A 111,064-nucleotide genomic window follows, 5' to 3' on the forward strand; every position below is an offset into this window, starting at 1 on the left:
CGCCGGGGGCACGGCCGCGGCGGCCGCCGTCCCCGCGCTGCCGGCGGGCGCCGGCGGCGGGCCCCGGGGCGGCCCGGCCGACCCGTGCGGCCGGTTCACCGCCGCGGTCTGCCAGGCCTACACCGAGCTGGGCACCACCGGGCAGGCGAGCCAGGCCAGCGTCGATCTGCTGCGCCGCGTCTCCCCCGTGTCCGTGACGGACAAGATCACCGTGCCGACGCTGCTGGTGCAGGGCGAGAGCGACACCCTGTTCGGCCTCGACCAGTCCGACGCGACCGCCCGGCAGATCACCGAAGCCGGCGGCAAGGTCCGCACGATCTGGTACACCGGCGGCCACGACGGCGGCAAGCCGGGACCGCAGCTGCGCGGCAAGATCGGCGACTTCCTCTGGACCGCGGTGAACGGCGGCGACCCGGGCACCGGCTTCAGCTACGACGTCCAGGGCACGTTGCGCGCCAACGGAACGCCGTCGGTCCGCACGGTCAGCGCCGACACCTACCCCGGCCTCACCGGCCCGGCCACCGAACGCCGGCTGCTGCCGATGACCGGCCCCGCCCAGGCCGTGGTGCGGCCGGCCGGGGCCAACCCCTCGGCGGTCAGCGGGATCCCCGGCCTCAACGGCGTCGCGAGCAGCTCGTCGCGCCTCGGCGCGCTGTTCAGCAACGACCCGCCGGGCCAGGCCGCCCAGTTCACCACCGCGCCGGTCGACGGGCAGATCGTCGTCAGCGGCTCGTCGACCGTGCGGCTGCAGGTCGCGGCGGACCCGGCGCACCCGCAGCCGGACGCGGTGCTGTTCGCGAAGCTCTACGACGTCGGGCAGGACGGCTCCCGCGTGCTGCCGTCGAACGCGATCGCGCCGTTCCGGGTGAGCGGGCTGCCCGCCAACGGCAACCCGGTCGAGGTCACCGTGACGCTGCCCGGCATCGTCCGCCCGATCGAGGGCGGGCACTCGCTGCGGCTCGTCGTCGGCACGACCGACCAGGCGTTCGCCTCCCCGGCCGCGCCCGCGGTGTTCCGGGTCGCGCTGGCCGGCGGCACCGCGCTGGCCGTGCCGGTCGTGCCCGGGACGTCGGTCGGCTCGCCGGCTCCGGTCGGGCAGCTGGTCGGCATCGGCGTGACGCTGGCGATCGCCTTGGCCGTGGTGCTCTTCGCCGCGCTGCGCCGACGCCGGGCCACCGACATCGATCCGGCACTGGCCAAGACCCCGCTGGTCATCGAGGGGCTGCGCAAGCAGTACGCGGGTGGGTTCGTCGCGGTGAAGGACCTCTCCTTCCGCGTCGAGCCGGGGCAGGTGCTCGGCCTGCTCGGGCCGAACGGCGCGGGCAAGACGACCACGCTGCGGATGCTGATGGGTCTGATCACGCCGACCGAGGGCAGCATCCGCGTTTTCGGCCACAAGATCACCGGTGGCGCGCCCGTGCTCTCGCGCATCGGCTCGTTCGTCGAGGGCTCCGGCTTCCTGCCGCACCTCTCGGGCCGCGAGAACCTCGAGCTGTACTGGGCGTCGACCGGGCGGCCGGCCGAGAAGGCGCACTTCGGCGAGGCGCTGGAGATCGCCGGGCTCGGCTCGGCCGTCGAACGCCGGGTGCGGACCTACAGCCAAGGCATGCGGCAGCGGCTGGCGATCGCCCAGGCGATGCTCGGCCTGCCGGAGCTGATGGTGCTCGACGAGCCGACCAACGGGCTCGACCCGCCCCAGATCCACCAGATGCGCGAGGTGCTGAAGCGGTACGCCGCGACCGGCCGCACCGTGGTGGTGTCCAGCCACCTGCTGGCCGAGGTCGAGCAGACCTGCACGCACGTCGTGGTCATGCACCGCGGCTCGCTGGTGGCCTCGGGCGAGGTCGGCGAGCTGGCCGCGGCCGGCGGCGAAGCGACGTTCCGGGTCGACGACCCGGCCGCGGCCGCCGCGGCGCTCAAGGCGCTCAGCGGCGTCACCGACGTCGACGTCGAAGGTGAGCTCGTGCACGCGAACCTCGGCGAACTGCCGCGGGCCGAAGGAGTGGCCGCGCTGGTGCGCGCCGGTGTCGCGGTGGAGCAGGCCGGGCCCCGGCGCCGGCTCGAAGACGCGTTCCTGCAACTGGTCGGAGATGAGTCATGAGCGAGGGTGTGCACACCGATCCGCACGCGCTCGACGAACTGAGCGACGTCGCTTCGGCCGAACACGCCGGTGTCGGAGCGGACGGCGCGGTCGAGGGGTACGCGGCGCGCCGGACGCTGCGGCTGGGCGTCGAGCTGCGGCGTCAGCTGAAGCGGCGGCGCACGCAGTTCCTGCTCGGGTTCGTCGCGCTCCTGCCGTTCATCCTGGTGATCGCGTTCGAGGCGGGGCAGTCGAACCCGAACCGGCGCAGTGGCGGGTTCGTCGACCTGGCGACGGCGTCCGCGCCGAACTTCGTCGTGCTGGCGTTGTTCGTGTCGGGGACGTTCCTGCTGCCGATGATCGTGGCGTTGTTCTTCGGCGACACGATCGCGAGCGAGGCGTCGTGGTCGAGCCTGAAGTACCTGCTGGCCGTGCCGGTGCCGCGGCAGCGGGTGCTGCGCCAGAAGGCGATCGTGTCGGGGCTGCTCTCGGCGTTCGCGCTGGTGCTGCTGCCGTTGGTGTCGCTCGGTGTCGGGGTGCTCTGGTACGGCGCGGGCGACGCGATCAGCCCGACCGGCGACGCGGTTTCCTTCGGCGACAGCCTGCTGGCCATCGCACTGTCCACTGTGTACATCATCCTGCAGCTGGCCTGGGTGGCCGGGCTGGCGCTGGCGCTGAGCGTGTCGACCGACGCCCCGCTCGGCGCGGTCGGCGGCGCGGTGCTGGTGGCGATCCTGTCGCAGATCCTGGACCAGATCACGGCGCTGGAGGGCCTGCGCAACTACCTGCCGACGCACTACGCGTTCTCGTGGATGGACCTGATCTCGACGGACGTCGACTGGACGAACCTGGCGAGCGGCATGCTGTCGGCGGTGCTCTACGGGACGGTGTTCTTCCTGTACGCGGGACGGCGGTTCGCCCGCAAGGACATCACGAGCTGACGTGGCCGCCGTCGAGGGCCACCAACCGCCCGCGCCGCTGGTGAAGGCGTTCAACGGGGTGCTTCGCGTGCTGCTGCCGAGCCCGCTCGGCCGCGGCGTCCGCGAGTTCCTGCTGCTCGCCTTCACCGGCCGCCGGTCGGGGCGGCGCTACCGGGTCCCGGTCACGGCGCACCGCGACGCGGCCGGGTTGTACGTCCTCACGCCGGCCGGCTGGCGGCACAACTTCGCCGGCGGCGCGGACGCCGACGTCAAGTTCGCCGGCCGGACGACGCCGATGCGTGGCGTGCTCCTCGACGACGAAGCGGTCGTCGTGGCCCTCTACCTGGACCGGATCACCGAACTGGGGCTTCGCGGCGCGGCGCGGCAGATCGGCCTGCGCTTCCCGGCCGGCCGGCTGCCGACCCGCGACGAGGTCACCGAGCTGGTGCGGCGCGAGCACTTCGGCGTCGTGCGGTTGAGCGCCCCCACCTGAGCGGTTACGGTCGGGCGCGTGCCGATCAAGCTGGAGAGCCACCAGGACATCGCCGTGCTGCGGATCGACCACGGCGGCGCCAACACCCTCGACACGGACTCGTGCCGTGAGCTCGTGCTGCGGCTGGAGGAGGTCGCGCAGGCCCGCGCGGTGGTGCTCACCGGCACCGGGCGCATCTTCTCCGCGGGGGTCGACCTCAAGCGGGTCGACGAGGGCGGCGCGTCCTACGTGTCGGAGTTCCTGCCGGCGCTGTCCGACGCGCTGCTGGCCGTGTTCGGCTTCGCGCGTCCGGTGGTCGCGGCGCTGAACGGGCCCGCCATCGCCGGCGGCGCGGTGCTCGCCGCCGCGTGCGACCACCGCGTGCTCGGCACCGGCTCCATCGGCGTGACCGAGCTGCTGGTCGGGGTGCCGTTCCCGCTGGCCGCGCTGGAGATCCTGCGCTGCGCCTACGGCACCGCGCCGCTGCCCTCGCTCACCTACTCGGGTGAGGTCTACGGCGGCGAGGACGCGCTCGCCCGCGGCCTGGTCGACGAGCTGGTGGCCCCGGCGGACGTGCTCGAGCGGGCGCTGGCCGTCGCGACCCGGCTCGCGGAGCTGCCGGCCGAGGCGTTCGCACACACCAAGGCGCAGATCCGGCAGCCCTTCCACGAGCGGATCGCCGAGCACCGGCACACCGACGACCCCGAGGTCGAGCGGCTGTGGCGGGCCCCCGATGCGCTCGCCGCGGTCAAGTCCTATGTGGACAAGGTGCTCCGCTAGACCGCCGGGACGCCGCTTTCGGCGAGGGCCTTGATGCCCTCGACCGTCTTCTGCATGTTGGCCTGCAGCTCCCCCAGCCGCATCGCGACGATCTCGTCCTCGTGCTCGGGCATCGAGCCGATGATCGCGGTGAGGTTCGACGGGCCGGGGCCGATCCGCGCCCACTGGCGCAGGATCGTGCCGTCGCCGTCCGGGACGAGCTCGAAGCGCCACGACGCCGCCGGGTCCGTCACGTCGTTCACGGCCCAGGCGAACAGGCGCCCGGGCTCGTACCCGGTGATCGTCGACACCGTCTCCCATTCGCCGGCGACGGGGTGGGCGTTGCGGCCGGTGAACCGCGCGCCCAGGCCGGGCTCGCAGCCCGGCACCCAGCCGCCGCCCTGGAACTCGGTCGAGAACCGGGCCGGCAGGTCGACGTCCACCAGCCAGGCCCAGACGTCGGCCGGCCCCGCGGCGATGCGCACCTCGACCTGGGTCGTCGGGCAGTCGGAAACCTTCATGGCGGACCCCTCGCTCGCTGCCGGTGCCTACGGCTTCGGACCGTAACGCGGCGCGGAACGCGTGAACAACTCGCACAGTGCCACACCCGGCGGCCGCGCCACCCGCCGAAAGTCGCATCCTGACCGCAGCTGCGCCCGGACAGCCGATTGCCGACCGCGGCCGATTCTGTGAAGGTCCCACGGTGGGTTCCGGGACTGGGGAGGGTGCTTCCATGCGCAGACTGTTCACCGCGGTCGCGGCCCTGCTGGCGGTGGTCGGGCTGGCGCCCGCGGCGGCCGCGGCGCCCGACATCACGGCAGCGCTGGCGAAGATCCCCGGGCTGACCGTCGTCAAGGAGGACCCGGCGCCGGCCGGCTACCGGTTCTTCGAGCTGACGTTCACCCAGCCCGCCGACCACCGGCACCCCGGCGCGGGCACGTTCCAGCAGCGGTTCACCCTGCTGCACCGCGACTTCTCGGCGCCGACGGTCGCCTTCACCAGCGGCTACAACGTCAGCACCGCACCGAACCGGTCGGAGCCGACGCAGATCGTCAACGGCAACCAGCTGTCCATGGAGTACCGCTACTTCACGCCTTCGCGGCCCCAGCCGGAGAACTGGGCGAAGCAGCTGACGATCTGGCAGGCCGCGGCCGACGAGCACCGCGCGGTGCAGGCGTTCAAGGCGATCTACCCGGGCAAGTGGCTGGCCACCGGCGGCAGCAAGGGCGGCATGACCGCCACGTACTTCCGGCGCTTCTTCCCCGACGACGTCGACGCGACGATCCCGTACGTCGCGCCCAACGACGTCATCGACCCGGTCGACGTCTACAACCGGTTCCTCTCGCGGGTCGGCAACGACCCGGCGTGCCGCGACAACCTGAAGGCGATCCAGCGCGACGCTTTGAAGCGGCGTGACGAGCTGGGGGCGATCGCCGCGGCCGACGCGGCCAAGCGTGGGTTGACGTTCTCGATCGTCGGCTCGGCCGACAAGTCTCTCGAGATCTCGGTGATCGACTCGTACTTCGCGTTCTGGCAGTACCAGACGCAGGCCGACTGCGCGACGGTCCCGAAGGCCGGCGCGCCCGCGGCCGAGGTCTACGCCTGGTACGAGAAGGTGGAGAGCCTCAACACCTACTCCGACCAGGACCTCGAGCCGTTCATCCCGTACTACTACCAGGCGGCCGCGCAGCTGGGCTCGCCCGAGGCGTACGACGGCTACCTGCGCGACCTGCTCCGCTACCCGGGCGCCGACCAGCCGAAGACGTTCGTGCCGTCGTCGGTCCGGATCCCGCGCTTCGACTACCTGGCGATGCCCGACGTCGACTTCTGGGTGAAGTCCCGCGGCACGCGGCTGCTGTTCGTCTACGGCTCGAACGACCCGTGGGGCGCGGAGCCGTTCGAACTCGGCTTCGGCAGCCGCGATTCGTACCGCTACTACGTCCAGGGCGGCAACCACGGGTCGAAGATCGCCCAGCTGGCCCCGGCGGACGCCGCCGCGGCGACGGCGACGGTCCGGCGCTGGGCCGGGCTCCCCGCGACGTCGGCGCTGACGGCTCGCAGCGCACCCGCCGGGTTCCCCGACTTCGACGCGGACCTCACCCTTTCGGAGCGGCCACCCCTGTGAGTTTCCCCGGGCCGGGCGTAGTCTCACGGCACCTTGCCGGCCCGGCCCGAGGAGGCCACGATGCCTCGTCCCGTTCACTTCGAGATCCACGCGGGCGAACCCGAACGCGCGGTGGAGTTCTATTCGGCGGTGTTCGGCTGGAAGTTCGAACGCTGGGGCGAGGCGCCCTACTGGGTGATTTCCACGGGCGAGGGCGACGGCATCGACGGCGGCCTGGTGCCGCGCGTCGGCCCGCCGCCGGCGGAGTCGGCCCCGGTCCACGGGTACGTGAACACGATCGCGGTCACCGACCTCGACGCGGCGCTGGCGTCGGTGAGCGACGCGGGCGGATCGCTGGCGCTCCCGAAGAACCCGGTGCCGGGCGTGGGGTGGCTGGCGTACTGCAAGGACACCGAGGGCAACATCTTCGGCATGCTGCAGCCGGACTCCGAAGCACCGGCACCCCAGGTGTGAGAGCTAGGGACGCTGGGCTTTCGGCAGCCGGCGGACGACGTCGTCGTAGGAGGCGTCGATGAGCTCTTCGAGCTCGGGAACCGCGTGGCCGAGGTCAACGCGGTTCCAGCCGTAGCGGCCGAGGTAGTCCATGACGGTGACGGCCTCCGGATGGCGTTCCCGGAGCTCGGCGGCTTCTTCCTTGGTGGCGCCGCACTTGAGCGCGACACTGCCGGGTGGCTCCTGGCCGATGAAGGCGAACCCCTTGCCACCGACCTTGGCGACGAGGACGTGGTCCCCGAAGGGATAGGTCTCCTCGGCCCCGGGCTTGCCGAGACAGTAGGCGACGACGGCTTCGATGTTCACGACTCGAGTCCGACCAGTTCGAGGTCGGTCTGCGGGAAGTCGTCTCCGGTGCAGAGCAACGGTTCCCCCGCGACGAACGCGGTGGCATAGGTGAGGCAGTCCCCGAAGTTCAGGCCGGCCGGATGCCGCCCCTTGCCGAACCGCATGAAGGCCACTTGCGCCGACCGCCAATGCGCGTCACCGACGGAGATCACGTCGAACCGCCGCTGCTGCAGGAAGTCCGCCAACAGAGCCTTTCCCCGCGGGCCTTCCTTGTGCACCAGGACGAGAGTCGTCTCGACCAGCGTCGGTGCGCCGATACGGCAGGACCGGGCGGAACCGATCGCCTGGCCGAGAGCCTTCGCCATGGGTTCGCCGGTGATGGTCGCGATGATCGCGGAGCTGTCGATGATCACACGCCACCCGGCCCGTAACCGAGGATTTCTTCGCGCTCGGCCTTGCCGATCGGCACACCCCGGTTTTCGGGAGACACCTGAGGCCAGATTTCCTCTTCGAGAAACCGGACGAACGCGGCGCCGTCACGAGCAGCGGTTTCCCGCGCCACCAGCTGATCGCGACGCAGCCGCAAGGCCTCCCGGACGGCGCCGGTCTTGGTGTCGCCCGTCAGTTCGGCGACCTCGGCCGCGAGCCGCTCGGCCTCCGGGTCCTTGATGTTCATCGCCATGGTGTAATGGTACTGGCGATGGTGTAATACTTCCATCGCCCGTCCCCCTCGCCGGCCGGCCGCTACTTGATGCCCGCCGCGTCCATGCCCCTCAGCTCCTTCTTCAGGTCCGAGATCTCGTCGCGCAGCCGGGCCGCCAGCTCGAACTGGAGGTCGCGAGCCGCCTGCATCATCTGGTCCGTCATCTGCTGGATCAGGTCCGCGAGCTGGGCGCGCGGCATCGCCGACACGTTCTTGTCGACCAGCATGCCCGAGCTGCGCACCCGGTCACCCTGCTCCGGCTTCTTGCCGCGCGAGGAGTTGCGGCCCGAGCCGCCCACCGAGACCTGCTCGGAGTCCTCCGCCTCGCTGTACACGCGGTCGAGGATGTCGGCGATCTTCTTCCGCAGCGGCTGCGGGTCGACGCCGCGCTCTTCGTTGTAGGCCACCTGCTTCGCGCGGCGGCGGTCCGTCTCCTCGATCGCGTGCTGCATCGAGTCGGTGATCTTGTCCGCGTACATGTGGACCTCGCCCGACACGTTTCGCGCCGCGCGGCCGATCGTCTGGATCAGGGACGTCCCGCTGCGCAGGAAGCCCTCCTTGTCCGCATCGAGGATCGCCACCAGCGACACCTCCGGCAGGTCGAGGCCCTCGCGCAGCAGGTTGATGCCGACCAGGACGTCGAAGTCGCCCGCCCGCAGCTGCCGCAGCAGCTCCACCCGGCGCAGCGTGTCGACCTCCGAGTGCAGGTAGCGCACCCGGATGCCCAGCTCCAGCAGGTAGTCGGTGAGGTCCTCGGCCATCTTCTTCGTCAGCGTGGTGACCAGGACGCGCTCGTCCTTGTCCGCGCGCTCGCGGATCTCGTGCACCAGGTCGTCGATCTGGCCTTCGGTGGGCTTCACGACCACCTTCGGGTCGACCAGGCCCGTCGGCCGGATGACCTGCTCGACGAACTCGCCGCCCGCCTGGCCCATCTCGTACGGCCCCGGTGTCGCCGACAGGTACACCGTCTGGCCGATCCGGTCGGAGAACTCCTCCCAGGTCAGCGGCCGGTTGTCGACCGCGCTCGGCAGGCGGAAGCCGTACTCGACCAGGTTCCGCTTCCGCGACATGTCGCCTTCGTACATGCCGCCGATCTGCGGGACGGTCTGGTGCGACTCGTCGATGACCAGCAGGAAGTCGTCCGGGAAGTAGTCGATCAGCGTCGCCGGCGCGGTGCCCGGCCCCCGGCCGTCGATGTGGCGCGAGTAGTTCTCGATGCCGGAGCAGAACCCGACCTGGCGCATCATCTCGATGTCGTAGGCCGTGCGCATGCGCAGCCGCTGCGCCTCCAGCAGCTTGCCGCCCTTTTCCAGCTCGGCCAGGCGCTCTTCGAGCTCCTTTTCGATGCCCTGGATCGCCTTTTCCATCCGCTCCGGCCCGGCGACGTAGTGCGTGGCCGGGAAGATCCGGACCTCGTCGACCTCCTTGACGATGTCGCCGGTCAGCGGGTGCAGGTAGTAGAGCTTCTCGACCTCGTCGCCGAAGAACTCGACGCGGATCGCCAGCTCCTCGTACGCCGGGATGATCTCGACCGTGTCGCCGCGCGCCCGGAACGTGCCGCGCGCGAACGCGATGTCGTTGCGCGTGTACTGCACGTCGACCAGCGCCCGCAGGAAGACGTCGCGGTCGAGCTGCATGCCGACCTCGAGCTTCGAGGACCGGTCGAGGTAGGACTGCGGGGTGCCAAGGCCGTAGATGCAGGACACGCTCGCGACCACGATGACATCGCGGCGGGACAGCAGGTTCATCGTCGCCGAGTGCCGCAGCCGCTCGACGTCGTCGTTGATCGACGAGTCCTTCTCGATGTAGGTGTCCGTCTGCGCGATGTACGCCTCGGGCTGGTAGTAGTCGTAGTAGCTGACGAAGTACTCGACCGCGTTGTGCGGGAACAGCTCACGCAGCTCGTTGGCCAGCTGCGCGGCCAGGGTCTTGTTGGGCGCCATCACCAGTGTCGGCCGCTGGACGCGCTCGATCAGCCACGCCGTGGTCGCCGACTTGCCGGTGCCGGTGGCGCCCAGGAGCACGACGTCCTTCTCGCCGGCGTTGACCCGGCGTTCGAGGTCGTCGATGGCCGCCGGCTGGTCACCGGCGGGCTGGTAGTCACTGACCACCTCGAACCGGCCGCCGGTCCGCGGGATCTCCGAGACGGGCCGGAAGTCGGACTGGGCGAGTACGGGGTGTTCGGTTGCGAAAGCCACGGGAACCAGAGTAGGCCCCACCACCGACAATTTCCGTCGGCCCTGGTCAGCGGGGGCGGAACGCGGTGACGGAGGCGACTTCGGCCCGGCGCGGCGTCGCCGCCGAAGCAGGACGCCGGCACGCGGTCGGGGCCCGGTCGGGGCCCGGTCGGCGGCCGAAACCGCGCGCGAGCCCCGGCCATCGCGGTCCACCTCAGCAGTTGCAGTCACAACAGGAGCAACAGTCGCAACAACCGTCACAACCGCCGCAGTCACAACCGCCGGCCGAATGCGGATTCCCGCTCCACGGCCCGGGGTAGGGATCGCGGCAGCAGAACTGGCAGGTGCAGCACATGTACGGCGTGAGCGCGCAGCCGAGGAAGAAGTTCCGCTTCTTGGGCGGGACGGCGAACTTCGGGTACCAGAGGCCGCCGCCCTTGCCGTCCAGTGACTCCGGCTCGGGGTCGCCGGGGCCGCCACCGCCCGGGCCACCAGGACCTCCAGGGCCTCCGGGACCACCGGGGCCACCCGGGCCACCAGGACCTCCAGGGCCACCTGGGCCTCCAGGCCCACCAGGGCCGCCCGGGCCACCTGGGCCTCCGGGCCCACCAGGACCTCGAGGGCCGCCGGGACCACCCGGCCCACCGGGGCCACGCGGGCCGCCCCCGCCCGGCCCGGGCGCGCCGGGCGGCGGAACCGGCCCCGGCGGCGGAAACCCTTGCGGCCGCGGAGAACCACCCCACCCGGGCGGCCCCTGAGGCGGGTACGGCGAAGGCTGGTACGGATGTTGCTGCGGCCTCGGCCCAGGCCCGATCCACCCGGGCGGCGGCTGTTGCCCGGCGGGGTCGCCCGGCCACTGGCCACCGCCCCCGAGCACCAAGCCCGGCTCGACACCAGGTGCCGCGCGATCACCGGACTCCGAGCCCGGCTCGGCTCCAGGTGCCGCGCGATCACCGGACTCCGAGCCACGCCCAAGCACCGAACCCGGCCCGGCACCAACCCCACGCACCGCACAATCACCGGACTCCGAGCCATGTCCGGGCCCCGAGTCCGCCGCGTGCACCGCACAATCACCGGCCCCCGCACCGAGCCCATGCGCCACCCCATGCCCGAACGCCCGCCGCACCGCCTGGCGCAGCTCGTGCACCAGCAACGCGTGCACCAGCCCGGGCGACGCGAACTCGGCCTCCCGCAACGCCAGCTCGACCCCGAGCACCGCGTCGTCGCACAACCGCCGTGCCTCGGCGAACGACGTTCCCGTGGCCGACAGCGGGTTCCACGCTCCCGCCGCCTCGTCGGCCGCCCGGTCCTCGACCGCGTCCAGCAGGTGGGCCACTCGGCCGAACAGGCGACCCGCCTCGGCCAGCGGTGCCGCGTTCCCCGGCCGTCCGGCCAAGGCAGCCGTCCGGGCGAAGGCCGCCGACGTGGCCAGCTCCGCGGGCTCGGTCGCCAGCAACGGCGAGTCACCGAGGCCGACCACCCGCTCCACCGAAGCCTGCCGCGCGACCGCGTCGGTCAGCACCGCCGTGTCGAACCCGACCCGGCCGCCCGTGCGGCTCCCCTGCTGCGACCAGCGTGCCGCGACCCGGCGGGCCGCGAAGGCCACCGAGCGCCGGCCGAACGCGCCGTCGGCGTCCGAGACGTGGTCGCCGATCTTCGCCGCCGCCAGCACCAGCGACACCGCCGCCGCCAGCTGGGCTCCTTCACCGCGGGCGACCGACGTCGAACGCATGCCCCGCAGCGGGCACGGTCCGGCGTCGCGGCGCAGCTCCACGCGGGGTGTCTGCGCCTCGACCAACGCCGAAACGATCAGGCCGTCGTAGTTGGTGACGACGCGGGCGAGCTGCCCGTGTTCGTCGCGCAGCGTGAGGCAGAGCCCGCACAGGTGCGCCAGCCAGTCGGCGTGCAGGTTTTCCGGCAGCCGGTGCCGGCACGGCCTGATGATCCCGAACATCCCCAGCCCCCTCGATCACGGTCGGCGCACCTTAGCCCGAACGTGTGGCGCGCGCGGCGGGAGTACGCGATTCGTGACCGGCCCGGCAGGATGACCGCATGGCCGCACTGCACCCGCCGAAGGTCGAGGTCTTCGACCCCGCCGAGCGCGCGAACATCGACCCGAAGGGCGTGCTCCGCGAAGTCGACGAGTACCGCGAAGAGCCGTTCGGCCTCTACCTCGCCCGCCCGACGCCGGGCCGCGCCCAGTTCCACTACCTGGAGTCGTGGCTGCTGCCCGGCTTCGGCCTGCGGCTCACCGACTTCTGGTTCTCCCCCGGCCACGAACGCGACCAGGACTTCTACCTCGACGTCGTCCGCGTCCACCGCGACGGCCCGCGCTGGGTCGCCACCGACCTCTACGTCGACCTGGTGCTCAAGGACAAGCTCTCGCTGCGGGTGATCGACACCGACGAGCTCCTCGAGGCCCACGCCGCCGGCCTGCTCTCGGCCGAAGACGCCGAGTACGCGCTGAAGACCACCTACGCGACCGTCGAGGGCCTGGCCGCACACGGCTACGACCTCGCCGCCTGGCTGTCCGCGAAGGACATCACGCTCACCTGGCGGCGGCACTCGTAGCGGCGACGCATCCTCCGAACGGTGGATCCCGGGTCCTCCGCCGGAGGACCCGAGGTCGGACCGTTGTGATGATTCGCCGGAGGGGGTCCGCGCGCGATTCTCGATCCATCGGAACACGGATCGAGAAGGGGACGGCGGATGCCGGTCATCGAGGTCGAGCACCTCCACAAGCGGTACGGGGACAAGGTCGCGGTCGAGGACGTGTCGTTCACCGTCGAACGCGGGGAGATCTTCGGCATCCTGGGCCCGAACGGCGCGGGCAAGACGACGACCGTCGAATGCCTGGAAGGGCTGCGGACACCCGACCGCGGCCGGCTTTCGGTGCTGGGCCTGGACCCGCGAAGCGACCGGGTGGAGCTGCGCCAGCGCGTCGGCGTCCAGCTGCAGGAAGGCCGGCTGCAGGACAAGCTGCGCGTCGGCGAGCTGATCGACCTCTACGCGGCCTTCTACCGCGAGCCCGCCGACCCGGAGCGGCTGCTGAGCACGCTCGGGCTGGCCGAACACCGGAACACCGCGTACAAGAAGCTCTCCGGCGGGCAGCAGCAACGGCTGTCGATCGCGCTCGCGCTGGTCGGGAGCCCGGAGGTGGCGGTGCTCGACGAGCTCACCACCGGCCTCGACCCCCAGGCCCGCCGCGACACGTGGGACCTGATCGAGGCCGTCCGCGACCGGGGCGTGACGATCCTGCTGGTCACGCACTTCATGGCCGAAGCCGAGCGCCTCTGCGACCGGATCGCGGTGATCGACGCCGGGCGCGTCGTCGCCGTGGACACCCCGGCCGGGCTGGTCGCCGGGGTCACCGACGAGCAGGTCGTGCGGTTCCGGCCGTCGGCGCCGCTCGACCCCGGCGCGCTCGAGGCGCTGCCCGAGGTCCGCCGGGTCGAGACCCGCGGCGGGCAGCTCGTGGTCCACGGCCACGGCAACGTGCTCCACGCCGTGACGTCGCAGCTGGCCCGGCTCGGGGTGATCGCCGGCGACCTGCGGGTCGAGCAGGCCGGCCTCGACGACGCCTTCGTCGCGCTGACCGGCCACCGGCCGGAATGAGGGGGAAACCATGGCTGTCCTGACCAAACTGACCGCCGCCGAGGCGAAGGTGTTCCTGCGCGACCCCGGCGCCCCGGCCGTCGTCGTCGGCATCCCGCTCGCGCTGCTGCTGGTGTTCGGGCTGATGCCCGGCGCGAACGAGCCCGACCCGAAGTACGGCGGGCACAGCGCGCTGGCCACGGTGATCGCGCCGATGGCGGTGACGATCCTGCTGGCCATGCTGGCGCTCACGCTGTTCCCGAACGCGATGGGCACCTACCGCGAAAAGGGCCTGCTGAAGCGGCTTTCCGCGAGCCCGGTGCCGCCGAGCCGCCTGCTCGCGGCGCAGCTGCTGGTGAACCTGGCCGCCGCGGTGGTCGTGGTGCTGCTCATCGCCGGCGTCGGCGGGCTCGTGCTCGGCATCCCGCTGCCGGGCAACCCGGGTGGCTTCCTGGTTTCGCTCGTCCTCGGCGCGCTGGCGCTGTTCTCCGTCGGCCTGCTGGTGGCGGCCCTCGCGCCGACCGGGCGCGCGGCGAGCGGCATCGGCAGCGCGGTGTTCTTCCCGATGCTGGCGCTCGGCGGGGTCTGGGTGCCGAAGGAGCAGCTGCCGGTCTTCCTGCAGCACGTCGCCGACGTCCTGCCGCTCGGCGCGACGCTCAACGCGCTGCGCGCGACCTGGGCCGGCGACGCCCCGGAAGTGCTGCAGCTCGGCGCGATGGCGGCCTTCGCCGTCGTCAGCACCACGATCGCGGCGCGGGTGTTCCGATGGGAGTGACGACCGCGCCCGCCCCGGCCGTCGTCCGGCCCGTCGCCGCGGTGCCGGTGGCGGTCGTGACGGCGCTGATGGCGATCCCGTTGCTGCTGACGGCGAACCGCTACGGCTACTTCGGCGACGAGCTGTACTTCCTCGCCGCCGGACGGCACCTGGCGTGGGGGTACGTCGACCAGCCGCCGCTGCTTCCCTTGCTGGCCAGGACGATGGACACGCTGGGGCACTCGCCGTTCGTCCTGCGGATCCCGGCCATGCTGGCGATGCTCGGCGGTGTCGTCCTGACCGCGCTGATCGCCCGGGAGCTGGGCGGCGGCGCCAAGGCGCAGACGCTGGCCGCCGCGACCTTCGCGGTCTCGACGAACTTCCTGGCGGGCGGGCACTACCTGGCGACGTCCACAGTGGACCCGTTCCTGTGGACCCTGCTGCTGTGGCTGCTGGTCCGGTGGCTGCGCACCCGCGCCGACGGCCTGCTCGTCTGGGCCGGCGTGGTGACGGCGGTCGCGCTGTACACGAAGTTCCTCATCGGCGGGTTCTGGCTCGCCGCCGGGGTCGCGATGCTCGCCTGTGGCCCGCGGGACCTGGTGCGGCGCCCCGCGTTGTGGCTCGGCGCCGGCATCGCCGTGGTCGCGCTGGTGCCGACGCTCGTCTGGCAGGCCATGCACGGCTGGCCGCAGCTGGGCATGGGCGCGGCGATCTCCGAGGAGGTCGGCGGGACCTGGGGCGGCCGGCTGACGTTCCTGCCGACGGCGCTGGTCACCGCCGGGCTCCCGGTGGGCGCGGTGTTGCTGTGTTACGGCCTCTGGCGGCTGCTGCGCGATCGGGAGCTGCGCTTCCTCGGCTGGACGACCCTGCTGCTGACCATCGTGTTCCTGGCGGTGAACGGCCGGTTCTACTACGTCGCCGGGATGTACCCGGTGTGCTGGGCGGTGGCCGCGGTCGCGCTCGAACGCCGGGAGCCGTCCCGCTGGTGGCGGTGGCTCGCGACCTGGCCGTGCTACGTGCTCGCGGTGGTGTTCGTGCTGCCCGTCGCGTTGCCGATCTGGCCGCGGGCCTGGCTGACCGAACACCCGTCGTTGCCCTCACCGGTGTTCGCCTTCGCCGAGATCGGCGCACCCGAAGCCACCCGCTCGGTGGCCGGCGCGTTCGCGAGCCTGCCCGGCCGCGAGCACACGGCGGTGGTGACCGAAACGTACTGGGAGGCCAGTGCCCTCGACCGCTACGGCCGCGACCTCGGCCTGCCCGAGCCGGCCAGCGGCAACCGCGGCTACGCGACCCTGGTCGTGCCCCCGGAATCCGCGACCGACGTGCTGTTCGTGGGCGCGAACCCGCGGTCGCTGCTCGGCCACTTCGCCGACGTGCGGCCGATCGGCAAGGTGGACACCGGCGCCGCGAAACCGAGTTACTTCGACGGGGCGCCGCTGTGGCTGGCGACCGGCCGGGTCGAACCGTGGTCCGCGTTGTGGCCGAAGCTGGTGAACACGCATACGTGAGGCCGGCGTCACCATCCGCACGGTGACGCCGGGACCGGCCACGTAGGGTGCGGGAAGGACCGGGCCGGACGAGGAACAGGAGCACGATGGACGCCGTAGCCACGGCCCCCGACCAGGCGAAAGCGGTGCTCGCGCCGTTCGCCCGGCTGCCGGTCGCCCTGCTCGCGGCGGGCACGGCCGCCGCGCTGCTGCTGACGGCGGGGCGCTACGGCTACTTCGGCGACGAGCTCTACTTCCTCGCCGCCGGCAAGCACCTCGCCTGGGGCTACGCCGACCAGCCGCCACTGGTCCCGTTCCTGGCCTGGCTGATGAACACCCTCGCTCCCGGCTCGCTGGTGGTGTTCCGGCTGCCCGCGATCGCCGCCACCGCGGCCGGCGTGGTCGTCACCGCGCTGATCGCGCGTGAGCTGGGCGGGCAGCGCAAGGCACAGGCCCGCGCGGCGGCGGCGTACGCCATCTGCGGCCAGTTCGTCGGCAGCGGGCACTACCTGGCGACCTCGACGATCGATCCGCTGCTGTGGACGCTCGTGCTGTGGCTGCTGGTGCGCTGGGTCCGCACCCGTGAGGACTCGCTGCTCGTCTGGCTCGGCGTCGTGACGGCGGTGGCGCTCAACGACAAGCTGCTGATCGGCGCGTTCTGGGTGGCGGCCGGGCTCGCGGTGCTCGTCTGCGGACCGCGGGAGCTGCTGCGCCGGCCGAAGCTGTGGCTGGGCGCGCTGATCGCCGCCGTCTCGCTGGTTCCCACGCTGCTCTGGCAACGCGCGAACGGCTGGCCGCAGCTCGGCATGGGCGACGCGGTCGGCGCCGAGGTCGACGCGGCGGGTGGCCGCGAAAGCTTCCTCCCGCAGCTGCTCGCCGGGGCCGGCTGGGTGATCGGCGCGCTCGGCGTCCTCTACGGCGTCGCCGCGCTGCTCGGCAGCAAGCAGCTACGGCCCTACCGCTTCCTCGGCTGGACGGCGCTCGGCGTCGTCGCGGTCTTCCTGGTCGCCAACGGGCGGTACTACTACGCCGCCGGGATGTTCGGCGTGCTCTGGGCCGCCGCCGCGGTCCACTTGGAAGGCCGAACCCCGGCGCGGTGGTGGCGCTGGGTGCCGACCTGGCCGGTGTTCGTCGTGTCCGCGTTGTTCAGCCTGCCGTTCACGCTGCCGATCTGGCCGGCGCACTGGCTCGTCGAGCACCCGGCCGCGCCGCGCCCCGCCTACGCGGCCGAAGAGATCGGCTGGCCGGACCTCACCGCCGACGTCGCCGCGCTGTACCGGACCGCGCCCGCCGGCACGGCCGTGATCACCGGCGGGTACTGGCAGGCGGGCGCGCTCGACCGGTACGGGCCCGAGCACGGCCTGCCCGAGGCGTACAGCCCCAGCCGCGGCTTCTGGTACTTCGGCCGCCCGGCCGACAACGTCGACAACGTGCTCTTCGTCGGCTACGACCCCTCGAAACTCGCGAAGCACTTCGGGAGCGCCCACATCGTCGGGCAGGTCGGCAACCGGCTCGGCGTCCGCAACGCGAGCGCGCACATGCCGGTCTGGCAGCTCTCCGGCCGGACCGCGAGCTGGGCCGAGATCTGGCCGGGGCTCAAGGACATGAGAGCGTGAGCCTCAAGCTCGACTGGACCAGGTCGATGTGGCCGCCCGTCTCGGCGAAGACGGCCGGGATCTGGCAGCCGTGGCTGTCCCGGGCCGAGCGGTACTTGTGCTACGTCTTGCTGGCCACCGCCACGGTCCTCAGCGCCACGATCGGCGGGCACGACCTCCGCTGGTGGGCCGCGACCGGCCCACTGGTCGCCGGGTCCGCGTTGTGGCTGTTCGCGACGGTGACGCTGGCTCCGCCGCGGTTGCGCGAGCACCCGGTGTTCGCGACGCTCGCGTTCACGGGCCAGCTGGCCCTGGCTTCCGTGCTCGAGGCACGTGACGTCACGTTCCTGATCTTCGTGATCTTCGCGTTCCTGGCCGCGCTGCGGCTGCGGCCGCTGTGGCTGGCGTTCGCCGGGCTGGCGGCGACCTCGCTGCTGATCAACACGCTCGGCAACGGCGGGCCGGTGCACGCGCTGCGGGAGCGGCCCGGCATCTGGATCACGCTGGTCCTGGTGCAGACGACGGCCATCGGCGGTGGCGCGGCACTCTCGGCCGCCGTCGCCCGGCAAAGCGACGAACGGCAGCGCATGCTCGACGAGCTCGCCGCGGCGCAGGCGGAAAACGAAGGCCTGCAACAACAACTGCTCAGCCAGGCCCGTGAAGCCGGGGTGCTCGACGAGCGGCAGCGGCTCGCCCAGGAGATCCACGACACCCTGGCCCAGGGCTTCACCGGCATCATCACGCAGCTCGAAGCCGCCGCGCTGGCCAAGGACGAGCCGGCGGAGTGGGAGCGCCACCTGGACTCCGCGACCGCGCTCGCGCGCGAAAACCTCACCGCCGCCCGGCGTTCGGTGCGCGCGCTGCACCCCGAGCCGCTGGACACCGCGAGCCTGCCCGAAGCGCTCGCCGACGTCGCGGCGCGGTGGAGCGCGCGGACCGGCGTGCCCGCCGCGGTCACCGCGACCGGGCAGCCGCGGCCGCTGCACCCGGAGATCGAGGCGACCGTCCTGCGGGTCACCCAGGAAGCATTGTCCAATGTGGACAGGCACGCGGCGGCCGGCCGGGTCGGCCTGACGTTGTCCTACATGGCCGACGAAGTCACCCTCGACGTCCGGGACGACGGCGCCGGGTTCACACCCGGGCCCGGCCCGGGGTACGGGCTGCCCGGGATGCGGCGGCGCGTCGAACGGCTCGCCGGTACGCTCCACGTCGAGTCCGAACCCGGCGGCGGCACCGCGATTTCGGCCGTCCTGCCCGACGTCCCACCCCCGCCGGAGGCCGCGCCATGACGATCACCGTGCTCATCGCCGACGACCACCCGATCGTCCGCGACGGCCTGCGCGGCATCTTCACCGGCCGCGGCTTCGAGGTCGTCGGCGAGGCGGCGAACGGCGCCGAGGCCGTGGCGCTGGCCGAGCGGCTGCGCCCCGACGTCGTGCTGATGGACCTGCGGATGCCGGGCACCGACGGCGTCGCGGCGATCACGGAGCTGGCCCGGCTGGGCAACCCGGCGCGGGTGCTGGTGCTCACGACCTATGACACGGACTCCGACGTCCTGCCGGCGATCGAGGCCGGCGCGACCGGCTACCTGCTCAAGGACGCGCCCCGCGAGGACCTGTTCCGAGCCGTCGAAGCCGCCGCGCGCGGCGAGGCGGTGCTCTCCCCCGCCGTGGCCAGCCGGCTGATGGGCCGGATGCGCGAGCCGGCGCGGGAGCCGTTGTCGCAGCGCGAGCTCGAGGTGCTCACGCTGGTCGCGCGCGGGTCGACGAACAAGGACGCGGCGAAGAAGCTCTTCATCAGCGAGGCGACGGTCAAGACGCACCTGATCCACGTCTACGCGAAGCTCGGCGTGAAGGACCGCGCGGCCGCCGTCGCCGTCGCGTTCGAGCGCGGGCTGCTGGGGTCCTAGGGCGTCCAGCCGGTGGTCGCGGCCCACTTCTCGGCGCGGGTGAAGACGCCGTTGACGAAGTCCTGCTTCTCGTCCGCGTACGCCTCGACCGTGCCGTCGTCGGCGTGCGCGTCGGCCAGGCGGAGCTTCACGTCGCGGTAGTCGTCGCGCTCTTCGGGGTTCGCGCGCAGGTAGTCGCGGAACAGCAGCGCCAGCCGCCACGCCGGGGTCTGCTCCGAGCGGACGTGCAGGTTCACCGGCCGCTTCGGATCGGCGCCGACGTGCAGGCGCTTGGGCCACGGCTCGCCGCCGTCCTGGGCGTCGTCGTACCAGTCGCCCGCCAGCCGCGGGAACCCCGCGTCGGACAGCAGTTCCCGCAGCGTGTCGGCGTCGTCCGGAGTGGACACCGTCAGCTGGAGGTCGAGGACGTCCTTGGCGGGCAGGCCGGGCACGGCGGTCGAGCCGATGTGGTCGGCGCGGCGGGCCAGCTCCCCCGCGGCGGCACGGACGCGGGCGAGCACCCGCTCGGCCTGGGCCGGCCAGGTGAGGTCGTACGCGGCGATCATCGGCGACATCGGCGGCCGCGGCCGGCGCAGCCGGACGTTCGCCTCGAACGGCACCAGGCGGTCGGCCCACAGCGCGTCGACGTCGGCGAGCACCGCGTCCTCGGGGCCGCCGTTGTCGAGCCAGACGTCCGCGACCGCGCGGCGCTGTTCGTCACTGGCCTGCGCGCGGATCCGGGCCCGCGCGTCGTCCTCGGCCATCCCGCGGGCCGACACCAGCCGCCGGACCCGCACCTCGACCGGCGCGTCGACCACCACGACCAGGTGATACGCCGTCGCGAGGCCGTTTTCGACCAGGAGCGGGATGTCGTGGACGATCACCGCGTCCGGCTTCGCGGCGACCATCAGCTCGCCGGTGCGGGCGCCGACCAGCGGGTGCACGATCGCGTTCAGCCGCTTGCGCGACTCGTCGTCGGTGAACGCCTTCGCGGCGAGCGCCGGCCGGTCGAGCGAGCCGTCACCGGCCAGGATCTCCTCGCCGAACGCCTCGACGAGCCGGGCGAGCCCCTCGGTGCCGGGCGCGACCACCTCGCGGGCGATCCGGTCCGAGTCGATCAGCACCGCACCGTGTTCGGCGAGCCGGTTCGCCACGGTCGATTTCCCGGCCCCGATCCCACCCGTCAACCCCACACGCAACATGCCGATCACCCTAGTCAGGCCCGCCGCGTACGGCCGACCGTGTGACAAGCGCGGCGGGCCCGTAACGCGAGTAATCGATTTCCGATGAACGTTTTCAGCGGGGTCGCCGAACCCCGCCATGGAGGGGAGCCATGCAGATGCTGACGAAGATCGGCAGGTCGGCGGCCGCCGCGCTGTGCGCGGGCGGGCTCGCGGTGGCGATGCCCGAGGCGGCGGCAGCTGCGCCGGCCACCCGGTGCCTGTCCGGGGTCTACCGGGTGCACGTCCGATGCCACTACACACCGTTCGCGAAGCTGTACACCGCGGAGCGGGCGTGGATCCCGTTTCCCCTGAGCACCTGCGACAGCACACCCCGGCCCCTCTGAGACACACGAAGGGGTGAGCCGCAAGGTGATCGTGACGCGTGACTCAACCGATATCCGGACACGCCGCGTTGCTTACCCACCTCGACCGGCGTAGCTGCGTACCGTGCGCGCGACAGGGTCGCCCACACGGAGGAACGATGGCGAACAGCAAGCACGTCGGGAGGCACCGGCTCGGCACGCCGGGGCTGGTGCACTGCGTTCTCCATCGCACGGTGGCCGACGCACTGGCGGACTACCGCCGGACCTGGTTGAGCGCCCTGCTGGTGCCGGCGAAGCACAGCTTCGCGGGCCTGCGCCGCAAGGCCCGCGCGGCGGCCCTGGAACGCATCTGGGTGCCGGCGGTCGCGACGGCGACGGCCGCGACGGCCCGGCCGGCCACCGCTCGCGCCGCCTGACCGCGCACCCCGCATGTAGGTCAGCGGCCGGTCTCCTGGGTCTCGATCACGATCTCCGAGGACAGCGTCCGGTGCACCGGGCACTTGTCGGCGATCAGCATGAGCTTGGCGCGCTGCTCGTCGTCGAGCTCGCCCTCCAGCTCGATTTCGCGCGTGATCCGGCTGAGCAGGCCGCGCTCGGTCTCGCAGCGCTCGCAGTCCTGGGCGTGGATGCGGTCGTGGCGGAGCCGGACCGTCGCGCGGGTCAGCGGGATGCCCTTGCGGTCGGCGTACATCCGCAGCGTGATCGCCGTGCACGAGCCGAGCGACGCGAGCAGCAGCTCGTACGGGTTCGGGCCGGCGTCGGCGCCCCCGACCGCGACCGGCTCGTCGACGAGCAGCGTGTGGCTCGCCGTGGTGACCTGCTGCGTGTAGACGCCGTCGCCGCTCGCGGTGACGACGACCGTGCCGGGCTCGGGGTGTTCCATCCGCGTCAGTCCTCCCAGGGTGAACCTTCGATCGTGGTGACGAAGTCCGTGCGCTCGAAGCCTGGCACGAACCGGGCCAGAACATCGGCTTTGACGTTCCCGAAGGTCGTGTCGGGCCGGTCACGGATGCCGTCGGTGAACGCGGCGAGGATGCGCCGCTTGAAGTCCGGGCGCGGGTGCGCGGCGACGATCGCGGCGCGGGCCTCGGCCGGGAGGTCGTGGTAGCCGATGCCCAGGACGTCGTACTCGACGCCCGCGGTGACCAGCGCGACCTCGGGTTCCATCTGCGCGGGGATGCCCGGCGTCGTGTGCAGCGCGATGGCCGTCCACGCGATCCGGGCCTGCTCGGGGTCGACACCGTGGCCCAGCAGGAAAGTGCGGGCTTCGTCCGCGCCGTCGAGTTCGAAGCGGCGGTCGGTGCGGTGGCCCTCGACCAGCCCGAGGTCGTGGAACAGCGCCGCGACGTAGAGCAGCTCGGCGTCGAAGGCGAGGCCGAGGCGCCGGCCCTGCAGCGCGCCGAAGTGGTAGACGCGGGACGAATGGTCGTACAGCAGCGGGCCGGCGGTGTCGCGGACGTACTCGGCGGCCTCGCGGGCGAGCGGCGTGTCAGGGGTGTCGGTCGTCATGACGTCGACGGTGCCAGGGCGCGGGATGCTCGGACCTGTGTTCAACGGACGGGAATACCGCACATCCGGACATCCGGCGCATTCCCAAGACGCTCCGGATATCGTATCTTCTGCTGCGGGTGGGTCACCCGATCGGAGTTGGGGGTGCGCCGTGGCCACCAGGCACGTGTCGATGCGTCCCGCCGAGCACGGCACCCGCGAGCGCTACCTCGACGCGGCGTTGTCCGTACTGCTGGACCGGGGTGTCCCGGGGCTGACGGTGCGGGGCGTCGCAGAGGCGGCCGGCGCGTCGACGATCTCGGTCTACGCCCGCTTCGGCGGCCGCGCGGGCCTGCTCGACGCGCTGTACGAGCGCACCTTCGACTCGCTGCGGGAGCTGCTGGAGGGACTGCCGCCGTCGAGCCCGGACGGGGTCGCGGACCTGCTGCACCTGGCGCTGGAGTACCGGCGCTTCGCCCGCGAGAGCCCGACGCGCTACGCGTTGATGTTCGAGCGTCCGGTGCCGAACTTCGACCCGGACCCGGCGCTGCGGTCGGCGGTCCTGCGCACGACGTTCACCTTGTTCATCGCCCGGGTCCAGCGGGTGAGCCCGCCGGAGTCGGATGCCCGCGCGGCGGCGTACCAGCTGTGGACGGCGATGCACGGCCTGGTGGGCGCGGAGCTGACGATGTCGTCGCGGACGACGTTGCCGGACTGGTTCATCCCGCCGACGGACGAGGCGAACGAGGCGATGTACCGGCGCGGGGTCACGGCGATGATGACCGGCCTCGGCCTGCACAACCGCTGACCGGCCCCCGATGCGCCCCAATGTGGCCTTGGTTGCGTCAGACGCACCCAATGTGGCCTTCGGTGCGTCAGACGCACCGAAGGCCACATTGGGGCGCTTGGGGCTGAGCCGAGCCGAGCCGGCCGGGGCCGGGAACGCGCGAACCCCCGGTCCGCAGTGGACCGGGGGTTCGCGGGGTTCAGCTGGCGAACCGGTGCGGCTCACGCACCGCCGGAGAGCTTCTCGCGGAGCGCCGCGAGCTGCTCGTCGGAGGCGAGGGTGCCACCCGTGCTCTTCGTGTCGGTCGAGGTCGAGCCCGAGGTGTAGCTCTGCTCGCCACCCTCGACGCCGGTCGCCGCGTCGGCGGCGGCCTCCGCGTCGGCCTCGACGGCCTTCTGGACCTGCTTCATGTGGGCCTCGTAACGAGTGTGCGCCTCGGCGTACTGGCGCTCCCACTCCTCACGCTGCTTGTCGAAGCCTTCCTGCCACTCCTGGGTGTCCGGGTCGAAGCCTTCGGGGTAGATGTAGTTGCCCTCGGCGTCGTACTCGGCGGCCATGCCGTACTGGGTCGGGTCGAACTCGGTGTCCGGCGTGACACCCTCGTTCGCCTGCTTCAGCGACAGCGAGATGCGACGGCGCTCGAGGTCGATGTCGATGACCTTGACCATGACGTCGCCGTTGACCTGGACGACCTGCTCCGGGATCTCCACGTGGCGCTCGGCCAGCTCGGAGATGTGGACCAGGCCCTCGATGCCCTCTTCGACGCGCACGAACGCACCGAACGGAACCAGCTTGGTGACCTTGCCCGGCACGATCTGGCCGATCGCGTGGGTGCGGGCGAACTGGCGCCACGGGTCTTCCTGGGTCGCCTTCAGCGACAGCGAGACGCGCTCGCGGTCCATGTCGACGTCCAGAACCTCGACCGTGACCTCCTGGCCGACCTCGACGACCTCGGACGGGTGGTCGATGTGCTTCCAGGACAGCTCGGAGACGTGCACCAGGCCGTCGACGCCACCCAGGTCCACGAAGGCACCGAAGTTGACGATGGAGGACACGACACCCTTGCGGACCTGGCCCTTGGCGAGCGCGTTGAGGAACTCGCTGCGCACCTCGGACTGGGTCTGCTCCAGGTAGGCGCGGCGGGACAGGACCACGTTGTTGCGGTTCTTGTCCAGCTCGATGATCTTCGCCTCGAGCTCGCGGCCGACGTACGGCTGCAGGTCGCGGACGCGACGCATCTCGACCAGGGACGCGGGGAGGAAGCCGCGCAGGCCGATGTCCAGGATGAGGCCGCCCTTGACGACCTCGATGACGGTGCCCTTGACGGGCTCGTCCTTCTCCTTGAGCTCCTCGATCGTGCCCCAGGCGCGCTCGTACTGCGCGCGCTTCTTGGACAGGATCAGACGGCCTTCCTTGTCCTCCTTCTGGAGAACGAGGGCTTCGACCTCATCGCCGACGGTGACAACCTCAGCCGGGTCGACATCGTGCTTGATGGAGAGCTCACGCGAGGGGATGACACCCTCGGTCTTGTAGCCGATGTCGAGCAGGACCTCGTCGCGGTCGACCTTGACGATCGTGCCCTCGACGATGTCGCCATCGTTGAAGTACTTGATCGTCTTGTCGATAGCCGCGAGGAAGTCTTCCTCCGACCCGATGTCGTTGATGGCGACCTGAGGGGCCCCAACGGGGGCGGTCGGGGCGGTGGCGGTGTCGGTGGTCATTAGGCGGGTTGCTCCGGTGGATGGACTAGTGGGTTGGCAGTTGTCGGCGCAATGAGGCGTGAGGAGCATGCGACGACCCTGCGAGCAAACGTCCACCAGTGAACGACCGCGGCATGACCCGCAAACGGTGCGCGACCCGAGTCCCAACCAGAAGCTGAGCGGAAGGCAGCGCGAACCCACTGCGCTAACACTTATCGTACGCGGCGGCCGCTAGGGGGCACAATCAGGGTCCCCCTCGATCGCTAAGGTCCTCGCGGAAGCAAACACGCACGGGACCGGAGACCCATCATGCCACCGGAGGAGCCGCCCGCGCCCGGGCGCCACGACGCGGCCGAGGACCGGCTGGGCACCGCGGCCGTCGCCTACCGCAAGGTCGGCGGCCCGGAGGCCGCGGCCGCGAACCTCGCCTGGTGGGACGCCGACGCCGACGCCTACCAGGCCGAGCACGGCGGCTTCCTGGGCGACGCCGACTTCGTCTGGTGCCCGGAGGGCCTCCGGGAGGCCGACGCGCGGCTGCTCGGCGACGTCCGCGGCAAGCGCGTGCTGGAGGTCGGCTGCGGGCAGGCCGCCTGCTCGCGCTGGCTGGCGGCCGAAGGCGCCGACGCCGTCGCGACCGACCTGTCCGCCGGCATGCTGCGCCACGCGCTGGCCGGCAACGAGCGCACCGGCGTCGCCGTGCCGCTGCTGCAGGCCAACGCCGAGTACCTGCCGCTCGCCTCCGGCAGCTTCGACGCGGCCTGCTCGGCCTTCGGCGCGATCCCCTTCGTGGCCTCGGTGGACCAGGTCTTCGCCGAGGTGCACCGGGTGCTGCGGCCGGGCGCGCCGTGGGTGTTCTCGGTGACCCACCCGATGCGGTGGATCTTCCCGGACGACCCGGGTCCGCAGGGGCTCACCGTCACCCAGCCCTACTTCGACCGGACGCCGTATGTCGAGGTCGACGACGAGGGCACGGCCACCTACGTCGAGTACCACCACACCCTCGGCGACTACGTGCGTGCGCTGGCGGCGGCCGGGTTCACCCTCACCGACCTGCTCGAACCGGAGTGGCCGGCCGGGCACACGCGGGTGTGGGGCCAGTGGAGCCCGCTGCGCGGCCGGCTCTTCCCGGGCACCGCGATCTTCCGCACGCACCGCTCGTGAGCACCCTCGAGGCGCAGCAGAACGCCCGGTTCGCCGCGCTCGACCCGCTGCTGCCGCCGATCGCGCCACCGCCGGCGGCGAACGAGCCGCTGGTGGTCTCCACCGGCGGCCGCAAGGCGGGCGGCCTGCTCACGCACGTCGTGCACGCGCCCGGCTCGTGGCCCGCGCTGTGGGGTCCCCTGGAGATCCACGACCTGACCCCGGTGCCGGGCGACAGCGGCGCGGCCGGCCTCGCCGCCCTGCTGGACGCGTGGCGCGAGCGGCTGCGCGGGACCCCGGCCGGGCCGGACTCCGGCTGCACCGTCACCTGGCCCAGCCGCGACGCCGAGGCGTCGGCGGTGCTGCTGGCGCACGGCTTCGCGCCGCTGACCTGCCTGGCGGTGCGGCCCCCTGCCCCGCCCGAGGACGCCGGGCCCGCGCGGGTGGCGGTCCGCCGGGCCGGGGACGGCGACGTCGAAGCCCTCACCGGGCTGCGGCTCGCGGAGTGGCACTACACGTCGATGGTCGGCACCGCGGTGCGGCGGCCGGGCGCGCGGGCGTTGTTCCACGCGGAGGTCGTCCGGTCGCTGCGGTTCAGCGGCCTGGTCTGGCTGGCCGAGGCCGACGGCGTGCCGGCCGGCCTGGCCGCGTGCGCACTCGCCTCGCCCGCGCCGGGCGACAGCATCCACGGCCGGCTGCCGCCGGGCCGCTGGGGCTACGTCGACACGCTGTCGGTCGCGCCCGAGGCGCGCGGCGGCGGGGTGGGCCGGGCGCTGATGGCCGCCGCTCACGGCGAGCTGCTGCGGCCCGGGGTGCGTGGCACGTTCCTCTTCTACCACCCGGCGAACCCGCTCTCGCCGGTGTTCTGGCACCGGCAGGGCTATCGTCCACTGTGGACCATGTGGATCCGGCGCCCCGCCTGGTCCTGACGCGCATTCGGGGGGACCCCATGGACATCGCCGAACCGCTGCTGGCCGCCCACCGGGCGCGCTTCGCGGCCGTCGACGCACTCCTGCCGCCGGCGGCCCCGCCGGCCGACGGCGAGCGGCTGGACGCGGCGACGACCGACGGCACCCAGGTCACCGGGGTGCTGCAGCGGCAGCGGTTCACCCCCGGCGACCCGCCGATGCTGTGGTCGGCCGCGGACACCTGGCAGCTGTTCCCGTACGTCGGCGACACCGGCACCGAGGGCATGGACCTGCTGCTGCGCGCGCTGAAGGGCCGGCTGGAGACCGAGCCGACCGGCGACGACTCGTCGTGCGTCGTGAGCTGGCCGAGCCGGGACGCCGAGGCGATCCGCGCGTTCCTCGACCACGGTCTGGTCCCGCTGGGCGCGCTCGGCGTCCGCCGGGCCGCGCCGGCCGAGCCGGAGCCCGCCACCGTCCGCCGCGCCGGCCCGGCCGACTTCGCCGCCGCGCTCGAGCTGGCCACGGCGACGTTCGACTACACGGGTCTCGTCGCGGCGCCGCGGCGCGCCAACACCGCCGAGCTGCTGGCCCCCGCGCTCCGGGACGCGCTGGCCGAGCCCGAGCCACCGGTCTGGCTGGCCGAGTACGGCGGCGCGATCCGGGCGATGGCGCACTGCGCGTGGGTCGAGTCCACCCCGGGCAACGCGGCGAACGAGCTGCTGCCGGCGGGCCGGTGGGGGTACGTGAACAACGTGGTGACCGCACCGGGCGAGCGTGGCGGTGGCCACGGGCGGGCGCTGATGGCCCGGGTGCACCAGGAGCTGCGCCGCGGCGGCGCGACCGGGACCTACCTCTATTACAACCCGACCAACCCGCTGTCCTCGGTGTTCTGGCACCGGCAGGGCTATCGTCCACTGTGGACGACGTGGGAGGTGCGGCCGGCCTCGGCGCTGCGGTGAGCGCCAGCGACCGTAGGCGCCCTGCCCCAGCCGCCGTCGCCAACCGGTGAGGTGCGCCCAGGCTCCGCACGGCGGCGACCACACCTCCCCCATCCGAGGCAGCCCGGAGGCGCCACGGCCGCCGAAGTGCGAAAGTCAGCCGCGCACCCCCGCGTCACTCGCTCGTGTGACGTGCGTCCGGTGATCTTGCCTCCCTCTCCCCCGCGGACTAGTTTTTGCACTGACCGGTCAGTTCAAAAACGCTGGGAGCCACCGTGCAGGTCCGAGCCGATCGCGTGTCCCTCGAGGGGCACCACGGCACCTTGTTACCGCCCACTTCGCTGACCTTCGGCGAGGGCGACCTGGCGATCGTGCACGGCGAACCCGGCGTCGGCGTCACCGCGTTCGGCCTCGCGCTGGCCGGGCGGCTCAAGCCGAGCACCGGCACCGTGCACGTCGAGGGGGTCGACGCCGGCCTGCCCGAGCTCGTCGCGGTCGTCGACGCGCCCGGCGTCAGCGAGCCCGACGACGCGCTGCCCCTGCGCGTGGTCGTCGGCGAAGAGCTGGCGCTCGCGCACCGGCCCGCGGGCAAGGAGGACGTCGCCCGCTGGCTCGCCGCGCACGATGCCGCGCCGTTCGCCGGCACGCGGTTCGAGAACCTCGCTCCCACGCTGCGCACCCGGCTGCTCACCGAGCTGGCCGCCGAGCGCAAGGGCGTGCGGGTGCTCGTCCTCGACACCCCGGACCGGCACACCAGCGACGTCGACAGCTGGGCCGGGCTGGCGCGCGAGCAGGCCGAGCGCGGCCTGGCCGTGGTCGTGCTGACCGCGACGACACCGCTGTCCGCCCTCCCCTTCACCCCCGCGCTCATCGGCGCCGAGGCCCAGCCCGAACCGCGCCACCACGCCCCCGAGCCCGCCCCCACCGAAGAGCTCCCCGAGAGCACTGACGAGGTCACCGAATGAACGCCCTCCGGATCGCCCGCAACGAGCTGCGCCGCCTCTCCACCGGCACGATGCCGAAGCTCGCGCTCGTCGCGCTCGTGATGGTGCCGCTGCTCTACGCGTCCTTCTACCTCTACGCGAACTACGACCCGTACGGCCGGCTCGACAAGCTGCCCGCCGCGGTCTTCACCAGCGACACCGGCGCGAAGGACTCGAGCGGCCAGCAGCGCAACGTCGGCCGCGAAGTGACCGACGAGCTGGTCAAGTCCGGCACCTTCCAGTGGCACGAGGTGTCCGAGCAGGAGGCCCGCGACGGCGTCCGCGACGACAAGTACTCCTTCGCCATCGGCATCCCGAGCGGGTTCTCGGCCGCGCTGCTCTCGGTCGGCAACTTCCAGCCGCAGCAGGCGACGATCACGCTGACCACCAACGACGCCAACAACTACCTCTCGGGCACGATCGCCAAGCAGGTGGCCGAGCAGGTGCGCAAGACGATCGCGGAGAAGGTCGGCAGCGAGGCCGCGGACCGGTTCCTGGTCGGCTTCTCGACGATCTACGCCAAGATCCAGGAGGCCTCGACCGGCGCGTCGCAGCTCGCCGACGGCGCCACGCAGCTGAAGTCCGGGCAGCAGCAGCTGGCCGACGGCGCCGCGAAGCTCGCGGACGGCTCGTCGACGCTCGCGACCGGCCTCGGGACGTTGAAGAGCAGCACGGCGTCCTTGCCCTCGCAGACGCAGCAACTCGCGAGCGGGGCTTCGCAGGTGGCCGCCGGGGACCAGAAGGTCGCCGACGCGGCTTCGCTCGCCGCGACGGCGTCGTCCGACATCCAGGGCAAGCTCGACTCCTACCGGACCCAGCTCGTCACCGACCTGCGCAACGCCGGCGTGCCGGAGACGCAGGTGCAGGCGATCGTCGAGCGGGCCGACCAGCTGCGCTCGCCCGTCGACCAGGCGAACGGCAAGATCCAGCAGGCCAACGGCGACCTCGCGAAGCTCGCCGACGGCGCGCGGCAGGTGTCCGACGGCGCGGCCAAGCTCGCCGCCGCGTCGCCGCAGCTGACGAGCGGCATCGCGCAGGCGTCCGACGGCGCGAACCAGCTGCGTGACGGCGCTTCGCAGCTCAACGACGGCGAGAAGACCGCCGTCACCGGCACCAACCAGCTCGCCGACGGCGCGGTGAAGCTGCGTGACGGGCTCGCCGCGGGCCTCCAGCAGATCCCGAACCCGGACGACCCGACCCGCAACGCGACGGCCAACACCATCGCCGACCCGGTCGCGGTCAACGCCAATGGCGAGGCGTCGGCGGGGACGTACGGCGCGGGCCTGGCGCCGTTCTTCATCTCGCTGGCCACCTGGATCGGCGCGTTCGTGCTGTTCCTGATCCTGCGCCCGCTCTCGACGCGGGCCCTGACCGCGGGCGCGGCGCCGTTCCGGGTCGCCGTCGGCGGCTGGCTGTCCTCGGCGCTGCTCGGGATCGCGCAGGTGATCGTCCTGTTCGGCGCGGTGACGTGGCTGGTCGGCATCCACATCGCGCACCCGCTGGGCGCGATCGGGTTCGCGGTGCTCGTGTCGCTGACGTTCACGTCGGTGGTGCACGCGCTCAACGCGTTCTTCGGCGCGGTCGGCAAGTTCCTCGGGCTGGTGCTGCTGGTGCTGCAGCTGGTCAGCGCGGGCGGCACGTTCCCCTGGCAGACGATCCCGGACGCGCTGTACCCGCTGCACGTGGTGCTGCCGATGGGCTACGCGATCGACGGCTTCCGCCACCTGTTCTACAGCGGCGCCACCGTGCAGATCCTGGGTGACATCGGGGTGCTGCTGGCCTACCTGGTGGGCGGGATCCTGGTGTCCACGCTGGCCGCGCGCAAGCGTCGCGTGTGGACGGTGTCGGCGCTCAAGCCCGAGCTGAGCCTGTGAGCGGCGGGACGAAGCAGAAGCTCTTCGAGGCCACGCTGCGGCTCTCGAAGAGCCGGGGCCTGGTCGGGCTGACGGTCGACGAGATCGCCGCCGAGGCGGGTGTCGCCAAGGGGACGGTCTACTACAACTTCGGGTCCAAGGACGGCCTGGTCGACGGCCTCCTGCGGTACGGCGTGGACATGCTCGCGCTTCGGCTGCGTTCCGCGGTGTCCGATGCGGACCCCCTCGAAGTGATCGAGGCGCAGGTCGACACGACGCTGGAGTTCATCGCGGCCTACCCGGGGTTTTCACAGATCCTGGTGAGCGAGCTGTGGCGGACGCCGGGTCAGTGGCACGGCACGCTTTCGTTGCTGCGCGAGGAGATCATCTCGATCGTGAAGGGCCAGCTGTCCCGGTTGGAGTCGGCCGGCCGGCTGCCGGACGGGGTGGAGATCCCGACGGCGGCGGCCGGGCTGTTCGGGACGATGCTCGTGGTGGCGCTGGACTGGCAGGTGTTCGGGCCGGAGCGCACGCGCGCGGAGGTGCGGGACGCGGTGATGGTGCTGATCCGGGGTCTCGGCCGCCGCTGACCCGGCCGTGCCGGGCCGGACCGCCGACATCACCGCCGCCCGCCGGCTACACATCCGCCAGCACCTGCACGCCCGCAACCTGACCCCGGCCGGGAACAAAGGCTTCCACGACTGGCACAAAGACGTCCGCGCCACCGATGACTGCCCGGTCTGCGGCGGAGCCCCCGGGCGCGCCGGGCCTCAGGCGCGGTCTTCGATGCGGGCCCGCACGGCCGCAGCGTACGTGTCCACCGCCGTCGAGGCCGCCGTCAGCTCGCAAGGGCCGTCGATCAGCAAGCGCTTCGCCGGGACGTACGCCTGCTGCAGCTCCGGGTCCGCATCCAAGCCGTGCTCGCGCGCGAGCTCGTTGTCGGCGGCCAGGCGGGCGCGCAGCTCCTCGCGGCGGGCCACCAGGCCGTCGAGCACCGCGCGCTGGCGGCGGCCGTCCTCGACCGCCGGGGCGACCGCGTGCTCGTGGCCGTCGATGTGCTTCTCGACCCACTCCGCGTCGCCGTCCACCTCGGCCGAGCGCAGCTGCTTCAACGCGCCGCGCAGGCGCTGGGCCCGGGCCGGCAGCATCGCGACCCCCGTAAAGCGCGTCGCCACGCGCAGCTGGTAAGCCTCGATCTCGGCCAGCTCCTCGACGGACTGGGTGAGCACGTCCAGCCGGCCCGCGAGGTCGTCCGGCGCCGGGCGGGCGCCGTTCGTGCTCGCGCGCACCGCCGCCACCCCGGGTGAGGACTCCTCCCGGAACCCCAGCAGCAGGCGGATGCCGAGCTCGGCCGCGCGGCCGGCGAGCGGGGCCAGCACCTCGCCGACGAGCCGGTCGGGTTCGGCCGAGTCGTCGATCGCGTCCACGACCAGGGTGCGGCCCGCGACGCCGGTCGTGAGCCGGTCGGCGATGCGGTGCCGGACCGCGTCGGCGGTCTTGCCGGTGGCGTCGACGGCGAGGTCGACGCTGCCCGCCGGCGGCATCTCCCCCAGCGCCGGCGGCAGTCCCGGGACGCCGAGCGAGCGTTCGCGGTCGGCGAGCACGATGCCGAACCGCAAGGCCGCCGCGACGGGCGAGCCGGCCTCGCCGGTGTCGACCACCCAGACCGTGCCGGGCTCGGCCTTGGCGAACCAGTCCGCGACGCTCTGCACGAAGGCGACGTCGACGGCCTCGCCGACCGGGCGGGAGAAGCTGGGGTCGACCGCCGGGCTGCCCGAGGCCCAGAGGCTCAGCTGCGGCAGGTGCCCGAGCATGGTCTCGACCGGGATCATCCAGGTGCCGGTGTCCTTGCCGACGACCACGCCGACGACGTGCCCGGTCGCCTCGTCGAGCACCGCCGTGCCACCGAACCCGGGGCCGAGCGGTTCGGCTTCGGCGGTGCGGAAGAGGCGGATCCATTCGCCGCCGGGGTGTTCGGGGCCGCCGAGCCGGGCGTGGGTCCAGCGCCCGACCGAACCGGGCGGGAAGCCGAACGCGCGGACGAGCTGGTGCTCGCCGAGGGGCATGCGGTGCAGGGGCGCGCGGAAGACGCGGGATTCGGGACGGTCCAGGCGCAGCACGGCGAGATCGCCGCGGCCGCCACCGTCGGAGGGCACCCAGCAGCCTTCGACGACGGTGGCCGTGCCGGGCAAAGCCTCGGCCAAGCCGACGAAGTCGACGCTCAGCGCGGAACGCGGACCACCGGCGGCTTCGACGACGTGCGCACTGGTGAGCACGTGGTATTCGTCGAGAACCGTGCCCGCGCCGCACACCCGGCCGAGTTCGTCGTGCAGCCGGACCCGCCAGCGTCGTCGCTCACGCTCGAACCCCATTCGGCGGACCCTACGCCGTGATCGCCGTGTGTCGGCCGCCGACCTCCCTACCCAGCGGTAATGTCTCACCCGAACGGAGTCAGCCGTTCGTAGGAATGCCAACGGGTTTTGTCCGCGGGTGAGTGTCCGGGCACGCTCGGAGACCGCTCAGCGGGACAACGGCCCGCTGAGCGACTGCCCGAACGAGCACCGAAGTGTGCCCCGGCGCGTCAGACCCGGCCGAAGACCGCGCTCCCCGGCGCCGCCGGGTCGTCGCCGGCCCAGAACTCGTACCAGTGCCCGGTGAACTCGTCATGGGAGAGCCGGCCGTCGCCGTCGGTGTCGAGGAGGGCGAACACGTCGTCGGCCGGGAGGCCACCGCCGCTCCACGCTTCGATCATCCGGCGGTACTCGGCCGCCGAGATCGTGCCGTCGCCGTTTTCGTCGACGGCTTCGAACATCGCCGACGCGGTCCCGGTGACCGCGTCGGGCATCTTCGGCAGCTCGTCCACGACGCTCAGGACCTCGTCGAGGGAGACCTTGCCGTCGCGGTCCCGATCGGACGCGTCGCGCAGCGTCGCCCACCAGCCCATCATGATCGCGGAGAGCTTCTCGCCCTCGGGACTGCCGCCGTCGGTACCGCGCAGCTCGAGCCATCTCGTGGTGAGCGCCTGGAAGTCGGACTCGGTCAAGTAGCCGTCGTCGTCGGCGTCCATCGAGCCGAAGATGCCGGAGATCTTGCGTCGCTGAAAGTCACTGGCCATGACCGACAGCTTCGCCGCCGCCACCGGCTTCCGACGACGTCCGCCCGAGTACAACAGCGCCACGACCCGGTGATCCGGGTCGTGGCGCTGAGTGAGCCCGCGGTGTGAACCTAGTGCGCCGCGTCGTTCCAGGACCGGCCGTAGCCGACCGAGACCTCCAGCGGCACGGCCAGCTCGTAGGCCGATCCCATGCCCTGGCGCACGAGCTGCTCGAGCTGCTCCCGCTCGCCTTCGGCGACCTCGAGCACGAGCTCGTCGTGCACCTGCAGCAGGATCCGGCTCTTCAGCTTCGCCTCGACCAGCGCGCGGTGGACGTTGAGCATCGCGACCTTGATGATGTCGGCCGCGCTGCCCTGGATCGGGGCGTTGAGCGCCATCCGCTCGGCCATCTCGCGGCGCTGGCGGTTGTCGCTGTTGAGGTCCGGCAGGTAGCGGCGGCGGCCGAAGACCGTCTCCGTGTAGCCGTTCTTCGCCGCGACGCCGACGACCGAGTGCAGGTAGTCGCTGATCCCGCCGAAGCGGGTGAAGTACGCCTCCATCTGTTCCTTGGCGTCTTCGGTGGAAATCCGCAGCTGCTGCGAAAGCCCGTACGCCGACAGCCCGTACGCCAGCCCGTACGACATCGCCTTGACGCGGTAGCGCAGCTCCGGCGTGATCTCCTCCGGCGGCAGGGAAAACGCCCGCGACGCCACGAACGTGTGCAGGTCTTCGCCGGAGTTGAACGCCTCGATGAGGCCCTCGTCCTGCGAAAGGTGCGCCATGATCCGCATTTCGATCTGGCTGTAGTCCGCGGTCATCAGCTCGGTGAAGCCCTCGCCGACCACGAACGCGTCGCGGATGCGGCGGCCTTCCTCGGTGCGGACCGGGATGTTCTGCAGGTTCGGCTCGGTCGAGGACAGCCGGCCGGTGGCCGCGATCGTCTGCAGCAGCGTGGTGTGGATGCGCCCGTCGTCGGCGACGGACTTGATCAGCCCCTCGACCGTGGTGCGCAGCTTCGTCGCGTCGCGGTGCTCCAGCATGTGCTGCAGGAACGGGTGCTCGGTCTTCTCGAACAGGCCCTGCAGCGCCTCGGCGTCGGTGGTGTAGCCGGTCTTGGTGCGCTTGGTCTTCGGCATGCCGAGCTCGTCGAACAGCACGACCTGCAGCTGCTTCGGCGAACCGAGGTTGATCTGCTTGCCGATCACCGCGTACGCCTCTTCGGCGGCCTGGGTGACGCGGCTGAGGTAGTGCGCCTCCAGCGAGGTCAGCTGCTCGAGGTCGACGGCCACGCCGGCGATCTCCAGCTCGGTGATGACCTCCAGCAGCGGCAGCTCCAGCTCGGCGAGCAGCTTCGCGCCGCCGATCTGCTCCAGCTCCTTCTCGAGCGCGCCGGCCAGCTCGAAGATCGCGCGGGCCTTGACGAGCTCCTCGTCGATCTCCTTCTGCTCCAGGCCTTCGGCGCCGCCGTCGAGCAGGGAAAGCTGGCCGTCACCGCCGTCGGTCTCCGAGCGCAGCTCGCGGTGCAGGTAGCGCAGTGCGAGGTCGTCGAGCTCGAAGGTGCGTTGCCCGGGCCGCACGAGGTAGGCGGCCAGCGCGGTGTCCATGGCCAGCCCGGCCAGGGTCCAGCCGCGGGCGCGGATCGCGTGCAGCGGAACCTTGAGGTCGTGGCCGGTCTTGCGGATCTTCGGGTCGGCGAACCAGCCGGCGAGCGCCGTGTCGTCGGCCTGGTCCATCGCCGTGACGTCGACATACGCGCCTTCGCCGTCGGCCGTCGCGAAGGCGACCGCACGCAGGTCCGACCGGACCGACGCGCCGACGGTGCGGAAAGCCAGGGCGACCGGCTCGGCGCCACCGGCGTGCGCGGAGAGCCACGCGCCCAGCGCGCCGGGCGCGAGCGCGGATCCCGAGACCTCGAACCCTTCGTCGGCCTCCGGCTCGGCGCTCTGCAGCGTCGCGAACAGCCTGTCCCGCAGCACGCGGAACTCCAGCTCGTCGAACAGCGCGTGCACGGCCTCGCGGTCCCACGGGCGCAGCTCCAGCCCGGTCGGGCCGACCTCCAGCTCGACGTCGCGGACCAGCTCGGTGAGCTGGCGGTTCAGCTGGACGCCGGACAGGTGCGCCCGGAGGGCCTCCCCCGCCTTGCCCTTCACCTCGTCGACCCGGTCGATCAGGTCGTCGAGCGAGCCGAACTGCTTGATCCACTTGGCCGCGGTCTTCTCGCCGACGCCGGGGATGTTCGGCAGGTTGTCCGAGGGGTCGCCGCGCAGCGCCGCGAAGTCCGGGTACTGGCGCGGGGTGAGGCCGTACTTCTCCTCGACGGCCTCGGGCGTGAACCGGGTCATCTCCGACACGCCGCGCTTGGGGTAGAGGACGGTGACCTGGTCGGTGACCAGCTGCAGCGCGTCGCGGTCGCCCGTACAGATGAGGACGTCGAAGTCGTCGGCCGTCGCCTGCGTGGTGAGCGTGGCGATGATGTCGTCGGCTTCGAAGTTCTCCTTCACCAGCGACGGGATCCCGAGCACCTCGAGGACCTCCTTGACCAGGTCCACCTGGCCGCGGAACTCGTCGGGCGTCGAGCTGCGGTTCGCCTTGTACTCGGCGTAGGTCTCCGAGCGGAACGTCTTGCGCGAGAGGTCGAACGCCACCGCCAGGTGGGTCGGCGTCTCGTCGCGCAGCAGGTTGATGAGCATCGAGGTGAACCCGAAGACGGCGTTCGTGACCTGCCCGGTCTTCGTCTTGAAGTTCTCCGCGGGCAGCGCGAAGAACGCGCGGTAGGCCATCGAATGGCCATCGATCAGCAGCAGCTTCGGCCGCTGGGCGGTCGCGGTGTTTCCTGTGGCGTTGGCAACGGTCGTCTTCTCACTCGGGCTCACGGGGCCGAGTCTAGGCTGAGGGTCCGACACTCTTACGTGTCGCATAGGAACAGGAGCTTTGCGTGACGGACAGTGCCGCCCCCATCGACGTGGAGCGGCTGTCGGGCATCGACCCGGCGGCGGCGGACCAGCAGCTGAACGACAAGGTCGGCATGAAGCTGCTGGAAGCGACGGCCGAACGCGTGGTCGGCACGATCCCGGTCGAGGGGAACCTCCAGCCGTACGGCCTGCTGCACGGCGGCGCGAACGCCGTGCTCGCCGAGGCGCTGGGCTCGACGGTCGCCGCGCTCAACGCAGGCCCGGGCCGCGCGGCGATGGGGCTGGAGCTGTCCTGCACCCACCACCGGGCCGTCCGCGTGGGCACGGTCACCGGCGTCGCGACGCCGCTGCACGTCGGGCGCGGCACCATCACCACCGAGATCGTGCTGACCGACGACGAGGGCCGCCGCACCTGCACCGCCCGGCTCACCTGCGTCGTCCGGGACGCACCCCCGGGCGCCTGAGCCGGTGGACCTCGACCTCGCCCAGGTGCGGGCGTTCGTCGTCACCGCGGAACAGCGCCACTTCGGGCGGGCCGCCCAGGCGTTGTTCCTGACGCAGCAGGCGCTGTCGAAGCGGATCCGGAAGCTCGAGGACACCCTCTCGACGCCGCTGTTCCTGCGCACCAACCGCTCGGTCGAGCTCACCGCCGACGGCGACCGCTTCCTCCCGCACGCGCGCGAGCTGATCCGGGTCGCCGACGCGGCGGTGGCCGCGATGGGCGCCGACGACCGGCCCCTGCGCCTCGACGTCGTCGACTACCGGCTCTCCCCGATCTTCCTGCTCCGCCGGCTCGCCGAGCGCGAGCCGGCGCTGCGGATCGACCGGGTCGCCGGCGGCGGCTTCGCGAACGCCGTCGACCCGCTGCTGTCGGGCGAGCTCGACCTGGCCATCGGGCGGGTCAGCGGCATCGGCCGGCCGCTGCCCGACGAGCTGGAGCACCGGGTCGTCCGGCTCGAACCGCTGGTCGCGCTGCTCGCCCCGGAGCACCCCCTGGCGCAGCAGGACGTGCTGCGGCTCGACGAGCTGCGCGCCGAGGGCATCTGGCTGCCCGGCCTGCGCGGGCCCGCGGAATGGCTGTCTTATCTGCGGGAGCTCTGCGACGGATTCGGCGTGCCCATCGACGACTCCGGCGTCAGCTACGACCTGCGGCACACCCTGGAGCAGACGCGCTACGGCAAGCGGCGCGTCACCCTGGCCGGCGCCGACATGGAGCTCGCGCCCGACCTCAACCTGAAGGTGCTGCCGTTCGAGCCGTCCCCGCTGTTCCCGTGGTCGCTGGTCTGGCGGCGCGGGAAGGCCCACCCGGCGCTGCGGCGGCTGCTGGCCCTGGCCGGGCGCACCAGCCGCGAAGAAGACTGGTGCGCCTACGACCCGGACCACGCCTGGCTGCCTGCCGACGACGTCAGCTTCGCAGCCGCCGCGCGAACCACTCGGTGAACGCGGCGTCGACCTGCTTCGCCGCCGCCGAACCCGGCGCGAACTCGTGCGCCATTCCCTCGACCGTCACCAGCTCGGCGCCCAGCGCGTCGCGCAGGGCGGCCGCCGGCTCACGCACGGCGACGTCGTCGTCCGCCCCGGTGACCAGCAGCAGCGGCGTGGTCAGCTCCCCGGCCCGGCGCACGAAGTCGTAGTGGCCGGCGACTTCCCGGGACTCGGGGGTCCACGGGTAAGTGATGTCGAAGAGCCGCTCGTTGCGGCCGATCACCGGCGCGAGCTGCGCGACCGGGCTGACCACCGCGGCGGCCTCGACGGCGACGTCGCCGCGCGTGAGCACCTCCAGCGCCACGAGCGAACCCGCCGAGCCGCCGAAGACGCCGAGCGGGCCGGTCGCACCCGGGAGCCGGTCCCGCAGCTCGGCCAGCGCCGCCGGGAACTCCGCCGCCGCCTGCGCGGTGACCGGCCCGAAGACGTTGAGCACCGCGTCCTCGCTCGCCAGCCGGAACAGCTCCGCCGGACCACCCGCCGGCAGCCTGCTCCCGGTCAGCGGCAACCCGAAGTAGACCCGCCAGGCCGGCAGCCCGCTCATCGGCGCCGCTTCGGCGAAGGCCTGCTCGCTCGAGGGCACCTCCATCAGGTGCCAGCCCACCACCAGCGCCGCCGGCGCGTCCCCGCCGGCCGGCGGCAACGCCACGAACGGCACCCCGGCCGCCACCCCTTCGACAGCTTCCTGCTCCGCGATCCGCATCCCGCTCTCCTTGTCCCTTGGTTGCCTCCAGCCAACCGCCCGAGCCGGGCTCGGGTCCAACAGCCGTTCCGGCGCCCACGACAACCGGTGGTTGTGACAACAGGTACGGACCGCCGGACTTTCGGGCACACCTGATCCGGGACTGGTCCGTTCGGCCGCCCGAACCGGACGTAAGGTGCATCCCTACGGCGGTGCCCGGCCCGCATCGCCCCCGCCAGGGTGAACAGCGGATCGGCGGGAAACCGGCCACGCACCGCCCGCCGGAATGGACGATGACATACCGTGGAAACACGGCCGTCACCCATTCGCAGAATCGGCCCGGATACTTAGCATCGCTGCGTGACCAGCGGCAAGCTGTAACACCACAACCTTGGGCTTTTCGTGCAATTCGTGTCGGTTGCGATCGTCACGATGTGGACACAGAGTAGTGAGGCCGCCTGTGCACAAGACGGGCGAGAGGGATATCTTCCTGCCCTAACCTAGCCCCTGTGTCGGGGGCAACGCCTACCGGCGGCTGGTTGGTCATGGGAGGTAGTCGGTGTCAGGAGTGCGTTTTGGACGGGTTCTCGCCCTCGCAGCGGCGACGTCGCTCGCGCTGGCGGGCTGCGCCGGTGGCGGCTCGTCGAGCAGCAGTGGTGACGGCAGCACGCTGAAGATCGGGTTCATGGGCGACCTGACCGGGGAGAACTCCGGAATCGTGATCCCGCCCGACAACGGCGCCAAGCTCGCGATCGACGAGTACAACGCCACGAACCCCAAGGTGAAGCTCGAGCTGAAGAACTACGACAGCCAGGGCAAGCCGGAGCAGGCCACCTCGCTGGTGCAGACCGCGATCGGGACGGACAAGATCACGGCCCTGATCGGCCCGGCGTTCTCGGGTGAGTCGAAGGCCGTCGGCGGCGTCCTCGAGCAAGGCAAGATCCCGAGCGTGTCGCCGTCGGCGACCAACCCGGGGCTGGCCGCGAACGGCTGGAAGTACTGGCACCGAGTCGTCGCGAACGACAACGACCAGGGCCCCGCGATCGCGAACTTCCTCATCACGGCGAAGTCGCCGAAGAACGCGTACGTCCTCTCGGACGACCAGGAGTACAGCGTCGGCCTCGCGGACGCGTTCGAGAAGACCTTCAAGGACAAGGGCATCACGACCGAGCGCGACAAGTTCGCCAAGGACGCGTCGGACTACTCGTCGACGGTGCAGAAGGTCAAGGCCGCCAACCCGGACGTCATCACCTTCGGTGGCTACTACGCCCAGGGCGGTCGTCTTCTCAAGCAGCTCCGCGACGGCGGCGTGAAGGCCATCTTCGCCACCGGTGACGGCTCGCTCGACCCGCAGCTGGTCTCGGGCGCGGGTGCCGCGGCCGCCGACGGCGCGGTCATCGGCTGCCCGTGCAACATCCCGGACGCCGGCGCCACCAACGAGTTCGCCACCAAGTACAAGGCCAAGTTCAACGTCGACCCGGCGATCTACGCGACCGAGGGCTACGACGCGGCGACCGCGATCATCAACGCGGTCAAGGCGGGCAACACCACCGGCGAGAAGATCAACGAGTTCCTGAAGACCGCGGACTTCAAGGGCGCGTCGAAGCAGATCAAGTTCAAGGAGAACGGCGAGCCGCAGACGAACGCGATCTACGTGTACCAGGTCGTCGGCGGGGTCATCAAGAACCTCGGCGCCTCGACCGAAGCCAAGATCAACGGCTGACGGAGCTAGACACACCTAACGGGAGCGGGGGCGCTGTGCTCGGCACAGCACCCCCGCTCCCCGCCAATGTGGCGACCATCCTCGCCCCGTCAGGTAAGGCAACTACGTCATGTTCCAAGATCTGCAGAGCCAGTTTCTGGGCAGCACCATCGGCGGCCTGGTAGCCGGCTCCATCTACGCCCTCATCGCCCTCGGCTACACGATGGTCTACGGCGTGCTGAGGCTCATCAACTTCGCGCACTCCGAAATCTTCATGATCGGGACGATGACGTCCCTGTTCATCCTCATCGCGATCGCCGGCGGCACCGCCCCGATCACCGTGGGCGTGTTCGGGATGATCGGCATCCTCCTGCTCATCGCGGTCGCGTCGGCGCTCACGTCCGGCGGCTCGGCCATCGTGCTGGAGCAGCTGGCCTACCGGCCGCTGCGCAAGAAGGGCGCGACCCGGCTCGCCGCGCTGATCTCCGCGATCGGCGCCTCCCTGTTCCTGCAGGAGCTGTTCGGTCTCGCGATCATCCCGGCGCTGTCGGACAAGGCAGGCAAGGTCCAGCAGAACGCCCCGCGGTTCGTACCGCACGAGGAGCTGTTCCGGATCGGCAACGGCGTCGTGCGCACCGACCACGTCTTCGTCGTCATCGCCGCCGTCGTCGTGATGGTCGTGCTCGACCAGCTGGTCAGCCGCACCCGCATCGGCCGCGGCATCCGGGCGACCGCCCAGGACCCCGAAGCCGCCGTCCTCATGGGCGTCAGCATCGACCGCATCGTCCGGATCACGTTCCTGCTCGGCGGGGCGATGGCCGGCGTCGCCGCGGCGCTGTACGTCATGGAGTACGAGAACACCGACTACCGGGTCGGCTTCCTGCTCGGCATCAAGGCGTTCACCGCCGCCGTGCTCGGCGGGATCGGCAACCTGCGCGGCGCGCTGCTGGGCGGGATCGTGCTGGGCCTGGTCGAGAACTGGAGCTCCATCTTCCTCGGTTCCGAGTGGAAGGACGTCACCGCCTTCGTCGTCCTGGTCCTCGTGCTGATGCTCCGGCCCACCGGCATCCTCGGCGAATCCCTGCAACGGGCACGCGCATGAAAGGCGACGGAGTGGCTGACAACAACGAAACCCCGGCGCGCCGGGGTTTCCACCCCATCGACGGGATGCGCGACTGGTGGGCCGACGCGCCGCACTGGCAGCGTTACGGCGTCTACATCGCCCTGATCGTCCTGGTTCTGATCCTGCCCGCGCCGTGGATCGGCGCGTTCATGTCGCCGTACTCGGACTGGACGACCGTCCTGATCTTCCCGGTCGGCACCTACATCCTGCTCGCCGTCGGCCTCAACATCGTGGTCGGCCACGCGGGCATGCTCGACCTCGGGTACGTGGCGTTCTTCGCGATCGGCGCGTACACGTGGGCGTCGATCGGCACTTCGTACGGCTGGTCGTTCTGGCCGACGGTGGTGCTGGGCATCTTCCTGGCCTCGGTGTCGGGCGTCATCCTCGGCGCGCCGACGCTACGGCTACGCGGTGACTACCTGGCCATCGTGACGCTGGGCTTCGGTGAGATCGTCCGGATCACGGCGAACAACACCGACGGCATCGGCGGCGCGCGCGGCATCACGAACGTCCCGCACCCCGAGCCGCTGTTCGGCATGGAGTTCTTCCTCGACCCGGCGCCGTACTACTACCTGATGGTGTTCGCGATCGTGCTCGTCATCGTCTTCTCGGTGCGGCTCACCAAGAGCCGGGTCGGGCGGGCGTGGGCGGCGATCCGCGAGGACGAGGACGCGGCCGAGCTGATGGGCGTGCCGACGTTCAAGTTCAAGCTGCTGGCGTTCGCGATCGGCGCCATGATCGGCGGTTTCGCCGGCACGATCTACGCCAGCAAGGCCGTGTTCATCGAGCCGAACAACTTCCCGTTCATCCTGTCCGCGACCATCCTGGCCGCGGTCGTGCTGGGCGGGTCCGGCAACCTGCCGGGCGTCATCATCGGGGCGTTCGTGATCGCGTGGCTGCCGGAGCGGTTCCGGCAGTTCAACGACTACCGCGTCCTGGTCTTCGGCGCCGTCCTGGTGCTGATGATGGCGCTGCGGCCGGAGGGCCTCCTGCCGTCGCGGCAGCGCAAGGCCGAACTACGGGAAGGCACGGGCGGCATGGGCGCGCTGGGCGCGGAAGTGGCCGGCCCCGACTCCGAGGCTTCGGCGGAGGTGACCAAGTGAGCTTGCTCGAATTCGACAACGTGACCATGCGCTTCGGCGGTGTCACGGCGTTGCGCGAGGTCAACCTCAGCATCAACGAGGGCGAGATCTTCGCCCTGATCGGGCCGAACGGCGCGGGCAAGACCACGGTGTTCAACGTGATCACCGGCGTCTACCACCCGACCGAGGGCCAGGTCCGCTTCGACGGCGACCGCATCGACGGCATGAAGCGGTTCAAGGTCACCAAGCGCGGCATCGCCCGGACGTTCCAGAACATCCGGCTGTTCCACAACATGACGGCGCTGGAGAACGTCATGGTGGGCGTCGACGCGCACCACAAGACGGGCGCGATCGGCGCGACGCTCGGGCTGCCGTGGCACCGCAAGGAAGAGAAGCAGGGCCGCGAGCGGGCCCGGGAGCTGCTCGACTTCGTCGGCATCGGCCGGGTGGAGCACAACGTCGCGAAGAACCTCTCCTACGGCGACCAGCGCCGGCTGGAGATCGCGCGGGCGCTGGCCACGGACCCGAAGCTGCTGCTGCTGGACGAGCCGGCCGCGGGCATGAACCCGGCGGAGAAGAACGCCTTGCAGGCGCTGATCCGCAAGATCCGGGACGACGGCCGCACGGTGCTGCTCATCGAGCACGACATGGGCCTGGTCATGCACATCAGCGACCGGCTCGCGGTGCTCGACTTCGGGCAGAAGATCGCAGAAGGGCTGCCGCACGAGGTGCAGAACAACCAGAAGGTGATCGAGGCGTACCTGGGGGTGTCCGAAGATGCTTCTTGAGGTCGAGGACATCAACGTCCACTACGGCAAGATCGCGGCCCTGAAGGGCATGAGCATCCAGGTCGACGAGGGTGAGATCGTCTCCCTCATCGGCGCCAACGGCGCCGGCAAGACCACGACGCTCAAGACGATCTCCGGCCTGCGGCCGCTCACGAGCGGGCGAATCACGTTCAACGGCCAGGACATCTCGAAGACCCCGGGCCACAAGCGCGTGCTGCTCGGGATCGGCCAGTCACCGGAAGGCCGGGGCGTGTTCCCCGGCATGACGGTGCAGGAGAACCTCCTGATGGGTGCCTACACCCGCAAGGACAACCTGCAGGCCGACCTCGACGAGGTCTTCGAGCTGTTCCCCCGGCTCGCGGAGCGGAAGACCCAGTTCGGCGGCACGATGTCGGGCGGCGAGCAGCAGATGATCGCCATCGGCCGAGCGCTGATGACGAAGCCGAAGGTCCTGCTGCTCGACGAGCCGTCGATGGGCCTGGCGCCGATGCTGATCGCGCAGATCTTCGACATCATCCGCGAGATCAACAAGCGCGGCACGACGGTGCTGCTGGTGGAGCAGAACGCCCAGCAGGCGCTGAAGCTGTCGGATCGGGCGTATGTGCTCGAGACCGGGCGGGTGGTGCAGAGTGCGCGCGGTGCCGATCTGTTGAACGACCCGAAGGTTCGGGCCGCTTATCTCGGTGGCGACCTCGGGGTCTGAGATTGCTTTTGGAAAAGGGCCCGGCTTCGGCCGGGCCCTTTCTCATGCGGGCCGCATGCCGTGCGCGGAGAGTGTGCCCCCGGTGAGATTCGAACTCACACTGGACGGGTTTTGAATCCGTTGCCTCTGCCAGTTGGGCTACGGGGGCGTGGCTAGGCAACCCTACGGGATCACCCGCCCCCCGCGACGACCGGGGCCGGGGTGTCGTGAGGGCCACTACGTGGTGAACGCCATCTCGTCAACTGGATCGTTCCCGGTAGGCTTCAGGTTCGCGGGAAGCCGCGAGACCGAACGTCCCGCCGAGTCTTCAGGAGGACCCCGGTGACCGATCAGGCTACCGAGGCCAACGTGCCGCAGCGTCGGGTGCTCGTCGCCGAGGACGAGGCGCTCATCCGGCTGGACCTCGTCGAAATGCTGCGCGAAGAGGGCTATGAGGTGGTCGGTGAGGCCGGGGATGGCGAGCAGGCCATCGCGCTCGCCACCGATCTCAAGCCCGACCTCGTGATCCTCGACGTCAAGATGCCCAAGCTCGACGGCATCGAGGCCGCGGCCAGGATCACCAGCGACCGGATCGCGCCCGTTGTCATCCTCACCGCCTTCAGCCAGCGTGACCTCGTCGAACGGGCGCGGGACGCCGGCACCATGGCCTACCTCGTCAAGCCCTTCGCCAAACGGGACCTCGTGCCCGCCATCGAGCTCGCCGTCAGCCGGTTCGCCGAGCTGCAGGCCCTCGAGGCCGAGGTCGCCGGGCTCACCGACCGGCTCGAGACGCGCAAGGTCATCGACCGCGCCAAGGGGCTGCTCATGAGCCGCCAGGGGCTCACCGAGCCCGACGCCTTCCGCTGGATCCAGCGCACCGCCATGGACCGGCGAACCACGATGAAGGCCGTCGCCGAGGCGGTCGTCGAGAGCATCGGAAGCTAGCCGAAACAGACGGCCGGCGGGCAGAATCACCCTGGTGAGACTCCTGCCGGTCGTTCTCGTTCTGGTGCTCGTCAGCGGGTGCGAAGCCGCGCAACCGAGCCCGCCTGCCCCGACGACCTACGAGCTGCCGCCGCGGCAGGTGCGGCCCGACGAGACCGCCCTCAAGATCCCGCCCGCGAAGAACGGCGACACCGAGTTCACCTTGATCGGCCTCGCCGCCGGGCTGCCCAGCATCACCGGAAGCCACGCCGAGATGCTCCCCAAGGGCCAGTACGTGCGCCTGCGCCTGGTGGTCACCAACACCGGCACGTCCAGCGTCCTGTTCGACCCGAAGCGGCAGCTGCTGGTCGACGACCAGGGCGCCACCCACCCGCCGGACGAGCAGGCCATGCTGATCAAGCGCCAGCCCGCCCAGTTCGACCTCGGACACAGCGTCCGCGTCGAGTTCGACCTCTACTGGGACATCCCGAAGGACCGGAAACCGGTCGCGGTCAGGGCCTTCGGCGGGCCGACCATCACCGACATGAAGAACGTCAACGGCACCGACATCAAGCTATGAGCGAATGCCGCTGTTTCTGCGCGGGGATTTGTGCCGCGCCACGAGCCAAAGGCCCTACACCGCCGGCCGAATAGCATAGACGCGCCGGTGGCCGTGAGGATGTTTTGCTACCTGCGAGGCGTACTCTCTTGCCGGAAGGAGGCATTTCGTGCCTTGCTCGACGTCTGGTCGAACGAGAACTCAGCGAGGTCCCGCCAACCAGCTCAGCATCTCCCCCGCGCGCCTCTGGCTGTCCAAGGAGCTGCTTCAGCCCGTCGATCCCCCATCGACGTCCGCGCTGGTCAACGAGGTCGACCCGGTCGCGGTGAGCCAAGAGGAGTGGCGTCGGATGCGGCGCGAGCTCAACGGCCAGCGGCGCGAGCTCGCCGAGGCGGTCGCGTCGCTCTACCGGCCGAAAGCGCGCATCGGCAAGGCCCCGCTGATCGCCCAGCTTGAGTGGATGCTGCCGGCACCGATACGCCTGGAGGACATCAAGCTTGAGTGGTCGGACCACCGGGTCCCGATCACGGTCACCGGCACCGAACCCGAGGCGGACAAGGCGTTGCCGCTGCGCGCGCCTGGCCGCCGTTTCGATCGGTACACGTCGGCGATCAAGTACCTGGACCCGCCGTCGCTGTTCGAGAACCGTACGAGCTACCGACTGTTGGACGTCGACCTGACGCCGTCGAACGAGCGGATGACGCTCGGCCTGGCGACGTACTTCGACAAGCTCGACCTGTCCGAGGCCATCGCGCACGAGCTGGCCGCCGCACAGGCACCCAACCGGAAAATGCCACGCGCGGACTGGTCGGAACTGCCACTACGCGGCCTGATCGGCGACCCGTTCGACCTGGAGCGGCGGCCGGTCATGCCCGCGATCGAGACGCTGACGCTCCGCCGGCAGCGCGACACCGGCAAGGCGACGTTCCTCCTGCACTGGCGCGACCCGGCGAAGGTCGCGACGGCCGCCGGTATCTACGGCCTCATCCCGGCCGGCGAGTTCCAGCCGTCTTCGGTGGCAGCCTGGGACAAGGAGAACGACTTCGACCTGTGGCGCAGCATGGTCCGGGAGTACTCCGAGGAGGTTCTCGGCGAGCCAGAACGCGACGGCAGCCAGGGTGAGCCACTCGACTACGAGAACTGGTCGCTATACCGCAATCTCCAGGCCGCCCGCGAAACGGATCGCGTCACAGCGTACTGCTTCGGCGTGGGGCTGGACACACTCACCCTAACTGCCACCGTTTTAACGGTGGTTGTGATGGACGATGACGTCTTCGACAGTCTTTTCGGCGACGCCGTCGACGTAAACGCCGAGGGTGCCCTAGTCACCGCCTCAGAGTCGTCATCAGTATCCGAAGGCGTACCTTTCACAGAGGAGAGCGTGATTCGACTCCTAACCAAAGAGCCGATGGCCTCACCCGGCGCTTGCATACTTGATCGCGCATGGCGATTCCGCAATCATATCCTGAATTTTGAACAATGACTACGCGGCGGTTTTAAGGTGGAAGAAAAATGTCGTTCGATCGACTAGTTGGAATAATTGGCACAGCTCTGGGCGTTGTCAGCCTAGTAGTATCTTTTTTCCTTTCCCGCCGAGGCCGAGAAAGACCTGAAATTCGACACGCGCAAGACTTCGATGTGGTAATCAGTCCAGAAGATGCGCTGCTTAACCGCGGACTCGAAATGAAATTCAATGGCCGCCAGATAAGTACTGTTAGTCGCACGATATTTGCAATTTGGAATCATCGCGGCAGCACCCTCCTAGAAACCGATGTCGTTCCCGACGACAGGCTGCGCCTACAACTGGAAGATAGCGACATTGTCCTACGGGCCCGCCTAGTCGCATACAGTCGCCCCCAGATTAAAGCGGTTCTAACCACAGAGGCTCAACACAAGAACAATCAAGTAATCCTCGAATTTGATTTTCTCGACCCTGGCGACGGCTTCATAATTGAAGTGATCCACCCAGGCTCCAGCAAGCCCACCATAAAAGGAACAATGCGAGGGGCTCGCCTCGCATCAACCGGAGGGAACGTTGACCTAACGGCACGAAGCTTAGACTACATCGCCGAGAAGTCTCGGACCGCCCGACTAAAAAAATTGGATTTCCCGACAGGGAATTTCTTTTCTCGCCATAGGTGCAGCGCAGCTCACCTTCGTTCTAGGTGTAACCATTTACTATCTCATTGAGTATTTTAATTCGCCTAAGCGAGAACCGATAGCACCCGAAAACTACAACCTGAAGACCTTAGGCGGCCAGCTAGAGTTTGCAGCCGCCGTAAATAAGGTAAATAACTACATCGGACCCATACCAATTGCTTACGTCTTTTTGAGCGCGGGAATTCTCGTCGTCTCCGCCTTTACCTTTCGCCTACGCAGGAGATCTATTCGCATAATCCCAAAATCTATCGTGAAACATCGCCTCACCGACGCCTTGCCTCGCGAGAAAATCGCGCCCATATCAGACAAGGACGGTGACCAACAAGGACATGCGATGCCAAAAAAGAGCGCAGATTCACGTCAGCCCGAAAAGACGACTCCCCCAAAGCTGCAACCTTGGCAAGTCAATCCCAACCTCAAATTGAGTGTGGGCGACAGGGTCAAGCATGACAAGTATGGGTTCGGAACAGTTCGCAGTCTCGACGGCACGGGTCCACGACCAACGGCCACCATCGACTTCGGCGAAAAGGGGAAAGTCAGACTGATGTTGATTGGCAGCGTTCCGATGCGAAAAGTGGAGGAGACACCCCCCGCCGACCCCCCACTACAGAAATGACAGCCTATCACCCCAGGCCAATGACATTTTCTTGCATCCGTTCAAACCCGTCCAGTGTGAGTTCGAATCTCACCGGGGGCACAGGAAACTTCCAGGTCAGCGCCGCTCGACCGAATTCTCACCGGCTCCGCCGTCCAAGTCGGCCAGTTCCCAAGCCCGCTCCCGCGTTTCATCATTCATCGGGAAGAAGCACTCGATGCGCAACTCCTGCAGCGTGACGTCCTGTGGTGTGCCCAGCGTCGTCACCGTGGAAAAGTAGTCGAACCGGCGGCCCGACCGCTCGTACCGGATCGGCACGATCGGGAGGACCGGGGCCGCCGTGTTCAGCTCGCGTAGGTGTGGCGGCACGCCCGGGTAGTCCAGCACTTCGTCGAGGATCCGCTGGGCTCGCTCGTCGAGGACGCCGCCGATTGCCTCTCGTCGGACGCGGCGTACCAAAGCCTCCGCTACCTCCGGCCAGTTCGTCACGTGTGGCCGTGCGCCGTCCGGGTGGAACATGCGGCGAAGGACGTTCGCCGGTCCCGGGAGGTTCGCGCGCCCGGAACCGAGGAAAGCGAAGAACCTGCGGGCGGCGGTGTTCGTGTGTCGGATGTCCCAGCCGCGGTCCATCACCAGCGCCGGGAACGGTTCCTGCTGGGCCAGCATCGTCTCCAGGGCCTCCCGCACCGCGGCCAGGGCCGGTGCGTCCAATGCGGACTCCGGGTACTCCGGTGCGAAGCCGGCGCTGAGCAGCAACGTGTTGCGCTCGCGCAGGGGGACGTCCAGCACTTCCGCGAGCTTCAGGACCATGGCGCGGCTCGGGTTCGCCCGTCCCGTTTCGACGAAGCTCAGGTGGCGGACCGACACGGCGGCCTCGGTGGCCAGCGCCAGCTGGCTCAGCCTCCGGCTGCCGCGCCAGTGTTTCAGCAGGGGACCCACCTCAGGCACCCGTCGAGTATCCCGTCTTCCACTCGTGCGGTGCCACCAAGTCCTCCAGCGGCGGCCGGGCGAGGTTGGCCGTGTGGTTCGTCATCGCCGAGATCGCCACTCCGGTGATCACTTCGAAGACCTGCGCTTCGGTGAAGCCCGCCGCCTTGAACGCCGCCACCTCCCGGGCCTCGACGTGACCCCGCTTCTCGATCAACGACCGGGTGAACGTCGACAGCGCCGCCATCCGCCGGTTCGCGGGGACCTCACCCCGGCGGATCGCCTCGACCACCGCCGGCTCGACGCCGTCCTGCAGCGCTTCCAGCGTGTGGAACGCCACCGCCCACTCACTGCGGTTGGCGACGGCGTTGGACAGCAGCAGGACCTGCCGCTCGTCCGGGCCGAACGTGCCCCCGCCCCGGAAGTGGCCGAAGGCGGCGAAGAAGGTGTTGAGCAAGGCCGGCGAGTTGGCCATGAGGCCGGCCGCCGCGGGCACGAACCCGAAAGCGCTTTCGAGCGCCTCGAGCGGGCCCTTCGCGGCTTCGTCGGCGGTCTCCGCGGTGTGAAGCTGGTAAGTGGTCATGGTCGACGAGTTTGGCCGACCGGGTGCGGCGAACCAATTCCCTCGGAGGTAAACCTCGCCGTGACCAGGCCACCCAGCACGGCCAGGAGGGTCATGCGATCCGCTCGAGCCGGTGGCCCATGCGGTGCCGTTTCGCGGTGAGGTACGACCGGTTGTGCTCGTTGGGCTCGGTCTCCAGAGCCAGGCGTTCGGTGACGGGCACGCCGTTCTCGGTGAGCGCGCGGCACTTGTCGGGGTTGTTGGTCAGCAGCCGGACCGAGCCGATGCCGAGGTCGGCCAGGATGCGGGCGGCCGCGGTGTAGTCGCGGTCGTCGACCGGCAGGCCGAGCGCCAGGTTGGCTTCGAGCGTGTCCAGTCCTTCGCGCTGCTGGAGCTCGTAGGCCCGCAGCTTCGGCCCCAGCCCGATCCCCCGGCCTTCGTGGCCGCGCAGGTAGACGACGACCCCGCGCCCCTCGGCGGCGATCGCCTCCATCGCCGCGCGCAGCTGGCCGCCGCAGTCGCAGCGCAGCGAGCCGAGCAGGTCGCCGGTGAGGCACTCGCTGTGCACGCGGACCAGGACGTCGGTGGCGCCGGCGGGCGCGCCCATCGTCAGCGCCACGTGCTCGACGTCGCCGGTGCGGTAGGTGAGCGCCCGAAACGTGCCGAGGTCGGTCGGGATCGAGGCCTCGCCGGTCTTCTCCACCCCGGCGTCCAGCCACGCGACGAGCTCGGCGATGGAGATCATCGGGATGCCGTGGCGCGCGGCGAACCGCCGCAGCTCCGGGCCGCGCATCATCTGCCGCCGGTCGGGCGTCACGATCTCGCAGAGCAGCGCGGCTCCGCTCAGCCCGGCCAGGCGGCACAGCTCGACGCCGGCCTCGGTGTGCCCCGGCCGCTCCCGCACGCCGCCGGGCTTGGCCAGCAACGGCAGCACGTGCCCGGGACGCGCCAGGTCGGCCGGGTCGAGGTGCGGGTCGGCCAGGGCGCGGGCGGTCCGCGCGCGGTCCTGCGCGCTGATCCCGGTGGTCGTCCCGTGCCGGTAGTCGACGCTGACCAGGAACGCCGTGCGGTGGCTCTCGGTGTTGTCCGTGACCATCAGGTCGAGCCCCAGCGCGCCGGCGCGCTGCTCGTCGATGGACACGCACAGGAAGCCGGACGTGTGCTCGAGGAAGAACGCGACGTCGTCGGTGGTCGCGTGCTCCGCGGCCATGATCAGGTCGCCCTCGTTCTCCCGGTCCTCGTCGTCGACGACGAGGACCTTCCCGCCCGCGGCGAGGGTGGCGACGGCTTCGGCAATCTTCGGCGAAGGCATGGGCTGCTCCTGCGACGTTCTCGCGTTCACCTGATGAACGAATTGACCATTAAATGGTGCCAGGCGACCACGGGTGCGTCAAGGACCCAACTCGCGCCCCAGCAACGGTATTGATCAACAAAACCCGTCGAGACGGACCTGTTGACGTGACGGCGACCTCAGTCTTACAGTCCCAAACATCCACCAAGTGGTCACTGTGATCACTAGATGAACGCGAGGGGATGGGGCATGACGACGCAGATGAAGGTGTTCGCGTTCGACTTCACCGGTCCGGCCCACCTGTCCGCCGGGCTGTGGCGCCACCGGCGGGACCGCAGCGAGCAGTACACGAACCTCCGCGCCTGGGTGGAGTACGCCAAGATGCTCGAGGACGCCTGCTTCGACGGGATGTTCTTCGCCGACAACGACGGCTACCACGAGAAGTACCGCGGCAGCGTCGAAGGCGCGCTGCGGGACGCCGCCCAGCTCCCGGCCAACGACCCGGCCTACCTGGTTCCCGCGCTGGCCGCCGCGACCAAGCACCTCGGCTTCGGCATCACGACGTCGACCGCCTACACCCCGCCCTACGCCGTGGCCCGGAAGTTCGCCACGCTCGACCACCTCACCGACGGCCGCATCGGCTGGAACGTCGTGACGTCCTATTCGGACTCCGCCGCCCGCAACCTCGGCAACGGCACGCAGCTGGCGCACGACGCGCGGTACGAGCGGGCCGAGGAGTTCATCGACGTCACGCTGAAGCTCTGGGAAGGGTCGTGGGACGACGACGCGGTCGTCCGGGACACCGAAACGGGCACCTACGCCGACCCGGCGCGGGTCCACGAGGTCCAGCACCGGGGCGAGCACTTCACCGTCGACGGCATCTTCGTCTGCGAGCCCTCGACGCAGCGCACCCCGGTCATCTTCCAGGCCGGCGGCTCCCCCAAGGGCGTGGCCCTGGCCGCCAAGACCGCCGAAGCGGTCTTCATGAACTCGATGTCGAAGCCCGGCCTGAAGAAGCAGGTCGACACCCTGCGCGCGAAGGCCGCCGAGCTCGGCCGGGACCCGCACCACATCGCCGTGCTGCAGATGGTCACCGTCATCTCGGCCCCGACCGACGAGGAGGCCTGGCGCAAGTACCAGGAGTACGTCGGCCTGGTCTCCTACGACGGCGCGATGGCCCGTTACAGCGGCTGGACCGGGCTCGACATGGCGCAGTTCGACCCGGACCGTCCGCTGGAGGACGTCAAGACCAACGCCGGCCAGACCATGGTGGACGTCTTCACGAAGCTGGACCCCGGCAAGAAGTGGACGCCGCGGGACATCGCCCGCGAAATCGGGATCGGCGGTACCTCCCCGGTCATCGTCGGCAGCCCGAAGACCGTCGCCGACGAGCTCGTGTCCTGGATGGACGAAACCGGCATCGACGGCTTCAACATCGCGCACGCCGCCAAGTTCGCCGACCTCGAGGACTTCGCGCAGTACGTCGTCCCCGAACTGCAGGCCCGCGGTGTGATGCGGACTTCCTACGAAGGCACCACGTTGCGCGAGAACCTCTTCGGCGCCGGGCAGCAGCGCCTGGCCGCCGACCACCCGGGCACGGCGCACCGCCGCTCGCTCGTTTCCCAGGCCCAGTAGGGAGGACGCGCCGATGTCCGTCGTCGTCACCGCACCGAACCCGGTCATCCACCCGGTGGCCCAGCGCGAGATCTTCGGCGCGCTCCCCACCGGCGTCACGGCCATCACCGGCCGCACCTCCGGCGGCTCGCCGCGCGGGTTCGTGGTGGGCACGTTCCAGTCCCTGTCGCTGGACCCGCCGCTGGTCACCTTCTGCGTCGACAAGAGTTCCAGCACGTGGCCGACGCTGCGCTCGCTCGGCCGGTTCACCGCGAACATCCTGTCCACCGAACAGCTGCACGTCTGCCGCGCGCTGTCGCGCAAGGGCGACGAGAAGTTCCGGGGCATCGGCTACGAAGAAAGCCCGCTGGGCACCCCGCGCATTTCCGGGGCCACGGCGTGGATCGACTGCGAAGTCATCTCGGAAGTCGTGGCGGGCGACCACTTCGTCATCATCGGCTCGATCAAGGCGATCACCCCCGGCACCGGGGAAGCCCTCCTGTTCCGCGGCGGCCAGTTCGGTGAGTTCACCCCGGAAGGACGGTCATGACGACGATGCTCGACCGCGTCACCGACGCGTGGACCAAAGCGTGGGGCGACGGCGACACCGCGTCCTTCGAAGCCCTGGCCGGCGACGGCTACGTACGCCACTCGAAGTCCGGTGAGGAACACCTGCCGGACGTCCTGCGCCACATCGAGCAGCAGCACGCCGCCTTCAGCGGCTTCGGCATCCGGATCCTGTCCGCCATCGAGGACGGCAACCTCGTCGCGATCCATTGGGAGAGCACGGGAACCCACACCGGGGAGTTCATGGGCGTGCCGCCGACCGGCCGCACGGTCACCGTCTCCGGCGCCTCGTTCGTCCGCTATCGCGACGGGAAGATCACCAGCGAGTCCGTCGTCTGGGACCCGCGGGAACTGCTGTCCGCGGTCGGGATCTGGCACCTCGGCCACCACCACGTCTGAAAGGAACATCGTGGCGATCGACATCGGCGAGACCGCGGAACGGCTCATCGCCGCCCAGGACGCCCGCTCCCCCATCGACCAACTGCTCGACGAAGCGGACCACCCCACGAAGGCCGACGCCTTCCGCGTCGCACAGGAAGTCGTGCGGCGGCGGGTCGCGGCCGGGGACGCCGTCGCCGGGTTCAAGCTGGGCAACATCGCGAAGGCGATGCAGACCAAGTTCGGCGTGGACGAACCCGACTACGGCTACCTGCTGGCGAGCCAGTTCCGCCCGGAGAACCTGACGATCGACGAGAAGGAGTTCATCGAGCCGTTCGTCGAGGTCGAACCGGCGTTCGTGCTCAAGAAGAACGTCGGCGGCGCGCACGTCACGGCCGTCGACATCATCGCGGCCACCGACTTCGTCGTGCCCGCCCTGGAAATCATCGACTCCCGCGTCCGCGACTGGAACATCAGCATCTACGACACGCTCGCCGACGGCGGTTCCTGCGGGGCCGTGGTCGTCGGCGGCAGCCCGCGCAAGCTGTCGGAGGTCGACCTCGCCGACACACCCGGGGAGGTCCGCTTCGACGACGTCGTGAAGGCCACCGGCAACACGAACGCCGCCTACGGCAACCCCATCGGCGCGCTCGCCTGGCTGTGCCGCCGCGTTTCCGAGTACGACGTCGGGCTCCAGGCCGATCAGCTCATCCTGCCGGGCAGCATCCTGGCCGCGGAAAAGCTGGTCCCGGGGCACCGGATCACCGGCAGCTTCGCGGGATGGGGGGAGGTGAGCTTCGACTACGGGTCCGTAAAGTAGCTCTCCGTGAGGGCAGGCCGAGCCTGCCCCGGGAAGGAGCTGCAGGTGCCCCCGAACGAACCGGAAAACACCAGTTCGGTGCCCTCGAACCGGTCGGTCGTCCGGGCCGTCCGGATCCTGCGGGCCCTGGGCTCCGGCCCGGCGGCGATGACCGTCACGGAGGTCGCCCAGAAGATCGGCCTCCCCCGCGCCACCACGTTCCGGCTCCTCCTCACCCTGGAGGACGAAGGGTTCGTGGACCGCCAGGACACGCTCTACTCCCTCGGCTGGGACCTCGCCCGGCTCGCCGGCGGGATCGACCCCGCAGCCGGGATGGTCCCGCGGGTCTCCGGAGTCATCGACGAACTCGCCGAGGAAATCGGGGAAACCGTCACCCTGTCCGTCCGGCGTGGACGCTACGACCTGGACCTCGTCGCCCAGGCCAACCCGCGCCGGGTGGGCATGGCGATGTCCGACATGCACGGCATGAAGTGGCCGCTGCACGCGTCGGCCACCGGGAAGCTCCTGCTCGCCGAACTGCCCGACGGCGAGGTCGAGGCCGCGACGAGCGGGGACCTCGACAAGCTGACCAAGCGCACCATCACCGGCTACCCCGAACTCAAAACCGACCTGGCCCGGACGAGAGAACGCGGGTGGTCCCTCACCGACGAGGAACTCGAGGACGGCATCGTCTCCGTCGCCGTCCCGATCCGGGACACCGCCGGCAGCCTGCTGGCCGCCCTCACGTTCGTGGGCCCGGTCTACCGCATCGACAACGACAAACGCGCCGAACTGACCCACCGCCTCCTCGCCGGGGCGAACCGGGTCCAGCAGCACCTGAACACCACGCCCGCCGACGACTGACGCGGGGCGTCCGTGGTGTCCGGGTGGACACCACGAAAGGACACCCCGCATGCCCGAGACCCCGCTCGCCGCCGTCGACCCGCTGCTGAGCCGGACGCACACGGCCCACCGCGGCTGGGCCCGCACGCCGGGCCGGGCCCGGGCCGATGTCCTCACCGCCGTCGCCGACGCCCTCGAAGCGGCCGCGCCCGACCTCGTCCCGTTGGCCCAGGCCGAGACGAACCTGCCCGAGGGCCGCCTGCGCGGCGAGCTGAAGCGCACCGCGTTCCAGCTGCGCCTCTTCGCCGACCTCATCCGCGACGGTGCCCACCTCGACGCCCGCGTCGACCACGCCGATCCGGACTGGCCGATGGGTGCCCCGCGGCCGGACCTGCGCCGCTCACGGCGTCCGATCGGGCCCGTGCTGGTCTACGCGGCCAGCAACTTCCCCTTCGCGTTCTCCGTCGCCGGTGGCGACACCGCCTCGGCGCTGGCCGCGGGCAACGCCGTCGTCGTCAAGGCGCACCCGGGGCACCCGGGCCTGTCGGACGCCACCGCCGCCGTCGTCCAGTCGGCGCTCGGTGACCCCGCTCTGCTACACGTGATCCACGGCCGTGAGCCGGGCATCGCGGCGCTGAAGGACCCGCGGATCAAGGCCGCCGGGTTCACCGGTTCCATCACCGGCGGCCGCGCGCTGCTGGACATCGCGACCTCGCGGCCCGACCCGATCCCGTTCTACGGCGAGCTGGGCAGCAACAACCCGGTGTTCGTCACGCGGGCCGCCGCCGAGACGCGCGCGGACGAGATCGCCGCCGGGTTCGTCGCCTCCTTCACCCAGAACGCCGGCCAGTTCTGCACCAAGCCCGGCACCCTGCTCGTCCCGGCCGGTTCCGGGCTGGCCCGGTCGCTGGAGACGGCCACGCTCCCGGCCGGCGAGCCGATGCTGAACGAGGCCATCGCATCGGCGTTCCGCAAGACCCTCGAGGAGCGTGAGAGCCACAGCGCCGTCGAGGTGCTGGCCCGCGGCTCCGGGTCTCCGGCGCCGACGCTGCTGCGGACCCACATCAAGCAGCTGCTGGCCGACCCGGCTCCGCTCGAAGAGGAGTGCTTCGGGCCGACCGCCCTGGTCGTCGAGTACGACGACGAAGCGCAGCTGGTCGAGGCGGCCCGCACCTTCGCGGGCCAGCTCACCGCCACCCTGCAGGCCGAAGAGTCCTGCGAGGTCGCTGAGCTGGCCGACGAACTCGCCGAGCGCGCCGGGCGCGTCCTGTTCAACCAGTGGCCCACCGGCGTCTCGGTCACCTACGCCCAGCAGCACGGCGGCCCGTACCCCGCCACGACGGCCCCGGGCAGCACCTCGGTCGGCACGGCCGCCATCGAGCGCTTCCTGCGTCCGGTCGCCTACCAGAACTTCCCGCGGCACCTCCTGCCGGCCGAGCTGCGGGACGAGACCCGGTGAGCGTCGTGATCGAGGGCGTCGTCGAGCACGGGGACGCGCGCGGGCGCCTGCTGGGCTTCCCGACCGCGAACCTGCGCCTGCCGGGCGGTCCCGAGCACGACGGGGTGTGGGCGGCGCGCGTGCTCGTGCCCGAACTGGGCACCTGGCCGGCGACGGTCTCCGTCGGCACCCGCCCCACGTACTACGCCGCCGACGCGGTCCGCCTCGCCGAAGCCCACCTGTTGGACTTCGACGGCGACCTCTACGAACGCACCATCCGGGTGGAGCTGCTCCACCTGCTCCGCGAACAGGTCGCCTGCGCAACGTCGGCCGAGCTCGTGGAGCTGATCCGTGACGACGTGACCCGCACGCGGGCCCAGCTGGCCCCCAACTAGAAGGACCAGACGATGTCCGAATCTCAACGACGAGAGCAACCGACCCGGCGGATCCGCGAGGAGGACTGCGTAGTCGTCGACAAGCCGGCGCTGCTGCGGGCCCAGCTCGGCGCCGGGGTCGGCAACTTCATCGAGTGGTACGACGTCGGCGTCTACGGCTACCTCGCGGTCACCCTCACGAAGGTGTTCACCGCCGGCATGGACGAGCGGCTCGGCCTGCTCGCGACGCTGTTCGGGTTCGCCGTGTCCTTCCTGGTCCGGCCGATCGGCGGGATGATCCTCGGCCCGCTGGGCGACAAGATCGGCCGGCGCAAGGTCATGCTCTTCACGATCGCGCTGATGGCGGTCGCCACCACGCTCATCGGCGTCCTGCCGAGCGCGGCCGCGATCGGGCCGTGGGCGCTGGTCCTGCTCTACCTGCTGCGCATGGCCCAGGGCTTCTCGACCGGCGGCGAGTACTCGGGCGCGTTGACCTACGTCGCCGAGTTCTCCCCGGACAAGAGCCGCGGGTTCCACACCTCGATCCTCAACAGCGGCTCGCAGCTCGGCTTCGCCGCGGGCGCCGGGGTCGTCGCGGCGACGTCGGCCATCGTCACCGGCATCGGCGGTCCGTCCGCGATGGTGAACGGCGGCTGGCGGATCCCGTTCCTGCTGGCGCTGGTCTTCGGCGCGATCGCGATGCTGCTGCGCAGCCGGATCGAAGAGTCGCCGAGCTTCGTGGCCACCCGGGCCAAGGTCGAGCACTCCCAGGTCAACCCGATCTTCGTGCGGCACAACCTGCCCGGCATCCTCAAGCTCTACTGGCCCCAGATCCTCATCGGGCTCGCGCTGATCGGCGCGGACGGCGCGTCTTCGTACACGCTCACCAGCTACATGCCGACGTACCTCGAAACGGAGATCGGCAGCACGACCGTCCACACCGCGATCGCGACCGTCGGCGTCCTGATCCTGCAGGCGATCCTGCTGCCGGTCTTCGGGCGGATGTCGGACAAGCTCGGGCGGAAACCGGTCTTCCTCATGGCGGCCATCGGCAACCTGATCCTGCTGGTCCCCGCGTTCGCGCTGATGCACGTCGGCACGCTGTGGTCGTTGTACCTGGCACTGACGCTCATCATGATCCCCGGCACGCTGTTCCTCTGCATGAACGCGGCGATCATGGCCGAGCTGTACCCGACCGCGTCCCGGTACGGCGCCGTCGGCTTCACGCAGAACATCGCCGCGTCGCTGTTCGGCGGCACCGTGCCGCTGGTGTCCCAGCTGCTCGTGGAGCTGACCGGGAACAGTTACGCACCGGCGTACTACGTCATGTTCTTCTCGGTGCTCGCCCTCGTCGCGGCCCTCTGCATGCGGGAAACCGCCGCCCGGCCCCTGCTCGGGTCGGTCCCCGTCGTCTCGAGCGCCGAGGAGGCCCGGCTGCTGGTCCGCGACCAGGACACGAACAAGCGCCTGGACACCTCGACCATGATCCTCGCGCCCGTACCGGAAGGTCAGCGAACATGATCGAGGACTTCGTGCGGCGGGTGCGTTCCCGCGAAGCGGTGGTGGGCTACTGGCTGCTGGCCGACTCTCCGGTGATGGCCGAGCGGCTGGCCACGGGCGGGTACGACTACCTGTGCCTGGACCAGCAGCACGGGCTGATGGGCTACCACGGCATCCGCGACGGCCTGCTGGCGATCGACGCGGGCGGCGGCCTCGGCCCACGGCCCACCGTCGGGCTCGTCCGCACCGCCGCGAACGACCCGCGGTGCGTCGGCCAGGCCCTCGACGCGGGCGCGGCCGGCGTGATCGTCCCGATGATCGACGACGCCGAGGCCGCCCGGGCGGCCGTGCGGCACGCGAAGTACCCGCCGCAGGGCCGCCGTTCGTACGGGCCGATGCGGGCCGAGCTGCGGCGCGGCCCGGACCTCGCCGTCGTCAACGACACGACGCTGGTGGCCGTGATGATCGAGACCGCGTCCGGGCTGGAGCACGTCGAAGAGATCGCGGCTGTGCCTGGCGTCGACGCGCTGTACGTGGGCCCCTACGACCTCGCCCTCGCGATCGGCGACACCGAGGCCGCGCTGAAGCGGATCCTCCTTGCCGCACACGACAACGAAAAGCCCGTGGGCATCCACGCCGACGACGGTGCCATGGCCGCCGAGCGCCTGGCCCTCGGGTTCGACTTCGTCAGCATCGAGGGCGATCTGGTGCACCTCGAACAGGTCGCCCAGTCGCATTTGGACCGTGCCCACCGTCGAGAAAGGAACTCTCATGCCTCATGACACCGACGTCGTGATCGTCGGCGCGGGGCTGGCCGGTCTCACCACCGGCCGCGAGCTGACCGCCGCGGGCCTGAGCGTGACCGTGCTGGAAGCCCGCGACCGCATCGGCGGCCGCCTCTACACCGACGAGCGCCTCGGGCACCACCTCGAGCTCGGCGGGAACTGGCTGCACTGGGTGCAACCGCACGTCTGGTCGGAGGTGACCCGCTACGGCCTGCGTGTGGGCCGCGGCCCGAGGTCGGAGGAGACCTACTGGATCGCCGACGGCGAGCTCGTCCACGGCGACCTGCCCGGCTTCATGGCCGTCATCGACCGCGGCATGCGGGCGCTGGTCGGGCAGGCCGGGAAGCTGCTGCCGCGCCCGGACCAGGTCGCCGACCAGGACGCGTTCGCGAAGGCCGACCAGCTCACCCTGCAGGAGGCGTTGGACGCCTTGGACCTGTCCCCCGCCGAGCGCAGCGCCAACGAGGCGGCGTGGGTGGGGCACTGCAACGGACCGCTCGACCAGGTCGGCTACGCGGCCGCGCTGCGCTGGACCGCGGCGACGTCCGGCTCCTGGGAGGTGATGCACGAAGCCAGTTCGATCTACCGCCTCGAAGACGGCAACGCCGGCCTGGCCGCCGCGATCGCCGCCGACGTGGCGGGCGAGATCCGGCTGAACACGGTCGTCACCCGGGTCGAGCACGACGACACCGGCGTCACGGTGCACACCGCCGGCGGCGAGCGGGTGCGTGCCCGCCGCGCCGTGCTCACGCTGCCGCTGAACATCCTGCACGAACTGGACGTTCAGCCGCCGCTGTCGCCGGGCAAGCTCGACGCCAGCCGCGCCGGCACCGCGTCGCAGGGGCTCAAGCTGTGGATCCGGGTGAAGGGCCCGATCAAGCCGTTCTTCGCCTACTCCACCAAGGACCATCCGCTTTCGGTGGTGCGCACCGAGTTCGTGGGCGACGACGACGCCGTGCTCGTCTCGTTCGGCGCGGACGCGACCCGCCTGGACGCGAACAGCGTCGAGGACGTCCAGCGCGCGTTGCGGGTCTGGCGCGACGATCTGGAGGTCCTCGAAGTCGCCTCGCACGACTGGATCACCGACCCGTTCGCCCGGGAGACCTGGCAGATCCAGCGGCCGGGCGCGTACTCGGCGTCCCAGGCGGAGCTTCAGCGTCCGGAAGGGACGGTGCGCCTGGCGAGCAGCGACCTCGCCAACCTGTGGGCGGGCTTTTTCGACGGCGCCATCGAATCGGGCGTGCGCACGGCGCGGGAGATCGCGGCCGAGCTCACGGACGCAACCCGCGCAACGCGGTGTCCACCACCCGGTCCGCGTAGTCCGGGGTGAGCGGGCCGGTGTGCTGGAGCCAGCGGTTGAGCACCGGGCCGAACAGCAGGTCGACCGCGACGTCGAGGTCGAGGTCCGTGGCCAGTTCGCCGGCTTCCTGGGCGCTGCGCAGCCGGGCCTTCTTCAGCTCGCGCATCGGGCCGTCCAGGCGGCTCGCGTAGTCCGCGGCCAGTGCCGGGTCGTGCACGATCTCGGTGTGCAACGCGCGCATCGGCCGGTCGTAACGCGGATCGGTCAGCTCGGTGATCGTGGCGTGCAGGACCAGTTTCAGGTCGGCGGCCAGGTCGCCGGTGTCGGGCAGCGCCGCGGCCTCGCCTTCGCCCGCGAGCGTGAGGAAGGCGTCGAACAGCAGGGAACCCTTCGACGGCCACCAGCGGTAGATCGTCTGCTTGCCGACGCCGGCCGCGTGGGCGATGCCCTCGATGCTGAGCTTGGCGTACCCCAGCTTCCCGGCGAGGTCCAAAGCCGCGGCGAGGATGGCGCGTCGCGCGGTCTCGCTGCGACGGCTGGGGTCGGGTGAGCCGGACACGCGGTCAACTTAGCACCCACAAGACGAGACGGACCGTCTTGACGGCGCCGACGGCCTGGTGCACACTTGCCGCAGCGACGAGACGGTACGGTCCGTCTCACAGAAGGAGACACGATGGAATCCGGACGCGTCTGGTTCGTCACCGGGGCCAGCCGGGGCCTCGGCCGCGCCTTCACCGAGGCCGCGCTCGCCGCCGGCGACCGGGTGGCCGGCGTGGCGCGCGACGTCGAGCCCCTGGCGGAGTCCGCCGCCCGGCACGGGGATCGCCTGCTGGCGTTCGGCTCCGACGTCACCGACCGGGCCGCGGTCTTCGCCGCCGTCGACCGCGCGGCCGACCACTTCGGCCGACTCGACGTCGTGGTCAACAACGCCGGAGCGCTCTACGCCGGGATGGTCGAGGAGTTCGGCGAGGAGCAAGCCCGCGCGCAGTTCGACCTCAACTTCTTCGGCGCGCTTTGGGTGAGTCAAGCGGCCGTGCCGCACCTGCGAGCCCAGGGCAGCGGGCACATCCTGCAGATTTCGAGCATCGGCGCACTCGGCGGCTTCCCGAGCACGGGCCTCTACAGCGCGAGCAAGTTCGCGCTGGAAGGCATGAGCGAGGCACTGGCCGCCGAGGTCGCGGAGTTCGGCGTCAAGGTGACGATCGTCCAGCCCGGCGGCTACTGGACCGACCTCTACACCAGCAGCACGGCGACGACGCCGGAACCTCGCTACGACGGGCTGCGGGAGGAACTGGCGAAGCAGTGGGCGGAGGGCTCGATCGACAGCGAGCCCCGGCTGGCCGCCGAAGCGGTGCTGAAGCTGGTCGCGAGCGACAACCCGCCACTGCGCCTGCTCCTCGGCAGCATGGTTTACGACCTCGCGTTCGACCTGTCCCGGCAACGCATGGACACCTGGGCCGGCTGGGAGGAAGTGAGCCGGGCGGCGGAGCACGCGGTGCCGGCGCCGACCACTTAGGCGACAGCCGGCGACGGCATCCGGCGCAATCGCCCGAGCTGCCGGCCACTTGGGTGACCCACCGCGGCCGGCGAGGGGCATCCGGGCGCCCCGACCACCTAGCCGGCCCACCGCGGCAGCGCGCGGGCCACCTCGTCCGGCGAGGGCATCCGGGCAATCTCCGCCGCGATCGCCCGGGCCGCCTCTCGCGGTGCCGGACCGCGCCGCAGCTCCCGGACACCGTCGGCGATCGCGGTGGCGCTCACCTCGCCGGGCCCGAGACACTGTGCGGCACCTGCAGCCACCAGGGCTTTCGCGTTGGCGAACTGGTCCGCACCCTGCGGCAGGACCAGCTGCGGAACGCCGGCCGAGAGCGCGCCCAGCGTCGTGCCGCTGCCGCCGTGGTGCACCACCAAGTCCGCCTCGGGCAGGATGTCCACTTGGGACACCCACGCCCGGGCCGTGACGTTCGGCGGCACCGCGCCCAGCTCCTCCGGGCGCACCCGGCCCGTCGCGACGACCACCTGCGCGTCCAGCGCCGCCAAGCCCTCGATGGCCGTTTTCAGCAGCTCCGGGGTGCCGAACGCCGTGCCCAGCGTCAGGTACACCAGCGGCCGCGACGTGCGCAACGCGGGCGACGCCGGTTCCGAGAACGGCACCGGACGCAGCGGGATCCGCTCGACCGCAGCGAGGAAGTCCTTGTCCTGCAACGAAGGCGGGCAGATGTCGAGGTGCGGGACACCCACCCCGGGCCGTTCCAGGCCGATCCCCTCGGGGAACATCCGGCCGAAGCCGTGCCAGAGCCCCGGGATCCCGGCCTGCCGGGCCGCGATCGCCGCCCCGGGCACACCCCACCCGTGCACCACCAAGTCGGGCCGCAGCCGGCCCAGTTCCGGGGCCAGATCTTCCGCGTAGATCTCGTAGAAGGAGTCCGCCGGGCGGAACGGCCGCAGCCCGTTCGCGTGCAGGGGTGCGTGGACGTGCTCCCCCGCCGCGAAGTGCACCTCGTGCCCGGCCGCCCGGGCCGCGACCGCCAGCGGGATCAGCGGGTAGGTGTGCCCCACCGACGCGAGGCCCGCGAAAAGTACCCTCATGCCCGACCCCATTCAGATGTTGGCGACATCCGAATGTTAGCAACATCAGGAGCGCAGCTCCGGCGGCACATACGCGAAGGTCTGGCCGTACCAGAGGGGGTGCGAGCAGGCCTAAGGCGCCATTCCCCGCCACAGCAGGTCCGCGAGGCTCGCCGCGTCGCCGCGCCAGTCGCCCTTCGGGTCCAGCATCAGCAGGCCGGCCAGGCCGCGCAGGCAGACCAGCGGGTCGAGGTCGGGACGCACCGTCCCCGCCGCGACGTTCGCCTCGATGATCCGCCGCACCGCGCCGACCATCGCCTCGTACGCGCTCGCCGGGAGCTCGCCGCGGGAGGCCGTCGCCCGGCGGAGTGCGTCCGCCAGCCCCAGTTTCGTCATCATGTAGTGCGCCAGGTGGTCGGTCACCCAGATCCGGAACGCCTGGTCCGGCGCGTGCTTGTCCAGCAGCACCGGCACGATGTCCACGATGTGCCGCACTTCGCGCTCGTACACCGCGAGGATCAGCGACTCCGGCGTCGGGAAGTGCCGGTACACCGTGCCGACGCCGACTTCGGCCTGCTTCGCGATCGCGTTGAACGAGACCTCGCCCGTGCACGCCAGCGACTTCGCGGCCGCCACCAGGATGCGCTCGTGGTTGCGCCGGGTGTCCGCGCGCCGGGGGCTGACCGAGCCCGTCGTCATCGTCCCTCCCGTCCTGTGCCGTCCGATGGAGTACCGCCCGCCGAATCTAACCCAGACCTGGAGCAGCTCCAGCGTGATCGGTTCGTTGCGAAGCGGATTGTAATCCGCTAACCTCGCGACCGAGTGAAGCGGATGACTATCCGCTCCTCGTTCGCCGCCACCACCACCGTCGGGCACCCGCCCGGACGAGCTGCGGAAAGAGACCTGTGGACATCTCACTCGAAGTCAACGGCAGTACCGAACAGCTGGACGTCGATCCCGGCGTCACCCTCCTGGACGCGCTGCGCGAGCGCCTCGGCGTCACGGGCCCGAAGAAGGGCTGCGACCGCGGACAGTGCGGCGCGTGCACCGTGCACGTCGACGGCCGCCCCGTGCTGTCCTGCCTGACCCTGGCCGCCACCGTCAAGGCGCCGGTCACCACCGTCGAAGGGCTGTCCACTGAGGACAGGCTGCACCCGGTGCAGCAGGCGTTCGTCGACCAGGACGCCCTGCAGTGCGGGTTCTGCACCGCCGGGCAGGTCATGTCGGCGGTCGCCGCCGTCGAGCAGGACGTCGAGGACGTGCGGGAGTTCATGTCCGGCAACATCTGCCGGTGCGCGGCCTACCCGAACATCGTCAAGGCCGTCGAGCAGGCGAGGCGGGCCGATGCGACCCTTTGAGCTGACCGCCCCCACCACGGTCGAAGACGCGCTGGCGACGTCCGGCACCTTCCTGGCCGGCGGCACCACGCTGGTCGACCTCATGAAGCTCGACGTCCTCACCCCGGCGCACGTCCTGGACATCAACCAGGTGCCCTTGCGCGGCATCGACACGAGCGACGGCCTGCGCTTCGGCGCGCTGGAGCGAATGAGCGCCATCGCCGCGCACCCGCAGGTGTACCCGGCGATCTCGCGCGCGCTGCTGCTGAGCGCGTCGCAGCAGATCCGGAACATGGCGAGCATCGGCGGGAACCTGTTGCAGCGCACGCGCTGCACGTACTTCCGCGACGTCGCTTCGCCGTGCAACAAGCGTGAGCCGGGCAGCGGCTGCCCGGCGCTCGAAGGCGCCAACCGGATGCACGCGATCCTCGGCACGAGCGACTCGTGCGCGGCCACGCACGCCAGTGACGTCGCCGTCGCCCTGGTTGCGCTGGACGCCCGCGTCAAGCTGGCCGACGCCGAAGGCACCCGCGAAGTCCCCCTGCGCGAGTTCTACCAGCTGCCCGGCGACACCCCGGCGCTGGAGAACGACCTGCGCCCCGGCGAGCTGATCACCGAGGTGATCGTGCCGCGGCTGGACTGGGCCGCGAACTCCACCTACGTCAAGGTGCGCGACCGCCAGTCCTACGAGTTCGCGCTCTGCTCCGCCGCGGTCGCGCTCGACGTGCGCGACGGCGCGATCGCCGACGCGCGGATCGCGGCCGGCGGCGTCGGCACGGTGCCGTGGCACCTGCCCGCCGTCGAGGACGCCCTGCGTGGCGCCCCGGCGACGCAGGGCACCTTCGAAGCCGCCGCGGCCGTGGCCGCCGACGGCGCGCGTCCGTTGGCCGGCAACGGGTTCAAGGTGTCGCTGCTGAAGCGGACCATCGTCCGCGCGCTGCTCGAACTGACCGAGGGGAGCTCCCGATGATCACCCGGCTCGACGCGCCGCTGAAGGTCACCGGCGGGGCCAAGTACGGCGCCGACCACACCTTCCCCGGCCAGCTCTACGGCTACGTCGTGCTCAGCACGATCGCCCACGGCGAGCTCGAAGCGATGGACTTCTCGGCCGTCCGCGCGGCGCCCGGCGTCGTCGGCGTGTACTCGCCGTTCGACCAGCTGAAGCTGAAGACGGCGACCTCGCCGCTGTTCGGCGAGACGTGGGTTCCGTTGCAGACCAAGGAAGTCACCTACTACGGCCAGCCGATCGGCTTCGTCGTGGCGGAGACGTTCGAGCAGGCGCGCGACGCCGCGGGGCTGGTCGAGGTCACCTACCGCGAGCTGCCCGCGAAGACGTCGCTGGCCGAAGGCCTCGCCGACGCCGAGGACGCGCCCCCGGGGCGCGACGGCGAAGGGCCGACGCTCGAAATCCTCGAGGACGGCGTCGAGTCCATCGAGGACGCGTTCGCCGCGAGCCCGGTCGTGGTCGAAGCGACCTACTCGACCGCGACGCAGAACCACGCCGCGATGGAGCCGCACTCGGCCGTCGCGGTGTGGGACGGCGGCGAGGTGACCGTCTACAGCGGCAACCAGGCGTCGAACCTGCAGGCGATGGAGCTGGCCAGCGCGCTCGACGTGCCGCTGGAGGCCGTGCACTGCGTGAACCCGTTCGTCGGCGGCGCGTTCGGCGGCAAAGGGCGGACGTCGTCGCCGGCGTTCCTGGCCGCCGCGGCCGCACGCGACCTCGGCCGGCCGGTGAAGTCGACGCTGACCCGCGAGCAGGTCTTCACCGCGACCGCCGGCCGGGCCGCGACGGTCCAGACCATCAAGCTCGGCGCCGAGCGGGACGGCAGCCTGGTCGCGCTGAGCCACGACTCGTGGTGCAGCACCGACACCGCGCGCTCGTTCGTCGAACCGACGTCGCACGGCACCTCGCGCGAGTGGTACGCGACGCGGAACCTGGCCATCAGCCAGAAGATCGTGCCGCTGAACGTCCCGCCGACCACGTTCATGCGCGCCCCGGGCGAGGCGCCGGGCTCGTTCGCGCTGGAGAGCGCGATGGACGAGCTCGCCGAAGCACTCGGCGTGGACCCGGTCGAGCTGCGGATCAAGAACAACTCGATCGCCCCGCCGGGCAAGGACCTGCAGTGGGCCAGCAAGCACCTCGACGAGTGCTTCCGCGTCGGCGCGGCCCGGTTCGGCTGGCAGCACCGCCGGCCGGGCGGGCACACCGACGGCGACTGGCTCGTCGGCATGGGTGTGGCCACCGCGATGTTCCCCGCCCTGCGCTTCCCGGCCACCGTCGGCGTCACGCTCAACGCCGACGACACCGCCGTCGTCGGGACGAGCGGCGCGGACCCGGGCACCGGCCTGCTGACCGTGCTGTCCCTGATCGGCGCCGAGTCGCTGGACATCCCGGCCGACCGGATCACCCCGAAGCTCGGCGACTCGGCCCTGCCGCCGGGTGGCCTCTCCGGCGGTTCGACGGCGACGGCGAGCGCGGGCACGGCCATCATGATCGCCGCCACCAAGGCGATCGACGAGCTGGTGGCCCTCGCTTCCGACCCGGGCGCGCCGTTCGAAGGCGCCGAAGTCACCTACGCCGACGGCCGCGTCTTCGCCGACGGCCGAACCATGACCTTCGGTGAGCTGCTGCGGGCACTGGGCCGCGAGAAGCTCGAGGTGACCGGTTCGTCGGCGCCCGGCGAGGAGCTGACCAAGCACTCGTTCAGCTCGTGGGGCGCCCAGTTCGTCGAGGTCCGCGTGCACAAGTGGACGCGTGAGGCACGCGTGTCGCGGATGCTCGGCGTGTTCGACGCGGGCCGGATCATCAACGACAAGGCGGCCCGCAGCCAGCTCATGGGCGGCATGATCTGGGGCGTCTCGGCCGCACTGCACGAGGGTCTGGAGATCGAAGCGAACGGCCGGCTCGCGAACGGCGACTTCGCGAGCTACCTGCTGCCGGTGAACGCCGACATCCCGGAGGTCGACGTCCAGCTCGTCGAGTACCCGGACACGCTGCACAACGCGGTCGGCGCGCGCGGGGTCGGCGAGATCGGCACGGTCGGGATGGCCGCGGCGGTCGCGAACGCCGTGCACAACGCCACCGGCATCCGCGTCCGGCACATCCCGATCACCATCGAGGACCTGCTCGAAGACTGACCGCTCGATCGGAAATTCACGGCGTCCTGGCCCACCTGGTGAATCCGGGCCAGGGCGCCGTTATCCATCCGCGACAACACCGGCGACGGTTCGCCCATGACGGCGGACCGTCCACGGTCCTAGGCTGGCGGGCACTCTCCCCGATCTTCCCAGAAGGGACCACCCGGCATGACCGATCCGGTCGTCACCACCACTTCCGGCCCGGTCCGCGGTCAGGTCACCGCCGCCGGCGTCGCGCTGTTCCGCGGCATCCCCTACGCCGCCGCCCCCGAGGGCGAACTGCGCTTCGCCGAGCCCGTCCCCGCCCCACCGTGGGACGAGGTCCGCGACACGAGCAGACCCGGGCCGACCGCGCCGCAACGCCGCCACGACGTGCCCGGGCTGGACCTGTCGCCGATCACCGGCGCCGGCTGGCGGCCGGGCCCGGAGTATCTGACCGCTGACGTCTGGACCCCGCAGCTGGGCGCGGCCGGCCTGCCGGTGCTCGTGTTCGTGCACGGCGGCAACTTCCTCGGCGGCGCCGGCTCGGCTTCGGCACTCGACGGGACGTCGTTCGCGCGTGCCGGCTCGGTACTGGTCAGCGTGCAGTACCGGCTCGGCGTCGACGGGTTCCTCCCGCTCGAAGGCGGCGCGACCAACCTCGGGCTGCGTGACCAGCTCGCGGCCCTGCGCTGGGTCCAGGAGAACATCACCGAGTTCGGCGGCGACCCCCGGAACGTCACGCTGATGGGCTCGGCCTCCGGCGCGGTCAGCGTCGCCTGCCTGCTCGGCTCCCCGCTCTCACCGGGCCTCTTCCACCGCGCCATCGTCCAAAGTGGACATCCGAACATGGTCCGCGACGGCGTCCAGGCCCGGCGGCTGGCCAAGGTGATCGCCGACGAGCTGAAGGCCGAGCCGACCGCCGAGGCGTTCCGCAAGGTCTCGACCGAGCAGCTGCTCGACGCCCAGGACGCCGTGCTGCGCCCCGGCGGCGCGCCCGACCTGCGCGACGCGCTGGGCTACGACCGCGGCTACGGGCTCAGCCCGTTCCTGCCGGTGATCGGCGACGACGTCCTGCCGCACCACCCGGGCCAGGCGATCCGGGCCGGCGCGGGCCGCGACGTCGACCTGGTCGTGGGCAGCTGCAGCGAGGAGATGCGGCTCTACCTGGTGCCCAGCGGCGCGGTCGAGGCGGTCACCGACGACCAGGCGGTGGCGTCGCTGGCGGTGTCCCACCCGGACCCGGTGGGCGTCCTGACGCGCTACGGCCTCGGCGCGGACCGCTCGGCGGGCGAAGTCCTCGTGGCGGCCCTGACCGACCTCGTCTTCCGCGACGGGGTGAAGGAGCTGGCCGAAAACCACGGCGGCCGGACGTTCCGCTACGAGTTCGAGTGGGGCTCGCCCCTGCTCGACGGCGCGCTGGGCGCGTGCCACGGGCTCGAGCTGCCCTTCGTGTTCGACGCGCTGGACGGCCTGTCCGGTCCCCGCGGCCTGCTGGGCGAGCAGCCACCGCGAGAGCTGGCCCGCGAGCTGAACACCGCCTGGCACCGGTTCGCGGCGAGCGGTTCGCCCGGCTGGCCGGAGTACACCGGCGAGGACACGGTGTTCCACACCTACTAGCCGGTGCCGCGTTCCGCTTCTGACCGGACCAGTCCCCTTGCTCCACCGGGCTGGACCCGGCTCCGGGCAGTTGACGAGTCCCCCGCCGCGCTGCCAGGCTCAGGCCGCCCGGACGGCCGGATGAATGGGGACCACCGATGCCCGAGGCGGGCTCTGCCGCACCGCCGCGCACGCTCGTTCGCACGCTGTTGCGCAGTGGCACACCCGCGGAACCGGCCGAGCCCCCCGACGAGAGCGGCGACCTGACCGCGATCGGCGACGCGACGCTCGCCCGGGCCGCCCGCTACTGGGTCGTCGTGCCGCTCGCCTACCGGATCGCGGCGTTCGTCAAGGTGTTCATCGGCTTCGCCGCGGCGAACGGGCGGCTCGGGCTCGCCCCGGTGCTGGCCGCCACCGTGTTCGCCGTCGCGGCCAACACCGCCGCGGTGGCCTGGGTCCTGCGGGCCGGCGGGTTGCGCGCCCGGGGCAGCGGCCGGATCCTCGCCCTGGACCTGGCGGTCGGGGTGGCGCTCAACTTCGCCGTCGCCGCGACCGCCCCGGCGGCGGTGCAGCCCTTCGCCGTGGACGTGTCGTGGACCTGGCTGGTCGGCGCGGTCGCGATGTGGGCGGGCACGTCCGGGCTGCCCTCGGCGCTGTGGCTGCTGGTGGCCGCGCTCCCGCTCCGGGCGGCGCTCACCCTGGCCGGCGGCCTGCCGCTGACCGACCAGCTCTCCGTGACGCGCTCGATCGGCTGCATGATCGCGCTGGCGGTGGCGATCGTGCTCGCCGCGGGCATCCTGATCCTGCTGGGCGCCGGGACGCGGTTCGCCGTCGACATCGGGATCCGCCGCGGCCGCGAAGCCGAGCGCCGCCGGACGCGGCGCATCATGCACGACAGCGTGCTGCAGACGCTGGAAGCGCTCGCCATTTCGGCCCCGGGCGACGACGCCCACGCCGTGAGCCGGCTGTCGGAGGTGCGGTCGGTCGCCAAGGCCGAGGCCGCCGAGATCCGCCGCCGGATCACCGAGCCGGTGCCGACCGGGCTGACGCGCGGGTTCGCGGTCGAGCTCGCCGACGTCGCGACGGAGATGGCCCGCGACGGCCTCCGCACCCAGCTGGTCGCCGCGGACTTCGCCGACGACCACAAGCTCTCCCAGGACCGCCGCACGGCGATGTGCGAGGCGGTCCGGGAAGCGTTGCGCAACACGGTGAAGCACTCCGGCACGAAGCAGGTCGTGCTGCGCGTGGAAGAACGCGACGGCGGAATCGCGGTGGTGGCCCGGGACCAGGGCGCGGGCTTCGACGTCCACGAACGGCCCCCGGGCTTCGGCATCACGCAGTCGATCGTGGCGCGCCTGGCCGAGGTGGGCGGCCACGGCACAGTGGACTCCCAGCCGGGCCGCGGCACCCGCGTGACGATGTGGGTGCCGAGCTAGGCGGCGATGAGCCGGGCGACCTCGGTGGCGTGGGTGAACACGAGCCCGTGGTCGGCCTCGACCCAGGACGTCACCACTTCGGGCTGTTCCCGCCGGAGCCGTTCGACGCCGGCCCGCCAGTTCCGGTTGACCCGCACGACGAGCTCGTCGTCACCGGCGCCGGCCATCGACGTCGACGCGATCAGCGAGACCGGCCGGTCGATCTCGCGGTAGCGGCCGAGGATCCGGGACCGGACGGCGTCGATCTCGAGGTTCAGCCCGAGGATCTCCGGCCCGGTCAGCACCACCCGGCGCGCGGTGTCGCGCCGGGCCCGCTGCTCGGTCGCCATCTCGTCCCACATGCCGCGGAACAGCGGCAGGTCGGCCTCGGTGAGGAAGGGCTCGGGCACCGGGATCGCGCCGTCGACGAGCACGAGCCGCTCGACGGCGCCGGGATGCTCGGCGGCGTAGTGCGCGGCCAGGTCCGCGCCCAGTGAATAGCCCACCAGCACCGGCTTCTCGACCTCGGCCAGAACGGCGGCGAGGTCGTCGAGGAAACCGGCGAAGGAGTAGTCGCCGGCGGCCGAGGCGAGGCCGTGGCCCCGGAGGTCGAGGGTCAGCACGTCGTGGTCGCGCCGCAGCAGCGTGGCCAGCTCGCGCAGATCGGCCTGCGTCGCGTTGAGCCCGGGACACAGGACCAGCGGGCGGCCCGCACCGCCGCGCGAGACCGGGATCGTGACGCCGTCGTGGTGCACCGTGAACTGTCGCATCACGGCCGACCCTAGTCCCGCGCCCGACGTCAACGGCTCTGCGCGGCGGTCCAAGACCGCCGGGGCCCGCCGGGCGCACCATGCCCGGACCAGCTACCGCCGGGAGGAAATCCCATGTCCGACGCACTTCGCAGAGACGCTCTGGGTACGCCGGGGGTCGTCTTCCTCGTGCTCGCCGCCGTCGCGCCGCTCACCGGCATCGTCGTCATCGCCTCGCTCGGCATCGCGCTCGGCAACGGCGGTGGCATGCCCGGCGCGTTCCTGCTCGCCGCCGTGATCCTCGTGCTCTTCGGGGTCGGCTACGCGCAGATGAGCAAGGTCGTCACCGGCGCCGGCGGGTTCTACGTCTACGTCACCAAAGGCCTCGGCCGCCCGCTCGGCCTGGTCGCGGCGCTGATCGCGCTGCTGGGTTACAACTGCTTCGTCGCCGGCGCGGTCGGGACGAGCGGGTTCTTCACCGCGAACGTCGTCGAGCAGGTTTTCGGGTGGCACTCGCCGTGGCAGCTGTGGAGCCTCTTGTCCGCGGCCGCGGTGTTCGCGCTCGGGCGGCGCGGGGTAGACGTCAGCGCGAAGGTGCTCGGGGTTTCGCTGGTCCTCGAGGTGTCGATCCTGCTGGTCCTCGACGTCGCGGTCGCCGTGCGGACCGGGCTCGACGTCCACGCGTTCACCCCCGGCGTGGTTTTCTCCGGCTCGGTCGGGATCGCGTTCCTGTTCGCCTTCAACGCTTTCGTCGGCTTCGAAGCCACCGGGCTGTTCAGCGAGGAAGCCCGCGACCCGCACCGGACGATCTCCCGCGCGACCTACACGGCGATCGTGCTCATCGGCGTCTTCGCCGCGTTCACGACGTGGGCGGTGGTCAGCGCGACGAGCGTCGCCCAAGCCGGGCAGACCGCCCAGGACCACCTCGCCACCGGCGACCTCGTCTTCTCGATCAGCCACACGTACCTGGGCTCGTTCCTCACCGACGTCATGATGCTGCTGCTGGTCGTCAGCCTCTTCGCGGCCCTGCTGGCGCTGCACAACTCCGCGACGCGCTACCTGTTCGCGCTGGGCCGGGCCCGCGTGCTGCCCGCGGCTCTCGGCCGGACGAAGGCGAACGGCGCGCCCTACATCGCGAGCGGGACGCAGATCGGGTTCGCGACGCTGATCGCCGCGGTGTACGCGCTGGCCGGGCTCGACCCGCTGGCCGACCTCACCGCCAGCATGACCGGCATCGGCACGCTCGGCGTGATCGCGCTGCAGGCCCTGGCCGGGATCGCCGTCGTCGCGTTCTTCCGCAAACGCCGCGATCCCCGGCTCTGGCGGACCGCCGTCGCCCCGGGCCTCGGCGGGCTCGGCCTGATCGCCGTGACGACGCTGGCGTTCTTCAACTTCCCCACCCTCGCCGGCTCCGACGCGCCGGCGATCGCGCTGCTGCCGTGGCTGCTGGCCGTCGCGGTGGTCGGCGGGCTCGGGCTCGCGGCCTGGCTGCGCAGCCGCCGGCCGGAGGTCTACGCGGGCCTGGACGAGCTGGGGCTCGAAAGCGTGGCTTCCTAGGCCGCGTGCCGGATGTCGCGCTCGGCGGCCAGGCTCGCGCGGCAGGCCTCGGTCAGCCGCGCGGTGGCCGCGCTACCGCCGTGCCCACAGCGCGGGCAAGTCATCAAGACGGTCCCGGTCAGCTCGTCGACGGCGACCGACAGCTCGGTCCGGCAGCCGCGGCACCAGCGGTGCCGGGTGACCGGGCTGACGTGCGCCGGCGAAGCGACGCACTGGTGGATCCACCGGCCGTGCACGTGGCAGGTCAGACGGTCGTCCGGCGCCAGCAGGCCCATGTCCTCGGCGTCGTCTTCGGTGGCGAGCAGGACCGGCAGGCTGCGGAGACGGGCCGGGGCGGCGGGGCAGGTCGTGGCGGTCATCGTGGTCCCCTTTCGCTACCCACGCGTCGAAGCAGCACAGCGGGAATCGACACGCTGGCCGGATTTCGGTGGTTCTTGGCATTCCAGCCACTCCCCGGCGGCGCGCGCGACCGATAGCTTCGGCCCGTGTCGAAGATCTTGCTCTCCATCCACGTCCTGGCCGCGGTGCTGGCCGTCGGCCCGGTCGCCGTCGCGGCCGGCATGTTCCCCGCCGCGGTCCGCCGGGGCGACGTCAAGGCCGCGACCCTGCTGCACCGGATCTGCCGCGTGTACGCCTACGCCGCCGTCGCGGTGCCGGTGTTCGGGTTCGGCGTCGCGGGCACGATGCACGTCATGGGCGACCCGTGGCTGCTCGTGTCGATCGGCCTGACCGCCGTCGCGGCCGCGGTGCTCGGCTTGCTGGTGCTGCCACGGCAGAAGCGCCTGCTGGCCGAAGAGTCCACTTCGGACGTCCTCGGCCGGCTGGCGATGTTCACCGGCGTGTTCAACCTGCTGTGGGCCGCGGTCACGGTGCTGATGATCGTGCGGCCCGGCTCGTCGACCGGGGCCTAGTCAGGCACCCGGACCGCGACGAAGTCCGGCCGCTGCCGCAGCGCGAACCCGAGTGAGAGGTAGAGCCGGATCGCGGAGGTGTTGCTCGCCGCCGCGTGCATCATCGGCGTCTCGCCGCGCTCGCGGATGCCCGCCGCCACGGCGAGCACGAGCCGGGTCGCCAGGCCCTGGCCGCGGTACGCCGGGTCGGTGCAGACAGCGCTGATCTCGGTGTAGCCGGGCGGGTGCAGCCGCTCCCCGGCCATCGCGACCAGCGCGCCGTCGCGCCGGATGCCGAGGTAGGTGCCGAGCTCGATCGTCCGCTTCCGGAACGGCCCGGGCTTCGTCCGCTCGACGAGGTCGAGCATCTCGGGCACGTCCGCGAGCCCGAGCCGCACGGCCTCCGGCTCCGGCGCGACGGCGATCCCCTCGTCGACGAGCTGGACGCCGGGGAGCGCGTCGAGCACCTCCCACCCGGCGGGCGGGCGCGCGGCGGTGGCGGCGATGACGACGGTCGCGCCGGGGCCGGCGAGCCCTGCGACGTCGAGCCAGTCCTGCTCGCCGGGGTCGTCGGGCAGGGCGAGGAAGGGAGCGACGTCCTCGGGGTAGCGCAGGACGCGCCCCCGCCGTTCCGCGAAGCGGGCGTGCGGACCGTTCAGCGACGCCCACGTCGGGTTGTCGAGCGGAGAAGCCATACCGCCAGGATGCGTGAACCCGCCAGGGGCGCGGCGCGGCTCCCACATCCTGAACGTCGGTAGGGTGCGCTCGTGGGTTCCCAGGTCCCGGTGTGGATTCCGATCATCGTCGCGCTGTTCGGCCTGGCCGGCGTGCTCCTCACCCAGGTGCTGTCCGGCCGCCGCGAGACGAAGCGGATGGTCGAGGAGGCGGCTCGCGAGGAACGCCGCTGGCAGCGTGAACGCGAAGCACGCACACACGAGACGAGGGCCGAAGCCTACGCGCAGCTGATGGGCGTGCTCGAGGCGTTCGACGGGGTGCTGTTCCAGGCCCGCGCGGTCCGCGAGGCGGGCGACCAGCTCGACGAGCACCAGGTCACCGAGCTGCGCGAGGTGCGCAGCGAAGCCCAGCACGCGCTCGGGCCCGTCGTCCTGCACGCGCCGGAGGCGGTGCGGAAGCTGGTCAGCGACGCCACGCTCCCCCGGATGCGGCTGGCCGCGGGACTGCTGGACTCGGACGGCGACACCACGAAGCTGCGGCAGGCCTGGGACGCCGGCCAGCGCGGCTACCGCATCATGCGGGCCCGGATGCGTGCCGACCTGGGCTTCGACGCCGAGGCCGTGGAAGAGCTGTACCCCGATCAGCCGACGGTCGTCAGTTCCTCGTCGGAGAGCACCTTGTCGCCGACCGAGACGACCAGCCTGCCGCCGCCGACCTTGTAGCTGTAGTCGCCGTTCTTCGCGACGAAGCCGTCACCCGAGGCTTCCGCGGGCAGCAGGATGTGGGTGTTGTCCGACGCGGCCTGGCCCCGGGCCTGGCCGTCGTAGAAGACGCGCCCGTCGGGGACCTGGCAGACCGTGATGAGCGTGCGCCCGGTCTGGGCCACCAGCAACGCCGTCCCCGCGCCGCCGGGCAGGTAGCGGGAAGCGTCCCCGGGGCACGGCTTCCCGGCGGGGGTGCTCGACGGCGGGGTCGACGTCGACGGCGTGACCGGCGGGGTCAGCGCGTCCGCGGTCGTGACGACGGTCTTGGTCGTCGGCAGCGCGGGCGTGGTGTAGGACGGGAACGGCCCGGACGCCGACGGTGACGGCTTCGAGCGGCCGGCGAACAGCAGGACCCCCACCACCGCGACGACGGCGACCGCCATCAGGGTGAGCAGCACCCACAGCGCCCGCGCCCGAGCGCGGCCCGGGGCCAGGCTCGCACAGGTCCGGCACCGCTGCGCCGCGCCGTCGTTGTCGGTGCCGCACTGCGCGCAGATCCAGGGGGTACCCGCCATCGGGCCTCCTTCGGCCCGGCGTTCTCGCACGCCGGGCCTCCATCGTCACCGACGGAGGCACCGGCTGCAACGGCCGTTAGGCCTGCTGAACGACGTTGACCATCCACGGGATGCCGAACTTGTCGACGCAGGACCCGAATTCGTCGCCCCACATCTGCTTTTCGAACGGAACCGTCACGGTGCCGCCGTCGCTCAGCTTGTCCCAGTAGCCACGCAGGTCGCCGGCGTCGTCACCGCTGAGGCTGACCGTGATGTTCGTGCCCGGCGTGTACTCCATCCCGGCCGGGGTGTCCGACGCCATCAGGGTGAAGCCGTTGTCGGTCTCCAGCTGCGAGTGCATGACCTTGTCCGCGTCCGCTCCTTCGGGTGAACCGAATTCCCCGAAGGTGTTCACCTTCAGCGTGCCGCCGAAGACGCTCTTGTAGAACTCCATGGCCTGGCGCGCCTCGGCGCGGAAGCTCAGGTACGGGTTGAGCACGGAAGCCACTGCGATCTCCTTCTGCTCGGACGAGAGCAGCATCTTCGCAGAAGCCCGTGACCTCGACAAACGCGAGAATTTCAGACGACGAACCGGCGGTGCGCGTGCGGCTCCAACGGCAGCGCGCCGTGCAGCGCCGCCCGGGCGCGCAGCTCGAGCGCGCGGTCCAGGGCCCCGGTCCCGGCGGCCGCCGCGGCGTGGAACGTGCCGCGGTCGAACAGGTAGACCAGGGCGAGCTTGCGGCCCCGGCGCCCGTCCGGCTCGGCGAACTCGACGGTCGCGGACCGGAGGCAGCCGCCGTAGCCGGCGCGGGCCAGCCGGTCGGCGACGTCCACCAGGTCGCTGGTCAGCACGCGCAGGTCGCGGTTGCGGCGCCAGCACCGGACGGTCGAGCGCCCGTGGAGGTCCTGCGTCACCAGCGGGTGCACCGGCAGCCGGGCCGACGTCGCGGCGATCAGCTCCGCTTCGGTGCGCGCCAGCGCGTCCCCGTCCACCTTGAAGCCGACCGTGCCGCCGCCGGTGGGCGTGAGGCCGAGGGCGGCGCGCATCCGCGGGGCGGCCGCGGCGAGGGTGTAGAGGGACTGCAGGTGCGGGCGGGAAGTCCAGCATCGGACGAGCTTGCTGTCCAGCAGGGTCATGTGTCCTGTCTCCGGTCGAGAAAGACCGCCGGGCCGGGCGCACTGGCAATGTCCACAGTGGACGTCAGGCGCGGGGACGCGGGGTCGGAAAGGACAGCATGCGCCCGCCCTGCCCGGTTCCGGAGCGGAACCACGCCGGCACGCGGCGAACGGCAGCACTTCGCCGCCGAACGGTCACTCCCGGTCAGGTTCAACCGATCAGCGGTACCCCGCCCGCCTCACGCGGTCGTGATCACGACCTTCCCGAGGTTCTCCCGGCTGCCGAAGTGCCGGAACGCTTCGACGGCCCTGTCGAACGGGTGAACGCTGTCGACGACCGGCTCGATCGGGCGGACCGTGAGCCACCGGACGAGGTCCTCGGTGTCCTGCCGGCTGCCGACCCAGATCTTCCGCACGGTCGCGCCGCTGCGGAAGAGGTCCATGTAGTCGATCGGCGGCCCCTCGGTGCCGACGAACCCGACGACCGCGATGTCGGCGTGGTTCGTCCCGGCCGCGACGAGCGACTGCGCGAACGTGCCGGGCCCGCCGACCTCGACGATCCGGTCCACCCCGCGGCCACCGGTCGCGTCGAGCACGGCCTTGCCCCACTCGGGAGTGGCCCGGTAGTCGATGACGACGTCGGCGCCGAGCTCGGTCAGCTTCGCGGCCTTCGCCGGGCTCGACGTCGTCGCGACCACCCGCGCCCCGTGTGCCTTCGCCAGCTGCAGGGCGAACAGTGACACCCCGCCGGTGCCGAGGGTGAGCACGGTCTCGGCCGGGCCGAGGCCGCTGAGCGACGTCCAGGCCGTGACGGCGGCGCACGGCAGCGTCGCGCCCTGCTCGTAGGTGAGCGAGTCCGGCAGCGCGACGACGGCCTGCTCGGAGACGGCGCGGTACTCCGCCAGCCAGCCGTCCTGGGCGTTGCCGTACCCGCGGAGGGTCTCCGCGGCCGGCAGCCGGCCGCCGAACCAGGCCGAGTGGAAGCTGGTGAGCACCCGGTCGCCGACGGCGAACCGCGTGACGCCTTCGCCGACCGCGGCGACCTCGCCGGCGGCGTCGGACACCGGGATCAGGCCGCCGGGCCCGTTGGTGAAGTGGTCGCCGCCGAGGATGAGCAGGTCGCGGTAGTTCAGCGAAGCCGCCTCGACCCGGACGAGCACCTCCCCGCGCTGCGGCTCGGGCACCGGCTCGTCGCGGCGGACCAGGCGGCCGGTTTCCTGACGGTAGACACGCACCGCGGAACTCCCTCATGTTAATCGATTGGCTAACATCGACCATGGCACAACGGTCCACGTCCCGGCAACCGGGGATACTCGGGACATGGCCAGCCGCACCGCGAACCCCTTGGACCACCCGGCCCTCGAGGACGTCTCCTTCCCCGAGGCGCTGGAGGCGCTGCGCGACCCGTACCGGCTGGCCATGGTGGCCGCGCTCGCCCGCGAACCCGGCCAGTCGTGCGGCGCGATCATGCCGCCGGTCAGCAAGCCCGCGGCGTCGCGGCACTTCAAGATCCTCCGCGCGGCCGGCCTGCTCAAGCAGTGGGACAGCGGCACGCAGCGGCTGAACGCGTTGCGGCGCGAGGAGTTCGACGCCCGCTTCCCGGGCCTGCTCGACCTGGCACTCGCCGAGGCCGCTCGCCTGCCGGACTGATTTCCGCCCCAATCGCCCGAACCAGTCATTTAGCATTGCTAATAGTTCTGAGTCAGAGCTACCTTGGGGGCATGACCGAACTCGCCGAACGGCTGCTGGGCGCCGTCCAGGGCCTGCGCCGGGTCGTGCGCCGCCGGGTGCGGGCCGACGTGCCGGGCTTCCCGTTGCCCGGCGCGCAGGTCGAGGTCCTGCGCGTGGTGGCCGACCACCCCGGGATCGGCGTCGGCGCGACCGCGCGCGAGCTGCACCTGGCGACCAACTCGGTGAGCACGCTGGTGAACCAGCTCGCCGACGCCGGCCTGCTGCGCCGCGAACCCGACCCCGCCGACCGGCGCGCCACCAGGCTGGAGATCACCGACACCGCCCGCGACCGGATGGCCTCGTGGCGGCGCGTCCGGACCGAGCTCGTCGCCGGCGCGCTCACCGGATTGTCCGAAGCGGACATCCTGACGATCGAACAGGCGTTGCCGGCCCTGGAAAAGCTCATGGGCATCCTGAAGGAGCAGCCATGACCGAACCCGCGGTGCGGTGCACCGAGCTGAGCCATTCGTTCGGCGCGACCCGCGCGGTCGACGGCGTCGACCTGGAGATCCACGCCGGCGAGGTGTTCGGGCTGCTCGGCCCGAACGGCGCGGGCAAGACGACCACCCTCCGGATGATCACGACGCTGCTGCCGACGTCGCCGGGGCACATCACCGTCTTCGGCGTCGACGTCGCGCGGCGGCGGATGGCCGTGCGGCGGCTGATCGGCTACGTGCCGCAGCAGCTGTCCGCCGACGGCGCGCTGACCGGGCGCGAGAACGTCGCGTTGTTCGCGCGGCTGTTCGACGTGCCCCGCGCACGGCGGGCGCCGCAGGTGGGCAGCGCGCTCGAGCTGGTCGGGCTGACCGACGACGCCGACCGCACCGCGAAGACGTACTCCGGCGGCATGATCCGCCGGCTCGAACTGGCCCAGGCCCTGGTCAGCTCGCCACGGCTGCTGATCCTCGACGAGCCGACGATCGGGCTCGACCCGGTCGCCCGCTCGTCGGTGTGGGAGCGCATCTCGGAGATCCGGGCGGCGACCGGGATGACCGTGCTCGTCACCACCCACTACATGGACGAAGCCGAGCAGTACTGCGACCGCGTCGCGCTGATGCACACCGGCCGCATCCGCGCGCTGGGCACCCCGGCCGACCTGGAGGCCGGCCTCGGTCCGGAGTCCACTTTGGACGACGTGTTCCGCGCGGTCACCGGGAACCGGCTGCAGAGCGAAGAAGGAGGGATCCGCAGTGTCCGTGCCACTCGCCGCACCGCCCGCCGTCTCGGCTGACCCGGGCCCGCTCGGCCGGCTGCGCGTGCTCATCGCCCGCGTCGGCGCGATGTGCCTGGTGGAGCTGCAGAAGCTGCGCCGCGACCAGACCGAGCTGCTCACCCGGGCGATCCAGCCCGCGCTGTGGCTGCTGATCTTCGGGGAGACGTTCACCCGGCTGAAGGCGATCCCGACGGGCTCGACACCGTACCTCGACTACCTGGCGCCGGGCATCCTCGCGCAGTCGGCGTTGTTCATCGCGATCTTCTATGGCATCCAGATCATCTGGGAGCGCGACGCGGGCGTGCTCGCGAAGCTGCTCGTGACGCCGACCCCGCGCGCGGCGCTCGTGGCCGGGAAGGCGTTCGCGGCCGGGGTCCGCGCGCTCGTCCAGGCGCTGATGGTGCTGATCCTGGCCGCGGTGCTCGGCGTCGGGCTGACCGTGAACCCGCTGAAGCTGCTGGCGATGGCCGTCGCGCTCGTGCTCGGGTCGGCGTTCTTCTGCTGCCTGTCCATCGTGATCGCCGGGATCGTGCTGTCGCGGGAACGGCTGATGGGCATCGGGCAGGCCATCACCATGCCGTTGTTCTTCGGCTCCAACGCGCTGTACCCGGTGGACCTGATGCCGTCGTGGCTCAAGGTGATCAGCCACGTGAACCCGTTGAGCTACCAGGTCGACGCGCTGCGCGGGCTGCTGATCGGCACGCCGGCGCACCTCGGGCTCGACTTCGCCGTGCTGGCCGTGGCGACCGCCGCCGCGATCGCCGTCGCTTCGGGACTGCTCGGCAGGTTGGCCCGTTGAGGCACATGTCTCACCGAACGGAAGCTTCATTCCCCGATGGCTAATCTCGGTTTCGTGAATGGTCGCCCTGGCGTGTTCTCTTTTGCCGGTTTGTGCGTTCTCGCCGGAATCCTGGTGGCGGGCACGATGGCGCCCGTCGCCCTCGGCGCCGGCCTGCTGTCGAACCAGGTGAGCGATTCGGTGGACGCCATTTCCGCCCAGCTCGCCGCGGCCGATCCGCCGCTGACCACGACGGTGACCGATCGCGACGGCACGCCGATCGCGACGCTCTACGCGCAGTACCGGCTGCCGGTCACCGCGGCCGGGATCGCGACGACGATGAAGGCCGCCATCATCGGGATCGAAGACCGCCGCTTCTACACCGAAGGCGGCGTCGACGTGCAGGGCATGCTCCGCGCGGCGATCAACGACAGCGCCGGCGGCGCGCTGCAGGGCGCGTCGACGATCTCGCAGCAGCTCGTCAAGAACTACCTCGTGAACGTGGTCGACCGGACCAACCCGATCGCGCAGCAACAAGACCGCGAAGACTCGCTCGCGCGCAAGCTGCGCGAGGCGAAAATGGCCGTCCAGCTCAACGACATCATGAGCAAGGACGACATTCTGGCGAATTACCTCAACGTGGTCGAATTCAGCGGAACGGTGTACGGGGTCGCCGCCGCGGCGAAAGCCTATTTCGGGACGACGGCGGACAAACTGACCGTGCCGCAGGCGGCGTTGCTCGCCGGGATGGTGAACAACCCCAGCGTCTACAACCCGTACACCCACGCCGATCGGGCGCTGCAACGCCGCAACCTCGTCATCGACGCCATGGTTTCCAACGGTTCGCTCCCCGCGTCCTACGCGGCGACGGCCAAGGCAGCGCCGCTCGGGCTGCTGCCGAACGGCCCGGTGACACCGTCGGGGACGTGCATGGGCGCGGCGCCGGACGCGGGATTCTTCTGCGCGTACGCCGAAAACTACCTCGCGCACGCCGGGTTCACGCCCGACCAGCTGGCCACCGGCGGGTACACGATCAAGACCACGCTCGACCCGCGAGTCTCGCAGGTGACGAAGGACGCCGTCGACGCGAACGTGCCGACCACGCAGGACGGCGTGGCGAACACCTTCGCCGTCGTGCAGCCGGGCGCGAGCGGCCACCAGGTGCTCGCCATGGTCGCCAACCGGAACTACGGCACCGACCCGGCGCAGGGCGAGACGTCGACGGACATCGTCGCCGACGCGAGCAACGAGTTCGGCGCGGGCTCGTCGTTCAAGATCTTCACGTCGGCGGCGGCGCTCGTCAGCGGGAAGGCCGGCCTCGAAACGCCGTTGCCGAACCCGGACAGCCAGTGCTTCCCCGTGCCGGACGCGCACGCGTCCTGCTACACCGTCCACAACGACGGTCACTACGCCGACCCGATCAGCCTCGCCGACGGCCTCGCGACGTCGCCGAACGTCGCCTTCGTCGGGCTGGAGAGCCAGGTCGGGATGCCCGCCGTGCTGGACATGGCCTACAAGCTGGGGCTGCGCACCACCTTGGCGACCAACGACGCGGGAGCCGCGCCGGACCCGGCGTCGGGCAACCCGCAGTACAACCAGCCGCAGTCGAAGTACTTCCAGAACCTGCTGTCGTTCACCCTGGGCAACAGCCCGGTCAGCCCGCTGGAGATGGCGAACGTCTCGGCGACGCTGATGAGCGGCGGCGTCTGGTGCCCGCCGAACCCGATCCTGTCGGTGACCGACCGGAACGGCGCTTCGGTGCCGGTGTCGCAGCAGGCGTGTCAGCAGGTCATCCCCACCGGCGTCGCGAACACCCTGGAAGCCGGGCTGAGCAAGGACACCACCGAGGGCACGTCGGCCCAGGCGGCGCACGCGGCCGGCTGGACGCGGCCGGACATCGGCAAGACGGGCACGACCCAGCAGAGCGAGTCCGTCGCGTTCGTCGGCGGGGTCGACGGCTACGCGGTGTCGTCGATGGTCTTCGCCGACGGCTCGCACCCGCGCGAGATCTGCCCGGGCACACCGGTGCACCTGGGCAACTGCGGGCACGGCGCGTTCGGCGGCACGGTCGCGGCGCCGCCGTACTTCCACGCGATGAGCCAGCTGCTCGCCGGCGTGCCCGACCAGCCGATCCCCGGCCCGGACCCGGCGTACCTGACCGCGCGGGACTAGCGCGGTTCGAGGAAGACGAGCGGGATCTCCCGGTCGGTCTTCGTCTGGTACGACGCGTAGTTCTTGAAGTCGCCGGAGATCTTGGGCCACAGCCTCGCGCGCTCCTCGGCGTCGGCGACCCGGGCGTGCATGGGGCGCTTCGGGGCGCCCTTCAGGGACACCTCGACGTCCGGGTTGTCGCGCAGGTTGAGGAACCACGCGGGGTGCGTGTCGTCACCACCCCTGCTCGCCACGACGACCAGCGTGTCACCCTCCTGGTGCGGTGAGGTCAGCAGCACCGACCGCGGCTGCCCGCTCTTGCGGCCGGTCGTGGTGAGCTCGAGGACGGGCATGGCGGCCTGCCAGCCCACCTTGCCGCCGCTGAGCTTGATCAGGCCGCGGTGCACGGCGTTCATGGTCTTGAGGACGAAGTCGCTCGGCATGATCACAATCTAGTCCCCGAGTTCCCCGAAACCGCCACGCGGCGACGCGCCGGTGTGCGACGCTGCGCGGCGACGGAAGACCTGGCAGAAAGAAGTACCGATGTTGATCTGGGGCTGGCGCACACGCGTCTACGTACTGGCGATGACGACCTTCCTGTGCGGCCGGTGCGGCAACCCGGCGTCGCACGCGGTGCGCAAGGCGGTCACGAAGTTCACGCTGTTCTTCATCCCGCTCTTCCCGATCAGCGTCAAGTACAGCGCCCAGTGCACGTTCTGCGGTGTCGAGAACCGGATCCCGAAGGAAGACGCCGTCCGCCTGCAGGCGCAGGAGGAGCAGGGTGGGGCCGGGCAGCAGGCGCTGCCGCAGGGTGCTCCGCAGTCCCAGGGTTTCCCGCAGCAGCAGCCGCCGTCGCAGGGTTTCCAGCCGCCGCACCCCTCGCAGCCGCAGGGGTTCCCGCAGCCGCAGCACCCTTCGCAGGGGTTCCAGCAGCAGTACCCGCAGCAGGGCCAGTACCCGAACCAGGGCAACTGAACCACTGAGCTTTCGAGGGCCGGGACCGCACCGCGGACCCGGCCCTCACTCGTCGAACCTCAGGCGCCGACCACGGCGAACCCGGCGGTCCGCCGCGCGATCCCCACCGCGATCCGGGCGAACCGGTCATAAACCTCACCGAGCAGCACCACGTCGATCGCGGCGCCCGGCCACTCGCACCGGCCGGCCCACGCGCGCAGCTCCCGCCCCGCCGCCGTGGCGAGCGCGACCGCCTCGTCCAGCCCGCTGCCGTCCCCACCCGCCAGCAGCTCCCCCAGCGCCCGGGCCACGGCGACCGAGTCCGAAGCCAGCCGGGCGAGCACCGGCCGCGCCGCCGACGGCACGGGTCGCCGTGCTTGGGCGACCTCCCGCGCAAGTCCACCCATCCGAGTGAGATCGGCAGCGGTGTGCACGGCGGCGACGACCGCTTTCACGTCCTCCTCCCGCGGCGCGTGCAGGGCCAGCAGCGCACACGCCTGGTCCTCGCACGCGGCCCCGAGCGCGGCCGCCGCCGCGGCCTGCTCCCGCGCACGTCCGCCCAGCGTGAGATCACTTTCGAGGGCGGCCCGCGTGGCTTCTTCACAGGCCATCGCGACGAGCCCGCACAGGTCGGCCAAGCGGTGGGCGAGGGTGACCAGCTCCTGCTGAAACGCGGTCGGCATGGCGGCAGGAAACCAGTCCGGCCGGGGGTCGGCATCTCGTCCCCCCGACCCGGAATTGTCGGACCCCCGTGCTCTCCTCGACGGCAAGAGCGGTGCACCCCGCACCGGAGGAGAAGGAGAGACCGATGGCAGGCGAAACGATGGTCACCGTGGTCGGCAACCTCACGGCCGACCCCGAACTGCGGTTCACCCCGGCGGGCACGGCGGTCGCGAACTTCACGGTCGCGTCGACGTCCCGCCAGTTCGACCGCGAATCGGGCACGTGGCGCGACGGCGACGCGATGTTCCTGCGCTGCAGCATCTGGCGGCAGTACGCGGAGAGCGTCGCGGAGTCGCTGGTGCGCGGAACACGCGTGATCGCCCACGGCCGGCTGAGACAGCGGTCGTACGAGACGAAGGAAGGCGAGAAGCGCACGGTGATGGAGCTGGACGTCGACGAAATCGGCCCGTCGCTCCGCTACGCGACGGCGAAGGTGAACAAGCTCAGCCGGGCGACCGAGGGCGACGCGGGCAGCGCGTGGGCCCCGGAACCGGCCATGGCCGGCGCGGCCCCGCCGTTCTAGGCCCGTCCGTGCGCCGTCGGAGTCCGAATGCCGGTCGACGGGAAGTCGACCGGTCCTCCATCAGCGGCGGTGACCATGGGTGCGAACGCTCTGGAAAATGCCGTTCGTCGTTTTGCTGCCGATGTCGAAATCCCGTCAGCCGGTTCGACGCATCAGCAGGACGAAGCCGGACCACGAGCGGGAGGGACCGAGATGAACGGGAACGAGCAGACCGGACCGCCGGCCGTGGGCAGTGTGCTGAACCACCGGATGCTGGCCATGCTGCGAGCGGTGGCCGCGGGCCGAGGCCGGGTGACGTGCAGCAGCGAACCGGACTTGTTCATAGACGGCCTCTCCTGCGGCGACCAGTTTGCCGCCCACGCACTGGCCCACCTGGGCCTGATCCGGCCGGCCCGCCCGGGCCTGGTGGGCGAGCTGGTCCCGGCAACACTGACCCCGGCGGGCGAAGACATCGTCACGAAGGCCCAGCGCCCAGCCGCCTGAACCGCGGCGCGAAGCTTGACAACTCCAGAAGGAAGCAAGGCCGGCGGCGCGCCCCCGGAATCGGCCGCGGCAGCCCGGCAACCTGCCTGGCCGCCTCCTGATGCCCGACTCGGCCGTCGCGCCCTGCCCGGCGGCACCCGGCAGCCCCGCCAGGCCACCGCCCGCCCACGCACGGCAGCTTCCCGATGCCCGACTCGCCCTACCCGGCGCCGCCAACAGCACCCCAGCAGGCCACCGCCCGCCCACACGCGGCATCGCACGCCAGCAGCCCGGCAAACCCTCCCGATGCCCGACTCGGCCGCCCCGCCCTACCCGGCGCCGCCAACAGCACCCCAGCAGGCCACCACCCGCCCACACGCGGCATCACACGCCAGCGACCCGGCAAACCCTCCCGATGCCCAGTTCGGCCGCCTCGCCCTACCCGGCGCCGCCAACAGCACCCCAGCAGGCCACCACCCGCCCACACGCGGCATCACACGCCAGCAGCCCGGCAAACCCTCCCGATGCCCAGTTCGGCCGCCCCGCCAACGGCACCCCGGCAGCCCCCGCCACGCACGGCATCGCCCGCCAGCAGCACCTGGCAACCTTGCGAGCCCCGGCCAACCCAACCCGGCAACGCAGCCCCACCCACCGGCCCACCCGGCCCGGCCCCCGCGCCCCACCCGCCGGCGCGACTACCGTGGCGGACATGAGCAACACCGAGGCCGCCCCCGCCGAGCTCACCTGTGGCGACCGGCCCACGACCGCCGATCCCGACCGTCCGGCCGTCGAGGTCCTCACCCCGCGCGAGGTGCCCCTGGGCGGCCCGCGGGCGATGCGGGTCCGGCGCACCCTCCCCCAGCGGTCCCGTTCGCTGATCGGCGCCTGGTGCTTCGCCGACCACTACGGCCCGACCGAGGTCACCGGCGCGATGGACGTCGCGCCGCACCCGCACACCGGCCTGCAGACCGTCAGCTGGCTGTTCGCCGGCGAGATCGAGCACCGCGACAGCATCGGCTCGCACGCGATGATCCGCCCCGGCGAGCTCAACCTGATGACCGGCGGGCACGGCATCTGCCACTCGGAGGTCTCGACCCCGGCGGCGAAGACCCTGCACGGCGTCCAGCTCTGGGTGGCCCTGCCCGAGCGGCACCGCCACACTGCACGCGCGTTCGACCACTACGTCCCCTCGGTCAACCGCATCGACGGCGCCGAGATCCGGGTGTTCCTCGGCTCGCTGGCCGGGCGCACGTCCCCGATCCCGACGTTCACCCCGCTCCTCGGCGCGGAGATCGTCCTCGGCCCGGACGCCCACATGTCCCTCGGCGTGGACCCCCGCTTCGAACACGGCGTCCTGGTCGACACCGGCGACATCGTCGTCGCGGGCACCACCGTCCACGCGGCGGAGCTGGGTTACGTCGGCACCGGCGTGCGCACCTTGACGTTGAGCAACCGCGGCACCGCCCCCGCCCGGTTCCTCCTGCTCGGCGGCATCCCGTTCGACGAAGAGATCCTGATGTGGTGGAACTTCGTCGGCCGGACGCACGAGGAGATCGCCGAATTCCGCGAAGCCTGGGAGGCGGAGTCCGACCAGTTCGGCAGCGTCACGGGCTACACGGGCACCCCGCAGCGGCTGCCGGCGCCGGAGCTGCCGAAGGTCCGCATCAAGCCGAGGCGCAACCCGGGCTCAGGCCAGGAAGCCGGCCACGGCTGAGACGAACCCGGCCGGATCGTCGAGCCACGGGTAGTGCGCGGCACCGCCCAAGACGACGACCCGCCCATCGGGAAAAAGCCCCCCGAACCGATCGGCGACGCCCGGGCTGGCGATCCAGTCCAGCTCCCCGGCGAGCACCAGCACCGGAGCGCGCACACCCCCGAGCGCGCCCCGGGTCACTTCGGGTTCGAAGGCCCCATCGGCGTTGTAGACGCGCGCGGCGGCACCGTTGCGCTGACCGGGCTCGGCGGCCTGGTGCCGCTGGGCGGCGTCGTCCCAGCGCCCGTAGTACAGCGGCGCGACGGCAGCCCAGTCGGCACTGGTGGCGGTCCGGGCGGCAATCGACTCGTAGGCCGCGGCGGCGGCCTCGAACCAGGGCGCACCAAGGCGCCGGGCAATGATCCGCCGCCGCTCGGCAACGGGCAGCGCCAAGCCGACGGCCCGCGGACTGGGCGCGACCAAGGCGAGCCGGCGAAGCCGCTCCGGATACCGGGCGGCATACCCGACGGCCAGGCTGGCCCCGGCCGAGTGCCCGAGCAGGTCGAGCCGTTCGAGGCCGAGGTGCTTGCGCAGGGCCTCGACGTCCTCGATCTGCCGGTCACAGCGATAGCTCGCCGGATCCGCGGGCTCTCCGGAATCACCGGTCCCCCGCAGATCGAGCACAGCGAGCCGCCGACGGACGCCAAGGCCACCAAGGTCCCCGAGATAAGCACCGGCGCGCATCGGCCCGCCGGGCAGGCAGACAACGGGAGGCGCGCCACTGTCCCCGCGGAGGTGATAGGCGAGCGCGGTCCCATCCGGCGCGGAGAAGATCGGCATTCCCGACCCTGACACCTCCCAGCCACCCGGGCAACCCTCACCCGCTTGAGCAACGAAACCCCGCGCTCACCGAGGAACCCGGCGCGCGCCCAAGCCAGACGGCCGCACCCCGCCCGGGCCGGGCAGGCAGTCCGCCCCGGCCTCCTCAGCACCGCGCCCGGCATCCAGTCCGCCAGGCGGCTCCGGCATCCCCCGCCGGGGAACCCGGCGCCACGAAGTCCGTTCAACGGCCCAAGCGCTCGCCAGCCCCGGCCGAGCCGAAAGCCCTCGACCACGCGCACCCAGCCCCCGTCACTGCTCCCGAGCGAGATAAGCCTCCAGCGTCGCCAGCCGATGGGCCCTCGCGAACTCCTCCACCTCCGCCGCCGAAGCCCCACCCTCGATCAGCCCGAGCAACCGCTCGTGTTCCTCCACCGAGGCCGGCGCGCGCCCCGGCACCGAGGAAAACGTGCTGTCCCGGACCGCGGCCAACCGGGTCCAGCAGCGCTGCACCAAGTCCACGAGGTTCGGGTTCGGGCAGGCGCTGAACAGCACCTCGTGGAACTCGGCGTTCAGCGCGGTGAACGCCAGCGGGTCGAACTCGGCCAGGCTCCGGCGCATCCGCTCGTTCAGCTCGCGGGCCCGCGCCAAGTCCGAAGGCGTGAGCAGCGGCGCCGCCAGGCCGGTCGCCGCGCCCTCGACGATCGCCACCGTCTGCATCGCGTGCCGGTAGGCCGTGGGGTCGATCGCCACCACCCGCGCGCCGACGTTGCGCTCGAACTGGATCAGCTCCTCGGCCTCCAGCCGGCGCAGGGCCTCGCGCACCGGCACCGCGCTGACGTCCAGTTCGCGGCCGATCTGGTCCAGCACCAGCCGGTACCCGGGCCTGTAGCGGCCGTCCAGGATCCTGGCCTTGATCGTCTCGTAGGCCAGCTGAGACTTCGTGACCGGTCTTCCCGAGGACGCGCTGATCATGTAGGAAACCATATATGGTCCCGCCCACGGACGACGCCCAGGAGGCCGTGCCAGTGCCGCAGCCGCTACCGATCCCCCGCCCACCGCGGCCGACCTGATCGTCGACGGGCTGCGGGCGTCGACACCGTCTTCGGCCTGCCCGGCGTGCAGACCTACGACCTGTTCGACAGCCTCGCCCGCGCGGGCGACGAAGTGGGCGGAGACCGACGTCGTCATGCGCATGGAGCTGTCCTGGTTCCGCTGGCCCGCAGCAGGCGACCCGGCTCGAAGCCGACGTCGCGATCGCCGCCGACGCCACCGCGGAGTTCGCCGAGCTGAAGGCGATCGTGGCGCAGCGATTTGTCGACGTGGGACCGGAACCGGAGTACCTGCGGGCGATCCGCGACGTGTTGCCCCGCAACGACTTCTTCGTCGTCACCTGCGGCCACCAGGGCACGCCCGGCTTCGGCTACCCGACGGCGCTCGGCGTGCAGGCGGCTTTCCCCGGCCGTCCGGTGGTTTCGGTCGCCGGCGACGGTGGCTTCATGTTCGCGGCGCAGGAGCTGGCCACCGCTGTCCAATACGGACTGAACCTGGTCGCGGTCGTGTTCGACAACGGCTACGTCCACCTCGACCAGGAGCGGCTGTTCGAGGGGCCGCGCGCTCGGCGGGCGGCTGGGCAACCCGGACTTCGCCCGGCTGGCCGAGACGTTCGGCGCGCTCGGCAAGGCGTTCGCCGCGGGCCGGCCGGCGCTGGTGCACGTGCCGTGCGAGCTGGGCGTCCGATCGCAGCTAGCCGACCACCCGTTCCAGCACCCCGAAGACGCGTTCGACGTCGGCCGCGGTGGTCCGCCAGTTGCTGAAGGCGGCGCGCAGCGCGGGGCGGCCGTCGTACCAGGTCGGGGTCAGGAACGTGGTGCCGTCCTCGGCGATGGCCTGCACGAGGGCGTCGACGTCACCCCCGGCGGCGGGGGCGAAGCAGACGACGTTGAGCCGCACCGGTGCGAGCAGCCGCCAGTGCGGTGACGCGTCGATCCGCGTGCCGAGGTCCCGGGCCAGCGCGACGCAGCGTTCGACGATCTCGCGGTGCCCGTCCCGGCCGTAGGCGACGAGGGAGAACCAGGCAGGGAGGGCGCGCAGCCGCCGGGAGTTCTCCGGCGTGAGGTGCAGGAAGTCCGGGGTGGCGCCGATCTCGCCGAGGTAGGCCGCGTTGTTGCTGAACACACGCAGCTGCAGGTCGCGGCGGCGGGTGAACTGGACGGCCGAGTCGTAGGGCACGTTGAGCCACTTGTGCAGGTCGACGACCACCGAGTCGGCCTGGTCGAGGCCCTCGACGAGGGCCGCGTACCCGGGCGACAGCGCGGCGAAGCCGCCGAACGCGGCGTCGACGTGCAGCCAGAAGTCGAACCGCTGCTTGAGCGCGGCGATCGCCCGCAGGTCGTCGAAGTCGACGGTGTTCACCGTGCCCGCGTTCGCGACGACGATGGCCGGGCCGTCGAGCGCTTCGAGGGCCTCGGCGAGCTTCGCGACGTCGACCGCTTCACGGCCCGGCAGCACCGGGACCGTTCGCAGGGCCGAGCGGCCCATCCCGAGAAAGGACAACGCTTTCAGGATGCTCGAATGCGGCGAACCAGACAGCACGGTGACGGGGCCGAGGGCGGCGTTCCCCTCGTCGGACACCCGCACGCCGGCGCGCTCGCCGAGCCATTCGCGGGCGATGGCGAGGCCGGTCACCGTGGACATCGTGGCGCCGGTGACGAACGCGCCGGAGTGGTCGGCGCCCAGGCCGAACAGCTCGGCCAGCCAGCCGACGGTCTCGCGTTCGAGGTCCTGCGCGGAGGAGTCCATGCCGCTGGCGGGGTTCTGGTCGTAGGTGGCGGTGAGCCAGTCGCCGGCCAGGGAGGCCGGGGTCGCGCCGCCGGTCACGAACCCGAGGTAGCGCGGGCCGGCGCTGCCCGCGAAACCGGGCTCCCAGCGCTGGGTGAACGCCTCGAGCGCGCCCCGCCCGCCGGCGCCTTCGAGCGGCAACGGCGCCGGGACGGCGGGGCCGGGCGGCACGGCGGCCGCCCGCTCTGACAACCCGGCGAGCGCCTCACCGGCGAGCTTGCGCGCGGCGTCGAGAAGTTCGGGCAGGGAGTTCAGGTCTTCGGCCAGCCTGGGATGCATCTCCCCGACGCTAGGCCCGCCGGCGACGGCTGTCGCGGTCCAATAACCCGAAACTGGCCCGCCACCCAACCCGTGTCGTCTCCCGAACCACACGTGATGCCCCGCCAATCACACGTGATGCCCCGCCAGACACAGCCGATGCCCCGCCAATCACGCCGACACACCGGCCTCCCCGAGCCCGACCGCGTGGGAACGCCGGCCAGCCGAAGCGTCGACCGGGTCCCGGCACCCGGTCGACCGCCCCGGCACTCAGCCGACCCTCCCGGCACGCGAACCGACCCTCCAGGCGCGCCGGCCGACCCTCCAGTGACCCGAACCGACCCTCCAGGCACCAGCCGCCCCTCCGCGCACACCAGCCGACCGTCCAGGCACACGAGCCATCGCCGAAGCCGGCAGCACAACCCACCCAGCCCCAGCGGTCAGCGGCGCCGCAGCCGGCGGACCCGGCCCTCCGCCGGATCGAACGTCACCCGGCGTAGCGGGCCCGTCAGCAGCAGCACCACCGCCATCGCCGACAGCGCCGCCAGCACCATCGCCGCCACGAACTGGGCTGCTCCCGATGTCGCCGTGCCGAGGATCAGGAATCCCGCCAGCACCACCGCCGTCGGGGCGAGCAACCCGCACAGCACCGGGCCCGGTGGGACGCGGTCACCGTCGGGGCGGCGGGCGGACACCACCGCCGCCCCGGCGCAGGTGACCGCCGCGACCAGGAGACAGCCGCCGACGGTGTCGCTCAGCCGGTGCCAGCCCAGGGCCACCGCCGCGGCCGAGACCCAGGCGACCCCGATCCCGCCCGCCACCAGTGCCTGGAGGCGGTAGCGGCGGGGCAGGACGATCGCGAGCGCCACCAGCACGGCCATCGCCGCGCTGACGTGCCCGCTCGGGAAGCTGTTGTGGCTCGCCACGCCGAACCGGTCGCCCGTGCTCGGGCGGTCCAGCACGTACAGCTTGAGCAGCTGCGCCACCACCAGGGGCGCTGCCAGCAGCAGCAACGCCGTCACGCCGAGGGCGATCCGGCGGCGTGCCGCGGCGATCACCACCAGCAGGACCGCCACCGCGCCCAGCACGACCACCAGGTCGGTCTCACGCAACGGCGCCGCCCAGTCCACCGCATTGCCCGCGGACTGGGCGCTGCGGACCACACCGTTCTCGACGCCGCGACCGGCTTCGGTGCGGACGAACAACAGGTAGGCCGCGACGAACGCGAAGGCGAACCCGGCCGCGCTCGCGGCGAGCACGGCGGTGCGGGACGTGGCCCGCGTCACCAGTGCGTGGCGGCCGGCCGGCGGGGTCGCGGGAGGTGCCTCGGAGAAGATCACTGCCATGTCCCCGAGTCTGGAGCCGGCATTTCGAGATCCCGTCAGCACGATGTCATGGTTTTGCTACAAGATCCCTCCGGGTCGCCACGACGTGCGCTTTTCCGAATAATGGCGCCGTGGCCGAAGTACTGGTGGTAGAGGACGACGCGGCGGTGCGGGAAGGACTGCAACTGGCCCTGCGCCGGCAGGGACACGTGGTGCACACCGCGGAATCGGGTGAGCGCGGCATCGAGGTGCTCGTCCACCACCGGCCCGATCTCGTCGTGCTCGACCTGATGCTGCCCGGTATGGACGGCTTCGAGACGTGCCGCCGGATCCGGGCGTCCGGGCCCGTGCCGATCATCATGCTCACCGCGCGCAGCGACGACTTCGACGTCGTGGCCGGGCTGGAAGCGGGTGCCGACGACTACGTCGCCAAGCCGGTCGAGCCGCGGGTGCTCGACGCGCGGATCCGGGCCGTGCTGCGGCGGGCCGTCGCCGACCGGCCCGGCGAGCAGCCCGAGCCCGTGGAACGGCACGGTGACCTGGTGATCGACCGGGCCGGGCTGGAGGTGACCAAGCGCGGCGTGCCCGTCTCGCTGACCCCGACCGAGCTGAAGCTGCTGCTCGAACTTTCGCGCACGCCCGGGCAGGTCTACAGCCGCCAGCAGATCCTCGCCGCCGTCTGGGACCACGACTACCTCGGCGACTCGCGGCTGGTCGACGCCTGCGTGCAGCGGCTGCGCTCGAAGATCGAGGACGTGCCGGCGAAGCCGGAGCACGTGCAGACCGTCCGGGGGTTCGGCTACCGGTTCGGCCGGTCGTGACCTCGAGGATCCGCCTGTGGCTGGCCGGGCTGCGGCCCCGGCTGGTCGCCGCCTTCGCGCTGATCATGATCTTCGGCGCGACCGCGGCCTCCGGCGCGAGCTACGTCTCCGCGCGCAACGGCATCCTCGGGGGCGTCCAGAACGAGACGATGAACAAGCTGCGCGCCCAGATCGTCGCGTACCTCCCCACCGTGACGCTGCCGCCCTCCCAGCGCACGCTCGACGCCTTCGCGACCGCGCTCAAGCCGACCGACGCGCTCGTCGTCTACCACGACCTGCAGTCGTCGACGGGCATGACGGTGGACGACGTGCCCGCCGAACTGCGCCAAGCCGTTTCCGTGAGCACGAACACCCAGTTCCAGCGGGTCGACCTGCACGGCTTCCCGATGTTCTTCGTCGGCATCCCGGTGCAGGCCGGCGACCAGCCCACCGGCCTCGTGGTCTACGCGGCGGCGACGCTGGGTGATCAGCAGGCCGCGATCGACGACCTGGCCCGCCAGGCCTGGCTGTACTCCGCGCTCGCCCTCCCGTTCGCGGTGGCGGTGGCGTTGCTGGCCGCCCGGCAGGTGCTGCGGCCGGTGCGCGCGCTCAACACCGCGGCGAGCCAGCTCGGCCGCGGCCGGCTCGATGTGCGGCTGCGGGTCAAGGGCTCCGACGAGCTCGCGCAGCTGGTCACGACGTTCAACAACACCGCGGCCGAGCTGGAGCGCACGGTCGGCACGCTGCGGGCGATGGAGGCCGACGCGCGGCGGTTCGTCGCCGACGTCTCGCACGAGCTGCGCACGCCGCTGGCGGCGATGAACGCGGTCACCGACGTCCTCGACGAGGACGCCGGCCAGCTGCCGCCGGACACCGCCGTCGCGGCTCGGCTGGTGTCGGCCGAGACGCGGCGGCTGACCCGGCTGGTGCAGGACCTGATCGAGATCTCGCGGTTCGACGCCGGCCGCGCCGAGCTGCGCCGGGAGAACCTCGACGTCGCCGCGGCGGTCACCGACAGCCTGACCGCGCGCGGCTGGGCACCCGGTGAAGACGTGGTCGCCGACCTGCCGGCCGGGATCACCGCCGCGCTCGACCGGCGGCGGGTGGACCTCGTCGTGGCGAACCTCGTCGGCAACGCGCTGCGACACGGCGCGCCCCCGGTCGAGGTGGTCCTGCGGGCGGTGCGCGGTGAGGTCGTGCTGACCGTCACCGACCACGGGCCGGGCATTCCCGAGGAGATGCTGTCGCGCGTCTTCGACCGCTTCGCCAAGGCCGACACGGCCCGGGCGCGCTCCGAGGGCAGCGGGCTCGGCCTGTCCATCGCCCGCGAGAACGCGCGGCTGCACGGCGGCGACATCGTCGCGGTCAACACCGGCACGGGCGCCCGGTTCGAGCTGCGCCTGCCCCGGGAGGCGTGGTGAAGAAGCTCCTCGTCCTCGCCGTGCTGCTGCTGGTGAGCGCGTGCGGCATCAAGCCGACCGGGGTGGTGCCCGCCGGGCCGGCGCCGACGCTGCGGAACACGGCGAGCAGCGGGCGCGGCTCCGACCTGGTCCTGTACTTCGTCCTCGACGGGCGGGCGGCGCCGGTGTCCCGGCCCAGCCGCGGCACCGTCGACGTCGGCACCGCGCTGGCGACGCTGCTGGGCGGCCCGACGTCGACCGAGCAGTCCGAGGGGTATCAGACCATGCTCCCGCCGGAGGCCGGGCCGATCGGCCTGAGCCCCGGCGCGCAAACGGTGATCAGCTTCGCTTTCCCGCTGCGCGAGCTCAGCTCGACCGCGATCAACCAGCTGATCTGCACCGCGTCCGCGGCGCTGGCCGCGAACGGGACCTACGCGGTCGACGGTGGCATCACGCTGACCGGGACGGACACCAAGCTGCCGCCCCAGACCTGCCAGGCCTACTGATCGTCCACTGTGGACGGCACGGTGGCCGAGGCGACGAAGATCGGGACGGCCAGGAAGAACCGTCCCGCCGCGGCGCGGGCCGACTGCTCGGCCAGCCACCCGTCGACCTGCCCTCCCGTCGCGACGCCGGCCGTCCGGGCCGCGGCGGCGAGGCCGTCGAGCAGGGGCAGCAGGCTGCCGTCGGTGTCGACCAGCGTCCTGACCTCGACGGCGATCTCCGCGAACCCCGCGTCCACCAGCAGCGTCCGGTACTGGCGGGCCACCCGCGGGCCGGCGATCGCGTCGGCGCGGGCGTGCACGATCGCCCGCGTCAGGGCCGGGCGGTCCGAATCGAGCACCAGGGTGTCCCAGTCCTGCCCGCACAGCACGACGCGGCCACCCGGCGCCAGCACGCGCCGGGCCTCCGCGACCGCCGCCGCCGGGTCGGCGAGCTCGTGCAGCACCTTGTCGGCGCGGTAGCCGCGGAACTCGCCGTCGGGGAACGGGAGGCGCAGCACGTCGGCTTCGACGAACTCCGGCGCCGGGGCGAGTTCCCGCGCGATCGCCAGCATCGACGGATCGCGGTCGGCCCCGACCGCCCGGACACCGCGGGCGCACAGCTCGGCGACCGCCCGGCCGCCGCCGCAGCCGACGTCCAGCGCGCGGTCGCCGGGACCGCACCGCAACAGCTCGTAGGTCGCCTCGCGCAGCTCGGTCGCGCCGGGCAGGGCGTCGGCCCGCGCGAGGCGCGCCGCCAGCGGGGTTCCGGTCATGCCCGCCATCGTGCGCCTTCGAGCCGGCTCGAAGTCAAGCCGCGGCTCAGCCGGGGTAGGGGCGGACCGCCCGCGCTTCGGCCAGCGACCGGGCCCACCAGCCCAGCTGGCCGAGCATCGCCTTCGCCGCGACGGCCGCGCCGTCGTCCTTCGGCGAGCCGTCGGCGCCGAAGCGGGTGTGGGCACCGTGGAAGCTGACCGTCTCGCGGATGGTGACCGCGTGCAGCTCGGCGAACACCGCCCGCAGGTGCTCGACCGCGCGCAGGCCACCGGAAATGCCGCCGTAGGAGACGAAAGCGACCGGCTTGGCCACCCATTCGGCGCGGTGCCAGTCGATCGCGTTCTTGAGCGAAGCCGGATAGCTGTGGTTGTACTCCGGGGTGACCACGACGAACGCGTCGGCGGCTTCGAGCCGCGGCGTCACCTTCGCGACTTCGGCGACGACGGTGGCCGGCGGCGGCGTGCCGAAGGCCGGCATCACCAGCGGCAGGTCGGGTTCGGCGAGGTCGACGACGTCGACGTCGAACCCGCCGTGCTCGCGTGCGAACCCGGTCAGCCAGTCCGCGACCACCGGGCCGAACCGTCCTTCCCGGACACTTCCCACGATCACGGCCACCCGGACGGGAGCTTCGGACACGTTTCCTCCTTGCCACAGCGGCGTTGTTGCCGTCCGGGCCAGGATGAGACCTCAAGTTCGCTTGAAGTCAAGCGCGCGGCTGTGGTTGGCTGGGGACCATGGTGAACGCCACGGCCAGGACGCTGCCCGACCTCACGGTCGGCGAACTCTCCCGGCGCAGCGGAGTGCCCGCGTCGGCCCTGCGGTTCTACGAGGACGAGGGCCTGATCCGCAGCCGCCGCACAGCGGGCAACCAGCGCCGCTACTGCCGCGACGCGCTGCGGCGGGTGACCTTCATCCGGATGTCCCAGCGGGTCGGCATGCCGCTGTCGAAGATCCGGGAAGTGCTCGCCCTGCTACCCGACGACCGCACCCCCACCCGCGCCGACTGGGCCCGGATCTCCAGGTGCTGGCAGGAGGACCTGAACGCGCGGATCCGGCAGATGGAACAGCTGCGTGACGAGCTGACCGGCTGCATCGGCTGCGGCTGCATGTCACTGGCCAAGTGCCGGCTCGCGAACCCCGGTGACCGGCTGGGCGCCGAAGGCCCGGGCCCGCGGCGCCTGCCCGATCACCGGGGCGAGGGCTACGAAGACTGACGGCGGTCCAGCACCCCGCGGACGAACATCGCCTGGCCGGCGTGCTGGCTGTCGTCGTCGAGGACGCTGACCAGCCGCACGCCCAGCGTGACCGGCGGGTCCCAGGCGTCGTCGACGACCCGGTCGAGGGCCTGGCCGTCGAGACCGCCGAGGAACTTGACCGTCTGCTCGTGGACCGCGTCGTAGTAGCCCGTGAGCAGCTCCGGGCGGTCGACGCGGAGCGCCTCGACGTCGGCCGGGCGGTGGCCGTAGCCGGTGTCGGCCGCCGGGAACGGCAGGCCGAAGCGCGACAGCCAGTCCTGCCCGGTCCACACCTGCTCGGTCCCGGCCACGTCGGCGACGTGGTCGTCCTGGACCCGGGTCAGGTGCCACACCAGCCAGGCGATCGAGTTGGCTTCGTCGTCCAGCCGGGTCCGGAGCTGCTCGGCGGTGAGACCGGTCACCGCCGCGTGCACGTTCTCCTGGACCCGGCTGAACCCGTCGACGAGCAGATCGGCCACGTTCATCGGCTGCCTCCCGGTGCTGACACGTTCTCAGCGTGCTACCCGATCATGCCCGCCCGCAAACGGCGCCGGTCAGCGCGGCAGCAGCTGGTCGAAGAACGACCGGTACCGGCGCAGCGCGATCCGCAGCTCCTCGGTGGCCGGCTCGCCCTGCTGCCACTGGTTTTCCAGCTCGCTCTTGTGCTCGGCGAACGTGGTGGCCAAGGCGCTGATCACGCCGGCGACGAGCTCGTCGGCCTGCTGGACGGCCTGCTTCGGGTCGTCGACGAAGCCGGTCTGGACGTTCTGCCAGCGGTCGCGGAAGCCGGTGACCTTCTCCTCGTCGATCAGCGCCGGGGTCTCGACGTCGCCGCCCGATTGCGCGGGCGTCGTGTCGGCGCGGGAGTCCTCGCCGGCGGGCTTGGCCGAGGCCGAAGCCAGGTCGGCCGTGCTCAGGTTCTGGTCGCCGCCGAAGTCGCCGTCCCAGCCCTCGGCGGTGTCCGGTTCGCGGAAGTCCGCGTGGTCCTGGCCGGGCACGGTGCCCGGCTCACGGGCGTCGGCGCGCCCGGTCAGGTCGTCGTCGTGTTCGCTGTCGTGCCGGGTCAGGTGCTCGGTCATGGTCAACGTCCTCCGTTCCACTCGGTCCGCGGCTGCGCGGACGCCTGGTGCTCGTGCTGGGCGGTGTCGTCGTCACGGCGGTCGGCGTGGTCGTGCCCGTTCCGCCGGTCGTGGTGGTCACGATCATGGTGGTCGCGGTGCTCGTCGTCGGCGCCGTCGGTCAGCAGGTCCTCGAAGACGGTCCGGTAGCGCACCATCGCGTCGCGCAGGTCCTCAGTGGACGCTCCGTCCCGCTTCTGCTGCGTGGTGTGCGCGGCGCGGTAGTGCTCCAGGGTCTTGGCGTGGCGCACGGAAAGGTCGGCCACCTGCTGCTCGTAGCCCTCGGTCGGGTAGCCGCGTTCGGCCATCAGCGCGACCAGCAACCGGTCCGCTTCGGACACCGCGGTGGCCGGGTGGTCGACGAACTTTTCCTGCACGCCGGCCCATTCCGTGGCGTAGCGTTCGCGCGCCGACGCGGAGAGCGGGCGGATGTCGAGCTCCTTGTGCCGGCGCTCGCGCTCGGCCAGTTCCCGTTGCGCGGCACGGGGATTGTCACTCTCTTCGACCGTGCGGTCGTACTCCGGACCGAAGCGCTGCTGCAGCCGTTTTCGCTGCATCTCTTGTGAAACCAGCCAGATCACGGCGCCGAGCACCGCGATGGCCACGACGACGATCACGACGATCAGCCATGTGGGCATCTCAAAAACTCCTTCACGGATCTCGCCCCCGATGGGTGCCGTGTGCCCGGTTACCCGGTGCCGAAAACCGTTGTCGCGCACGATTGGGCCGACCGGCCGCGTCGATGCGGCCGGATGCCCGGGTGTAACGACGATAACAGTGGATGACTAGCGTCGTTACCAGCGAAGTGCTATCGTCGATAACAGAACGACGGAAGCGGCGATACCACCGCCGCCCGGAACGGAAGAAGGATCCGATGAGCACCAGCACCCAGTCCCGCGTCGCGATCGTCACCGGCGGCTCCCGCGGCATCGGCCGCCAGGTCGCCGAGTGCCTGGCCGCCGACGGCATGGCGGTCGTCGTCAACTACGCCGGCAACGAGAAGGAGGCCCAGGCCGCGGTCGACGCCATCACCGAACGCGGGGGCCGCGCGGTCGCCGTGCGCGCCGACGTGGCCGACCCGGCCGCGGTCGCGGAGCTGTTCGACACCGCGGAGCGCACGTACGGCGGCGTGGACGTCGTCGCGCACCTGGCCGGCGTGATGAACCCGCCGACGCCGATCGCGGACACCGACTTCGAAGTCCTCGACCGCGTGCACCGCACCAACATCCGCGGCACGTTCGCGGTGGCCCAGCAGGCCGCGAAGCGGGTGCGCGACGGCGGCGCGGTGATCACCACCTCGACGTCGGTGCTCGGGCTGAACCTGCCCGGCTACGGCATCTACAACGCCACCAAGGGCGCGGTCGAGGCGATCACCATGATCCTGGCGCGCGAGCTGCGCGGGCGCGACATCACCGTGAACACCGTGGCCCCCGGCCCGACCGCGACCGCGTTGTTCCTCGACGGCAAGGACGAGGAGACGATCGACCGGATGGCCAAGCAGCCGCCGCTCGAGCGGCTCGGCCGGCCCGAGGACATCGCCGAGGTCGTCGCGTTCCTCGCCGGCCCGGCGCGCTGGGTCAACGGCCAGGTGCTGCGCGCCAACGGCGGAATCGTCTGAGGGGGAAGCCATGATCATCGTCGTCACCGGCGCCTCCAGCGGGATCGGCGCCCTCTCCGCCCGGGCACTGGCGCGCGCCGGGCACACCGTCCACGCGGGCATGCGCGACACCGCCGGCCGCAACGCGCCGCAGGTCGAAGCCGCCGCCGTGTACGCCCGCGAACACGGCGTCGACCTGCGGTCGGTCGAGCTGGACGTCTCCAGCCAGGAGTCCGCCGACGCCGCGATCGCCACGATCGTCGCCGAGCACGGGCGGCTGGACACCGTGGTGCACAACGCCGGGCACATGGTGCTCGGCCCGGCCGAGGCGTTCACCCCCGAGCAGCTCGCGCAGCTGTACGACACGAACGTGATCGGGGCGCAGCGGGTCAACCGGGCCGCCCTGCCGCACCTGCGTGCGCAGCGCGACGGCCTGCTGGTGTGGGTGTCGAGCAGCAGCGTCCGCGGTGGCACCCCGCCCTACCTGGCGCCGTACTTCGCGGCGAAGGCGGCGATGGACAGCCTCGCCGTCTCCTACGCCGCCGAGCTGGCCCGGTTCGGCATCGACACCACGATCGTGGTGCCCGGCGCGTTCACCTCGGGCACCAACCACTTCCCGAACTCCGGGCACCCGGCCGACGAGGCCGTCGCGAAGGCCTACGAAGAGCGGTACGCGGGCCTGACCGACCAGGTCGCGGCGAAGCTGGCCGAGATCACCCCGGCCGACGCCGATGTCGCCGTCGTCGCCGAAGAGCTGGCGCGCGTGGTCGACCTGCCGAAGGGGAAGCGGCCGTTCCGGGTGCACATCGACCCGTCCGACGACGGCGGGTGGCTCGTCGCGGAGGTCGGCGACCGGATCCGGCGGGAGTTCCTGCGGCGGATCGACCTCGCCGACCTGCTCAGCCCGTCGTCCGCGTGAACCGGGTGACGATCAGGTGGTCCTTCGCCGGGCCGCGGACTGCCCACTCCTGCCGCCAGCGCCGCGCGTCGAGCACCTGGTAGCTGCCGCGGTACAGGTCGTCGCGGCAGGGGTGGTCGGTGGCCCAGTGCCCGGCGCGCAGGTCGAGCTCGTGGAAGAAGCCGCCGTGGTCGAAGTGGACGTCGGCCCGGCCGGGGGCGGTGGGCCGGTAGTGCAGGGTGCGCGTGACCGGGCCGCGGTAGGTGCCGAGGCGCATCTCGCCGGCTTCGCGGTAGACGAGTTCGCCGTCTTCTTCGGTGAAGCTCGCGGTGCCGGTCACCTCCCCCGCCGCCTCGCCGTCGGCGGTGAGGATTTCGCGATCCAGCCGCCACGCACCGGCGAAATGCGCGGCGAGATCGGGAACCGGCCAGTACTCCACGCGTCCAGTGTGCCACCCCGCGGCGGGCCGGGCCGGAACTGTCGGACCCCCGCTCTATAGTCGGCCGGGTGGCAGAGACCGAGCTCACGACCGTGTCCGACGCGCTGGAGACCCTCCGGCGCGTGTTCGGCTACGACAGTTTCCGCGGCGAGCAAGCGGCGATCGTCGAGCACGTGATCGCGGGTGGCGACGCGCTCGTGCTGATGCCCACCGGCGGCGGGAAGTCGTTGTGCTACCAGATTCCCGCGCTGGTGCGCCCGGGTGTCGGGGTCGTGGTGTCGCCGCTGATCGCGTTGATGCAGGACCAGGTCGACGCGCTGCGCAACGCCGGCGTCCGCGCCGGGTTCCTCAACTCCACGCAGGACTACGCGGCGCGCCAGGAAGTCGAGACGGCGTTCCTGGCCGGCGAGCTCGACCTGCTCTACCTGGCGCCGGAACGGCTTTCGGTCGAATCCACCGTGCGGCTGCTCGACCGCGGCAAGATCGCGTTGTTCGCGATCGACGAAGCGCACTGCGTCGCCCAGTGGGGCCACGACTTCCGGCCCGACTACCTCCAGCTGTCCGCGTTGCACGAGCGCTGGCCGGAGGTGCCGCGGATCGCGTTGACCGCCACGGCGACCGAGGCCACGCACAAGGAGATCTCGGCCCGGCTTCAGCTCGACGACGCGCGGCACTTCGTCGCGAGCTTCGACCGGCCGAACATCCAGTACCGGATCGTCGGCAAGAACTCACCGCAGCGGCAGCTGCTGGAGCTGCTGCGCACCGAGCACAAGGGCGACGCGGGGATCGTCTACTGCCTGTCCCGGAACTCGGTCGAGAAGACGGCGGAGTTCCTGGTGCAGAACGGGATTCCGGCGGTGCCCTACCACGCGGGGCTCGACGCGCGCACCCGCGCGAAGCACCAGTCGCGGTTCCTGCGCGAAGACGGGCTGATCGTGGTCGCGACGATCGCGTTCGGCATGGGCATCGACAAACCGGACGTCCGGTTCGTCGCGCACCTCGACCTGCCGAAGTCGGTCGAGGGCTACTACCAGGAGACCGGCCGCGCGGGGCGGGATGGCCAGCCGTCGACCGCCTGGCTCGCGTACGGGCTGCAGGACGTGGTGCAGCAGCGGAAGATGATCGACACGTCCGAGGGGGACGACGCGCACCGGCGGCGGCTGGGCGCGCACCTGAACGCGATGCTGGCGCTGTGCGAGACGGTGGAGTGCCGGCGCGTGCAGATCCTCAACTACTTCGGGCAGAAGGCCGAGCCGTGCGGCAACTGCGACACGTGCCTGAGCCCGCCGGAGAAATGGGACGGCACGATCCCGGCGCAGAAGCTGCTGTCGACGGTGGTCCGGCTGCGCAACGAGCGGCGGCAGAAGTTCGGCGCGGGCCAGATCACGGACATCCTGCTCGGCAAGTCGACCCCGAAGGTGACGCAGTTCCAGCACGACACGCTCAAGACGTTCGGCATCGGCACCGAGCTGCGCGAGCCGGAGTGGCGAGCGGTGGTCCGCCAGCTGCTGGCGCAGGGCTTGCTGGCGGTCGAGGGCGACTACGGTTCCCTGGTCCTGACGGAGGCCAGCGCGGAGGTGCTGGGCGGAGACCGCCAGGTGATGCTGCGCCGAGAGCCGGAGCGAGCAGCGGCGGCGAAGGCCCGCAGCACGAAGCGGACGACGGTGGCGGCGGAGATGCCCGCGGAGGCGGCCCCGCTGTTCGAGCGCCTGCGGGCTTGGCGCGCGGGGGTGGCGAAGGAGCAGGGGGTGCCGGCGTACGTGGTCTTCCACGACGCGACGTTGCGCCAGATCGCGACCCAGCGGCCGGCATCGCTGGCCGAGCTGGGGACGGTGAGCGGGGTGGGCGAGAACAAGCTCGCCAAGTACGGCGAGGGTGTGCTGGAGGCGCTGGCCGCGGAGTAGCGGGGGCGGGGCCGGTCGAGGCGGGCGGTCCAGGGCAGATCCGGGCCGGCCGAGGCGAGCGGTCCGGGGCAGGCAGATCCCGGCGCGGCCAAGCCGGGCCGGGCCGGGCAGCCGAAGCGAGCACTCCGGGCGGCGCGCCGCGACCGGAGGCCGGGGCCCGCTGGCCCCGGCGCGGCCAAGCCGGCCCGAGGCAGGTCGGCCGAGGCGAGCGGTCCAGGCGGGTGCGACGTGGGCCAACGGATGGCCCGCCACCGCCAAGCCGAGCCGGGACAGCCGCAGCGAGCAGTCCGCGCGGACCCGCCGCGGCCGGAGGCCGGGCCCGCTGGCCCTGGCACGGCCAAGCCGAACCGGCCCGAGGCAGGTCGGCCGGGGCGAGCGGTCCAGGCTCGCCGTGGCCGGAGGTGGTGGCCCGCGCTGGACCCGGCGCAGACCCCGGCGGCCAAGCCGGGGCCGGCTCCCGGGGGCGCTGGCCGCAGAGATCGCCGGCACGACCGGAACCGCCCGCTCCAGGTTGCGGGCGGCGCCGAGGCGATGATCGCCGCGGCCGTGTCGGGCTGGGCCTCGGCCGCCCGAGTGGCCGGCCGAGGCCCCCAGCCGTCGATCCGCCGCGGGCCGGCCGCTCGGTTTCAGCCGATCGGGTGGGTCAGCGGCCGGCCGCGGGGCCGGGCTGGCCGTTGGGGCCCGTGACCGAGTTGACCTTGCGGACCGCTCCCGCGATCTGGTCGTGGTACTTGCCCTTGGTCTTGTCGTCGACGAACTTGGCCGCCTTGCCGACCGCCTGGTTCACCTTTTCCGGGTTCTTCTTCGCGTAGGCGCGGGCCGCGCCGGCCGCCCCGGCCAACATGGTCAGTTTGCGCATCAAAGGCACGGTGGTCCTCCCTCATCGGGTTCCGGTCATCCTGACAACGCGGACGAACCACCCGGAGGTTCCCCGTGTGACGACCGCCAAACCACGCCAGGCCCGTTCACGCAGGGTCGGCACGGGAAATTCGCGCGCCCGGCGCCGCTCCCGGCCCTAGGCTCGCGATCATGCGCGACCTGGCCGGCCTGCCGAAGGCTCACCTGCACGTCCACCTCGAGAGCACCATCCGGCCGACCACGCTCCGTGAACTCGGTGAGGCCAACGGCGTCGACGTCCCGGGTGAGCCCCCGGTGTTCGACGGTTTCCGCGCCTTCGCCGACTACAACGCCCTCATCCGCTCCTGCCTGCGACGCCCCGAGGACTTCGAGCGCATCGCGCGCGAGTACTGCGAAGACGAACTCGCGCAAGGCACCCGCTACGCCGAAGTCACCTTCACCGCGGCTTCGCACGGAGAACGCCTGGGCGACCCGGAAATGCCCCTCGCAGCAGTACTCAACGGACTCGAAGGCCTCGACTGCCGCCTGGTGCTCGACCACTCCCGCCGTCGGTCGGTCGAACGCGCCGAGCGCACCCTCGACCTCGCCCTCAAGTACGACGAAGTGTTCGCGATCGGCATGGCCGGCGAGGAGAACCACTCGCTGAAGCCGTTCGCCGGGATCTTCGACAAGGCTCGCGAAGCCGGCATCCACCTGCTGCACCACACCGGCGAGGACGCCGGCCCGGACAGCATCCGCGAAGCCCTCGACGTCGGCCGCACCGAACGGCTGGGGCACGGCATCCGCGTTCTCGACGATCCGGACCTCGTCCGGGAAGTCCGCGACCGCGGCCTCGCGCTGGAGGTCTGCCCCTCCTCGAACGTGACACTCGGGCTCGTTCCGTCCCTGCCCGAACACCCGCTCCCCCGGCTCCTCGACGCCGGGCTCACCGTCACGCTCAACACCGACGTCCCGTCCGTCACCGGCGCGGCCCTCGCCGAGGAATACGCCCGCGTCCAAACCGCCTTCGGCTACGACGACGCCATGATGGCGGACTTCGCCCGGGCGAGCGTCAGGGCGTCCTTCGCCCCGGAACCGGCCAAGACGAAGATCCTCGAAGACATCGACGCCTGGCTCACACCGGCAGCAGCCGGGTGACCAACGCGGAAAGCTGGTGCACCGTGCGGCATTCGTGCATCTCGACGACCTCGGCGTACTCCAGCGCCGCCGAGTCCCCGGTCGACCACAGCGACCGCCGCTCCGGGTTGAGCCAGTAGACGTGCCGGGCGCGGGCCTTGATCTCGCGCACCGCGTCGAGGTTCGGGTCGCCGCCGTTGGTGCGGGCGTCGCCGAGGATCAGCACCGAGGTGCGCGGGCCGACCGCGTCGAGCCAGTTCGCCGTGAACTGCCGCAGTGAGCCGCCGTAGTCGCTGTGGCCGTCCCAGCGCACCAGCGCCGCTTCGGACAGCATGCGCGCGCCCAGGTGCTCGGGGTCGGCGACACCGGTCGTGACCAGGTGGGTCACCTCGTCGGCGCTGTCGACGAACGCGAACACCCGAATCTTGCTGAACTGGTCGCGCAGCGCCTGCACCAGCAGCATGGTGAAGTTCGCGAACCCCGCCACCGACCCGGAAAGATCGCACAGCAGCACGATTTCCGGCCGGCCGGGCCGCCGGTGGCGGTAGGCCGGGCGCAGGGGCACCCCGCCGGTCGACAACGACCGCCGCAGCGTGCGGCGCAGGTCGATCTGCCCGCGCGTCGTGCGCTTGCGGCGCGCCGCCAGCCGCGTCGCGAGCTTGCGGGACAGCGGCTGGATCGTCCGGCGCAGCTCGGCGAGCTGGTTCCGGCTGGCGATGAGGAAGTCGACGCGGTCCGGCGCGGGCGCGATGGCGTGCTTGGCGACGCGCTCCCGGCCGCGGACCTCGGCCGCGCGGCGTCGCGCCTCCGTGCGGACCTGGCCACGGAACCCTTCGACGCGGCGGCGGATCTCGTCGCGGTCGAGCCGGTCGGTGAACTCGCCGCGCGCGCCGCCGCCGCGCACCGCGGCCAGCACCCGCGCGATCAACGTCTGCGGCTGGAGCCGCTCCAGGGTCTGGTGGGCGGAGAACCCGCCACCCGGGCCGGACGCCGAGCCGTACTGGCCGAGCAGCTCCACCGCGAGCCCGGCCAGCTGCGCCAGGGCCTGCTGGTCGCCTTCCGCGAGCGCGGCGGCGAGCTGCTCCCGCAGTTCTTCGAGGGTCGTTTCCGAGCGGGCCCGCTCGGGGGTGCCGATCCCGGCCGGGAAGTACAGGTCGAACGCGGCGTCGAACACCGCGCGCTGCCCGCCGCGGCGGACCAGGGCCGCGGCCAGTCCTTCGCGGACCAGCGCACGGTCGTCCAGCCCGAGGACTTCGAGCGCGGCCGCGGCGTCGACGGTCTCGGCGGGGCCGGCCGGGATGCCCTGCGCCCGCAGGGCCCGGACGAACGACGCGAGCCGCTCCGGCACCCCGCCGGTCACGACGCGTCCAGAACCTGTTCGAGCTTGAGGCCGGCGCCTGCCTTGGCGATGTCGTCCTGGTGCTTGAGCACGACGCCGAGGCTTTCGCGCACGACCTGCTCGTCGAGGGAGTCCGCCCCGAGGGCGAGCAGCGTGCGCGCCCAGTCGATGGTCTCGGCGACCGACGGCAGCTTGCGCAGGTCCATCGCGCGCAGCGCGGCGATCACCCGGACGACGGAATCCGCGAGCGCGGCGTCGATGCCCGGGACCTTGAGCCGGACGATGTCGCGCTCGAGCTCCTCGTCCGGGAAGTCGATGTGCAGGAACAGGCACCGGCGGCGCAGCGCCTCGGACAGCTCGCGCGTCGCGTTCGACGTCAGCACGGCGAACGGCGCGCGGGTGGCGGTGATCGTGCCCAGCTCCGGGACGGTCACCTGGAAGTCGCCGAGCACCTCGAGCAGCAGGCCCTCGACCTCCATGTCCGCCTTGTCGGTCTCGTCGATGAGCAGCACGGACGGCTCGTCCGAGGAGATCGCCGTCAGCAGCGGGCGGCGCAGCAGGAACTCCTCGCCGAAGATGTCGGTGCGGGCCTGCTCCCACGTCTCGTCGCGGCCGGCGGTGATCCGCAGCAGCTGCTTCGCGTGGTTCCACTCGTACAGCGCGCGGGCCTCGTCGATGCCCTCGTAGCACTGCAGCCGCACCAGCCGCGAGCCGCTGACCTGGGCGACGGCCTTGGCGAGCTCGGTCTTGCCGACGCCGGCCGGGCCTTCGACCAGCAACGGCTTGCCGAGCCGGTCGGCCAGGAACACCGTGGTCGCCACCGCCGTCGAGGCCAGGTAGCCGGCTTCGGCCAGCTTCGCCGACACGTCGTCGACGGACGTGAAGAATCCGGTGCCCACCACAGACCTCCTAAGCGGTCGCTCACCAGGAGCGTACCCGACGAGCGGGCTAGCATCGGCCGCGTGACCTACGTTGCCGCTTCCGGCCGATACGAATCGATCCCCTACCGCCGCACCGGGCGTTCCGGGCTCAAGCTGCCCGCGATCTCGCTCGGGCTGTGGCACAACTTCGGCCACGACCGGCCGCTGCAGACCCAGCGCGACATCACCCGGCGCGCCTTCGACCTCGGCATCACGCACTTCGACCTGGCGAACAACTACGGCCCGCCGTACGGCTCGGCCGAGGAGAACTTCGGGCGGCTGCTGGCCACCGACTTCCAGCCCTACCGCGACGAGCTGGTGATCTCCACCAAGGCCGGCTACGACATGTGGCCCGGCCCGTACGGCGAGTGGGGCAGCCGCAAGTACCTGCTGTCCTCACTGGACCAGTCGCTCGGCCGGCTGGGCCTTGACTACGTCGACATCTTCTACTCGCACCGCTTCGACCCCGAGACGCCGCTGGAGGAGACCGTCGGCGCACTCGACGCGGCGGTGCGCGCCGGGAAAGCGCTCTACGTCGGGATTTCGTCATACAACTCGGAGCGGACCGCCGAAGCGGCGCGGTTGCTGCGCGAGCTCGGCACGCCGTTGCTGATCCACCAGCCGTCGTATTCGATGCTGAACCGCTGGATCGAGGAGGACGGGCTCCTGGACACCCTCGAGGAGGCGGGCGCGGGCTGCATCGCGTTCTCGCCACTGGCGCAGGGACTGCTGACCGACAAGTACCTGAAGGGCGTCCCCGCGGATTCGCGGGCGGCGCAGGGGAAGTCGCTCGACCCGGACACCCTCGACGAAGACCGGCTGGGCCGGGTCCGCGCGCTGAACGACATCGCGTCCCGGCGCGGGCAGTCGCTGGCGCAGCTGGCGCTGGCGTGGGCGCTGCGCGATCACCGCGTGACGTCGGTGCTGATCGGCGCGAGCAGTGTGAAGCAGCTGGAGGACAACGTCGGCGCGCTCGGCAACCTCGACTTCTCTTCGGAGGAGCTGACGGAGATCGACGGCCACGCGACCGACGCGGACATCAACCTGTGGAAGCGGTCCTCCGACGCCTGAAATCACGTCACCCCGGGCACACCCGGCGCTTAGGCTGGCTTCGTGAGCTTCCTGCGCCGGGTGTTCCTGGGGACCGGCCGCCTCCCCGACGACGCGCGTGCCCGCCTGACCGCCGAAGGCCTCGTCCACCTGGCCGAGGAGCTGCCTGGTTCGGTGCGTTACCGCGGCTACCGGGCGCCGGGGACGCGGCGCTCCGGCGCGGTCGACGCCACCACCGGCGCGCTCGTGATCACCCGGCAGCGCCTGGTGGTCTGGCTGTCGGCGGGTGAGCAGAAGGGCAAGCACATCGACGTCCCGCTGCGCGGTGGCCGCCCCGAGGGCATCGCGGTGCGGGCCGAGGGCGGCCGGATCATCTTGGGTTACGACCCGGCGAGGTTCCACCCCGACCGCTCCGGGCACGTCGAGGTGCACCTCAGGACCCCGGACGCGGCGCGGATCGCGGCCCTGCTGGGCGGGACGCCGTGAACCGCCTGTGGGTGGACGACCTGCGCCCGGCCCCGCCCGGCTGGACGTGGGCCAAGTCGAGCGCGGAAGCCATTTCGCTGCTCGCCGCGGGTGAGTTCGCCGCGATCTCCCTGGACCACGACCTCGGCGGCGACGACACGACCCGGCCGGTCGTGCGGTGGCTGTGCGAACACGAGCGCTGGCCCGCCGAAGTGCGCGTCCACACGGCGAACCCGGTCGGCCGGGAGTGGCTCACCGGGATGGCGCGGCGGTACGGGCCGGGCGTCCGCCAGTGATCTTCAGCGGATCTTCAGCTCCCGGATCGGACAGCGGCGTTACCGTGAAACCATGGTCACGCCACGGAAGTCGCGGATTCTGCTCGCCACGCTCGCGGTCGCGCTCGGCCTGACCGCGGTCTCGTGCAGCACCGCGGAACCCGAGGCCGCGACCGGCAAGCCGAACGTCGTCTTCGTGCTGACCGACGACCTGGCCATGAACCTGTTGCCGTACATGCCAAACGTGCGGCAACTCGCCCACGACGGGACCACCTTCGCCAACTACAGCGTCACCGACTCGCTCTGCTGCCCGTCGCGGTCGTCGATCTTCACCGGGAAGTTCCCGCACGACACCGGCGTCTTCACCAACGGCGGCGACGACGGCGGCTTCGGCACCTTCCACAAGCGCGGCAACGAAAACGCCACCTTCGCCGGGCAGCTGCAGCACGCCGGCTACCGCACGGCCATGCTGGGCAAGTACCTCAACGGCTACCAGCCCAAGTCCACTGTAGACAACCAGGCGCACTACGTCCCGCCGGGCTGGGACGAGTGGGACGTCGCCGGGAACGGCTACCCCGAATACGGCTACACGCTCAACGAAAACCACGACCTGACCCACCACGGCAAGGACCCGCGGGACTACCTCACCGACGTCCTGGCCGCGAAGGCCGGCGGGTTCGTCACCGGCTCGACACAGCTGAAGAAGCCGTTCTTCCTCGAGGTCGCGACCTTCGCGCCGCACGGGCCCTACACCCCGGCGCCGCAGGACAAGGACGCTTTCCCCGGGCTCGCCGCGCCGCGCACACCCGCCTACGACAAGCTGCCGGCCAACCCGCCCGCCTGGCTCGCCGGCCGGGAACCGCTGACCGACAAGGAAAAGGCGGACATCGACACGGACTTCCGCAAGCGCGCGCAGGCCGTGCAGTCGGTCGACCGGATGGTCGGCTCCCTGCGGGACACCCTGACCAAGGCGGGCGTCGCCGGCAACACGCTGGTGGTGTTCAGCTCCGACAACGGTTACCACATGGGTGAGCACCGGCTGAACCCCGGCAAGATGACCGCGTTCGACACCGACGTCCACGTGCCGCTGATCGCCGCCGGCGCGGGCACCGGGGCCGGCAAGACCGTGGCGAACCCGGCGGCGAACATCGACCTGGCCCCGACGTTCGAAGCACTGGCCGGCACCACGCCCCCGGCGGACACCGATGGGCGCAGCCTGCTCCCGCTGCTCACCGGGCAGCCCACGCCGGACTGGCGGACCGCGTCGCTGGTCGAGCACCACGGGCCGGACACCGACCCCACCGACCCGGACCTGCCGGCCGAGAACAGCGGCAACCCGGCCACGTACGAAGCCCTCCGCACGCCGGACCTGACCTACGTCGAGTACGCCGACGGCGCGACGGAGTACTACGACCGCACGACCGACCCGGACGAGCTGACCAACGCCGCGGCCGCGCTGTCACCCGAGCGCCGGACCCAGCTGCACAACGCCTTGCAGGCCCAGGTGACCTGCCACGGCACCCAGTCCTGCGCGGCGGCCGACCACGTCCTGCCCTAGGCGGGCTACCGGACCTGCTTCACGGCCCACTCGGCCCACTCCCGCTGCATGGCCGAAAACCGCTTCCCCCACTCCAAGACCAGCCGCCCGTACACCGAGGGGTTGTCGTCGTCCCAGTCGATCGAGGCGTCCAGCGCCTCGAGGCGCTCGGCGCGCCGCTGTCCCGTCTCGCCCAGACGCTCCAGGTACTCGCAGGCCCGCGCCGGCTCGACCGCGCCGAGGAAGTAGACCCGCA

The 111,064-nt window shown here is 71.5% G+C and carries 116 protein-coding genes, 1 tRNA gene and 1 pseudogene (1 of these 118 cut by a window edge); 74 read left to right on the forward strand and 44 right to left on the reverse strand.

Annotated elements, in window-relative coordinates; translation table 11 throughout:
- The 4 genes from M8542_RS27890 to M8542_RS27905 all read left to right on the forward strand — a co-directional run.
- Window positions 1–2,101: ATP-binding cassette domain-containing protein (locus M8542_RS27890; protein WP_257923225.1), on the forward strand; the 2,101-nt coding region annotated here is incomplete at its 5' end.
- The gene (locus M8542_RS27895) at window positions 2,098–3,021 is read left to right on the forward strand and encodes an ABC transporter permease (RefSeq protein ID WP_257923226.1); all 924 of its coding nucleotides are present in this window, start codon (window positions 2,098–2,100) and stop codon (window positions 3,019–3,021) included. The genes M8542_RS27890 and M8542_RS27895, both read left to right, overlap by 4 nt.
- 1 nt (window position 3,022) lies before the next feature.
- Window positions 3,023–3,493, forward strand: coding sequence for a hypothetical protein (locus M8542_RS27900; protein ID WP_257923227.1), 471 nt, complete (start codon window positions 3,023–3,025; stop codon window positions 3,491–3,493).
- 18 nt (window positions 3,494–3,511) lie between these two features.
- A complete protein-coding gene (locus tag M8542_RS27905) occupies window positions 3,512–4,252 on the forward strand; it encodes an enoyl-CoA hydratase/isomerase family protein (RefSeq protein WP_257923228.1) in 741 nt (246 codons plus the stop codon).
- Here the strand turns inward: M8542_RS27905 and M8542_RS27910 are convergent.
- Window positions 4,249–4,752, reverse strand: a complete 504-nt coding sequence (locus tag M8542_RS27910) for an SRPBCC family protein (protein ID WP_257923229.1) — start codon at window positions 4,750–4,752, stop codon at window positions 4,249–4,251. The two genes, M8542_RS27905 and M8542_RS27910, sit on opposite strands and share 4 nt — an antisense overlap.
- 212 nt (window positions 4,753–4,964) lie before the next feature.
- Between M8542_RS27910 and M8542_RS27915 the strand changes: the two genes are divergently transcribed.
- Both M8542_RS27915 and M8542_RS27920 read left to right on the forward strand, forming a co-directional pair.
- Window positions 4,965–6,356 carry a S28 family serine protease gene (locus M8542_RS27915; RefSeq protein WP_257923230.1) on the forward strand — a complete coding sequence of 464 codons (1,392 nt, stop codon included), beginning with the start codon at window positions 4,965–4,967 and terminating at the stop codon, window positions 6,354–6,356.
- Between the two features lie 60 nt (window positions 6,357–6,416).
- Window positions 6,417–6,809 carry a VOC family protein gene (locus M8542_RS27920; RefSeq protein WP_257923231.1) on the forward strand — a complete coding sequence of 131 codons (393 nt, stop codon included), beginning with the start codon at window positions 6,417–6,419 and terminating at the stop codon, window positions 6,807–6,809.
- Between the two features lie 3 nt (window positions 6,810–6,812).
- Here M8542_RS27920 and M8542_RS27925 read toward each other — a convergent pair whose 3' ends face one another.
- The 5 genes from M8542_RS27925 to M8542_RS27945 form a co-directional block, all read right to left on the reverse strand.
- On the reverse strand, window positions 6,813–7,154 hold the full coding sequence (locus M8542_RS27925; protein WP_257923232.1) for an MmcQ/YjbR family DNA-binding protein: 342 nt from the start codon (window positions 7,152–7,154) through the stop codon (window positions 6,813–6,815).
- Window positions 7,151–7,549, reverse strand: coding sequence for a type II toxin-antitoxin system VapC family toxin (locus tag M8542_RS27930; RefSeq protein WP_257923233.1), 399 nt, complete (start codon window positions 7,547–7,549; stop codon window positions 7,151–7,153). The genes M8542_RS27925 and M8542_RS27930 overlap by 4 nt, the downstream gene beginning before the upstream one ends.
- Entirely contained in the window at window positions 7,546–7,818 is a 273-nt protein-coding gene (locus tag M8542_RS27935) for a type II toxin-antitoxin system VapB family antitoxin (protein ID WP_257923234.1), read from the reverse strand. Before M8542_RS27935 ends, M8542_RS27930 begins: the two co-directional genes overlap by 4 nt.
- A gap of 62 nt (window positions 7,819–7,880) precedes the next feature.
- On the reverse strand, window positions 7,881–10,037 hold the full coding sequence (gene uvrB / locus M8542_RS27940; RefSeq protein ID WP_308210294.1) for an excinuclease ABC subunit UvrB: 2,157 nt from the start codon (window positions 10,035–10,037) through the stop codon (window positions 7,881–7,883).
- Window positions 10,038–10,230: 193 nt separating this feature from the next.
- Window positions 10,231–11,970, reverse strand: coding sequence for a DUF5685 family protein (locus M8542_RS27945; RefSeq protein WP_257923235.1), 1,740 nt, complete (start codon window positions 11,968–11,970; stop codon window positions 10,231–10,233).
- 98 nt (window positions 11,971–12,068) lie between these two features.
- Here M8542_RS27945 and M8542_RS27950 point away from each other — a divergent pair, with 98 nt between their 5' ends.
- From M8542_RS27950 to M8542_RS27980, 7 genes are all read left to right on the forward strand, one after another.
- Window positions 12,069–12,587 carry a ribonuclease FAU-1 family protein gene (locus tag M8542_RS27950; protein WP_257923236.1) on the forward strand — a complete coding sequence of 173 codons (519 nt, stop codon included), beginning with the start codon at window positions 12,069–12,071 and terminating at the stop codon, window positions 12,585–12,587.
- Between the two features lie 138 nt (window positions 12,588–12,725).
- On the forward strand, window positions 12,726–13,631 hold the full coding sequence (locus M8542_RS27955; RefSeq protein WP_257923237.1) for an ABC transporter ATP-binding protein: 906 nt from the start codon (window positions 12,726–12,728) through the stop codon (window positions 13,629–13,631).
- Window positions 13,632–13,641: 10 nt separating this feature from the next.
- Window positions 13,642–14,385, forward strand: a complete 744-nt coding sequence (locus M8542_RS27960; RefSeq protein WP_257923238.1) for an ABC transporter permease — start codon at window positions 13,642–13,644, stop codon at window positions 14,383–14,385.
- On the forward strand, window positions 14,376–15,872 hold the full coding sequence (locus tag M8542_RS27965; RefSeq protein ID WP_257923239.1) for an ArnT family glycosyltransferase: 1,497 nt from the start codon (window positions 14,376–14,378) through the stop codon (window positions 15,870–15,872). Before M8542_RS27960 ends, M8542_RS27965 begins: the two co-directional genes overlap by 10 nt.
- 86 nt (window positions 15,873–15,958) lie before the next feature.
- Window positions 15,959–17,467, forward strand: coding sequence for a glycosyltransferase family 39 protein (locus tag M8542_RS27970; RefSeq protein ID WP_257923240.1), 1,509 nt, complete (start codon window positions 15,959–15,961; stop codon window positions 17,465–17,467).
- A complete protein-coding gene (locus tag M8542_RS27975; RefSeq protein ID WP_257923241.1) occupies window positions 17,464–18,735 on the forward strand; it encodes a sensor histidine kinase in 1,272 nt (423 codons plus the stop codon). The genes M8542_RS27970 and M8542_RS27975 overlap by 4 nt, the downstream gene beginning before the upstream one ends.
- Entirely contained in the window at window positions 18,732–19,355 is a 624-nt protein-coding gene (locus tag M8542_RS27980; RefSeq protein ID WP_257923242.1) for a response regulator, read from the forward strand. Before M8542_RS27975 ends, M8542_RS27980 begins: the two co-directional genes overlap by 4 nt.
- Here the strand turns inward: M8542_RS27980 and coaE are convergent.
- Complete coding sequence (gene coaE / locus M8542_RS27985; RefSeq protein WP_257923243.1) at window positions 19,352–20,536, reverse strand: dephospho-CoA kinase; 1,185 nt, start codon at window positions 20,534–20,536, stop codon at window positions 19,352–19,354. The genes M8542_RS27980 and coaE overlap by 4 nt on opposite strands.
- A gap of 131 nt (window positions 20,537–20,667) precedes the next feature.
- Between coaE and M8542_RS27990 the strand changes: the two genes are divergently transcribed.
- Both M8542_RS27990 and M8542_RS27995 read left to right on the forward strand, forming a co-directional pair.
- Entirely contained in the window at window positions 20,668–20,901 is a 234-nt protein-coding gene (locus M8542_RS27990) for a hypothetical protein (protein WP_257923244.1), read from the forward strand.
- 137 nt (window positions 20,902–21,038) lie between these two features.
- Window positions 21,039–21,296: a hypothetical protein gene (locus M8542_RS27995; RefSeq protein WP_257923245.1), complete on the forward strand. Its 258-nt coding sequence runs from the start codon at window positions 21,039–21,041 to the stop codon at window positions 21,294–21,296.
- Window positions 21,297–21,316: 20 nt separating this feature from the next.
- Here the strand turns inward: M8542_RS27995 and M8542_RS28000 are convergent, their stop codons facing one another.
- Both M8542_RS28000 and M8542_RS28005 read right to left on the reverse strand, forming a co-directional pair.
- On the reverse strand, window positions 21,317–21,763 hold the full coding sequence (locus M8542_RS28000; protein ID WP_257923246.1) for an OsmC family protein: 447 nt from the start codon (window positions 21,761–21,763) through the stop codon (window positions 21,317–21,319).
- 5 nt (window positions 21,764–21,768) lie between these two features.
- Window positions 21,769–22,389, reverse strand: a complete 621-nt coding sequence (locus M8542_RS28005) for an HD domain-containing protein (protein WP_257923247.1) — start codon at window positions 22,387–22,389, stop codon at window positions 21,769–21,771.
- A gap of 172 nt (window positions 22,390–22,561) precedes the next feature.
- Between M8542_RS28005 and M8542_RS28010 the strand changes: the two genes are divergently transcribed.
- Window positions 22,562–23,176 (forward strand): TetR/AcrR family transcriptional regulator, encoded by a 615-nt coding sequence (locus tag M8542_RS28010; RefSeq protein ID WP_257923463.1) that lies wholly within the window; start codon window positions 22,562–22,564, stop codon window positions 23,174–23,176.
- A 200-nt stretch (window positions 23,177–23,376) separates the two neighbouring features.
- Here M8542_RS28010 and rpsA read toward each other — a convergent pair whose 3' ends face one another.
- Window positions 23,377–24,876, reverse strand: a complete 1,500-nt coding sequence (gene rpsA, locus M8542_RS28015; RefSeq protein WP_257923248.1) for a 30S ribosomal protein S1 — start codon at window positions 24,874–24,876, stop codon at window positions 23,377–23,379.
- A gap of 288 nt (window positions 24,877–25,164) precedes the next feature.
- Here rpsA and M8542_RS28020 point away from each other — a divergent pair, with 288 nt between their 5' ends.
- From M8542_RS28020 to M8542_RS28045, 6 genes are all read left to right on the forward strand, one after another.
- Window positions 25,165–26,016, forward strand: coding sequence for a class I SAM-dependent methyltransferase (locus tag M8542_RS28020; RefSeq protein ID WP_257923249.1), 852 nt, complete (start codon window positions 25,165–25,167; stop codon window positions 26,014–26,016).
- On the forward strand, window positions 26,013–26,924 hold the full coding sequence (locus M8542_RS28025) for a GNAT family N-acetyltransferase (protein ID WP_257923250.1): 912 nt from the start codon (window positions 26,013–26,015) through the stop codon (window positions 26,922–26,924). Before M8542_RS28020 ends, M8542_RS28025 begins: the two co-directional genes overlap by 4 nt.
- Window positions 26,925–26,944: 20 nt before the next feature.
- Complete coding sequence (locus M8542_RS28030) at window positions 26,945–27,862, forward strand: GNAT family N-acetyltransferase (protein WP_257923251.1); 918 nt, start codon at window positions 26,945–26,947, stop codon at window positions 27,860–27,862.
- A gap of 254 nt (window positions 27,863–28,116) precedes the next feature.
- A complete protein-coding gene (locus M8542_RS28035) occupies window positions 28,117–28,806 on the forward strand; it encodes a P-loop NTPase family protein (protein WP_257923252.1) in 690 nt (229 codons plus the stop codon).
- A complete protein-coding gene (locus M8542_RS28040) occupies window positions 28,803–30,698 on the forward strand; it encodes a YhgE/Pip family protein (protein ID WP_257923253.1) in 1,896 nt (631 codons plus the stop codon). The genes M8542_RS28035 and M8542_RS28040 overlap by 4 nt, the downstream gene beginning before the upstream one ends.
- Window positions 30,695–31,267: a TetR/AcrR family transcriptional regulator gene (locus tag M8542_RS28045; RefSeq protein ID WP_257923254.1), complete on the forward strand. Its 573-nt coding sequence runs from the start codon at window positions 30,695–30,697 to the stop codon at window positions 31,265–31,267. Before M8542_RS28040 ends, M8542_RS28045 begins: the two co-directional genes overlap by 4 nt.
- 180 nt (window positions 31,268–31,447) lie before the next feature.
- Here the strand turns inward: M8542_RS28045 and M8542_RS28050 are convergent, their stop codons facing one another.
- The 3 genes from M8542_RS28050 to polA all read right to left on the reverse strand — a co-directional run bounded on the left by M8542_RS28050 (window position 31,448) and on the right by polA (window position 36,644).
- On the reverse strand, window positions 31,448–33,049 hold the full coding sequence (locus M8542_RS28050) for a trypsin-like peptidase domain-containing protein (protein ID WP_257923255.1): 1,602 nt from the start codon (window positions 33,047–33,049) through the stop codon (window positions 31,448–31,450).
- A 209-nt stretch (window positions 33,050–33,258) separates the two neighbouring features.
- Entirely contained in the window at window positions 33,259–33,792 is a 534-nt protein-coding gene (locus M8542_RS28055) for an EF-hand domain-containing protein (protein ID WP_257923256.1), read from the reverse strand.
- 110 nt (window positions 33,793–33,902) lie between these two features.
- Window positions 33,903–36,644, reverse strand: coding sequence for a DNA polymerase I (gene polA, locus M8542_RS28060; RefSeq protein ID WP_257923257.1), 2,742 nt, complete (start codon window positions 36,642–36,644; stop codon window positions 33,903–33,905).
- Between the two features lie 62 nt (window positions 36,645–36,706).
- On the opposite strand from polA, the gene M8542_RS28065 reads away from it, so the two are divergent.
- Together M8542_RS28065 and M8542_RS28070 are read left to right on the forward strand one after the other, a co-directional pair.
- Window positions 36,707–37,147: a hotdog fold thioesterase gene (locus tag M8542_RS28065; RefSeq protein ID WP_257923258.1), complete on the forward strand. Its 441-nt coding sequence runs from the start codon at window positions 36,707–36,709 to the stop codon at window positions 37,145–37,147.
- 4 nt (window positions 37,148–37,151) lie between these two features.
- A complete protein-coding gene (locus M8542_RS28070; RefSeq protein ID WP_257923259.1) occupies window positions 37,152–38,123 on the forward strand; it encodes a LysR family transcriptional regulator in 972 nt (323 codons plus the stop codon).
- Here the strand turns inward: M8542_RS28070 and M8542_RS28075 are convergent.
- Complete coding sequence (locus tag M8542_RS28075) at window positions 38,089–38,871, reverse strand: alpha/beta hydrolase family protein (protein ID WP_257923260.1); 783 nt, start codon at window positions 38,869–38,871, stop codon at window positions 38,089–38,091. The genes M8542_RS28070 and M8542_RS28075 overlap by 35 nt on opposite strands.
- Before the next feature lie 547 nt (window positions 38,872–39,418).
- Between M8542_RS28075 and M8542_RS28080 the strand changes: the two genes are divergently transcribed.
- The 5 genes from M8542_RS28080 (at window position 39,419) to M8542_RS28100 (ending at window position 44,248) form a co-directional block, all read left to right on the forward strand.
- Window positions 39,419–40,573 (forward strand): branched-chain amino acid ABC transporter substrate-binding protein, encoded by a 1,155-nt coding sequence (locus M8542_RS28080; protein ID WP_257923261.1) that lies wholly within the window; start codon window positions 39,419–39,421, stop codon window positions 40,571–40,573.
- Window positions 40,574–40,682: 109 nt separating this feature from the next.
- Window positions 40,683–41,654 (forward strand): branched-chain amino acid ABC transporter permease, encoded by a 972-nt coding sequence (locus tag M8542_RS28085; RefSeq protein WP_257923262.1) that lies wholly within the window; start codon window positions 40,683–40,685, stop codon window positions 41,652–41,654.
- The gene (locus M8542_RS28090; protein ID WP_308210295.1) at window positions 41,651–42,778 is read left to right on the forward strand and encodes a branched-chain amino acid ABC transporter permease; all 1,128 of its coding nucleotides are present in this window, start codon (window positions 41,651–41,653) and stop codon (window positions 42,776–42,778) included. The genes M8542_RS28085 and M8542_RS28090 overlap by 4 nt, the downstream gene beginning before the upstream one ends.
- Before the next feature lie 26 nt (window positions 42,779–42,804).
- On the forward strand, window positions 42,805–43,545 hold the full coding sequence (locus tag M8542_RS28095) for an ABC transporter ATP-binding protein (RefSeq protein WP_276587207.1): 741 nt from the start codon (window positions 42,805–42,807) through the stop codon (window positions 43,543–43,545).
- Window positions 43,535–44,248 (forward strand): ABC transporter ATP-binding protein, encoded by a 714-nt coding sequence (locus M8542_RS28100; RefSeq protein ID WP_257923265.1) that lies wholly within the window; start codon window positions 43,535–43,537, stop codon window positions 44,246–44,248. Before M8542_RS28095 ends, M8542_RS28100 begins: the two co-directional genes overlap by 11 nt.
- 74 nt (window positions 44,249–44,322) lie before the next feature.
- Here the strand turns inward: M8542_RS28100 and M8542_RS28105 are convergent.
- A tRNA-Leu gene (locus M8542_RS28105) sits at window positions 44,323–44,396 on the reverse strand.
- A 173-nt stretch (window positions 44,397–44,569) separates the two neighbouring features.
- On the opposite strand from M8542_RS28105, the gene M8542_RS28110 reads away from it, so the two are divergent.
- The 4 genes and pseudogenes from M8542_RS28110 to M8542_RS28125 all read left to right on the forward strand — a co-directional run.
- Entirely contained in the window at window positions 44,570–45,172 is a 603-nt protein-coding gene (locus M8542_RS28110) for an ANTAR domain-containing response regulator (protein WP_257923266.1), read from the forward strand.
- Window positions 45,173–45,203: 31 nt separating this feature from the next.
- Complete coding sequence (locus M8542_RS28115) at window positions 45,204–45,731, forward strand: DUF4352 domain-containing protein (RefSeq protein WP_257923464.1); 528 nt, start codon at window positions 45,204–45,206, stop codon at window positions 45,729–45,731.
- Between the two features lie 328 nt (window positions 45,732–46,059).
- Window positions 46,060–47,193 carry an XRE family transcriptional regulator gene (locus M8542_RS28120; RefSeq protein ID WP_257923267.1) on the forward strand — a complete coding sequence of 378 codons (1,134 nt, stop codon included), beginning with the start codon at window positions 46,060–46,062 and terminating at the stop codon, window positions 47,191–47,193.
- A 1,089-nt stretch (window positions 47,194–48,282) separates the two neighbouring features.
- Window positions 48,283–48,486, forward strand: a pseudogene (locus M8542_RS28125) (hypothetical protein); the annotation flags it as partial.
- 96 nt (window positions 48,487–48,582) lie between these two features.
- On the opposite strand, the gene M8542_RS28130 reads toward M8542_RS28125, so the two are convergent.
- From M8542_RS28130 to ribA, 3 genes are all read right to left on the reverse strand, one after another.
- Window positions 48,583–49,413: a helix-turn-helix domain-containing protein gene (locus tag M8542_RS28130; RefSeq protein WP_257923268.1), complete on the reverse strand. Its 831-nt coding sequence runs from the start codon at window positions 49,411–49,413 to the stop codon at window positions 48,583–48,585.
- A complete protein-coding gene (locus M8542_RS28135) occupies window positions 49,406–49,975 on the reverse strand; it encodes a carboxymuconolactone decarboxylase family protein (RefSeq protein ID WP_257923269.1) in 570 nt (189 codons plus the stop codon). Before M8542_RS28135 ends, M8542_RS28130 begins: the two co-directional genes overlap by 8 nt.
- A 91-nt stretch (window positions 49,976–50,066) precedes the next feature.
- Window positions 50,067–51,266, reverse strand: a complete 1,200-nt coding sequence (gene ribA / locus M8542_RS28140; RefSeq protein ID WP_257923270.1) for a GTP cyclohydrolase II — start codon at window positions 51,264–51,266, stop codon at window positions 50,067–50,069.
- A gap of 228 nt (window positions 51,267–51,494) precedes the next feature.
- Here ribA and M8542_RS28145 point away from each other — a divergent pair, with 228 nt between their 5' ends.
- The 10 genes from M8542_RS28145 to M8542_RS28190 are packed head-to-tail and all read left to right on the forward strand — an operon-like array spanning window position 51,495 to window position 60,873.
- Window positions 51,495–52,880: an LLM class flavin-dependent oxidoreductase gene (locus M8542_RS28145; protein ID WP_257923271.1), complete on the forward strand. Its 1,386-nt coding sequence runs from the start codon at window positions 51,495–51,497 to the stop codon at window positions 52,878–52,880.
- A gap of 13 nt (window positions 52,881–52,893) precedes the next feature.
- Window positions 52,894–53,409, forward strand: a complete 516-nt coding sequence (locus tag M8542_RS28150; protein ID WP_257923272.1) for a flavin reductase family protein — start codon at window positions 52,894–52,896, stop codon at window positions 53,407–53,409.
- Complete coding sequence (locus M8542_RS28155) at window positions 53,406–53,825, forward strand: ester cyclase (protein ID WP_257923273.1); 420 nt, start codon at window positions 53,406–53,408, stop codon at window positions 53,823–53,825. Before M8542_RS28150 ends, M8542_RS28155 begins: the two co-directional genes overlap by 4 nt.
- A 10-nt stretch (window positions 53,826–53,835) precedes the next feature.
- Entirely contained in the window at window positions 53,836–54,624 is a 789-nt protein-coding gene (locus tag M8542_RS28160) for a 2-keto-4-pentenoate hydratase (protein WP_257923274.1), read from the forward strand.
- A gap of 45 nt (window positions 54,625–54,669) precedes the next feature.
- Complete coding sequence (locus M8542_RS28165; RefSeq protein ID WP_257923275.1) at window positions 54,670–55,467, forward strand: IclR family transcriptional regulator; 798 nt, start codon at window positions 54,670–54,672, stop codon at window positions 55,465–55,467.
- A gap of 49 nt (window positions 55,468–55,516) precedes the next feature.
- Window positions 55,517–56,905: an aldehyde dehydrogenase (NADP(+)) gene (locus tag M8542_RS28170; protein WP_257923276.1), complete on the forward strand. Its 1,389-nt coding sequence runs from the start codon at window positions 55,517–55,519 to the stop codon at window positions 56,903–56,905.
- On the forward strand, window positions 56,902–57,279 hold the full coding sequence (locus M8542_RS28175; RefSeq protein WP_257923277.1) for a riboflavin kinase: 378 nt from the start codon (window positions 56,902–56,904) through the stop codon (window positions 57,277–57,279). The genes M8542_RS28170 and M8542_RS28175 overlap by 4 nt, the downstream gene beginning before the upstream one ends.
- A 12-nt stretch (window positions 57,280–57,291) precedes the next feature.
- The gene (locus M8542_RS28180) at window positions 57,292–58,779 is read left to right on the forward strand and encodes an MFS transporter (protein ID WP_257923278.1); all 1,488 of its coding nucleotides are present in this window, start codon (window positions 57,292–57,294) and stop codon (window positions 58,777–58,779) included.
- Window positions 58,776–59,540: an HpcH/HpaI aldolase family protein gene (locus M8542_RS28185; protein WP_257923279.1), complete on the forward strand. Its 765-nt coding sequence runs from the start codon at window positions 58,776–58,778 to the stop codon at window positions 59,538–59,540. The genes M8542_RS28180 and M8542_RS28185 overlap by 4 nt, the downstream gene beginning before the upstream one ends.
- Window positions 59,530–60,873 carry a flavin monoamine oxidase family protein gene (locus M8542_RS28190; protein WP_257923280.1) on the forward strand — a complete coding sequence of 448 codons (1,344 nt, stop codon included), beginning with the start codon at window positions 59,530–59,532 and terminating at the stop codon, window positions 60,871–60,873. Before M8542_RS28185 ends, M8542_RS28190 begins: the two co-directional genes overlap by 11 nt.
- On the opposite strand, the gene M8542_RS28195 is transcribed toward M8542_RS28190, so the two are convergent.
- Window positions 60,815–61,402, reverse strand: a complete 588-nt coding sequence (locus M8542_RS28195; protein ID WP_257923281.1) for a TetR/AcrR family transcriptional regulator — start codon at window positions 61,400–61,402, stop codon at window positions 60,815–60,817. The two genes, M8542_RS28190 and M8542_RS28195, sit on opposite strands and share 59 nt — an antisense overlap.
- 114 nt (window positions 61,403–61,516) lie before the next feature.
- Here M8542_RS28195 and M8542_RS28200 point away from each other — a divergent pair, with 114 nt between their 5' ends.
- Window positions 61,517–62,359, forward strand: a complete 843-nt coding sequence (locus M8542_RS28200) for an SDR family oxidoreductase (RefSeq protein WP_257923282.1) — start codon at window positions 61,517–61,519, stop codon at window positions 62,357–62,359.
- Between the two features lie 98 nt (window positions 62,360–62,457).
- Here the strand turns inward: M8542_RS28200 and M8542_RS28205 are convergent, their stop codons facing one another.
- Together M8542_RS28205 and M8542_RS28210 are read right to left on the reverse strand one after the other, a co-directional pair.
- Window positions 62,458–63,432 (reverse strand): glycosyltransferase, encoded by a 975-nt coding sequence (locus M8542_RS28205; RefSeq protein WP_257923283.1) that lies wholly within the window; start codon window positions 63,430–63,432, stop codon window positions 62,458–62,460.
- Window positions 63,433–63,543: 111 nt separating this feature from the next.
- Window positions 63,544–64,110 carry a TetR/AcrR family transcriptional regulator gene (locus tag M8542_RS28210; RefSeq protein WP_257923284.1) on the reverse strand — a complete coding sequence of 189 codons (567 nt, stop codon included), beginning with the start codon at window positions 64,108–64,110 and terminating at the stop codon, window positions 63,544–63,546.
- Window positions 64,111–64,316: 206 nt separating this feature from the next.
- Between M8542_RS28210 and M8542_RS28215 the strand changes: the two genes are divergently transcribed.
- From M8542_RS28215 to M8542_RS28235, 5 genes are all read left to right on the forward strand, one after another.
- Entirely contained in the window at window positions 64,317–64,769 is a 453-nt protein-coding gene (locus tag M8542_RS28215; RefSeq protein WP_257923285.1) for a (2Fe-2S)-binding protein, read from the forward strand.
- Window positions 64,756–65,718, forward strand: coding sequence for an FAD binding domain-containing protein (locus M8542_RS28220; RefSeq protein WP_257923286.1), 963 nt, complete (start codon window positions 64,756–64,758; stop codon window positions 65,716–65,718). The genes M8542_RS28215 and M8542_RS28220 overlap by 14 nt, the downstream gene beginning before the upstream one ends.
- Entirely contained in the window at window positions 65,715–67,889 is a 2,175-nt protein-coding gene (locus M8542_RS28225; RefSeq protein ID WP_257923287.1) for a xanthine dehydrogenase family protein molybdopterin-binding subunit, read from the forward strand. Before M8542_RS28220 ends, M8542_RS28225 begins: the two co-directional genes overlap by 4 nt.
- 168 nt (window positions 67,890–68,057) lie before the next feature.
- Entirely contained in the window at window positions 68,058–69,488 is a 1,431-nt protein-coding gene (locus M8542_RS28230) for a carboxylesterase/lipase family protein (protein WP_257923288.1), read from the forward strand.
- 137 nt (window positions 69,489–69,625) lie between these two features.
- Window positions 69,626–70,903, forward strand: a complete 1,278-nt coding sequence (locus tag M8542_RS28235) for a sensor histidine kinase (RefSeq protein ID WP_257923289.1) — start codon at window positions 69,626–69,628, stop codon at window positions 70,901–70,903.
- Here M8542_RS28235 and M8542_RS28240 read toward each other — a convergent pair.
- Window positions 70,900–71,652, reverse strand: a complete 753-nt coding sequence (locus M8542_RS28240) for an alpha/beta fold hydrolase (protein ID WP_257923290.1) — start codon at window positions 71,650–71,652, stop codon at window positions 70,900–70,902. The two genes, M8542_RS28235 and M8542_RS28240, sit on opposite strands and share 4 nt — an antisense overlap.
- Window positions 71,653–71,766: 114 nt before the next feature.
- On the opposite strand from M8542_RS28240, the gene M8542_RS28245 reads away from it, so the two are divergent.
- Window positions 71,767–73,188 (forward strand): APC family permease, encoded by a 1,422-nt coding sequence (locus M8542_RS28245; RefSeq protein ID WP_257923291.1) that lies wholly within the window; start codon window positions 71,767–71,769, stop codon window positions 73,186–73,188.
- Here the strand turns inward: M8542_RS28245 and M8542_RS28250 are convergent.
- Window positions 73,185–73,547, reverse strand: coding sequence for a hypothetical protein (locus tag M8542_RS28250; RefSeq protein ID WP_257923292.1), 363 nt, complete (start codon window positions 73,545–73,547; stop codon window positions 73,185–73,187). The genes M8542_RS28245 and M8542_RS28250 overlap by 4 nt on opposite strands.
- Before the next feature lie 126 nt (window positions 73,548–73,673).
- Here M8542_RS28250 and M8542_RS28255 point away from each other — a divergent pair, with 126 nt between their 5' ends.
- A complete protein-coding gene (locus tag M8542_RS28255; protein ID WP_257923293.1) occupies window positions 73,674–74,099 on the forward strand; it encodes a DUF2269 domain-containing protein in 426 nt (141 codons plus the stop codon).
- On the opposite strand, the gene M8542_RS28260 is transcribed toward M8542_RS28255, so the two are convergent.
- Window positions 74,096–74,773: a GNAT family N-acetyltransferase gene (locus M8542_RS28260; RefSeq protein ID WP_257923294.1), complete on the reverse strand. Its 678-nt coding sequence runs from the start codon at window positions 74,771–74,773 to the stop codon at window positions 74,096–74,098. The two genes, M8542_RS28255 and M8542_RS28260, sit on opposite strands and share 4 nt — an antisense overlap.
- A gap of 72 nt (window positions 74,774–74,845) precedes the next feature.
- Here M8542_RS28260 and M8542_RS28265 point away from each other — a divergent pair, with 72 nt between their 5' ends.
- A complete protein-coding gene (locus tag M8542_RS28265; protein WP_257923295.1) occupies window positions 74,846–75,475 on the forward strand; it encodes a hypothetical protein in 630 nt (209 codons plus the stop codon).
- On the opposite strand, the gene M8542_RS28270 is transcribed toward M8542_RS28265, so the two are convergent.
- The 4 genes from M8542_RS28270 to M8542_RS28285 all read right to left on the reverse strand — a co-directional run bounded on the left by M8542_RS28270 (window position 75,394) and on the right by M8542_RS28285 (window position 78,362).
- Window positions 75,394–76,032, reverse strand: a complete 639-nt coding sequence (locus M8542_RS28270) for a hypothetical protein (protein WP_257923296.1) — start codon at window positions 76,030–76,032, stop codon at window positions 75,394–75,396. The two genes, M8542_RS28265 and M8542_RS28270, sit on opposite strands and share 82 nt — an antisense overlap.
- 76 nt (window positions 76,033–76,108) lie before the next feature.
- A complete protein-coding gene (locus M8542_RS28275) occupies window positions 76,109–76,519 on the reverse strand; it encodes a VOC family protein (RefSeq protein WP_257923297.1) in 411 nt (136 codons plus the stop codon).
- A 71-nt stretch (window positions 76,520–76,590) separates the two neighbouring features.
- Window positions 76,591–77,148 carry a PspA-associated protein PspAB gene (gene pspAB / locus M8542_RS28280; RefSeq protein ID WP_257923298.1) on the reverse strand — a complete coding sequence of 186 codons (558 nt, stop codon included), beginning with the start codon at window positions 77,146–77,148 and terminating at the stop codon, window positions 76,591–76,593.
- Window positions 77,149–77,366: 218 nt separating this feature from the next.
- On the reverse strand, window positions 77,367–78,362 hold the full coding sequence (locus M8542_RS28285; protein WP_257923299.1) for a zinc-dependent alcohol dehydrogenase family protein: 996 nt from the start codon (window positions 78,360–78,362) through the stop codon (window positions 77,367–77,369).
- A gap of 85 nt (window positions 78,363–78,447) precedes the next feature.
- Here M8542_RS28285 and M8542_RS28290 point away from each other — a divergent pair, with 85 nt between their 5' ends.
- The 5 genes from M8542_RS28290 (at window position 78,448) to M8542_RS28310 (ending at window position 83,021) form a co-directional block, all read left to right on the forward strand.
- Window positions 78,448–78,777, forward strand: coding sequence for an ArsR/SmtB family transcription factor (locus M8542_RS28290; protein ID WP_257923300.1), 330 nt, complete (start codon window positions 78,448–78,450; stop codon window positions 78,775–78,777).
- 71 nt (window positions 78,778–78,848) lie between these two features.
- Entirely contained in the window at window positions 78,849–79,289 is a 441-nt protein-coding gene (locus M8542_RS28295; protein ID WP_257923301.1) for a MarR family winged helix-turn-helix transcriptional regulator, read from the forward strand.
- The gene (locus M8542_RS28300; protein WP_257923302.1) at window positions 79,286–80,089 is read left to right on the forward strand and encodes an ABC transporter ATP-binding protein; all 804 of its coding nucleotides are present in this window, start codon (window positions 79,286–79,288) and stop codon (window positions 80,087–80,089) included. Before M8542_RS28295 ends, M8542_RS28300 begins: the two co-directional genes overlap by 4 nt.
- The gene (locus M8542_RS28305; RefSeq protein ID WP_257923303.1) at window positions 80,049–80,870 is read left to right on the forward strand and encodes an ABC transporter permease; all 822 of its coding nucleotides are present in this window, start codon (window positions 80,049–80,051) and stop codon (window positions 80,868–80,870) included. Before M8542_RS28300 ends, M8542_RS28305 begins: the two co-directional genes overlap by 41 nt.
- A gap of 36 nt (window positions 80,871–80,906) precedes the next feature.
- Complete coding sequence (locus M8542_RS28310) at window positions 80,907–83,021, forward strand: transglycosylase domain-containing protein (RefSeq protein ID WP_257923304.1); 2,115 nt, start codon at window positions 80,907–80,909, stop codon at window positions 83,019–83,021.
- Here the strand turns inward: M8542_RS28310 and M8542_RS28315 are convergent.
- Window positions 83,018–83,443: a nitroreductase/quinone reductase family protein gene (locus M8542_RS28315; protein ID WP_257923305.1), complete on the reverse strand. Its 426-nt coding sequence runs from the start codon at window positions 83,441–83,443 to the stop codon at window positions 83,018–83,020. The genes M8542_RS28310 and M8542_RS28315 overlap by 4 nt on opposite strands.
- Window positions 83,444–83,543: 100 nt before the next feature.
- On the opposite strand from M8542_RS28315, the gene M8542_RS28320 reads away from it, so the two are divergent.
- The gene (locus tag M8542_RS28320; RefSeq protein ID WP_257923306.1) at window positions 83,544–83,975 is read left to right on the forward strand and encodes a zinc ribbon domain-containing protein; all 432 of its coding nucleotides are present in this window, start codon (window positions 83,544–83,546) and stop codon (window positions 83,973–83,975) included.
- Window positions 83,976–84,034: 59 nt separating this feature from the next.
- Here the strand turns inward: M8542_RS28320 and M8542_RS28325 are convergent, their stop codons facing one another.
- Window positions 84,035–84,637 (reverse strand): PhoU domain-containing protein, encoded by a 603-nt coding sequence (locus M8542_RS28325; RefSeq protein ID WP_257923307.1) that lies wholly within the window; start codon window positions 84,635–84,637, stop codon window positions 84,035–84,037.
- Window positions 84,638–84,762: 125 nt separating this feature from the next.
- Here M8542_RS28325 and M8542_RS28330 point away from each other — a divergent pair, with 125 nt between their 5' ends.
- From M8542_RS28330 to M8542_RS28340, 3 genes are all read left to right on the forward strand, one after another.
- Window positions 84,763–85,200, forward strand: a complete 438-nt coding sequence (locus M8542_RS28330) for a single-stranded DNA-binding protein (RefSeq protein ID WP_257923308.1) — start codon at window positions 84,763–84,765, stop codon at window positions 85,198–85,200.
- 192 nt (window positions 85,201–85,392) lie between these two features.
- Window positions 85,393–85,683, forward strand: coding sequence for a hypothetical protein (locus M8542_RS28335; RefSeq protein WP_257923309.1), 291 nt, complete (start codon window positions 85,393–85,395; stop codon window positions 85,681–85,683).
- A gap of 688 nt (window positions 85,684–86,371) precedes the next feature.
- The gene (locus M8542_RS28340) at window positions 86,372–87,376 is read left to right on the forward strand and encodes a pirin family protein (protein WP_257923310.1); all 1,005 of its coding nucleotides are present in this window, start codon (window positions 86,372–86,374) and stop codon (window positions 87,374–87,376) included.
- On the opposite strand, the gene M8542_RS28345 is transcribed toward M8542_RS28340, so the two are convergent.
- Both M8542_RS28345 and M8542_RS28350 read right to left on the reverse strand, forming a co-directional pair.
- Window positions 87,350–88,195, reverse strand: coding sequence for an alpha/beta fold hydrolase (locus tag M8542_RS28345; protein WP_257923311.1), 846 nt, complete (start codon window positions 88,193–88,195; stop codon window positions 87,350–87,352). The two genes, M8542_RS28340 and M8542_RS28345, sit on opposite strands and share 27 nt — an antisense overlap.
- Window positions 88,196–88,486: 291 nt before the next feature.
- The gene (locus M8542_RS28350; RefSeq protein WP_257923312.1) at window positions 88,487–89,161 is read right to left on the reverse strand and encodes a GntR family transcriptional regulator; all 675 of its coding nucleotides are present in this window, start codon (window positions 89,159–89,161) and stop codon (window positions 88,487–88,489) included.
- A 455-nt stretch (window positions 89,162–89,616) separates the two neighbouring features.
- On the opposite strand from M8542_RS28350, the gene M8542_RS28355 reads away from it, so the two are divergent.
- The gene (locus M8542_RS28355; protein ID WP_372508629.1) at window positions 89,617–89,991 is read left to right on the forward strand and encodes a thiamine pyrophosphate-dependent enzyme; all 375 of its coding nucleotides are present in this window, start codon (window positions 89,617–89,619) and stop codon (window positions 89,989–89,991) included.
- On the opposite strand, the gene M8542_RS28360 is transcribed toward M8542_RS28355, so the two are convergent.
- Together M8542_RS28360 and M8542_RS28365 are read right to left on the reverse strand one after the other, a co-directional pair.
- A complete protein-coding gene (locus tag M8542_RS28360) occupies window positions 89,921–91,294 on the reverse strand; it encodes a pyridoxal phosphate-dependent decarboxylase family protein (protein ID WP_257923313.1) in 1,374 nt (457 codons plus the stop codon). The genes M8542_RS28355 and M8542_RS28360 overlap by 71 nt on opposite strands.
- A gap of 419 nt (window positions 91,295–91,713) precedes the next feature.
- A complete protein-coding gene (locus tag M8542_RS28365) occupies window positions 91,714–92,619 on the reverse strand; it encodes a phosphatase PAP2 family protein (protein ID WP_276587189.1) in 906 nt (301 codons plus the stop codon).
- A gap of 110 nt (window positions 92,620–92,729) precedes the next feature.
- Between M8542_RS28365 and M8542_RS28370 the strand changes: the two genes are divergently transcribed.
- The 3 genes from M8542_RS28370 (at window position 92,730) to M8542_RS28380 (ending at window position 95,304) form a co-directional block, all read left to right on the forward strand.
- On the forward strand, window positions 92,730–93,419 hold the full coding sequence (locus M8542_RS28370; protein ID WP_257923314.1) for a response regulator: 690 nt from the start codon (window positions 92,730–92,732) through the stop codon (window positions 93,417–93,419).
- 65 nt (window positions 93,420–93,484) lie between these two features.
- Entirely contained in the window at window positions 93,485–94,819 is a 1,335-nt protein-coding gene (locus M8542_RS28375) for an ATP-binding protein (RefSeq protein WP_276587216.1), read from the forward strand.
- The gene (locus M8542_RS28380) at window positions 94,816–95,304 is read left to right on the forward strand and encodes a hypothetical protein (protein WP_257923315.1); all 489 of its coding nucleotides are present in this window, start codon (window positions 94,816–94,818) and stop codon (window positions 95,302–95,304) included. Before M8542_RS28375 ends, M8542_RS28380 begins: the two co-directional genes overlap by 4 nt.
- On the opposite strand, the gene M8542_RS28385 is transcribed toward M8542_RS28380, so the two are convergent.
- Both M8542_RS28385 and M8542_RS28390 read right to left on the reverse strand, forming a co-directional pair.
- The gene (locus M8542_RS28385) at window positions 95,298–96,056 is read right to left on the reverse strand and encodes a methyltransferase domain-containing protein (RefSeq protein WP_257923316.1); all 759 of its coding nucleotides are present in this window, start codon (window positions 96,054–96,056) and stop codon (window positions 95,298–95,300) included. The genes M8542_RS28380 and M8542_RS28385 overlap by 7 nt on opposite strands.
- 46 nt (window positions 96,057–96,102) lie before the next feature.
- Complete coding sequence (locus tag M8542_RS28390) at window positions 96,103–96,693, reverse strand: NADPH-dependent FMN reductase (RefSeq protein WP_257923317.1); 591 nt, start codon at window positions 96,691–96,693, stop codon at window positions 96,103–96,105.
- A 98-nt stretch (window positions 96,694–96,791) separates the two neighbouring features.
- Here M8542_RS28390 and soxR point away from each other — a divergent pair, with 98 nt between their 5' ends.
- Window positions 96,792–97,271 (forward strand): redox-sensitive transcriptional activator SoxR, encoded by a 480-nt coding sequence (soxR, locus tag M8542_RS28395; protein ID WP_257923318.1) that lies wholly within the window; start codon window positions 96,792–96,794, stop codon window positions 97,269–97,271.
- On the opposite strand, the gene M8542_RS28400 is transcribed toward soxR, so the two are convergent.
- From M8542_RS28400 to M8542_RS28410, 3 genes are all read right to left on the reverse strand, one after another.
- Entirely contained in the window at window positions 97,259–97,777 is a 519-nt protein-coding gene (locus tag M8542_RS28400) for a mycothiol transferase (RefSeq protein ID WP_257923319.1), read from the reverse strand. The two genes, soxR and M8542_RS28400, sit on opposite strands and share 13 nt — an antisense overlap.
- Window positions 97,778–97,846: 69 nt before the next feature.
- The gene (locus M8542_RS28405; protein WP_257923320.1) at window positions 97,847–98,371 is read right to left on the reverse strand and encodes a hypothetical protein; all 525 of its coding nucleotides are present in this window, start codon (window positions 98,369–98,371) and stop codon (window positions 97,847–97,849) included.
- A 2-nt stretch (window positions 98,372–98,373) separates the two neighbouring features.
- Window positions 98,374–99,048: a hypothetical protein gene (locus tag M8542_RS28410; RefSeq protein ID WP_257923321.1), complete on the reverse strand. Its 675-nt coding sequence runs from the start codon at window positions 99,046–99,048 to the stop codon at window positions 98,374–98,376.
- Window positions 99,049–99,284: 236 nt separating this feature from the next.
- On the opposite strand from M8542_RS28410, the gene M8542_RS28415 reads away from it, so the two are divergent.
- Together M8542_RS28415 and M8542_RS28420 are read left to right on the forward strand one after the other, a co-directional pair.
- A complete protein-coding gene (locus M8542_RS28415; protein WP_257923322.1) occupies window positions 99,285–100,028 on the forward strand; it encodes an SDR family oxidoreductase in 744 nt (247 codons plus the stop codon).
- A gap of 10 nt (window positions 100,029–100,038) precedes the next feature.
- Window positions 100,039–100,926: an SDR family oxidoreductase gene (locus tag M8542_RS28420; protein ID WP_257923323.1), complete on the forward strand. Its 888-nt coding sequence runs from the start codon at window positions 100,039–100,041 to the stop codon at window positions 100,924–100,926.
- Here the strand turns inward: M8542_RS28420 and M8542_RS28425 are convergent.
- Window positions 100,907–101,344, reverse strand: coding sequence for a DUF6314 family protein (locus tag M8542_RS28425; RefSeq protein ID WP_257923324.1), 438 nt, complete (start codon window positions 101,342–101,344; stop codon window positions 100,907–100,909). The two genes, M8542_RS28420 and M8542_RS28425, sit on opposite strands and share 20 nt — an antisense overlap.
- A 68-nt stretch (window positions 101,345–101,412) precedes the next feature.
- Between M8542_RS28425 and recQ the strand changes: the two genes are divergently transcribed.
- Entirely contained in the window at window positions 101,413–103,248 is a 1,836-nt protein-coding gene (gene recQ, locus M8542_RS28430) for a DNA helicase RecQ (RefSeq protein ID WP_257923325.1), read from the forward strand.
- A 643-nt stretch (window positions 103,249–103,891) separates the two neighbouring features.
- On the opposite strand, the gene M8542_RS28435 is transcribed toward recQ, so the two are convergent.
- Entirely contained in the window at window positions 103,892–104,107 is a 216-nt protein-coding gene (locus M8542_RS28435; RefSeq protein WP_276587190.1) for an antitoxin, read from the reverse strand.
- Window positions 104,108–104,277: 170 nt separating this feature from the next.
- Here M8542_RS28435 and add point away from each other — a divergent pair, with 170 nt between their 5' ends.
- Window positions 104,278–105,243 (forward strand): adenosine deaminase, encoded by a 966-nt coding sequence (gene add, locus M8542_RS28440; protein ID WP_257923327.1) that lies wholly within the window; start codon window positions 104,278–104,280, stop codon window positions 105,241–105,243.
- On the opposite strand, the gene M8542_RS28445 is transcribed toward add, so the two are convergent.
- Complete coding sequence (locus tag M8542_RS28445; protein ID WP_257923328.1) at window positions 105,221–106,582, reverse strand: vWA domain-containing protein; 1,362 nt, start codon at window positions 106,580–106,582, stop codon at window positions 105,221–105,223. The two genes, add and M8542_RS28445, sit on opposite strands and share 23 nt — an antisense overlap.
- On the reverse strand, window positions 106,579–107,460 hold the full coding sequence (locus M8542_RS28450) for an AAA family ATPase (protein ID WP_257923329.1): 882 nt from the start codon (window positions 107,458–107,460) through the stop codon (window positions 106,579–106,581). Before M8542_RS28450 ends, M8542_RS28445 begins: the two co-directional genes overlap by 4 nt.
- Before the next feature lie 63 nt (window positions 107,461–107,523).
- Here M8542_RS28450 and mgrA point away from each other — a divergent pair, with 63 nt between their 5' ends.
- From mgrA to M8542_RS28470, 4 genes are read left to right on the forward strand one after another with little or no spacing between them, the layout of a single operon-like run.
- The gene (gene mgrA, locus M8542_RS28455) at window positions 107,524–108,552 is read left to right on the forward strand and encodes an L-glyceraldehyde 3-phosphate reductase (RefSeq protein ID WP_257923330.1); all 1,029 of its coding nucleotides are present in this window, start codon (window positions 107,524–107,526) and stop codon (window positions 108,550–108,552) included.
- A 42-nt stretch (window positions 108,553–108,594) separates the two neighbouring features.
- Window positions 108,595–109,017, forward strand: coding sequence for a hypothetical protein (locus tag M8542_RS28460; protein WP_257923331.1), 423 nt, complete (start codon window positions 108,595–108,597; stop codon window positions 109,015–109,017).
- The gene (locus M8542_RS28465) at window positions 109,014–109,292 is read left to right on the forward strand and encodes a cyclic-phosphate processing receiver domain-containing protein (RefSeq protein WP_257923332.1); all 279 of its coding nucleotides are present in this window, start codon (window positions 109,014–109,016) and stop codon (window positions 109,290–109,292) included. Before M8542_RS28460 ends, M8542_RS28465 begins: the two co-directional genes overlap by 4 nt.
- A gap of 52 nt (window positions 109,293–109,344) precedes the next feature.
- Window positions 109,345–110,829, forward strand: coding sequence for a sulfatase family protein (locus M8542_RS28470; RefSeq protein ID WP_257923333.1), 1,485 nt, complete (start codon window positions 109,345–109,347; stop codon window positions 110,827–110,829).
- A 5-nt stretch (window positions 110,830–110,834) separates the two neighbouring features.
- Here the strand turns inward: M8542_RS28470 and M8542_RS28475 are convergent, their stop codons facing one another.
- Window positions 110,835–111,064 carry the final stretch of a PadR family transcriptional regulator gene (locus M8542_RS28475; protein WP_257923334.1) on the reverse strand. It continues 283 nt past the right edge of the window, so only the last 230 of its 513 coding nucleotides appear in the window; the start codon falls outside the window, past its right edge; it ends in the stop codon at window positions 110,835–110,837.

It is taken from the genome of Amycolatopsis iheyensis (assembly GCF_024703995.1).
Taxonomy (GTDB): domain Bacteria; phylum Actinomycetota; class Actinomycetes; order Mycobacteriales; family Pseudonocardiaceae; genus Amycolatopsis; species Amycolatopsis iheyensis.

Bases quoted from the DNA above. Each gene is read 5' to 3' on its own strand.
- M8542_RS28005 (WP_257923247.1), bottom strand. From the start codon at position 22,389: ATGACGACCGACACCCCTGACACGCCGCTCGCCCGCGAGGCCGCCGAG.
- ribA (WP_257923270.1), bottom strand. From the start codon at position 51,266: ATGCCTTCGCCGAAGATTGCCGAAGCCGTCGCCACCCTCGCCGCGGGC.
- M8542_RS28325 (WP_257923307.1), bottom strand. From the start codon at position 84,637: ATGCCGACCGCGTTTCAGCAGGAGCTGGTCACCCTCGCCCACCGCTTG.
- M8542_RS28290 (WP_257923300.1), top strand. From the start codon at position 78,448: ATGGCCAGCCGCACCGCGAACCCCTTGGACCACCCGGCCCTCGAGGAC.
- M8542_RS27965 (WP_257923239.1), top strand. From the start codon at position 14,376: ATGGGAGTGACGACCGCGCCCGCCCCGGCCGTCGTCCGGCCCGTCGCC.
- M8542_RS28220 (WP_257923286.1), top strand. From the start codon at position 64,756: ATGCGACCCTTTGAGCTGACCGCCCCCACCACGGTCGAAGACGCGCTG.
- M8542_RS28010 (WP_257923463.1), top strand. From the start codon at position 22,562: ATGCGTCCCGCCGAGCACGGCACCCGCGAGCGCTACCTCGACGCGGCG.
- M8542_RS28100 (WP_257923265.1), top strand. From the start codon at position 43,535: ATGCTTCTTGAGGTCGAGGACATCAACGTCCACTACGGCAAGATCGCG.
- M8542_RS28245 (WP_257923291.1), top strand. From the start codon at position 71,767: ATGTCCGACGCACTTCGCAGAGACGCTCTGGGTACGCCGGGGGTCGTC.
- M8542_RS28320 (WP_257923306.1), top strand. From the start codon at position 83,544: ATGTTGATCTGGGGCTGGCGCACACGCGTCTACGTACTGGCGATGACG.
- M8542_RS28095 (WP_276587207.1), top strand. From the start codon at position 42,805: ATGCGCTTCGGCGGTGTCACGGCGTTGCGCGAGGTCAACCTCAGCATC.
- M8542_RS28270 (WP_257923296.1), bottom strand. From the start codon at position 76,032: ATGGCGGGTACCCCCTGGATCTGCGCGCAGTGCGGCACCGACAACGAC.
- M8542_RS28470 (WP_257923333.1), top strand. From the start codon at position 109,345: ATGGTCACGCCACGGAAGTCGCGGATTCTGCTCGCCACGCTCGCGGTC.
- M8542_RS28405 (WP_257923320.1), bottom strand. From the start codon at position 98,371: ATGACCGAGCACCTGACCCGGCACGACAGCGAACACGACGACGACCTG.
- coaE (WP_257923243.1), bottom strand. From the start codon at position 20,536: ATGTTGCGTGTGGGGTTGACGGGTGGGATCGGGGCCGGGAAATCGACC.
- M8542_RS28090 (WP_308210295.1), top strand. From the start codon at position 41,651: ATGAAAGGCGACGGAGTGGCTGACAACAACGAAACCCCGGCGCGCCGG.
- soxR (WP_257923318.1), top strand. From the start codon at position 96,792: ATGGTGAACGCCACGGCCAGGACGCTGCCCGACCTCACGGTCGGCGAA.
- M8542_RS27895 (WP_257923226.1), top strand. From the start codon at position 2,098: ATGAGCGAGGGTGTGCACACCGATCCGCACGCGCTCGACGAACTGAGC.
- M8542_RS28260 (WP_257923294.1), bottom strand. From the start codon at position 74,773: ATGGCTTCTCCGCTCGACAACCCGACGTGGGCGTCGCTGAACGGTCCG.
- M8542_RS28055 (WP_257923256.1), bottom strand. From the start codon at position 33,792: ATGGCCAGTGACTTTCAGCGACGCAAGATCTCCGGCATCTTCGGCTCG.
- M8542_RS28190 (WP_257923280.1), top strand. From the start codon at position 59,530: ATGCCTCATGACACCGACGTCGTGATCGTCGGCGCGGGGCTGGCCGGT.
- M8542_RS28170 (WP_257923276.1), top strand. From the start codon at position 55,517: ATGCCCGAGACCCCGCTCGCCGCCGTCGACCCGCTGCTGAGCCGGACG.
- M8542_RS28330 (WP_257923308.1), top strand. From the start codon at position 84,763: ATGGCAGGCGAAACGATGGTCACCGTGGTCGGCAACCTCACGGCCGAC.
- M8542_RS28200 (WP_257923282.1), top strand. From the start codon at position 61,517: ATGGAATCCGGACGCGTCTGGTTCGTCACCGGGGCCAGCCGGGGCCTC.
- M8542_RS28345 (WP_257923311.1), bottom strand. From the start codon at position 88,195: ATGCCGATCTTCTCCGCGCCGGATGGGACCGCGCTCGCCTATCACCTC.
- M8542_RS28225 (WP_257923287.1), top strand. From the start codon at position 65,715: ATGATCACCCGGCTCGACGCGCCGCTGAAGGTCACCGGCGGGGCCAAG.
- M8542_RS28250 (WP_257923292.1), bottom strand. From the start codon at position 73,547: ATGACCGCCACGACCTGCCCCGCCGCCCCGGCCCGTCTCCGCAGCCTG.
- M8542_RS27990 (WP_257923244.1), top strand. From the start codon at position 20,668: ATGCAGATGCTGACGAAGATCGGCAGGTCGGCGGCCGCCGCGCTGTGC.
- M8542_RS28385 (WP_257923316.1), bottom strand. From the start codon at position 96,056: ATGACCGGAACCCCGCTGGCGGCGCGCCTCGCGCGGGCCGACGCCCTG.
- M8542_RS28340 (WP_257923310.1), top strand. From the start codon at position 86,372: ATGAGCAACACCGAGGCCGCCCCCGCCGAGCTCACCTGTGGCGACCGG.
- M8542_RS28310 (WP_257923304.1), top strand. From the start codon at position 80,907: ATGGCTAATCTCGGTTTCGTGAATGGTCGCCCTGGCGTGTTCTCTTTT.
- M8542_RS27995 (WP_257923245.1), top strand. From the start codon at position 21,039: ATGGCGAACAGCAAGCACGTCGGGAGGCACCGGCTCGGCACGCCGGGG.
- M8542_RS28205 (WP_257923283.1), bottom strand. From the start codon at position 63,432: ATGAGGGTACTTTTCGCGGGCCTCGCGTCGGTGGGGCACACCTACCCG.
- M8542_RS27935 (WP_257923234.1), bottom strand. From the start codon at position 7,818: ATGGCGATGAACATCAAGGACCCGGAGGCCGAGCGGCTCGCGGCCGAG.
- M8542_RS28185 (WP_257923279.1), top strand. From the start codon at position 58,776: ATGATCGAGGACTTCGTGCGGCGGGTGCGTTCCCGCGAAGCGGTGGTG.
- M8542_RS28050 (WP_257923255.1), bottom strand. From the start codon at position 33,049: ATGGGGTTCGAGCGTGAGCGACGACGCTGGCGGGTCCGGCTGCACGAC.
- M8542_RS28155 (WP_257923273.1), top strand. From the start codon at position 53,406: ATGACGACGATGCTCGACCGCGTCACCGACGCGTGGACCAAAGCGTGG.
- M8542_RS27960 (WP_257923238.1), top strand. From the start codon at position 13,642: ATGGCTGTCCTGACCAAACTGACCGCCGCCGAGGCGAAGGTGTTCCTG.
- M8542_RS27980 (WP_257923242.1), top strand. From the start codon at position 18,732: ATGACGATCACCGTGCTCATCGCCGACGACCACCCGATCGTCCGCGAC.
- M8542_RS28375 (WP_276587216.1), top strand. From the start codon at position 93,485: ATGATCTTCGGCGCGACCGCGGCCTCCGGCGCGAGCTACGTCTCCGCG.
- M8542_RS28335 (WP_257923309.1), top strand. From the start codon at position 85,393: ATGAACGGGAACGAGCAGACCGGACCGCCGGCCGTGGGCAGTGTGCTG.
- M8542_RS28435 (WP_276587190.1), bottom strand. From the start codon at position 104,107: ATGCGCAAACTGACCATGTTGGCCGGGGCGGCCGGCGCGGCCCGCGCC.
- M8542_RS28075 (WP_257923260.1), bottom strand. From the start codon at position 38,871: ATGCGGATCGCGGAGCAGGAAGCTGTCGAAGGGGTGGCGGCCGGGGTG.
- pspAB (WP_257923298.1), bottom strand. From the start codon at position 77,148: ATGACCCTGCTGGACAGCAAGCTCGTCCGATGCTGGACTTCCCGCCCG.
- M8542_RS27955 (WP_257923237.1), top strand. From the start codon at position 12,726: ATGCCGGTCATCGAGGTCGAGCACCTCCACAAGCGGTACGGGGACAAG.
- M8542_RS28400 (WP_257923319.1), bottom strand. From the start codon at position 97,777: ATGAACGTGGCCGATCTGCTCGTCGACGGGTTCAGCCGGGTCCAGGAG.
- M8542_RS27910 (WP_257923229.1), bottom strand. From the start codon at position 4,752: ATGAAGGTTTCCGACTGCCCGACGACCCAGGTCGAGGTGCGCATCGCC.
- M8542_RS28230 (WP_257923288.1), top strand. From the start codon at position 68,058: ATGACCGATCCGGTCGTCACCACCACTTCCGGCCCGGTCCGCGGTCAG.
- M8542_RS28365 (WP_276587189.1), bottom strand. From the start codon at position 92,619: ATGGCAGTGATCTTCTCCGAGGCACCTCCCGCGACCCCGCCGGCCGGC.
- M8542_RS28295 (WP_257923301.1), top strand. From the start codon at position 78,849: ATGACCGAACTCGCCGAACGGCTGCTGGGCGCCGTCCAGGGCCTGCGC.
- M8542_RS28000 (WP_257923246.1), bottom strand. From the start codon at position 21,763: ATGGAACACCCCGAGCCCGGCACGGTCGTCGTCACCGCGAGCGGCGAC.
- add (WP_257923327.1), top strand. From the start codon at position 104,278: ATGCGCGACCTGGCCGGCCTGCCGAAGGCTCACCTGCACGTCCACCTC.
- M8542_RS28120 (WP_257923267.1), top strand. From the start codon at position 46,060: ATGCGGCGCGAGCTCAACGGCCAGCGGCGCGAGCTCGCCGAGGCGGTC.
- M8542_RS28210 (WP_257923284.1), bottom strand. From the start codon at position 64,110: ATGACGACGGGCTCGGTCAGCCCCCGGCGCGCGGACACCCGGCGCAAC.
- M8542_RS28315 (WP_257923305.1), bottom strand. From the start codon at position 83,443: ATGCCGAGCGACTTCGTCCTCAAGACCATGAACGCCGTGCACCGCGGC.
- M8542_RS28415 (WP_257923322.1), top strand. From the start codon at position 99,285: ATGAGCACCAGCACCCAGTCCCGCGTCGCGATCGTCACCGGCGGCTCC.
- M8542_RS28085 (WP_257923262.1), top strand. From the start codon at position 40,683: ATGTTCCAAGATCTGCAGAGCCAGTTTCTGGGCAGCACCATCGGCGGC.
- M8542_RS28020 (WP_257923249.1), top strand. From the start codon at position 25,165: ATGCCACCGGAGGAGCCGCCCGCGCCCGGGCGCCACGACGCGGCCGAG.
- M8542_RS28240 (WP_257923290.1), bottom strand. From the start codon at position 71,652: ATGCGACAGTTCACGGTGCACCACGACGGCGTCACGATCCCGGTCTCG.
- M8542_RS28235 (WP_257923289.1), top strand. From the start codon at position 69,626: ATGCCCGAGGCGGGCTCTGCCGCACCGCCGCGCACGCTCGTTCGCACG.
- M8542_RS28040 (WP_257923253.1), top strand. From the start codon at position 28,803: ATGAACGCCCTCCGGATCGCCCGCAACGAGCTGCGCCGCCTCTCCACC.
- M8542_RS28420 (WP_257923323.1), top strand. From the start codon at position 100,039: ATGATCATCGTCGTCACCGGCGCCTCCAGCGGGATCGGCGCCCTCTCC.
- M8542_RS28145 (WP_257923271.1), top strand. From the start codon at position 51,495: ATGACGACGCAGATGAAGGTGTTCGCGTTCGACTTCACCGGTCCGGCC.
- M8542_RS28135 (WP_257923269.1), bottom strand. From the start codon at position 49,975: ATGACCACTTACCAGCTTCACACCGCGGAGACCGCCGACGAAGCCGCG.
- M8542_RS27920 (WP_257923231.1), top strand. From the start codon at position 6,417: ATGCCTCGTCCCGTTCACTTCGAGATCCACGCGGGCGAACCCGAACGC.
- M8542_RS27950 (WP_257923236.1), top strand. From the start codon at position 12,069: ATGGCCGCACTGCACCCGCCGAAGGTCGAGGTCTTCGACCCCGCCGAG.
- M8542_RS28180 (WP_257923278.1), top strand. From the start codon at position 57,292: ATGTCCGAATCTCAACGACGAGAGCAACCGACCCGGCGGATCCGCGAG.
- M8542_RS28350 (WP_257923312.1), bottom strand. From the start codon at position 89,161: ATGGTTTCCTACATGATCAGCGCGTCCTCGGGAAGACCGGTCACGAAG.
- M8542_RS27915 (WP_257923230.1), top strand. From the start codon at position 4,965: ATGCGCAGACTGTTCACCGCGGTCGCGGCCCTGCTGGCGGTGGTCGGG.
- M8542_RS27945 (WP_257923235.1), bottom strand. From the start codon at position 11,970: ATGTTCGGGATCATCAGGCCGTGCCGGCACCGGCTGCCGGAAAACCTG.
- M8542_RS28410 (WP_257923321.1), bottom strand. From the start codon at position 99,048: ATGCCCACATGGCTGATCGTCGTGATCGTCGTCGTGGCCATCGCGGTG.
- rpsA (WP_257923248.1), bottom strand. From the start codon at position 24,876: ATGACCACCGACACCGCCACCGCCCCGACCGCCCCCGTTGGGGCCCCT.
- M8542_RS27970 (WP_257923240.1), top strand. From the start codon at position 15,959: ATGGACGCCGTAGCCACGGCCCCCGACCAGGCGAAAGCGGTGCTCGCG.
- M8542_RS28150 (WP_257923272.1), top strand. From the start codon at position 52,894: ATGTCCGTCGTCGTCACCGCACCGAACCCGGTCATCCACCCGGTGGCC.
- M8542_RS28300 (WP_257923302.1), top strand. From the start codon at position 79,286: ATGACCGAACCCGCGGTGCGGTGCACCGAGCTGAGCCATTCGTTCGGC.
- M8542_RS28360 (WP_257923313.1), bottom strand. From the start codon at position 91,294: ATGCATCCCAGGCTGGCCGAAGACCTGAACTCCCTGCCCGAACTTCTC.
- M8542_RS28030 (WP_257923251.1), top strand. From the start codon at position 26,945: ATGGACATCGCCGAACCGCTGCTGGCCGCCCACCGGGCGCGCTTCGCG.